Source organism: Nonomuraea sp. NPDC049504 (assembly GCF_040676845.1).
Classification (GTDB): Bacteria; Actinomycetota; Actinomycetes; order Streptosporangiales; family Streptosporangiaceae; genus Nonomuraea; species Nonomuraea salmonea.
Window position 1 is genome coordinate 110,964 of the sequence record NZ_JBFAPT010000004.1, and the last position, 113,466, is coordinate 224,429.

Here is a 113,466-nt window from a genome sequence, read left to right on the forward strand (position 1 = left end):
GCCGAGGAGCTGGACGTGGTGCTCGGCGGCATGCCGTACAACGTGACCACGGACATGGACCTCGCACTGTGGCGGGTCGCGGTCAACGCGCGCCGGCACCGCGAGCTGTTCCTCGGCACCGACCCCGCCGAGCTGGCGGCCCGCTACCGTGCGGGCGAGCTGCCGGACATCGGCCTGGACGGCTTCCTCGGCCGCTACGGCATGCGGGCGGCGGCGGAGATCGACGTCGGCATGCCGCGCTGGGCGGAGGACCCGGCGCCGCTGTTCGGCACCATCGCCAACTACCTGCGCGTGGAGGACCCCGAGCAGGCGCCCGACCGGCGCTTCGAGCTGGCCGCGGCACGGGCCGAGCGGATGATCCGCACGCTGGCGCCGCGCGCCCGCCTCGCCCGTCCGGTACGCGGCAGGCTCGCGGTGTTCCTCATGCGCCGCTCACGCAAGCTGACCGGGCTGCGGGAGATCGGCAAGTTCGCCTGGCTGCCGATGATGCAGGAGTCGCGCCGCCAGCTGCTGCTCATCGGCGCGGACCTGGCCGGGCGGGGCCTGCTGGAGGAGGCCGGCGACGTCATGTTCCTCGACCTCGCCGAGCTGGACCAGGCCGTGCGCCACGGCGAGGACCACCGGCCGCTGATCGCCCGCCGCCGCGCCGAGTACGCGCGGGAGCTGCGCCGCCCCACCGTGCCCGGCGCGCTGCTGTCGGACGGCACCGACCTGGAGGCGCTGGCCCCGCCGAGCGTCCCGGCCGAGGACGGCGTGCTGGTGGGCATGGCGGGCGCGGCGGGCCGGGCGACGGGCCGGGCCAGGGTGATCCGCGACCCGGCGGGCGCGCGCATCGAGCCGGGCGAGATCCTCGTCGCGCCCACCACCGACCCGGGCTGGACGCCGTTGTTCCTGACGACGGCGGGCCTGGTGACCGAGACCGGCTCCGCCATCGCCCACGGCCCCACCGTGGCCAGGGAGTACGGCATCCCGGCCGTCATCTGCGTCCGCGACGCCACCCGCGCGATCAGGACCGGCGACCTGATCACCATCGACGGGGGCGCCGGCACGGTCAAGGTGGAGCGCCACGGCTGAACCTGCGTGCGGCTCACAACGCGCCTCCCCGTACAGTGAGGAGTCCGCCACAACCCCCGTGAGCTTGGAGTACGTGTTGCACGAGAAGTTGTCGTCGATCTATGACAACGTCCTGCGCCGCAATCCCGGTGAGATCGAGTTCCACCAGGCCGTCCGGGAAGTCCTCGACAGCATCGGCCCCGTGCTCGGGAAGCACCCCGAGTACGCCGAATCGAAGATCATCGAACGCATCTGCGAGCCCGAGCGGCAGATCATCTTCCGCGTGCCGTGGATGGACGACCAGGGCCAGGTGCAGATCAACCGGGGCTTCCGGGTGGAGTTCAACAGCGCGCTCGGCCCCTACAAAGGCGGCCTGCGCTTCCACCCCTCCGTCTACCTGGGGATCGTCAAGTTCCTCGGGTTCGAGCAGATCTTCAAGAACAGCCTGACCGGCCTGCCCATCGGGGGCGGCAAAGGCGGCTCCGACTTCGACCCCAAGGGCCGCTCCGACCGCGAGGTGATGCGGTTCTGCCAGAGCTTCATGACGGAGCTCTACCGGCACATCGGCGAGTACACCGACGTGCCCGCCGGTGACACGGGCGTCGGCGGCCGGGAGATCGGCTACCTGTTCGGCCAGTACAAGCGCATCACCAACCGCTACGAGTCCGGCGTCATCACCGGCAAGGGCCTCGTCTACGGCGGCGCCCAGGTCCGCACCGAGGCCACCGGCTACGGCTGCGTCTTCTTCGTCGACGAGATGCTGAAGGCGCGCGGCACGTCGTTCGACGGCAAGCGGGTCGTGGTGTCCGGCTCGGGCAACGTCGCCGTCTACGCCATCGAGAAGGTCGAGCAGCTCGGCGGCCTCGTCGTCGCCTGCTCCGACTCCTCCGGCTACGTGCTGGACGAGAAGGGCATCGACCTGGAGCTGCTCAAGCAGATCAAGCAGGTGGAGCGGGGCAGGCTCGACACGTACGCGCAGCGCCGCGAGCACGCCACCTTCGTGCCCGGCCGCAGCGTCTGGGAGGTGCCGGGCGAGGTCGCGCTGCCGTCGGCCACCCAGAACGAGATCACCGGCGAAGCCGCCGCCGCCATGGTGGCGGGCGGCCTGGTCGCGGTCGGCGAGGGCGCCAACATGCCGACCACGCCCGAGGGCATCAAGGTGTTCCAGGAGGCGGGCATCGCGTACGGGCCCGGCAAGGCCGCCAACGCGGGCGGCGTCGCGACCAGCGCCCTGGAGATGCAGCAGAACGCCAGCCGCGACTCGTGGACGTTCGAGTTCTCCGAGCAGCGGCTGCAGGAGATCATGCGCGACATCCACGACCGCTGCCTCAGCACCGCCGACGAGTACGGCATGCCGGGCAACTACGTGGCCGGCGCGAACATCGACGGCTTCCGCCGCGTCGCGGACGCCATGCTGGCCCTCGGCCTGATCTGACCAGCCTGATCTGACCCAGCCTGATCTGACGCGGTCTGATCTGACGCGGCCTGATCTGACGCGGTCTGATCTGACGGCCTGGCCCGGCCAACGACGTCCGGGTCAACCAGCTTCCTCCTTGTACCGTCTTGTACCGTGACCCCCTACTCAAGCCGCCAGGCGGACGCCGTGCGGGCGACGTAGGCGGCGAAATCGATCGGGTCGCGGCCGAGCGCCCTCTTGACGCCATCGTGCGGCTCGGCGTACAGGCCCGCGCGCATGCCGGCGAACAGCGCGTTCAGCTCCGCCGCCGCCTCCTCCGGCGCGCCCTGGGCGAGCAGCTCGTCCCTGTACTGCTCGGGGGTCAGCTCCTCGTACCTGATGGGATGCCCCGCCGCCTCGGCGATGGCGGCCACGGCCGCGCGGAAGGTCAGCGCCCGGGGGCCGGACAGCGTGTAGACCTGCTCGTGATGGCCGTCCTCGGTGAGCGCCGCCGCGGCGACGTCGGCGATGTCCTGCGCGTCCACGAACGGCTCGGGCACGTCCCCGATCGGCAGGCCCAGCCGTCCTTCGCGGAGCGGGGCCCGCCAGATGGAGGGGTCGTCGAAGTTCTGGTTGAAGTTGTTCGGGCGGATGATCGTCCATTCGGCGCCCGACTCGCGTACGGCCTGGTCCAGCGCGGCCATGCCCCTGAAGTAGCCGGGGAACCGCTCGATGTCGCGGCCGGACAGCGCCACGAGCCTGCCCACGCCCGCCTCCGTCGCCTGTTTCACGAACGGCTCGGCGGCCTCAGGCTCCTGGGGCGCGATGAGGTAGAGCGCCGACGCACCTGCCACCGCGCCCGCCCACGTGCCGGGGTCGGACCAGTCGAACCGCGTCCCGCTCGACCGGGTCGCGACCCGCACGTCCGCACCGCGTCCTTGCAACGTCTTCACCAGGCGGCTGCCGGTCTTGCCCGTGCCGCCCAACACCACGATCGTCATGCCCCTCAGTGAATCGGCCGCGGACGGGGTGCGGCCATGGCTCAGGATCCAGAGCGCATGCGCAATCGTCCATAGCATGGGAGGCATGGATCCGTTCGATGATCTGCTGCGCGGTGTCCGGTCCGAGGACGCCGAGCTCGGCGTCGAGGAGCTGACGCCGGGGCGCCCCCTCACCGGCGGCGCGGCCCTGACCCTCCTGGCGCCCATCGAAGGCGTCGCCGAGCTGCCGCACGGCGTCGTGCGGGCCGGCGAGACGGCGGTGGTGCGCGGGCCGTTCACCGCCCGCGCGCCAGGGCGTGCCGTGCTCCTCGTCGGCACGTACGACGTGCGCGGCGCCGTCGGGCACCGCCTCCTCGACGTCCTGCCGCCTCTGCTGGTGCTGCCGGACGGCGACGACTGCGCCGCGACCAGGGACTTCCTCGTGTCGCAGGCCGCCTCGTGCGCGCCCGGCCGGCAGGTCGTGCTGGACCGGCTGCTGGAGTGGCTGCTGGTGTGCACGCTGCGGGCCTGGTTCGACCAGCAGGCCGTCGCGCCCGCCGGGTGGCACGACGAGACGCTCGGCCCGGCGCTGCGTGCGATGCACGCGGCGCCCGACCGGCCGTGGACGCTGGCCGCGCTGGCCGGTGAGGCGGGCGTGTCGCGGGCCACGCTCGCCGAGCGGTTCGTGCGGGTGGTGGGCAAGCCGCCGCTGACGTACCTGAAGGAGTGGCGGATGGCGCTGGCGGCCGACCTGCTGACCGAGCCGGCCTCGACCGTCGGCGCGGTGGCCCGCCGGGTCGGGTATGCCGACGCGTTCGGGTTCAGCACGGCCTTCAAGCGCTTCTACGGCGTCAGCCCCACCGAGTGCCGGGCGGGTTGCCGAACCTGAGCCGCCCGCTTTAGGGGACAATCGACCCTTGTGGAGGAGAGTGGGTCGCTGGCGGACCTCGCCCGCCGGCTGGAGGAGGTCGTGGGCGAGCTGCGCGGCATCCCCGTGGACGTCGAGCGGGTGGCCGACAACGCGCTCGTCCAGCCGCTCATCCTGGAGGCCGCCGGCACGGCCAAGGAGCTGCGGGCCATGCACCCGCTGGGCTCGACCGACCGGGGCCGCAGGGAGCAGCGCAGCCGGCGCGACGTGCTCGACGCGCTGCGCGGCGGCCTGAGCATGCGCACGATCGTGCACTCCGCCGTGCTGGACGACCCGGTCAAGGCGGCCCGCATCAGGGAGCTGCACGCGGCGGGCGACCTGCACCGGATCGTCGACGAGCCGATCCAGCAGCTGCTGGTCTTCGACCGGACGGTGGCGTTCCTGCGCACCACGCCCGTCGCCCACGCCCCCGGTGCCCTGGTCATCAGGCAGCAGAGCGTGATCGCGGCGCTGATCGACCTGTTCGAGCTGACGTGGGAGCGGGCCAGGGAGGTGACGGAGCCGGCGTACATGCTGTCGCCGCGCGAGCGCGAGGTGCTGGCGCTGATCGCCGAGGGCCGCTCGAACCGGGCCGTCGCCGACGCCCTGTCGATCAGCGAGGCGGCCGTGGGCAAGCACGTGACGAGCCTGTTCGCCAAGCTGGAGCTGCCCGCCACCGACGACGTCAACCGGCGGGTGCTGGCGGTGCTGGCCTATCTGCGCGGCACGGCCCGCTGAGGGTAGGGACAGAGCTACCCCGCCCTCGCCGTAGCCCCCGCGCGGGGGCGGCGCCGCGTCCGCTTCGATGGTCACATGCAACGAATGACGGGATTGCTGGTCGGTGCGGTGTTCGGGGCGGTCTTCGTGCTCGTCAACGCGGGCGGCCCGCTGGGCGGCGCGGTGGCGGGCGTGCTGCGGGTGGCCGCCTGCCTGGGAGCCGCCGGGGTGGTCGCCATGTGGTTCATGACCGTACGCGGGGAGCGCAGGTCGGGGCAGCCGCAGGGCCCCGGCATGTACGGGCGGGGTTACCTGCTCATCGTGCTGGCCGAGGTGGTGCTGCTCTTCGGCGGGCTGCGGGTGCTGGCCGCGCTCGGCGCCCCCGAGCAGGCCAACGTGGCCTGGGTGGCGTTCGTGGTGGGGGTGCACTTCGTCGCGCTCGCGCCGGTGTGGAAGGACTGGACGATCGCCGTGCCGGGCGCGCTGCTGGCTCTGCTCGGCGTGGCCGGGTTCGCGCTGGCCGGCACGTCCGCGCTGGCCTGGGTGCCGATCGTGAGCGGGGTGGCGTCGGGGGTGGTGCTGCTGGCGGCGTCGCTCACGACCGGCTGGCGCACGATGGCGGGGCTCAGCGCAGCCCGCGCTTGACGGCCGTGAGCCGGCGGGGGTGGTTGGTCATGATGCCGTCCACCCCGTACGACACCAGTTTGCGCAGCACGGCCGGCTTGTCGGCGGTCCAGGTGTAGACCCGCATGCCCCGGTCGTGCACCTTCTTGACGTAGCGGGCGGTGAGGCTCTTGTGGGCCAGCGTGAGCCCGTCGGCGTAGCGGGAGAGCTCGCTCAGCCGGGCCGCGTTCGGCTTGCCGAGCAGCGCGATCGGCAGTCCTGGCACCATGGCGTGCAGGAACCGCATCGACTGCCAGCCGAACGCCTGCACGGTGAGCAGCCCGTCGCCCCACAGCTCGCGCGACTCCTGCAGCTCGGCGGCCACCCTGCGGTCGATGTCGGGGCTGTCCGGCGGGTGCTTGATCTCCAGCAGCAGCCGGGTGCCGGTGTCGCGGACCGCGCGCAGGGCTTCGGCGAGGGTGGGCACGCCCTCGCCGCGGTAGCGGGCGGAGAACCAGGAGCCGGCGTCGAGCCGCTGGATCTCGTCGAGCGTGAAGTCCGAGACCCGCCACGGCGCCCGGCGGGGGAAGACCTTCTCGACGTTCGTGGTCCGCTCGAGTGTCTCGTCGTGCATGAGCACGAGCTTGTGGTCCTTGGTCTGCTGGACGTCGAACTCGCACACGTCCGCCCCTTGCGTCCGGGCCCGGGCACAGGCGGCGATGGTGTTCTCGGGAGCGTGCGCGGAGCCGCCCCGGTGGGCGATGGTGTCCACCCGGGGCGGCGCCGCGTGGGCCGTGGGGCCCGGCACCACGGCCAGGGCCGCGATGGCGAGGACGCCGAGAAAGCGGTACATGGTCCCTCCCTCCGTGTCGCGGCGCTGGCCGGCACACGTGCTGTTGTGCCAGAGAAGTGCCCGCTAATGATGGGGAATGACCGTTTTCTACGGGCGTGTCGCGGAGGTCCGTACGAACTTTTGACCGCAGAAGACGCGTCCCGGACCGGCCGCCGCCGGCCCGGGGCCCGTGCGGTCAGTACCGCAGCTTGCGGAGGTAGCGGTAGCCCACCTCCGCCGTCTGCCGCGGTGTCACGTCCGGGGTGTCGTTCTCCACGATGTACTCCTCCACCCGGTGCGCGCGGAACACCCGGCGGAAGTCGATCGTCCCCGTGCCCAGGTCGGCCATGTCGCCGTCGAGGTGCCGGTCCTTGACGTGGTACTGCAGCACGCGCTGCGGCGCCCGGCGGATCACGTCGATCGCGAACTTCACCGGGTCGCTCGCCCCGCGCCCCACGCCGCCGGTGACCGCCCAGTAGATGTCGATCTCCAGGTGCACCAGGCGGGGGTCCAGCTCGGAGGTGAGCACGTCCCACGGGGTGACCCCGCCCCCGAGGTCGGTGGTGAACTCGTGGGCGTGGTTGTGGTAGCCGTAGCGCAGGCCGGCCGAGCGGGCCGCGCGCGCCTCGACGTTCATCCGCTCGGCCCAGCCCTTCCACTCGTCCAGGCTGTCCGACGCGAGGTAGGGCACCACCATGTACTTCTGGCCGAGCGTCAGCGCGTTCTCGATCTTCGTGTTGAGCGCGGCGTCGTCGGCGCTGATGCCGTCGTGGCTGGACGTGGCCCGCACGCCCAGCCCGTCGAGAAAGCGCCGCAGCTGCCTGGCCGTGCGGCCGAAGTAGCCGAGCGCCAGCTCCACCTTCGGATACCCGGCCCGCGCCACGTACCTGAGGGTGTCGTCGTAGCTCTGGGCCAGGTCGTCGCGGAGCGTGTAGAGCTGGATGCTGATCTTGCCGGGCGGCACCTTCTCGCCGCGCGGGGGGTGCGGGTGGTGCGGATTCGTCACCGCCGCGGCGGCGGGCGAGCCGGCGGCGACCGCCGCCGCGCCGAGCCCGAGACCCGCGGCGAGCAGGGAGCGCCTGCTGGGGCCGTAGCCGTAACACATGGTGGTTCTCCTATCGCGTCGGCTGGAGCACGACCTGGGTGCTGCTGGTCAGCGGCGGCAGTCCGCCGGTTCCGGGGTCGGTGTAGGTGGCCACGAAGACGCCGGTGAGGTTGTCCGTCTCCGGGTCGTGCCCGCTCGGCTCGGTGGTCTGGATCGATCCCGTGCAGCCGCGGGCCGTGGTCTGCGGGTGTCCGTGGTCGTCGTGGCCGAGGATGTAGTCCACCGTGACGGCGGCGCAGTCCACCGGCTGGTCGTCGGTGACCCGCACCTCGAACTCGACGACGTCGCCGAAGCTGAACTGGTCGCCGCCCGCCGGCCTGACCAGCTCGACGACCGGCGCCGCGTTGCCCACCACGACCCGTACGGACGTCGCGGCCGACCGCCCGCGCGGGTCGGTGACCTTGAGCGTGGCGTTGTAGAGGCCGTTCTGCCGGTAGGTGTAGGAGCCCGACGGGCTGCGCGAGTCCACCCGGCCGTCCGCGTCGAAGTCCCAGGCGTAGCTGAGCCGGTCACCGTCGGGGTCGCTGGTCCCCGTGCTGCTGAAGGCGACCGTCAGCGGAGCCAGCCCGGCCGTCGCGGACGCCGTGGCGACCGGGATCGGCGAGTGGTTGCCGGTGCGGCCGATGTAGTCGATGCGGGCGAGCTGCGCGTCGGGGTTCTCGCTGAAGTAGCCGTCGCCGTACTCCAGCACGTACAGCGCCCCGTCGGGGCCGAACTCCATGTCCATCGGGTTGTCGAAGACGATCGACGGCAGCACGCTCTCGATGCGGCCGTCCCGGTGCATGGCCTTGACGTAGTCGCGGGTCCACTCGTAGAACAGCGGCACGCCGTCGTAGTAGCGCGGCCAGGCCACCGAGTCGCGACCGCGGGTGTCGGCCTTGCCGATGTCGTACGCCGGCCCGCCCATCGGCCCGATCCCGCCGGTGCCCAGCTCGGGGAACTCAGGCGAAGGCCCGTACGAGTACCAGACGTCGGGCTGGGTGACCGGCGGCAGCTCGCGCAGTCCGGTGTTGCGCGGCGACTCGTTGACCGGCGCCGCACAGTTGAACGTCGCTCCCGAGGCGCCGGTGGCGAAGTCGTAGTCCACGTACGGCAGCCGCGCCGTCGCGCAGTACGGCCAGCCGTAGTTGCCCGCCTTGCGGACGACCGTCCACTTGCCGGTGCCGGCCGGGCCCCTGCTCGGGTTGGCCTGCTGCTGGTCGGGCGAGTAGTCGCCGACGTACAGCTCCCCCGTCCTGCGGTTCAGCTCGATCCTGAACGGGTTGCGCAGCCCCATGGCGTAGATCTCCGGCCTGGTGTCCTTGGTGCCGGGCCGGAACAGGTTGCCCTTGGGGATGGAGTAGCCGCCGCCGCTGTCGCGTGGCTTGATGCGCAGGATCTTGCCGCGCAGGTCGTTGGTGTTGCCCGAGCTGCGCTGGGCGTCGAACGCGGGATTGCGGTCCGGCCGCTCGTCGATCGGGGTGAAGCCGTCGGAGGAGAACGGGTTGGTGTCGTCGCCGGTGGACAGGTAGAGGTTGCCCGCGGCGTCGAAGACGATGTCGCCGCCGACGTGGCAGCAGATGCCGCGGTCCACCGGCACGTCCATGATGCGCTGCTCGGTGCGCAGGTCGATGGTGGCGCCGGTGAAGCGGAAGCGCGACAGCCTGATCAGGCCCTTGAACGGGGCGAAGTCGGCGGGGGTGCCGGTGATCGGGGCGTCGCCCTCGTTGACGTCGGGGGTGGCCGGGTCGTCGACGGGGGTGTCGAGCGGGGGCGAGTAGTAGAGGTAGACCCAGTCGTCCTTCTTGGAACCCTTCCCGAAGCCCGGGCTGAGCGCGATGCTCTGCAGCCCTTCCTCGTCGTGCTGGTAGACGTCGAGCGTGGCGGCGAGCGTGTTGAGCCCGGTCTTCGGGTCGTGTAACCAGACCTCGCCGCGCCTCGTGGTGTGCAGGACTCGGTTGTCCGGTAGGACCGCCAGGTCTATGGGCTCACCCGGATGGTCGTTGAGCGTCACCTTCTGGAACTGGCTGTCGGGCGGCGCACTGGTCGTGGGGGCCGCCACGCCGGCGTGTGCGACGGCCTGCACGCAGGCCGGCATGATGATCGCCGCGGCGCTCATGGCCGCGATCATGGTTCTCGCTCTCACGCCTCTCTCCTTCGGTCTACTCGGGTGGGATAAGAGAGGGCAAATTAACGTGAATGTAACCCGAGTTACGCCGATCGAGGAGGGCCTAATTCACGCCCGCCCGCGTATCTCCCGCCCCCGATCGCACTAAGTGGAAAGGTGATCAACAAAAGATCGCCCCCTGCCGGAGCAGGAGGCGATCGGGATTCTCTATGACGTCAGTTCTTCTGTTCCTCCATGGTGACGGTCACCGTGGACTCCTCGCCACCGCGCTGATAGGTGATGGCCACCTGCTGGCCGACCTTGTAGCCGCGAACCTGGCCGACCACCGTGTCACCGCTCGCCACCTGGGTGCTGCCGATCTTGGTGATGAGGTCGCCCTCCTTGAGCCCCGCCTTCTCGGCCGGGCTGCCCTTCGTCACCTGCCTGATGAGCGCGCCAGGCACGTCGCCGGTGGCGTTGGTGACGCTCACGCCCAGGTAGACGTGCGTCACCTTGCCGTCCTTGATGAGCTGCTCCGAGACGTGCTTGGCGGTGTTCACCGGGATCGCGAAGCCCAGGTTGACGCCGTCGGAGGCCACCGCGCTGTTGATGCCGACCAGCTCACCGGCCGCGTTGACCAGCGCTCCGCCGGAGTTGCCGGGGTTGATGGCGGCGTCCGTCTGGATCATGCCGCCGAGCGTGGTGATGTCCTCGGGCTGCGACCGCCCGCCCCAGCCCGGCGGGAGCTGCTGGTCCTGCGGGCCGTTGCCGGCCGTCACCGTACGGTCGAGCGCGCTGACGATGCCGGAGGTCACCGTGCCGTCCAGGCCCAGCGGGCTGCCGATGGCCAGCACGTCGTCGCCCACCTTGAGCTGGTCGCTGTCGCCGAGCGTCACCGCGGCCAGCCCCGACACGTCCTGGGCCCTGATGACGGCGAGGTCGGTGGCCGGGTCGGTGCCGACGACGGTGGCCTTGGCCATCTTGCCGTCGTTGAACTTCACCGTCAGCCCGCTGTCCTGCCCAGACACCACGTGGTTGTTGGTGAGGATCAGCCCGTCCGCCGACAGCACCACGCCGGAGCCCTCCGACGTGCTGCCCTGGATCATCACCACGGACGGCTGCACCTTCTCCGCCACCTGCGCCACCGTGTACTGGTCGGCGGCGGTGCGGAAGACGGGGCTCGGCTGGCTCGGGGTGGCGGTCGCCACCGGCGTGCTGCCCCCCGCCAGGTACGCGCCCACGGCCCCGCCGCCCAGCGCGGCTGCTCCGAGCGCGGCGACGGCCGCCAGCGCCAGCCCCGCGACCGCCTTGCGGGTCAGCATGAACGCCTGCTTCGCGGCGGGCCGCGGGGGCGGCGGCATCGACGGGATCGGCCGGGTGAACCCTCCGGCGGACGGTGGTGTGGCACCGAACTGGCTCCAGCCACCGGTGCGAGGCTCCCTCGGCTCGTTCGCGCTCATGTCATCTCCTAGAGTCCCGATGACACAAGCGTGATCGAACGTGCGTAAACACCGGCTAAGCCGTACGCCGCCCGCGCCGGCACCCCCTGATGGCCGCCTTATCACCGCTGGCCGCGGCCTCGCCCGCCGCTGGAAATCAGCCGGAAATTCCCGGCGTGACGAGCCCCGCCTCGTAGGCGACGATCACCGCCTGCACCCGGTCGCGCAGCCCCAGTTTGGCCAGCACGTTGCTGACGTGCGTCTTGACCGTGTGCTCGCTGACCACCAGCTCCGCGGCGATCTCCGCGTTGGACAGCCCGCGCGCGATCAGCCGCAGCGTCTCCTGCTCGCGCGCGGTCAGCACCGACAGCCTGTCGGCCGGTGGCCGGGGCGCGGCCCGCGACGTGAACTCGGCGATCAGTTTCGTGGTGATCGACGGGGCCAGCAGCGACTCGCCGGCCGCGACCACGCGTACGGCGTGCACCAGGTCGTCGCGGCGCACGTCCTTGAGCAGGAAGCCGCTCGCCCCGGCGCGCAGCGCGTCGTAGACGTAGTCGTCGAGGTCGAACGTGGTCAGCATGAGCACCCGGCACGCTCCCTCCGCGCAGACCACGCGGGCCGCCTCGATGCCGTCCATGACGGGCATGCGGATGTCGAGCAGCAGCACGTCGGGGGCGTGCTCACGGACCGCGGCGATCGCCTGCTCCCCGTCGCCCGCCTCGGCCACCACCTCGATGTCCGGCTGGGCGTCGAGGATCATGCCGAACCCGGCGCGTACCAGCTCCTGGTCGTCCGCCACGACGACGCGGACGGTCACGACGCCGCCAGCGGCAGCCGGACCAGCACCTGGAAGCCGGGGCCTTCCTCGCGCGGGCCCGCCACGGCGCTGCCGCCGCACGCGGCGGCGCGCTCGCGGATGCCGATCAGGCCGTTGCCGCCCGAGGGCAGCGCGGGCTCCCTGCCGTGTCCGTCGTCGGTGATGTCGATCATGAGTGCGTCTTCCTGCCAGGTCAGCGCGAGGCCGGCGCTGGTGGCGCCGGCATGCTTGACGATGTTGGTGAGGGCTTCCTGAACGATCCGGTACGCGGCCACCTCCGTGTCCGGCGACAGCGGCCGCGGGTCACCCGTGTTGGAGCAGTCCACCCGCAGCCCGGCCGCCCTGAGCTGGTCGGCCAGGGCGGGCACCGCCGCGAGGGTGGGCTGGGGGCCGCGCGGGCCCTCCTCCTCCTTCAGCACGTTCAGCAGCCGGCGCAGCTGCTCCATCGCGTCCCGGCCCGCCGCGGCGATCGCGTCGAACGCGGCCACCGCCCTGGCCGGCTGCGTCGCGACCGCCACCGGCCCCGCCTCGGCCTGCACCACCATGACGCTGACCGCGTGGGCGAGGATGTCGTGCATGTCGCGGGCGATCCTGGCCCGCTCCCGCTCGGCGGCCCGCTCGGCCTCGGCCTCTCTTTCCCTGGCGAGCTGGGCGGCGCGCTCCTCCAGGGCGGCGGCGTGCGCGCGGGAGGAGGCGGCGGCCCGGCCGATCGCGTACGCGGCGACGAACAGCACGATGCCCCGCAACGCCGTCTCCGACGAGCCGACGACGAGCATCCCGCCTCCGAGCGCGGCGGCCAGCAGGACCCAGCGCACCCGGCGGGGGCAGATCACGGCGACGGTGTACAGGGTCACCAGGCCGCCGTACCAGATGGGCTGGTCGGCCACCTCGTCCACCAGGTCGTACAGGCTGCTCGGAATGAGCGAGCCCAGCAGGGCGAGGACCGGCGCGCGTCGCCGCCACACCAGCGGCACGGCGGAGGCGACCACGACCGTGTATCCCCACCAGTGCCAGGGCCCGCCCGCCGGGTTGTCCCGGGAGAGCAGCGGCCAGAGCTGCACCACCAGCACCAGCGCCGCGAGCCAGCCGTCCACCAGTGTGGGAGGCAGTGCCGCCGCGCGGCGCCGGAGAACGGTGAGGAGGTCCTGCATGTCACTCATCCTGCCTGCTGCTCCTCATACGGGCTCGTCATACGGCGGCGAGCGCCACGGCGGGCCGGCGGATGAGCGGGAGGAGCGCGACGAGCATGAAGAGCGCGGAGACCGGAATCAGGTCCTTCCAGACGATCGGCAGGGCGAGGTAGACCAGCACCGGCGCGAGCGTCCACACGGGAAGGACGCGCAGGACCGCGAGCCGGATCATCAGGACGAGTTGCGCCACGTAGAACAGGAACGGCAGGCCGTCATAGACCGTGAACGGCACGCCTGGCACGCTCTGGACCTGCTGGAACAGCAGGTTCATGCCGTCCCGGTCGGCGGCGGCGAACCCGACGGCGATGTCGATGCCGAACTGGACGAGCAGCGCCACCACGCCCACGAGCCCGGCCACCGCGCCGGCCGTGGCCAGGGCGTCCCGCCCGGCGAGCGTGCGGAACCACAGGAAGAGCCAGGCGAACAGGAGGAGCGCCGCCATGAAGGCCAGGTGCCCGGCGGTCCAGGCGAGGCCGGGGCCGTAACTGCCGTCGAGGCCGTCGAGGATGCGGATGGCGCCGTAGGCGAAGGCGAAGAGAGGCGCGGCGATCAGCGCCGAACGGGGAGTCATAAGGCGATGGTGCGGCCGGCGGGGCCCTGCCGGCATCGCCGGTGGGAGGGATTCCGCGACTCACTCCTGCGCATGAGACGCCGGCGCGGCCGGCTTCCACGTCGGGGAAAGGCGAGATGTGAGGGCCCGATACCCTCACATCTCCTGGCGGATCCGTGTTCAGCGGCGGCGACGCCGGCGCCGGCGGGCCCGCCCGTAGGTGTCGCCCCCACCGCCCGGAGTGGGCTCCGGTCCAGGAGCGGCGGGCAGGCGGAAGACTCTGAATCCGAGATATCGCTGTATGGCCATTGGTGTCCCCCTCGTAGAAGCCGTGGGGTTCGGCGCACCGGACGGCTGCGCGCCCGGCCGTGCCGGACTGCCACCCCCCATACCCGCGATGTCTCCTCAGAACCCTCCTGACCTGCGAAATCCGGCTACTTGGCGGACAGGATCCGGCGCTTGAACTTGGGATGCTCGGTCTCCCAGTAGCGCCAGCCCTCGACGCGGGCGGGCACGTTCGCCACGCCGGCGGCCACCTTGCGGCGGTCGCAGGTGCCGAGGACGGACCAGGCCGACCAGCCGATGCGGTAACCGAAAACGCGGTACCACATGTTGCCGTATTTGCCCGGCGTGACTTCCCTGGTGTATTCGTGCCCGGTGAAGACCATGTGCCGCTCTTCGAGGTGCGGCAGGCCGAGCCGGCGCAGGGCCTCCACCACCGACTTGGTGTCGGTGACGTCGTCCACCGTCCGCGCTCTGCTTTTCTCCAGCGACTTGGTCTTCTCGTTCTCGGCTTCGAGGAAGGCGAGCACCTCGTGCTCGCGCGTGACCGACACCGTCATCGAGCCGCCGGGGCCGTCGATGTAGCGGGTGCGGGGCAGGAAGAAGTTGCGCGGCGAGAGCTTGTGGATCCGCCAGAAAGTGCGCGGCCTGCAGTTACGCCCGCCGTCCTCGTCCCTCCTGCCGGTGTGGAAGCCCCTGTCGCTGTGGATGCCCTTGAACTTGCGCAGGTGTCGGTCGTCGCGGTCGTCCGCGCTCGCCGCCGGTGCCATGGTGACCGCCAGCGCCACCGTGAGCAGCCCGTGCACCGCCGGCCTCGCCATTTTTCTCATTGGGGTGAGCATTTACCGTTCCTTTCGGAATACGACCCATGGTCGCCAGACCGGTACGATGCTTACAGTTGCCGCGAGCCGAGTGACAACGCCACGCCGCAGGTCAATATCCCGCACCAGGGAAAGAATCCCTGAAAATGCGTTCGCCGCTCGTGGCTATTTCGTAAAGAAAAAGTAGTGTCCCCGCCTATAGGCGCCTCTATGCACCCTGCGTGACGTGTCGGATTCGTCGGGTGATGTCGCCATATCCATTTGGGCGTGCGTTGAGGAGAATCGAACGCACCCTACGTACCTCCCTACGGCAGTTACCGGGTTTCGGGAGGTACGTAATGCACCGCAGAGTCGCCCTGCTCCCCGCCGTCGCGCTCGCCCTCGCGGGCGCCCTGGCCCCCGTGGGCACCGCGAACGCCGGCACCGCCGGCGGGCCGGACTTCAGGCGGCCCGCCGGGTGGACGGCGACGGATTCCTGGCGCGAGCGCAGGACCGTCTCGCAGTACTGGAGCACCAACCGCATGCTCGCGGCCCAGCCGCTGAACGCCCCCGCCCCGCGGCGCAACCAGTGGCGCGGCCCGTCCCGGGGCAACCCCTGGTCCACCCAGGGCACCCGCGCCGCGGGCAGCCGAGGCTCGTCCTGGTACGAACGCGGCAACCAGGGCACCGGCAACCGGGGAACCGGCGGGCAGGGGACGGGCGGACAGGGCACGGGCGGACAGGGCACGGGCGGACAGGGCACGGGCGGACAGGGAACAGGTGGCCAGGGAACAGGTGGCCAGGGCAACGGCAACCAAGGGAACGGCAACGGCAACCAGCAGCGGACCGCCGTCAACAACAGCCCCGGCCTGCGCTGGACCGACGGCGGCGCGGTCGTCCGCACCACCGGCCGGGTCTTCTTCACCACCGCCGACGGCCGCAACTCCTCCTGCTCCGGCTCGGCCGTGACCAGCGCGAACGAGAGCGTCGTCATCACCGCGGGCCACTGCGTCAAGCTGAACGGCGCCGCGCACCGCAACTGGGTGTTCGTCCCCGCCTTCGACAACGGCCGACGGCCGTTCGGCACGTGGGTGGGCACCAGGATGTTCACCACCCCGCAGTGGAACGCCCGCGAGGACATCAACTTCGACGTGGCCGCCGTCGTGGTGGCGCCGCTCAACGGGCGCACGCTGACCGACGTCGTCGGCGGGCAGGGCGTGGCCTTCAACCAGGCCAGGCAGCAGCAGATGTTCTCCTTCGGATATCCGGCGGCCGAGCCGTTCGACGGGTCGCGGCTGATCTACTGCAGCGGGCGCGCGTTCAACGACACGGTGATGACGCAGGACCAGGGGCTGCGGTGCAACATGACCGGCGGCTCCAGCGGCGGTCCCTGGTTCCAGAGCTTCGACGCGGCCACCGGGCTCGGCTCGCTGAACTCGGTGAACAGCTTCACCTATAACTTCGCGCCCGGTTTCATGTTCGGCCCGTTCTTCGGCGACGAGGCGATGGCCGCCTACCGCGCCGCGCAGAACGCCGATGCGGTCTGACCTCCGACCGAAGCGACGGCGCGGTCCGAGCGCCGACCGGAGCGGCGGCGCGGTCCGAGCGCCGACCGGAGCGGCGGCGCGGTCCGAGCGCCGACCGGAGCGGCGGCGCGGTCCGAGCGCCGGTCGGCGGGCCGGGGTGATTCGCCCGCCGGTCGGCGGGCCGGGGTGATTCGCCCGCCGGTCGGCGGGCCGGGGTGATTCGCGCGGCGGGCGGCGGGCCGGGGTGGTGACGCGCGTGCTCGGGGCGGGCGTCGCCGGTGCGGCATGATGGCTCAGGGAGGGCCGCCATGCCGCACACCGCCGACCCGCTGGAGCTGCTCCAGGCACTCGTCGCCATCGACTCGGTCAACCCCGCCCTGTCCCCGGGCGGCGCGGGTGAGCAGGCCGCCGCCGACTTCTGCGGGCGGTGGCTGGGCGAGCGCGGGTTCGAGGTCCACCGGCTGGAGCGCCGGCCGGGCCGCCCGTCGGTGGTGGGCGTGCTCAAGGGCACCGGCGGTGGCCGGTCCATCATGCTGAACGGGCATCTCGACACGGTCGCCTACGGCACGTACGAGGGCGACCCGCTGAGCCCGCGCGTCGAGGACGGCCCTGTCCATGGCCCTGTCCATGGCCCTGTCCATGGCCGCGTCTATGGCCGCGTCTATGGCAGGGGCGCCTTCGACATGAAGAGCGGCGTCGCCGCCATGCTGGCCGCCGCCGCCCGCGCCACCGCGGCGGGGCGGCTGCGCGGCGACGTCATCGTGGCCTGCGTCGCCGACGAGGAGCACGCCAGCTCCGGCACCGAGGAGGTCCTTGAGCGGTTCACCGCCGACGGGGCCGTGGTGACGGAGCCGAGCATGCTGGAGGTGACGCTGGCGCACAAGGGCTTCGCCTGGTTCGAGGTCGACGTGCTGGGCCGCGCCGCCCACGGCTCGCGTCCCGATCTCGGGATCGACGCGATAGCCAAGGCCGGTCACTTCCTCGTCGCGCTGGAGGAGCTGGGCGCCCGGCTGGCGGCGGCGGGCAGGCATCCGCTCCTGGGCCCCGGCACCGTGCACGCGTCGATGATCGACGGCGGCGAAGGGCCGTCGACGTATCCTGCGCGGTGCCGGATTACGGTCGAGCGCCGCACGGTGCCGGGCGAGCCGGCCGCGGCCGTACGCGACGAGCTGGCCGCGATCCTCGACCGCCTGGCCGCCACCGTGCCCGGCTTCCGTTACGAGCTGCGCGCGGGCCTGCATCGCGAGCCCTTCGAGGCCGACCCGGGCGCGCCGATCACGCGGGTGCTGCTCGCCCAGGCGGAGCGGGTGCTCGGCCGCTCGCCGGTGATCAGGGCGGAGCCGTTCTGGACCGACTGCGCGCTGCTCGCCGCGGCCGGCATCCCGTGCCTGCTCTTCGGCGTCTCGGGCGGCGGCGCGCACGCCGACGAGGAGTGGGCCGACATCGCCGCGTTGCACCAGGTCACCGACGTCCTGACCGGCACCGTCACGGAGTTCTGCGCCGGCTGAGCGGCCTCGGAGCGACGGCTGGACGCGGCCGCGGCCCGCCCCCGCACCCGCCACTGGCCGGTCGCTCGTCACGCCCCCGCCGCCCCACAGGTCATGAAAAATCAGGGCATTGACGAAAATTCCTTACATGGTACTCATAGATCGAGTCGGAAACCTTCAACCCCTCGCAGAGACCGTCCACAAGCGCACCCAAGGAGGACGCGCATGGCGCGAAGCAAGGCCACCGACCCGCCCGCCGACTTACTCGGCCCCGTCCAAGGAGAGGTCTCCTGGTTCTGCTGCGGCACCGCATGGGGCCCGTGCAGCAGCACCGGCAAGGGAGCCTGCGGCACCTGCAACTCCGGCAGTCTCCAGCACGCCTGGCCCAACGCCTCCGACGCGTGCTGGTCCATCACCCGTCCCGACCGCTGCGGTGTCAGCCTGTCGCGCAGGACGTGCGGCTTCCGGCACCGCATCACCTCGTTGTGCGGCGGCGGCAGCGTCGTCACCGCGATCGCGGACTGCGGCCCGCAGACCGACCTGTTCTGCGGTGAGCGCAGCTGCTGCGGCGCGACCTGCGCCAACAACCGCCTGATCGACCTGACGCCCGCCGCCTACAGCCAGATCGCCAGCCTCTCTTCCGGCCTGCGGCCGGCCGAGATCTCGACGCCCTGAGGGACGGTGATCACAGTGCCAAGCAGACGAGACGTGCTGAGGTCGGCCGTGCTCGGCGGCGGCGCGAGCGTGGTCGCGGCGACCGCGATGGGCTCGCTCGGCCCCGAGGCGGCCTTCGCGACCGCCGCACCCGCCCAGAAGGTCGAGCCGGGAGCACCGGACCCGGACTTCGCCGAGGGCCGGATCCGCTCGATCAAGGACAACACCCTGCTCGTCCTGGGCTCCAACATGGTGCTCCACACGATCAGAGTGGTGGACGGCACCAGCCTGTGGAAGCTCGGCCCCGTCGGGTTCGACCAGGCCAAGCCGGGCGACGGCCTGTACGCCAGAGGCGTGCGGATGCCGGACGGCATGCTGGCCGCCGAGTCGGTGTGGCTGAACATCGTCAACATCAAGGGCCACATCACCAACATCAAGGGCCAGACCTTCCACCTCGACCACAACGGGCACGAAGTGCTGTGCCACGTGGTCGCCGGCACGACGGTCGCCATCCACTCCCAGTCGCCGCCGACCACGGACCTGTCGATGCTGAAGGTCAGCCAGCACGTGCAGGTCCTGGGCGCATGGCGGCCCGACACCAACGAAGTGGACATCGCCACGGTCTTCTCCCCGCACTAGGAGGCAGCTCGTGAACGGGATCGCCGCGTCGCAGCCGTACGTCATCGCCTCGTTCCTCGTCTGGGCAGGTCTGCTGAAGCTGTTCAGCCGGCGGATGCGGGCACAGGCCGGGCGCACCGCGCTGGCCAGGCTCACCGGTGCGGCGCGCGCGGTCCCCGCGCTGCGCCTGACCGGGCTGGCCGAGCTGGCGGTCGCGGCCGGGCTGCTGGTGCCGTCCGCGCACCCGTGGAACGCGGGGGCGGCGGTGCTGCTCACGGCCGGTTTCCTCGCCTATCTCCGGTACGCGCACGTCGCCGCGCCGGCCGCGTCCTGCGGCTGTCTCGGCACCCACTCCCAGCCGGTGGACGTGCGCTCGTTCGCCCGTGCCGGGCTGCTGCTGGCCGGCGCCCTGCTCGCGCTGGCCGCACCGTCCGGCACGGTCTCCGCTCCCGTCGTCGCCGTGGTGGTCGCCATGGAGGTGGCGGCGCTGCTGGCGCTCTCCTCGGAGCTCGACGGCCACTGGCTCACGCCGCTGCGCCGCCGCCTGGTACGCCCGGTCGCCGCGCCCCCGCAGGACGGGGTGCCGCTGGAGGCGTCCCTGCACCTGCTGCGCCGCAGCCCCGCGTACTGCTCGGCGTCCGCCCAGCTCACCTCGGACGTCCAGGAGACGTGGGACCAGGACGGCGTGCGCTTCGTCGTCTACGGCGCCCATGGCCGCACGGCCGTCTTCGCGGTCCCGCTGACCGGCGACGACCCTGGCCAGGTCAAGGTCGCGCTCGTGGACTGAGGGCGGCACGTACGCCGGACAGGCAGCGCTCGACGACGCGCAGATTCCGTTCGGCCCCGAGCTGGTCATGGTGGGGCCGAAGACCGGGGAGCGGGTGGTCGGCGAGGTGGGCACGCGGGCGGCCGAGGTGCTGCTCGACATCCTGGACGGCGGCGGCGAGCCGGCTCGCACGACGCACACGTTGCGCTCAAGGCTGATCAGGCGCTCGTCGGTGGCGCCGCCGCGCGTGCCCTGACATACTCGGCTTCCGAACGCCCGATCGAAAAAAGGGAGGACGGTCATGGCCGAGGTGCTGCTGTTCCATCATGCCTGCGGGCTGACCGCCGGTGTGCGCGAGTTCGCCGCGACGCTGGAGGCGGCGGGTCACACCGTGCACGCGCCCGACCTCTACGACGGGCACGTCTTCGACAACCTGCCGGACGGCGTGGCCTATGCGGAGAAGGCGGGCTTCGGCACGTTCGTCGAGGGGGGCAAAGCCGCTGCGCTCGACCTGCCCGCCGGGCTGGTCTATGTGGGGTTCTCGCTGGGCGTGCTGCCGGCCCAGAGCCTGGCGCAGACGCGCGAGGGGGCGAGGGGCGCCGTGCTGATCGACGCGTGCGCACCGGTCGCCGAGTTCGGCGAGGCGTGGCCGCAGGGGGTGCCGGTGCAGGTGCACGGGATGGAGGCCGACGAGATCTTCGCCGGTGAGGGCGACCTCGACGCGGCGCGGGCCCTTGTGGGGTCGGCCGCCGACGCGGAGCTGTTCCTCTATCCCGGTGACCGGCACAACTTCGCCGACCCGAGCCTGCCGTCCTACGATCGGGCCGCCGCCGGGCTGCTCACCGAGCGGGTGCTCGCGTTCCTCGATCGGCTCACGTAGCGCGGGCGGCCGCCCGGTTGCTGGCGATCAGCTCGTGATGCCTGACGACCTCGGCGATGATGAAGTTCAGGAAGCGCTCGGCGAAGACGGGGTCGAGCTTCGACTGCTCGGCCAGGGCGCGCAGGCGGCGGATCTGTGCGGCCTCCCGCTCGGGGTCCGCCGGGGGCAGCTCATACTCCGCCTTGAGACGGCCGACCTCCTGCGTGCACTTGAACCGCTCGGCCAGCAGGTGGACGAGCGCGGCGTCGAGGTTGTCGATGCTGTCGCGGAGCCGCTGCAGCTCCTTGCGGACGAACGCTTCCTGCTCAGGACGATCTTCCGAGGCTTTTTCCATAAATATCCCCTTTCATCCCTGGAAGGGGAAATCCTACCTGCCGCTTCACCGGCGGGTGCCCTGGACGGACGTCCGGTTCAGCGGCGGCGGGCGGTGTAGTGCTGGTGGATCAGGGCGGCGGCGCAGGCCAGGGTGAGCAGACCGAAGCCCATGCCGACCAGCACCGGTAGATCCGACACCGACGTCACCACGTTACAGACCGCGAAGACCGCGAGCAGCGCCCACAGCACCGGACGGCTGACGTGGTGGCGGGCCTGACGCATCTCGGAGGTGTGCTGGGTCATCGCGATCTCCTTGCCGTTCTGTGTTCCGCTTGCACCACGAAACGGTACGAACCTCCCGCCGGCCCGGCGATCCCACCAACGCGACAGCCGAGGTACAGCCTGCTGTACTCTTCCGCCGCCGCTCTGACGGCCGCGCCCGCCGGTGACCTAGGGTCGGTGGCGAAGGAGGTGCGGATGCCCGACCACGACTCGCCTGCCGAGCGGCGGCCCGCCCGTACGTGGGATCCGTCCGCCCGTGCCAGGGCGACGCTCGACGGGCTCGAACACCTCGTCGGCGGCATCGGCACCGGCGCCCTGGCGCTGCTCGTGCTGGTCGGGCTGGTCCTCGTGGGGCTGCTCTGCCTCGTGGGCGTGGGCCTGCCGCTGCTGCCCGGCGCGCTGCGCGCCCTGCGCGCGGTCGCCGACCGTGAGCGGGCCCGGCTGACCCGCTGGGGTCCCGGCGACCTCATCAGCCCCGATCCGGTGCCCGACGGCTGGCGGGCGGCCGTCAAGCGGCCCGCGAGCCGGCGGGAGCTGGTCTGGGTGCTGCCGCACGCGACGATCGGGCTGCTCATCGGCTTCGTCGGGCTGACGTTGCCGTTCAGCGCGGTCCGCGACCTGCTCTACCCGCTGTACTGGCAGGTCCTGCCGCCCGGCGAGACGGCAGGGGCCGGGCTCGGCATCTGGGACGCCGACACCTTCCCCAGCGCGCTCGCGGTCAGCCCGCTCAGCCTGTTCTGGCTGGCGCTCACGCTGGCGTTCGTGCCCGCCATGGCCAGGCTCCAGGCGTGGCCGGGGCGCCGCCTGCTGGCCGCCGACCCGGCGACCGACCTCGCGCTGCGGGTCGCCCAGCTCACCGCCACCCGCGCAGGGGCACTCGACGCGCACGCCGCCGAGCTGCGCAGGATCGAGCGCTCGCTGCACGACGGCACACAGAACCGCATCGTGGCGGTCACCATGCTGCTCGGTGCGGCCAGGCGGGCGCTGGCTCGCGACCCGGCCACCGCCGACGCCGTGCTCGAAAGCGCCCAGAACGCCGCCGAGACGGCGCTCGCCGAGCTGCGCGCGGTCGTCCGCAGCATCCTGCCGCCGGTGCTGGCCGACCGCAGCCTGCCCGACGCGCTGACCGGCCTGGCCGCGGCCAGCCCCGTGCCCTGCCGGATCGACGCCGAGGTGCCGGGACGGTGTCCCGCCTCCGTCGAGGCCACCGCCTACTTCGTGGTGGCCGAGGCACTGACCAACATCGCCAAGCACAGCCAGGCCACGCGGGCGCAGGTCACCGTGCGCCGTGACGACGCCTGGCTGCGCATCGAGATCACCGACGACGGGCGCGGCGGCGCGGCCGAGAGCGGCGGGTCCGGGCTGAGCGGCATCCGCCGCAGGACCGAGGCCCACGACGGCACGTTCGCGCTGACCAGCCCCGCCGGCGGACCCACCACCATGAATGTGAGCCTTCCATGCGGATTGTGATCGCCGAGGACGACCCGTTGCTGCGCGAGGGGCTCGCGCTGCTGTTGCGCGCCGAGGCGCTCGACGTGGTCGCCACCGCCGCCGACCCCGACGGCTTCCTGAAGGCGATCGACGAGTGCGAGCCCGACGTCGCCATCGTGGACGTGCGCATGCCGCCCACCCACACCGACGAGGGCATCGTGGCCGCCGTCGAGGCCAGGCGGCGGCTGCCCGGGCTCGCGGTGCTGGTGCTGTCGGCGTACGTCGAGCAGGCGTTCGCCACCGAGCTGCTCTCCCACGGCAGCGCCGGGCTCGGCTACCTGCTCAAGGAGCGGGTGGGCCGGGTGCAGGAGTTCCTCGCCGCGCTGCACCGGGTGGCCGAGGGCGGCACCGCGATCGACCCCGAGGTCGTCGCGCAGCTCCTCACCCGCTCCCGGCCCGACAACCGGCTCGACCGGCTCAGCCCGCGCGAGCGCGACGTGCTCGCGCTGATGGCCGAAGGGCTCGGCAACGCGGCCATCGCCGAGCGGCTGGTCGTCACCGACGGCGCGGTGCACAAGCACATCCGCAGCATCTTCGCCAAGCTCGACCTCGCCCCGACCGACAGGACCGACCGGCGGGTGGCCGCCGTCCTGCAATATCTGGAGAGCGGCCACCGGCGTTAGCGGCTCAGGCGCCCAGGTCGCGGACGACGTTGTCCAGGCGGTGGGCCAGGGCGTCGAGCACCTCGTCCGTGGGGGTGCCGCCGGGGATCTGGGCCATGACATCGTCTCGGCTGGCGATCACCAGGCCCTTGTGGGCGTCGTCCACCTCGCCGGCGGGCAGCACCTCGCAGCCGCCGCGGATGAAGACCAGCGTGGCGTCCGGGTGCCGGGAGTCCAGCAGCCGGCGTACGCACTCCCTGTCGATCAAAGACGTCGTGGACATCGCAACTCCTCCGGTCCGGCCCTCCCAGCAGGCCGCATACCCGGTGAGCAGCGCCGAAACCCGGCGGTCCGCCGCGCACGGCCCTGACGAGGGGTCAGCCGAAGGTCGGGGGGCCGCCGTCCTGGCGGGCACGGCGGATGCCGAACAGCACCAGGTAGAAGGCGGCGGCCAGAGCCACCAGCGCGGGCGGCACGGCCAGCGGCGGGTTGCCGGCGAGCACCGCGAGCACGGCCAGCACCACGCCGCCGAGCAGCAGCAGCGCGGCGGCCAGCAGGCGCAGGCTGACCGCGGTCGACGGCCCGGGCCGCCGCGCCCACTCCCCCTGCCCGGCCCCGTGCACGTGCGGCACGCCGGTGTCACTCGCGTCCTCGCCGGGCGGCGGCTCCTTCAGCACGGGAGCGAAGAACTCGTCGTCGTCGCGTCGTTCTGGCATCGTGCTCACCTCGCGCGGTAGGTCGTTCTCGAAGGGCTCGTCCGTCGAAGGAGTCGGTTGTCTCGAGGTGCTCGTCCGTCGAAGGAGTCGGTTGTCTCGAGGTGCTCGCCGGGCTGTTCCGCACCTCCTGCCCCGTCGCCGCCGGGTGTCACGTCATCAGGTCTGACCTGCGAAAACGCCACCACGTTCGGTACTCGGTCAATGACTGGCAGTGACCGTAAGGTGTGGTCAGTGGCCCCAGTTGGCCCTCAGCGAAAAGAGGATCGGACATGCCGCAGGAACCGCGAATAGACGTCGAGACCAGGGCCCACACCTTCGAGAGCAGCCTCAGCACCGACCAGGTCGAACGCATCGCCGCCGCGCTCGGGCAGCAGGGGGTCTGGTTCGCCGCCCCGCCGCGCCGCGACGGCGAGGCCCGCCGGCCCGAGCTCACCTGGGACCTGGTCGGCGACGAGCCGTACCAGGGCTACACCGCGACCGGCCGCGCCGCCGTGCATCTGGCCGACGGGCACGACGCACCGACCAGGCCGCTGATCCTGGCCGACGGCTTCAACTACGGGCCCAGCGACCTCGACGCGCTGTGGCGGCACTTCAACCAGCCCTACCAGAGGGGCGTGCCCGGCTTCCTCGACCAGCTGAGGTCCATGGGCATCGACGTCGTCCTGCTGGGCTTCGACCAGCGGCACGCCGCCGTCCAGGCCAACGCCGCCGTCGCGGTGAGCTGCGTGCGGCGCGTCATCGACGAGCGCCTGGGCGACGACCAGCTCGTGGTCGGCGGCGTCAGCATGGGGGGCATCGTCACCCGGTACGCGCTGGCCCGCATGGAGAGCGAGGGCGTCGACCACCAGACCGACAAGTACTTCTCCTACGACAGCCCGCACCTCGGCGCCTGGATCCCGCTGGTGCTGCAGCAGCTGGCGTACCTGCACGAGTCGCTGGCCCCGCGCTCCGACGGCCCGGGCCAGGCCGCGCTGATCCGCAGCCCGGCCGCGCAGCAGCTGCTGTGGGGCTGGGTGGACGACGCCGACTACTCGGGGTCGGTGACCAGCGCCAGCCCGCTGCGCCTGGAGTTCCTGGAGGATCTGCGCCGGGTGGGCTGGTTCCCGATGCGGCCGTACAAGCTGGGTCTGGCCAACGGCACCGGCGACGGCGTCGGTCCCGACCTCGCGCCCGGCACGCCGGTCTTCGACCTGCAGCACGAGACGCTGCAGCTGACCGCCCGCGTCCAGCCCGACATGGGCGAGCTGCAGAACATCGGCGTCGTGCGCTTCGGCGCGCCGGTGTGGACGAGCGCGACCTCGCACGTCGCCGCGTTCGACGGCGCGCCGGGCGGCACGCTCGACTCGTGGGGCCGGCTGGCCGACGCGACGGGCCTGCCGATCCAGGACCGGCTGCGGCGCAGCTGCTTCGTGCCCGCGGTCAGCGCGGTGGCGCTGGCCAGGGATCCGTTCCAGTGGCAGTCGGAGCTCTACCGCGACCTCGGCGACCTGCCGAAGGACGAGACGTTCCTCGACGCGTTCTGCTGCGACACGGCCAACACCGAGCACGGCGCGGTGTCGAGGCCGCTCATCGAGTGGTTCCTCGACCAGCTCGCCGGCTGGTAGGCGGCCATGAACGGGTGCCGGCTCGCGGTGCGGGCCGGCACCCGCGCGTGTGGGCTCAGCGGGCTCCCCGGTGCAGGACCAGGAGCTGGTCGCGGGTGGCGTTCCTGTCGCGGTAGGCCATGATGACCGGGCTCTCGACGCTGTGGTGGCCGGGCAGCCGCTCGTCGGAGCTCCACGCGGAGCCGTTGAAGCTGCTCCACCACAGGCTCTGGTCGGCGGTGCCGCGGTGCACGCAGTAGAGGCGGTCCTTGTAGACGGTCAGCGCGGGGCCCTCGCCGGCGTGGTGGCCGGGCAGCCGCTGGTCGGGGCTCCACGTCGAGCCGTCCCAGCGCGTCCACCACAGGGCGGTGTCGTCGCCCGCGCCCCTGTGTACGCAGTAGAGGTGACCGCGGTAGACGGCCAGCGCCGGGTTCGAGCGGCTGGAGTGGCCGGGCAGCCGCTGGTCCTGGCTCCAGCTCGACCCGTCCCAGCGCGTCCACCACAGAGCGTCGTCGCCCGCGCCCCGGTGCACGCAGTAGAGCTGCCCGTCGTACGCCGCCAGCGCCGGCGCGCTCTCGCTGAAATGCCGCGGCAGCCGCTCGTCCGGGCTCCAGCTCGACCCGTCGAAGCGGGTCCACCACAGGGCGGTGTCGTCGCCCGCGCCCCGGTGCACGCAGTAGAGCTGCCCGTCGTACGCCGCCAGCGCCGGCGCGGCCTGGCTGAGGTGCTGCGGGAAGCGCTGGTCCTCGCTCCAGCCCTCCTCGGCGTCGTAGACCGTCCACCACAGGCTCGCGTCGCCCGCGCCGCCCCGGTGGGCCAGGAACAGCCGGTCCTGGAACTCGCCCAGCGCCGGCCCCGTCACGCTGAAGTGGTCGACGAACCGCTGGTCCGCGCTCCAGCCCTGCTCCGGCTCGTGGACCGCCCAGTACAGGCCGTTCTCTCCGGCGGGCCTGCCGTCCTGGCGGGCGGGGACGAGCATGCCGGGCGCGGTCCACGGCGAGACCAGCTTGACCCCGTACGGGCGGGCGATGGAGGCGATCCAGGCGGCCTTGCCGCGTACGGCGCGCTCGATGACCGGGGTCAGCCAGCCGCCCACGATGGTCGCCGCGCTCTGTGCGATGAGCTGCGGGATCTCGGCGGCGAGCAGCGCGGCCGACTCGTTGAGGTGGATCTCGAAGCCCCACCACCGGGAGATCGGCCACACGTCGGCGCCCATCGTGCGCAGCTCGCGCTGGAGGTCGCGGAAGCGCTGCTGGTCCTGGGCGGTGAGGTCGGCGATCTGACGTTCGCTCTCGCGCCTGGCCTCGACCGCCTCGCGGGCCGGGGCGTCCTCCAGCAGCTCGGTCTCGACGGCCGCGTCCACGGCGGCGGAGGCCGCCGGGTCGTCCTGGGCATGCAGCAGGGCGGCCTCGCCGCCGAGCACGCCGTCTTCCTCGTCGATCGTCCTGCCGGCCCGGGTCTCGTCAGTCATATCCAGCCCCCTGGAGTGATAGGTGCGCGAACTTCGCCATCGTAACCAGGAGTAGTGTTTCGATTACTCTATGGCTGTCTTGATCCCGGTAAACTCGCCGCAACCCCGGCCCATGGGGACAACCGGCGACCGGCTACCTGAGGTGCCCCAAAGCCAGGCGGAGCGCGCCTTCGGGGTCGCCGCCGCGCCAGGCCACGTGCTGGTCGGGGCGCACCAGCGTCAGCGGCTCGCCGGGCAGGTCCATCTCCTCCAGCGGCACGCCCAGCTCGCGCGCCTGCGCCACCAGCGAGGCGGCCTGCGGCGAGCCGAGGTCGCCGACCAGGCTGAAGGCGCGGCCGAGGCGGTCGTACAGGGACTCGCCCGGCGCGAGCCAGCGGTGCGGCAGGCGCTCGCCCGTCCCGGACGCGACGATCGGCGAGCCGGTGTAGGTGTAGCCGAGCACCAGGTCGAGGCTGTGGAACTCGCTGTCCTTGGTCCGCCTGATCGCCTCCGCGACGGCCGGGCGCACCTTCGCGAACTCCTCGTCCGTGCCCATCAGCGCCGGGTCGGCCAGCTCGGGGGCGAGGGTGGCCATGTTCGCCGCGGCGGCCTCGATGGTGTCGGCCGCGATGGGGCGGCGCTCGCTCTCGTACGTGGCCAGCAGCGCCTCCGGCGCCCATCCGCGCAGCACCGCGGCGAGCTTCCAGCCGATGTTGACCGCGTCGCCGACGCCGGTGTTGAAGCCGTGACCGCCGTAGGGCGGGTTCTGGTGGGCGGCGTCGCCGGCCAGGAAGACGCGCCTGCTCGCGTACCGGTCGGCCAGCAGCATGCGTGCCGTCCACGGGTCGGTGGCCAGGATCTCCACGTCGATGTCGGCACCCGCGAGGTTGCGCACCAGCCGTACGGGGTCGGCGTCCTCGGCCCGCACCCCCTGGGCGATGCACCACCAGGTGTCCTTGAGGTCGAGCCGGCCGACGATGCCGGGCTGGGCCGGGTTGAGCACCCAGTAGTGCACGGCGGGCCCGTGCGGCACCCGGTCGGCGAGGTCGGGGGCGCGGAAGACGATGTTGAAGTTGGGCCTGGCGTCCTGGCGGCCCTCGTACCGGGAGCCGATGGCGTCCCTGGTGACGCTGCGCGAGCCGTCGCAGCCGACCACGTACTGGGCGCGGACCTCGCACTCGGCGCCGTCGGTGGCCGCGATACGCACGGTCACGCCGTCGGCGTCCTCCTCCAGGCCCGTCACCTGCCACCCGGTGAGCAGCGCGTCGCCGACGGCCTCCCGCAGCACCTCCTCGACCAGCGGCTGCGGCACCTGCTGGCCGGGCTCGGCGGCGAGGTCGGAGCCGACGAGGTCAAGGCCGAAGCAGCGGTCGATCCTGGTGATCTCCCTGCCGAGCAGGCTGGTGGCGAACACCGCCTCGTCCGACCAGGCCACCGCCAGCGGCGCCCGCGAGCGCAGCGTCTCCGCCAGGCCCCACCTGCGCAGGATCTCCATCGACCGGGCCGAGGTGGTCTTCGCCCGCGGCCGCAGCCAGGACACCGTCTCGCGCGGCTCCACCACTAAGCACTCGATGCCGTGATGCGCCAGCTCCACCGCGGTCGCCAGGCCGACTGGCCCGCCGCCGGCGACCAGCACGGGCACTTGCCTTCTCTCCATGGGCCGTCCTCTTCATCCTGATAAGTGGGGGTATGTTTCCGGCGTCGCCGAGCCCGCGTCAAGCCGCCCGACTGCGATGCGGCCATGGTTCAAGTACGACCCCGCAACGATTGATGATCGCTTCTAGTGAACCGATCACCGGGATCAGTACGGTGCTGTGCAAATAACGGAACCATCTCAGGGGATTGCATGAGCGAGACCTCGGCGATGCCGCTGCACATGCGGCGGGTGGCGTTCGATCCGGCACCGGAGCTGGCGGCGGTGCGGGATGAGGAAGGTATCAAGAAGATCACGACAGCGTTCGGGGCGGAGGCATGGCTCGTCACCCGCCACGCCGACGTCCGGGAGGTGCTGGGCGACGCGGAGACGTTCAAGGTGGCGCCGCAGACCATCGCCCGCCTGCCCGGAGCGCCGCCGATGACCGAGGAGCAGCTCGCCAAGGTACGCGCGGGCAACCTCCTCGGCGTCGACCCGCCCGAGCACACGCGGCTGCGCAGGATGCTGACGCCCGAGTTCACCATCCGCCGCATGCGCCGCCTGGAGCCCAGGATCCAGCGCATCGTGGACGAGCACCTCGACGCGCTCGAAGCCGCCGGCTCCCCGGCCGACCTGGTGCCGTCGTTCGCGTTACCGATCCCGTCGCTGGTGATCTGCGAGCTGCTCGGTGTCCCGTACGAGGACCGCGAGGGCTTCCAGCAGCGGACGAACCGGATGCTCGACATGACCGTGCCGGGCGAGGAGCGCATGATGCTCCAGTTCGAGCAGCGCGCCTACATGGAGACCCTGGTCGCGCGCATCCAGGCCGACCCGGGCGAGGAGCTGCTCGGCATGCTCGTCCGCGAGCACGGCGACGACCTGTCCACCGACGAGCTGATCGGGATCGGCGGCCTGCTGCTGTTCGCCGGCCACGAGACCACCTCCAACATGCTCTCGCTCGGCACGCTCGCCCTGCTGCGCCACCCGGAGCAGCTCGACCTGCTGCGCCGCGAGCCCGAGCGCATCGACGCGACGGTGGAGGAGCTGCTGCGCTACCTCAGCATCGTCAACTCCGGCACCACCAAGGTCGCCACGAAGGACGTCGAGGTGGGCGGACAGCAGATCGCGGAGGGCGACCTGGTGCTGTGCAGCCTGCCGGCCGCCAACAGGGACCCGTCGTTCCTGCCGGACGCGAACACCTTCGACCTCGGCCGCGGCGCCCCCGGTCACCTGGCGTTCGGCCACGGCGTCCACCACTGCCTGGGCGCCCCGCTGGCCCGCATGGAGCTGCGCATCGCCTTCCCCGCCTTGCTCCAGCGCTTCCCGAAGCTCCGCCTGACGGACAACCCGGCCCAGTTCCGCACCTCCAGCATCGTCTACGGCCTCGCCTCCCTGGAGGTCGCCTGGTAGTCGCCGACCTCGTTGACCAGCAGGTCGTCCTGCTCGGCCGCGGCGGTCACCGTCCAGACGATGAAGTTGCTCTCGCCCCGATGACAGGCGGCTTCGGGGCCGAGCGCAATTTCGGGCGGGCAATGGTGATCGGCTCGCTGGCGGTCTTGACGGCCGCCTACATTTATGCGTTCGTGAGCTGTCGGTGATGCACTGTCAGAGGCTCGATTTCAGTGATGTCGTCGTCGACGACCAGTTCGACGCGGAACCGTACCCCCATCGCAGCGCCGAGGCGCAGCAGGGTCGCTATATCTGGAATGCCGCCGCCACCCTCGATGCGAGACAAAGCAGGCTGGGACATCCCAGAGCGTTCCGCTACGGTCTTCTGGGACAAGCCTCGGCGCCTACGGATTTCACGCAGTTGGTCTCCGAGCTCCAGATCACGTCCCGCCTGCTCGTATTCGGGGTGGGGCTGTGCATCCGCTTCCATCTCGCGCAGACGCTTCGCCTTGTAGGTTTCCCAACGGCTGTGACCCATCATGCACTCCTCTCAAACACGTGCGTGGTGGTCAGGTCGTGCTCTGCCTCGCACCGCTTCTTGGCGGCGATCGCTCGGGCGATGTCTGGGGCCTGTGTCCCTTCCTGTGCCTTGCGGAAGGCTGTAAGGATCACAATCGCCTTGTCGGACGGCTTCCAGAAGGTCAAGCGCCAGGTCGTACGGTCAAGAGCAACACGCAACTCGTGAACGCCCTCGGCATCCTTCAGTTTCTTCACGTGATCCCCATCAGGGATGCCACCAATGACGAGGTAGTCGTCAACGTTGCGCATGACACGCTGGTAGAGCGGGAAAGAAAGTTCGTCCAGCCAAGACTCCACCTCCGGCTCTAGGGCGATCTCCCACTGTGACATACCATCAATAGTATATGCACTCGATGGTAACTCACGGCGACGCGGCGTTCTCGGCAGCGCGAGGGGTTCCGTGTCAACCAGCAGGTACGAGGCGGAGGTGTACAGCGGGTGAGAACGTTCCAGTCCGGTCACCGGCTCTCCGGGAGCAGCGCGGGCGGGGATACGCTGGGCGCATGCGCGTTGTGGTGATCGGCGGTAGTGGGCACATCGGGACGTATCTCATTCCGCGGCTGGTGGCGGCCGGGCATGACGTGGTCAACGTGAGCAGGGGCTCCCGCGAGCCCTACGCCCCGCACGGCGCCTGGGAGCGGGTGACCACGGTCACCGCCGACAGGAAGGTGGACGAGGCCGACGGCACGTTCGGGCGGCGCATCGCGAAGCTGGAGCCGGACGTCGTCATCGACCTGATCTGCTTCACCGAGAGCAGCGCGGCGCTGCTGGCCGACGCGCTGGCGGGCAAGGTGCGGCACTTCCTGCACTGCGGCACGATCTGGGTGCACGGGCCGAGCGCGCAGGTGCCGACGACGGAGGACGTCAAGCGGGCCCCCTTCGGCGACTACGGCGTGCGCAAGGCGGCCATCGAGGCGATGTTGCTGGAGCGGGCCCAGCGCGACGGGTTCCCGGCGACGATCATCCATCCCGGCCACATCACCGGGCCGGGATGGGTGCCGGTCAACCCGGCGGGCAACGTCAACCCGGCGGTGTTCCAGACCCTGGCGGAGGGGTCGGAGCTGGCGCTGCCCAACCTGGGGCTGGAGACCGTCCAGCACGTGCACGCCGACGACGTGGCCCGGCTGTTCATGGACGCCATCGCCAGCCGGTCGGCCGCGGTGGGCGAGAGCTTCCATTCGGTCGCCACCACCGCCCTGTCGCTGCGCGGCTACGCCGAGGCGGTGGCGGGCTGGTTCGGCAAGGAGGCGCGGCTGTCGTTCCTGCCGTGGGAGCAGTGGCGCAGGACGGTCTCCGAGGACGACGCGGCGCTGACGTACGACCACATCGCCCACAGCCCCCACTGCAGCATGGACAAGGCCGAGCGGCTGCTCGGCCACCGTCCCCGCTACACCTCGCTGGAGGCGACCGCCGAGGCGGTCGACTGGCTGGTGCGCGCGGGGACGATCAAGCCGTAGCGCTCGGGTCAGCCGGTCAGGGGGCCGAACTCGGCGCGGGTGTCGACCACCTCGCCGAACAGCTCCCACCGCTCGCCCTTGAACTCCATGAGCTGCATCGACTCGATGGGGAACCCGTCGTCGGCGGCGGTGTCGAGCGTGACGCCGGGCAACAGCATGTCGACCTTGACGCCCTTGAGGTTGCGCACGGAGTCGCGCAGCCCCTCGCGGGTCGGGCAAGGCGCGGCCTCCATCGCCTTGTGGAAGCTGCTCGCGACGGCCCAGCCGAAGGTGTGGTACGGCACGTTCACGTCGGCGCCCGGCGCGTACTGCTTCATCTTCTCCTTGTAGAGCACCATCTCGGGGTCGCTCTCCCACGTGGGGTCGTTCGGGTCCTTGTAGTAGGTGGAGGACACGACGCCCTGCACGTTCTCGAAGCCGACCGGCTTGAGCACGGTGATCGAGGCGGCCACGTTGTTGACGATGTGCAGCGGGTTCCACTTGGTGTTCTTGGCGTCGGCGGCCAGCGCCTGCGAGCCGAACTTGGGCGTGGTGACGTTGAGGAACACGTCGGCCTCCGACTCGGCGAGGTTCCGCATCTGCGGGTCCACGCTGGGGTCGGTCACCTCGTAGCTCTGCTCGGCGACGACCTGCACCTGCGTGCCCTCGATGGCCCGCTTGAACCCGCCGAGCAGGTCCTTGCCGAAGTCGTCGTTCTGGTAGAGGACGGCGACCTTGGCCTGCGGCTGCTCCTTCTTCAGGTACGCGGCGTAGACGCGGGCCTCGGAGATGTAGTTGGGCTGCCAGCCGATCGTCCACGGGTGGGCCGCGTCGGTGCCCCACTGGGAGGCGCCGGTGGCCACGAAGATCTGCGGGACCTTGCGCTGGTTGGTGTAGTCCCAGGTGGCCGCGGTCGAGGGGGTGCCGAGCGTCTGGAACAGGGCGAACACCTGCTCCTGCTCGACGAGCCTGCGGGCCTCCTCCACGGCCTTGGGCGGCTGGTAGCCGTCGTCGCGGACGACGAACTCGACCTTGCGCCCGCCGATGCCGTTCTTCTCGGCGTTGATGTAGTCGAAGTAGGCCTTGATGCCCTTGGGGATGTCCCCGTAGGCGGAGGCGGGGCCGGACAGCGGGTAGATGCCGCCCAGCTTGATGCTGGTGTCGGTGATGCCGGTGGTCTGCTGCCCCTGGCACTGGCCGGTGGCCGCCGTACCCGTGGTGCCGCCGCCGCTGTCCCGCCCCCCGCAGGCGGCGACGGCGAGCAGGAGCAGCGCCGCACCGCCGATCGCAGATACTCGTCGCATCCCTCTTACTCCTTCCGGGGAATCTTCTTGAGCAGGCGCCCGGCCAGACCGGTGAGCCCCGTCGGGGCCACGTACATGACCGCGATGATCAGCAGGCCGAAGATGACGCCGGGCGCGGCGTCGTTGACGTCCTGCGAGATGCTCGGCACGAACATCACGAACAGCCCGCCGAGCACGGGTCCCGACAGCGAGCCGAGCCCTCCGACGACCAGGCCGGCCAGCAGGGTGATCGACAGGTTCACGGTGAACGAGTCAGGCGAGACGAAGCCGATCACCCACGTGTAGACGCATCCGGCGGCGCCGGCGTACATGGCGCTCCAGGCGAACGCGAGCGTCTTGTACGACGACAGCCGCACGCCCATGACCTCGGCCGCCGTCTCGTTGTCGCGGACGGCGTGCAGCGCCCGCCCCACCCGCGACCGCAGCAGCCCCGCCGCCACCAGGAAGGCGACGACGGCGACGACGAGGGTGAGGAAGTACAGCCACTGGTCCTCGGCCAGGCCGCTCCACGCGGGCGGCGCCGGTTTGGTCAGCGTCAGCCCCATGGACCCGCCGGTCAGCTCCTCGAACCGCTTGAGCAGCGGCACCAGGAAGATCGCGATGGCGAGGGTGACGAGCGCGAGGTAGAGGCCGCGCAGCCGCATCGCCGGCACGCCGAGCGCGAGGCCGATCACGAACGCCACGGCCGCCGCGATGGGCAGGGTCAGCGGGTACGGCAGGTCGTACCGGTCGAGCATGATGGCGCCCGCGTACGCGCCGACGGCGAAGAACGCGCCGTGCCCGAGCGAGATCTGCCCGGCGTGCCCGACGAGCAGGTTGAGGCCGAGCAGCGCCACGCTGTAGATGAGCACCATCGTGAGCTGGAAGACGTGGAAGGGCGCGAGCTGGAAGGGCGCGTAGACGGCGGCGGCGAGCAGCAGCGCGAGCCCGGCCCACCGCCAGCGCGGGTCGGGGGCGCGCCGCGCCCGTACGGGCGCCCGGGGAGAGGCTTCCTTGATCTGGATCATGCGCGTTCCACCACCGCCCGGCCGAACAGCCCTTGGGGCCGCAGCAGCAGCACACCGAGGATGATCACCAGCGGCACCCCCACCTTGAGGTCGGACCCGATGACGCCGACGTACGCCCCGGCGAGGGTCTCGGCGACGCCCACGATCAGCCCGCCGACGACGGCGCCGACCGGGCTGTCGAAGCCGCCGAGCGTGGCCGCCGCGAACGCGTAGATGAGGACGCCGCCCATCATGTTGGGCTCAAGGAACAGCAGCGGCGCGACCAGCACCCCGGAGACCGCGCCGACGGTGGCGGCCAGCCCCCAGCCCAGCGCGAGCGTCCAGCCGACCCTGATGCCGACCAGCTTCGCCGAGGCGGGGTTGCTCGCCACCGCGCGCATGCCGAGCCCGATCTTGGTGTGCTGGAAGAGCAGGTACAGCAGCCCCATGGTGAGCGCCACCACGCCGAGCACGCCCAGCGTGGAGAAGTTGACGCTGACCCCGGCCGCCTCCAGCGCGCCGCCGGGGAACGGGTTGGGGAAGTCCTTGATGAGGAACGTCCAGATCCACCCGGCCGCCGCGTTGACGAAGATGAACAGCCCGACGGTGACGATGACGAGGGTCAGCTCGGGCGCGCCCTCGACGGGCCGGATGATCACCCGTTCGATGAGCATCCCGCCCGCGAACGACACCGCCAGCGTCAGCACCAGCGCCAGCCAGAACGGCAGCCCGGCCGCCACGCACTGCCAGGCGATGTACGTGGAGAACATGGCCAGCTCGCCCTGGGCGAAGTTCACGATCCCGGTGAACTGGTAGATCAGCACCAGGGCCAGCGCCAGGCTGGCGTAGATGGCGCCCGCGCCGAGCCCCTCGACGACCTGCTGCAGGAATCCGGCCATCGGCTACACCCGGTACCCGAGGTAGGACTGCGCGACCTGCTCGTCCGCCCTGATCTGCGCGGCCGTGCCGGACAGCACGATGCGCCCGGTCTCCAGGACGTGCGCCTGCTGGGCTATGCCGAGAGCGAGGTGGGCGTTCTGCTCGACGACGACCACGGTGGTCTGCTCCTCTGCGTTGATGGTCTGCACGATGCGGAACAGCTCCCGGGTGACCAGCGGGGCCAGGCCCAGCGACGGCTCGTCGAGCAGCAGCACCCTGGGGCGCAGCATGAGCGCCCTGCCGATGGCCAGCATCTGCTGCTCGCCGCCGCTCAGGCTGCCGGCGGCCTGCTTGAGGCGGGTCTTCAGCACCGGGAAGTAGGTGTAGATGCGGTCGAGGTCTTGGGCGACGGAGGCGCGGTCGCGGCGGACGAACGCGCCGAGCCGCAGGTTCTCCTCGACGGTGAGCGGCATGAACGTGCCGCGCCCCTCGGGCACGTGGGCCACGCCGAGCCTGGCCACCGCGTCGGGCGACCGCCCGGTCAGGTCGGCGTCGCCGAGCGTGATCTTCCCGCGCGCCTTGACCATCCCCGACAGGGCTCTGAGCAGGGTGGTCTTGCCGGCGCCGTTCGGGCCGAGAATCGCGCAGACCTCCCCCTGCCGTACGGTGAAGCGCACGCCGTGCAGCACCCGGGCGTCGCCGTAGCCGGCGACCAGGCCGTCCACCACGAGGTCGCTCACGTGCCCGCCTCCTCTCCCGAGGTCCCCAGGTACGCCTCGATGACGCCGGCATCGCGCTGGACCTCCTCGGGCGGCCCTTCGGCGATCTTGCGGCCGAAGTCGAGGCAGACGATGCGCTCGCAGGTGCCCATGACGAACCCCATGTGGTGCTCGACCACGATCACCGTCAGGTCGTACTCGCCGCGGATCGCCGCGAGCGTGCCGGCGAACTCCTCCACCTCGGCCGCGTTCAGCCCGTTGACCGGCTCGTCGAGCAGCAGCAGCCGGGGCTTGGAGACGAGCGCGCGGGCCAGCTCGACCCGTTTCAGCGTGCCGAACGGCAGCCCGGCCGCCGGATGCCCGGCCACCTCGGACAGGCTCAGCCGCTCCAGCACCGCGTCCGCGTCCTCCCGCAGCGCCCGCTCCTCGCGTCGCACGCCGGGCAGCCGGAGCCCGGCGGACAGGAAGCCGGCGCGGCCCCGGTGGTGCGCGCCGACCAGCACGTTGTCGCGCACCGACAGGCGCGGGAACAGGCCCAGGTTCTGGAACGTGCGCGCGATGCCGAGCCTGGCGATGGCGTGCGGGGCCAGCGCGGTCAGGTCGGCGCCCTCGTACGTGACGGTCCCTTCGTCCGGGTCGTACCGGCGGGTCAGGCAGTTGAACAGGGTGGTCTTGCCGGCGCCGTTCGGCCCGATGAGCCCCACCATCTCCCCGCCCGCGACCCCGAACCCCACGCCGTCCAGCGCGGTGATGCCGCCGAAGCGAACGGTAAGATCGTGTACCTCCAGCATCCGGCCTCCTGGAGAACAATGTTCTGAAGTTGGCCTCAGCGTAGGAGCCGCTCGTCAGGAGCCGCATTGGGCACGGTGACCCAAGATGTTTCCGGCGAGTTGTCTTCTGAGCACAGCGTGGGTCTCATCCCGGTTACGACCCGTTGACCGCCCGCCGCAGGCCATGGATCATCCCGGCATGTCCACTGGTTCGAGCACCGTGGAAGCCGCCGTACGCGCGGAACGCACACGCATACTCTCCGAGCTGCTCAGCGACCTGCCCGCGCTCGCCGACGTCGCCGTGGCGACGATGCGCGAGGAGATCCCCGCCTACGAGGCCCAGGGCCCGGCCTTCCACGCCGACGTTCGCGACCAGGTGGTCAAGCACTACCGCGCCAAGCTGGGCGTGCTGCTCGAGGACCGCACGGTCACGCTGGAGGACATCACCTTCACCCGGCGGGCCGCGATGCGCCGGGCCAGGGCGGGGGTGGCGCTGGCCGACTACATCAACGCGTTCAGGGTCGGGCAGCAGGTCTTCTGGGAGGCCGTGGTCGAGCGGGCCGGGCACGCGTACGCCGGGCGCGAGGCCGCCCTGACGCTGGCCGCCCCGCTGATGCGCTACTGCGACTTCGCCAGCACGCACGCGGCCAACGCGTACATGGAGTTCCAGCAGTACGCGGCGGCCGAGGCCGTGCGCGAGAGCCGCGACCTGCTGGAGACGCTGCTGGCCGGGGCCGTCCCGACGCGCGGCAGGGAACTGGCCGCCGCGCAGGCGCACGGCCTCGCCCCCGACGCGCGCACGCCGCTGCTCGTGGTGATCGCCGTGCTGGCCGGGCCGACCGCCCCCGTCGCGACGGGGCCCGACCAGGGCGCCGACGCCCGGCACGCGGCCTGCGCCGCCATCGCGCGGACCGGCGGGAACGGCACCCGTACGCTGTCGGTCGTCCGCCAGTCGGAGATCGTCGCCATCCCCGTGCTCGGTCCCGGCGTGGACGCGGAAGAGCTGTGCGACCGGTTCCAGGGCGTGCGCGAGAGCCTCGCCGCCGAGGGCGTCAGGCTGGCCATGGGCATCAGCACGGTCGCGGCGGGCACCGCGCAGATCCCGCAGGCGTACCAGGAGGCGCGGGCGGTGCTGGACTTCGTGCCCGAGGACGGCGGCGTGGCCGCGCTGCCCAGGATCACGCCGTTCCAGTATCTCGCGCTGAAGGCCGACGACACCGCCCGCCACCTCGTCGACCGCCGCATCACCGCGCTGCTGTCGGAGGACCGGGCACGCGGCGGCGTGCTCACCGCCACGATCAGGGCGTTCGCCGGAGCCGACCTCAACCTGCGGGCCGCCGCCGAGCGGCTGCAGATCCACCCCAACACCGCCCAATACCGGCTGCGCCGCATCCAGGAGCGCACCGGGCGGAGCCTGCGCTCGATCAACGATCTCCTGGAGCTGCTCGTCGCCATCGCGCTGCACGATGCGCTTCCCACCAATGCCGGGCGGGAAAGACTGGGTGCCGCGACCAATGAGGGGCGTGGGAGAGCCGACGTACGGTCTTTGCATGAACCTCGCTGACCGGCTCCACGCCGCCGCCCACCGGCTGGGCGGCCGGGCGGTTCTCACGCTGGACGAGGCGGAGCTGACGTACGGGGCGCTGGAGGAGCTGAGCGCCCGCCTGGCGGGCCTGCTGCGGTGCCGCGGCATCGGCCCTGGCGACCGGGTCGCCATCATGCTGCCGAATGTGCCGGAGTTCGGCGTCGTCTACTACGGGGTGCTGCGGACCGGGGCGGTCGTGGTGCCGCTCGACCCGCTGCTGAAGCGGCGGGAGATCGCCGCGTACCTGGGGAACTGCGGAGCCAGGCTGCTCATCGCCTGGCACGCCTTCGCCGAGACGGCCGAGGCGGGCTCCGCCGGCACCAAGGCCGACTGCTTCTTCGTGGTGCCGGGCGAGTTCCGCCGGCTGCTGCGCCGCGTCGCCGCCGAGCCCGCGATCGCCCCGGCCGCGCCCGACGACACCGCCGTCATCCACTACACCTCAGGCACGACAGGCCGGCCCAAGGGCATCGAGCTGACCCACGGCAACCTCGGCGGCAACGCCGCCACCGTGGCCCGCATGCACGCGCTCGGCGTGGACGACGTCGTGCTCGGCGCGCTGCCGCTCTACCACACCTTCGGCCAGACCTGCTCGCTCAACGCCACCGTGCACGCCGGGGCCCGCCTGACATTGCTCAACCGCTTCGACCCCGGCCGGGCCCTGGAGGTGATCAGGCGCGACGGGGTGACCGTCTTCCAGGGCGTGCCCACCATGTTCATCGCGCTGCTCGACCACCCGGGCGCCTCCGACATGTCGATGCTGCGGGTCTGCGCCTCCGGCGGGGCGGCGCTGCCGCTCGACGTGCTGCGCGCGTACGAGACCCGCTTCGGCTGCGAGATCATCGAGGGCTACGGCCTCAGCGAGACCTCCCCCGTCGCCGCCACCAACCGCGGCGGCCACCACCGCAGGCCCGGCTCGATCGGCTGGCCCATCAGGGACGTCGAGATGAAGATCGTGGACGAGGACGGCCGCGAGGTGCCGAGCGGCGAGATCGGCGAGATCGTGGTCCGCGGCCCCAACGTCATGAAGGGCTACTGGAACGACCCGGCCGCCACCGCCGAGGCCGTCCGCGACGGCTGGTTCCACACCGGCGACCTCGGCCGGGTGGACCCCGACGGCTACTTCTTCCTGGTGGACCGCCGCCGCGACGTCATCATCCGCGGCGGCTACACGGTCTATCCGCGCGAGATCGAGGAGGTCCTGTACGAACACCCGGCCGTCCGCCAGGCCGCCGTGGTGGGCGTGCCACACCCGGAACTGGGCGAGGAGATCGCCGCCGTGGTGGCTCTGCGCACCCCTGTGGACGGGGACGAACTGCGCGACTTCGTACGGGAGCGGGTGGCGGCGTACAAGTATCCCCGCCGCCTGACCTTCGTCGACGAACTCCCGATGAGCCCGACGGGCAAGATCCTCAAACGCGCCCTGACCCCCTGACGCTCTCGTTGACGCAGCGCAGCACCGGGTACGACGTCAAAGCCTCCGGGTCCACCTCCCCCTTGACGTGGAAGGTGACGGTCTCGCCCGGGAGCAGCGTGACGAGCTGGTCGTCCACCGTCGCCGCGGGGTCGAGGCGGTCGGGGAAGAGGGCCAGGTCGCGGAGGATCGTCCTCGCTGTGATGGTGACCGCGTGGCCGCCCTCCTCCGGGGCCACGGTCGCCGTGTAGTCGGCCGGGGGATAGTTCATGGCCGGGTCTTCGGCGGTCGTGAACAATGCCCGGTACGTTCCCAGTTCGACGGTCAGGAGAGCTGCGTCCCGGCCCCTCGGCTGGGCCACACGGACCGTGGCGCGGGCGGGGACCTCCACCTGGTCGGTCTGGGCGGCCAGGGCCCGGCCCGTCAGGTCGCGCAGGGCCAGGGTGAGGGTGCCGGACCACGCGTCGTCGGTGTCGTTGACCAGGACCACCTCGTCGCCGAGCCGGGTGATGAGGCGGTCGGCGTAGGAGCGGCGCAGCGCGTACCAGAGGGGCTTCCTGCGGCCCCCGCCGTCCACGGCGGCCCACGAGGTGACCGGCCAGCAGTCGTTGAGCTGCCAGACGATCGTGCCCATGCAGTACGGCATCAGCGCACGGAACCGCTCGACCCCGAACGTCATCGCGCGGGCCTGGTTGAGCTGCGTGTAGTAGTGCCAGTCGTCGAACGTCTCGGGGCGCGGCAGGTGCTCGCCCAGCCCGGCCAGCAGCTTGTCCTGCCCGCCTGGCGCCTTCTGGTGCGAGGAGCCGGGGGTCAGCGGCTCGTCGGAGGAGCCGGCCCGCAAGGTGGCGTACGTCGGCGGCCCCTGGTAGCCGAACTCGGCGACGAAGCGGGGCGTGTAGTCGGCGTAATGGACGTAGTCGAGCCCGCCGCCCCAGACCGTCCAGATGTGCACGGTGCCGGTCGAGGGGTCGCGGACGTCGCGGTCGGGGCTGCCCGAGTAAGGGCTGCCCGGCCAGTAGGGGCGGGTCGGGTCGAGCTCGGAGACCACCGAAGGCAGCAGGTCGTAGTAGAACGCGGCGCCCCAGCTCCTGCCGTCCAGCCGCTCGCGCCAGTCCCAGTGCTGGTGGCCCTCGATGTTCTCGTTGTTGCCGCACCACAGCACGAGGCTCGGATGGGCCGACAGCCTGGCCACGTTGTCGCGCGCCTCGGCCTCGACCTCGGAGCGGAACGGCTCCTCCTCGGGGTAGGCGGAGCAGGCGAACGGGAAGTCCTGCCACACCAGCAGGCCGAGGCGGTCGGCGAGGTCGTAGAAGGCGTCGGACTCGTAGAGGCCGCCGCCCCACACCCGCAGCGTGTTGGCGCCGGCGGCGACGGCCTGATCGACGCGTTCGGCCAGGCGGCCGAGGGTGACGCGGGCGGGGAAGCAGTCGTCGGGGATCCAGTTGAAGCCGCGCACGAACACCGGCCGCCCGTTGACGATCAGCCGGAACGCGTCGGTGTCCAGCTCGACCGTGCGGAAGCCGATCTCGCGCCGCCACTGGTCGGAGCCGGTCCGCACGGTCAGCGGGTAGAGCGGCTGCGCGCCGTGGCCGCGCGGCCACCACCGCTCGGCGTGCGGCACGTCGAGCCGCAGCACGGCCTCGCTCTCGCCCTGCTCCAGCTTGGCCTCCACGGTCACGCCGGCCACCTCGGCGGTGACGGTGACGGGCGCCTCGCCGGTACGTTCGACGCGCACGTGCACGTCGACCCCGTCGCCGCGTACCAGCGGCCGCACCTCGGCCAGGCGCGCGCCGGACCAGGAGTGCAGGCCGACGGGCCGCCAGATGCCGCTGGTCACCAGCGTGGGTCCCCAGTCCCAGCCGAAGTTGCAGGCCATCTTCCTGATGAACGCGTACGGCTCGTCGTAGGGGCCGGGCCGGTCGCCGTGCCTGGCCTGCTGCTCCTCGGCGTAGGCGTAGGGGGCGCGGAAGCGCACCTGGAGCGTGTTGCGGCCGTCGCGCAGCAGGTCGCGGACGGCGAAGCGGTAGGTGCGGTGCATGTTGGCGGTGCCGCCCAGCTCGTGGCCGTTGAGCAGCACGGTGGCGACCGTGTCGAGCCCTTCGCAGACGAGGTCGGCCCGCTCCTCCCCGTCGTCGTGCCAGTCGAAGGCGGTCTCGTAGATCCAGTCCGTACGCCCGATCCAGCCCAGCCGCCGCTCGTTGTCGTCGCGGTAGGGGTCGTCGATGAGCCCGGCGGCGAGGAGGTCCGTGTGCACGCTGCCCGGCACGGCCGCCGGGATGCCGGCGAGGTCACGGTCGCCGTCCGCGCGGAGGGTCCAGCCGTCGTGCAGCGCACGGAACACGTGTTTTCTCCCTACTAAACCGAATAAGCCCACGTGACTCTACGTGTGAGCCTCAGGGCCGTCAACGGGTGGGATAGTGAGATTAACCGGTTCCCTGGCGGCATCGCAGGCGAGGGGAGATCGCAAACGGGGTAAGTACTCAGGGACTTCAGTGCGCTCATCCTCCCGGGAGACCCAAATGACGAGGCCGGCGAAGAAGCAGCCGACGTTCGCGCTCGACCCCGTCCTGATCATCGGCACTGCACTGTCCGTGCTGCTCGGCGTGATCTTCTACGTCAAAGAGGACACCGCGCAGGGGCTGGGCATGGTGGCCGGGCTCATCGGCGGCGTGATCACGTTACAGGTGCAGACCCTGCTGCGGGAGAAGCGCAGGATCGACCACGAGACACGGGTGGGGCAGATGGTGGCGACCATCGAGAAGATCCCGTGGCTGCCCGACCTGATGCTGCCGATGCTGCGGGCGGCCAAGCACGTGGAGCGCGAGTACGCGGGCACCCCGGCGGCCGACGCCTGCCGGGTGGCGTTCGAGGACTGCCTGCGCACGCTGGCCGACCTCGAGCGCGGCCACTTCCGCACGCCGTACGGCGACAACGCGGTCTTCCAGCGGCTGATCGACCAGACCAAGGCCACCATGTGCGCCACCAGCGTGCCCTCGGTCGACCTCACCTGGTGGCGCGAGCCGGTCGGCCGCCAGTATTGGCAGGCCCAGCTCGACGCGCTGGCACGGGGCGTGACGATCCGCCGGGTCTTCATCTACCACGAGTGGAGCGAGGAGCTGGAGTCGCTGGCCCGCGAGCAGGCCGCCGCCGGCGTACGGGTGCGCAGGGTGCACGTGGACCGGCTCCCGCCGGCGATGCGGGTGATCAGCGGCGTGTGGGACGGCACCTGCGGCCACGAGCTGAGCTACACGGCGGCCGGTGAGGCGGTGCACGACACGTTCACGGTGTCTCCCCCTGATCTCGAACGGCTGATGACGCAGTTCGAGATGATCGAGCGGAGCGCGGTGGAGCTCGACGAGCCCCGGCGCCAGCCCGACTCCGTCGCCTGACGCCTTCGGCGGTCAGCATGGCGAGCGCGGCCCACAGCAGGGCGAACGCCGCCCACCTGACCGCCGGCATCACCTCACGGAACACCAGCACGCCGAGGAGGAACTGCACGATCGGCTCGATGAACTGCAGCATGCCGACCACGCTCAGCGGCACGCGCGTGGCCGCCGCGTTGAACAGCAGCATCGGCGCCATCATGACGAACCCCGAGCCGACGCCGAGCAGGGTGTTGCCGAGCGACACGTGGCCGAACGTGGCCTGCCCCGAGGTCTGCAGCACGATCGTGTAGACCGCGGCGAACGGGAACAGCACCGCGGTCTCCACCATCAGCCCCTCGACGGCGCCCACGTCGAGATGCTTCTTGATCAGCCCGTACAGGCCGAAGGTGGCGGCCAGGCCGAGCGCGATCCAGGGCAGGCCGCCGTACGCGGCGGTGAGCACGGCGACGGCGCCCGCGCCGAGCCCGATGGCGGCCCACTGGCCGGGCCGCAGCCGCTCGCGCAAGACGGCCACGCCGAGCGCGACGCTGACCAGCGGGGTGATGAAGTAGCCGAGCGAGGCGTCCACCACGTGGCCGTTGGTGCTGGCCCAGATGAACAGCGCCCAGTTGGCCGAGGTGAGCACCCCGGCGAGGGTGAGCAGGCCCAGCTCGCGGGGCTTGCGCAGGATCTCGGCCACCCTTCTCGCCCGGCCCATGGCGAGCAGCAGGAGGCCGACCGCGATGGGCGAGAAGAGCACGCGCAGGGCGAGGATCTCAATGGCGCCGGTGGGCTCGACCAGCGGCCAGTAGAGCACGGACAGGCCCCACAGCACGTACGCCGCCGCGCCGAGCAGGAGACCTTGACGAGCGACGGGCACCACCCAACCTTACGTCGTCCGATCAGAACGGCCGATCAGGCCGGTTGCTCCCCCGCGGTGCTCTCGCGGACGATCAGCCGGTGCGGCACCACGATCTCGGGCGGCGGGCCTGACGGCTCGGCCGCGGTGATCGTGTCCAGCAGCGCGTCCACGGCCCGCCTGGCCAGCTCGCCCTTGTCGGGGGCGATGGTGGTCAGGCTGGGCGTGCTGTACTGGCCCTCCTCGATGTCGTCGATGCCCACCACCGCGACGTCGTCGGGCACCCGCCACCCTGCCCTGGTCAGCGCCCTGATCGCGCCGAGGGCGAGCAGGTCGTTGTAGCAGAGGACCGCGTCGGGCGGCTCCGGCAGGGCGATGAGGCGCTGCACGGCCTCGGCGCCGAGCCGCCGGTGGAAGTGCGGCGTGGAGACGATCAGGGTCTCGTCCACCTCGATGCCGGCGCGGGCCAGCGCCTGCCGGTAGCCGGTGGTGCGGAGCTGGGCGGTCTCGCCGGTCGCGTACGGCTGGTCGCCGATGGCGGCCACCCGGCGCCGGCCGAGGTCGAGCAGGTGGGTGGTGGCCTCGCGGGCGGCGGCGACGTTGTCGATGGCGACGTGGGGCAGGCTGCCGTTGAAGATGTGCTCGCCGAGCAGCACGATCGGCACCTTGTTGGCCCGGCCGCGCAGCTCTTCCGCGGTGACGGAGATGGGGCTGATCAGCAGGCCGTCGAAGAGCGTGGCGCGCGAGTCGCGGCCGAGCAGCTCGCGCTCCCTGTCGCCGTCGCCGTCGGTCTGGTCGATCATGACGACGTAGCCGCGGGCGCGGGCGGCGGTGATGATCTCGCGGGCCAGCTCGGCGAAGTAGGGAACGTCGAGCTCGGGCACGACGAGCGCGATCATCCCGGTGCGGCCCTGCTTGAGGTTGCGGGCGATGAGGTTGGGACGGTAGCCGAGCTCGTCGAGCACGGTCTGCACCCGGGCGCGCAGCTCGTCGGAGACCGGCGCGTAACCGTTCACCACGTTGGACACCGTGCGGATCGACACGTTCGCCCGCTTGGCGACGTCACGCAAGGTTGGACCGGCCATGCGTCTCCTATACCTCCCGCGCTCTCAGTTGGGTAGATCCTAAACCCGCTCTTGCATCGTTGCAGACGAGTATGCATGATGTCTGCATCGTTGCAGAGCCCTCACACCGTCTCATCCCGTCCGGCTAGGAGTCGAAGATGCCCCCATCCCCCATTGGCCGCCGTGGTTTTCTCAAGGGAGCCCTGGGCATCGGGGCCCTCGCCGCCACCGGCTCGCTCGCCGCCGCCTGCGCCGCCCCCGGCGGGACCGGCGCCGAGCCCAGCAAGCTCACCAAGCCCACCGCCACCGCCTCGGCCGCCAAGGGCGAGATCACCATCTGGAACCGGTCCGGCGACCTGTTCAAGGTGTTCGACGCGGCGATCGGCGAGTTCCGCAAGGCGTACCCAAACGTCAAGGTCAACCACCAGGCCGTGGACATCGACGCCAAGCTCGCCAACACCCTCATCAGCGGCACCGACGTGCCCGACGGCAGCTTCTGGGACGACGCCAAGATCGGCGGGCAGGCCGAGCACCTCTTCGACCTGACGGACCTCATCGCGCCGTACAAGGACCAGACGTCGGCGTACAAGCTGTCGGTGAACACCGTGGACGGCAAGATCTACGGCGTCCCGTGGGACCTCGACCCCGGCCTTCTGTGGTACCGCGAGGACATCCTGGAGGACGCGGGCGTCGACCCGGCGGGGCTCGCGACGTACGACGACCTGCTCGCCGCGGCCAGGACGGTCAAGGAGAAGGACCCCAAGACCAAGCCCATCCACCTGGAGAAGACGCCGTTCCTCAGCCAGCTCTGGCTGGAGATGCTGGCCAACCAGCAGGGCACCAGCCTCACCGACGCGCAGGGCAAGCTGCGCCTCGACTCCGAGGAGTACCGGCGGATCTTCGGCTGGATCGACACGGCGGTCAAGGACGGCCTCGTCACCCACGCGCCCTACCTGGAGCCGGCCGACGTCAACACGCTCGACAACGGCCAGCAGGTGTTCGTGCCGTGGGCGATCTGGTGGTCGTTCGCGCCGCAGCAGCTGCTGAAGAACACCAAGGGCAAGTGGCGGGCCGCACCGCTGCCCGCCTGGACGCCGGGCGGCGCGCGCAGCGGCGCGATGGGCGGCAGCAGCTTCGTCATCCCCGCCAAGGCCAAGAACCCCGAGCTGGCCTGGCTGCTGTACGAGTTCCTGTGCTTCAAGGAGCCCGGCTACACCGCCGTGTACGGCCCCAACGACGTCTATCCCGGCGGCCTGTCCACCTCGATCCCGAGCTACCAGCCCGCGCTCGACCCGGCCAAGCCGCTGTTCCAGCCCATCGAGGCGCTCGGCGGCCAGGACCTGTGGAAGGTCGCCGTGGACGCCGCCGCCACCATCCCGGCCGCCGCGCCGATCCCGTGGTGGTGGGCGCAGTCGGTGGACTACCTGGGCAACAACATGCAGCGCCTGATCGACGGGCAGATGACGCCCGACCAGGTGATCTCCGACTCGGCGGAGAAGATCCAGCGCAACCTCATCGACCGCTCATGACGAGTCTCACCCGTGGTCTCCGGCGGCCCGCCAAGCTGTCGCCGTATCTGTTCATCGCCCCGTTCTTCGTGGTCTTCGCCGCGTTCGGGGTCTACCCGCTGATCTACGCGCTGCAGCTCAGCTTCATGCGCTGGCGGGGTGCGGGCGCGGCGCGCTGGGTCGGCCTGGACAACTACCTCTATCTGCTGACCAGCCCCGACTTCTGGGCCTCGCTCGGCAACAGCGCCGTCATGTGGCTGCTCATCGTGCCGATCCAGGTCGTGGCGGGGCTGGGCGGCGCGGTGCTGCTGGCCAACGCCAAGCTGCGGCTGCGCGGGTTCTTCCGGGTGGCGTTCATCGCGCCGTTCGTGACCCCGCTGGTGGCCATGGCGCAGGTCTGGATCGTGGTGTTCGACCAGGACTACGGCCTGGTCAACTACCTGCTCAACCTGGTCGGGCTGCCCGACGTCGGCTGGCTCACCTCCACCACGTGGTCGAAGCCGACGCTGGCGCTGCTGTTCCTGTGGAAGACGACCGGGTTCGCGATCATCATCCTGCTCGCGGGCCTCCAGGCCGTGCCGGGCGGCGTGTACGAGGCCGCCTCCCTCGACGGCGCGTCCCGCTGGCGGCAGTTCTGGTCGATCACGCTGCCGCTGGTGCGGCGGAGCATGGCGTTCCTCGTCGTGATCCAGACGCTGGCGGTCTTCCAGATGTTCTCGGAGCCGTACGTGGTGACCGAGGGCGGCCCGTACGGCTCCACCACGACCGCCGGGCTCTACCTCTACGACCACATCACGGCCTCCGACCTCGGCACCGGCGCGGCGAACTCGTTCCTGCTGGTCCTGCTGGTCTTCGGCCTGTCGCTGATCTCGGTCAGGCTGCTGCGCCCGAAAGACGAGGTGTCATGACGCAGAACAGGCCGGGCATCGTCCAGTACGCGGTGCTGACGCTGCTCGCGATCGCGTTCCTGTACCCCATCTGGTGGGCGGTCAGCTCCTCGCTGAAACCGGCGGCCGAGATCATCACGAGCCCGCTGTCGCTCGGCGAGCCGACCCTGGACAACTACCGGGCGATGTTCGCCGACGTGCCCATCGGCACCGGCTTCGCCAACACGGGGCTGGTGCTGGCGGTCAAGGGCGCGATGACGATGTTCTTCTGCCCGCTGGCCGGCTACGCCTTCGCCAAGTACGACTTCCCGTTCAAGAACCTGCTGTTCGGCGTGGTGCTGCTGACGCTGATGCTGCCGACGCTGGTGCTGATCATCCCGCTGCTGCTGGAGATGAGCGCGCTGGGCTGGGTGAACACGTACCAGGCGCTGATCCTGCCGGGCAGCGTGGACGCGTTCAGCATCTTCTGGATGCGGCAGACCATCGCCGCCATCCCGAACGAGCTGATCGACGCGGGGCGGGTGGACGGCGCCGGCGAGTTCGGCATCTTCTGGCGGGTCGTGCTGCCGGTCATCCGGCCGGGCCTGGCCGCGCTGGCGGTGCTGACCACCATGAACATCTACAACGACTTCGTCTGGCCGGTCGTCGCCGTCAACGACACCTCACACCAGACGTTGCAGGTGGTGCTGTCCACGCTGGCGCAGAACGTCACCGGCAACCGCATCGGCGCCGACTTCGCCACCGTCTGGGGCGAGCTGCTCGCCGCCGGCAGCATCGCGCTGCTGCCGCTGCTGGTGATCTTCGTCCTGCTGCAGCGCCACTTCATCAACGGCATCCTCGCGGGCAGCGTCAAGGGCTGACCCCACACATGAAACGGAGAACCATGACGCCGCGTGCGGAATATCCCCGCCCCCACTTCGACCGGTCGCACTCCTGGTCGAGCCTGAACGGCGAGTGGGAGTTCCGGGCCGACACCGAGCCGGACTGGACCGCCACGATCACCGTGCCCTTCGCCTGGGAGACGCCCGCGTCGGGGATCGAGGCGCACTGGCTGCCCCTCGCCTGGTACCGCCGCCGCTTCACCGTCCCGTCCGAGTGGTCGGGGCAGCGGGTGGTGCTGCACTTCGGCGCGGTGCAGCACGAGGCCACGGTCTGGGTGAACGGCACCGAGGTGGTCAGCCACCGGGGCGGTTACACGCCGTTCGAGGCCGACATCACCGGCGCTTTGAACAGTGACGGCGAGCAGGAGGTCGTGGTCCGGGTCTCCGCGCCGCTCGACAAGCGGGAGATCGCGCACGGCAAGCAGCGCAGCGTCCCGCGCGACGACTTCGACGGCGTCTGCTTCACCCCGTCGTCCGGCATCTGGCAGAGCGTGTGGCTGGAGGCGCGGCCCGCGACGTACCTGGCCGGGCTGCGGCTGCGGCCGACCGAGGGTCTCGACGGCATCGCGGTCGTCGCCACCGTGGGAGGGCCGGCGGAGGGGGCCCTGCTGCGGCTGACGCTGCGCGGCACGGACACGAGCGTCGAGGTGCCGGTCTCCGGCGGGCGGGCCGAGGCGGTGCTGCCCGTGGCCGAGCCGCGCCTGTGGTCCCCCGAGGACCCGCACCTCTACCACGTGGACGCCACCCTCACCGCCGGCGCCGACACCGGCACCGACACCGTCGCCGCCTACACCGGACTGCGGCGCATCGAGGTCATCGGCGAGGACCTCTATCTGAACGGCCGCCGCCTGTTCGTGCGCGGGGTGCTCGACCAGGGCTACTGGCCGCGTACGGGGATCACCCCGCCGGACGACGACGCCCTCCTCCGCGACCTCGAACTGGCCGCCGAGGCGGGCTACAACCTCGTGCGCAAGCACCTGAAGCTGGAGGACCCGCGCTTCGTCCACCACGCCGACCGGCTCGGCATCCTGGTGTGGGCGGAACCGGCCGCGACGGGGACGTTCACCGAGGCGTCCGTGGCGGCGTTCGAGGAGCAGATCGCGCCCATGGTCGAGCGCGACGGCAACTCGCCCGCGATCGTCATCTGGGGGCTCTACAACGAGGAGTGGGGTCTCGACTGGGACATCCCCGGCGACCCGGCCAAGCAGGAGGCGGTGGCGCGGGCGTACGACCTGATCAAGGCCCTCGACCCGAGCCGGCCCGCGGTGGACAACTCCGGCTGGACCCACGTCAAGACCGACCTGCTCGACTGGCACTACTACGACGAGTCCGCCGCCTCCTGGGGCAGGACCGTCGCCGCACTGCTGGACGGTGAGCAGGACGACTTCCCCGTCAAGCTCGGCCCCGACTACGTCGTGCGCAAGAAGCTGGCCGGCGTCCCGGACCAGCCGCTGCGCGGCCTGCCCAACCTCAACAGCGAGTACGGCACCGGCTTCACCTCCGTCGAGCGGGGCTGGCAGCTGCGCTGGCAGACCCAGGAGCTGCGCCGCCACGACCGGGTGGCCGGCTACGTCTACACCGAGCTGTACGACATCGAGCACGAGATGGCCGGCCTGCTCGACCACGAGCGCCGCGCCAAGGACCTCGGCGGGGTGCGGCCGTCCGACGTGAACGCCACGACCACGCTCGTCCTCGACGTCGTCCCCGTCGCGCCCGGCCGCGACCTGCTCAGCGAGTCGGGGCGGGTCAGCGTGCCCGTCCGCGTCTCGCACCACGGCGCCGAGCCGGTCAACGGCCACCTGCACACCGCCTGGACGCCCGTCCTCGGCGCGCCGCCCGCCGGTCCCGCCGCCTTCGGCGCCGAGGGGCCGTGGATCGAGGCCAAGCCGTTCCTGCTCAGCGGCCCCGCCGAGGTCACCGCCGAGCTGCCGGACGGCTGGACCAGCGGGCGGCTGCACCTGGCCCTGGTCAGCGACGGCGTCGTGGTGGCCCGCTCCGCCGTGGACGTCGACACCCACACAGCTCCCGTCATCGGAGACAACCGCCAGTCCTAGCCAAGGAGAGTAAGCACGTGCGGCTGACACCCCCCGCGCGGATCGTGACCGCGTTAGCCCTCATCGCCACCTGCCTCGGAGCACTGGCCGGCCCCGCCTCGGCGGCCCCGGCCGGCCAGATGCTCTACTCACCCGACCTGGCCACGTTCCCCCAGGGGGACGCGAGCTACCCGAGGGCGATCAGGCTCGACCACGACGGCTCGCCGAACGAGACCATGCTGGCCACGTTCGCGCGCCGCGGGCACAACGCGCCCGGCTCGTTCCCCATCCACCGCAGCACCGACGGCGGGCGCACCTGGTCCGCCAACCCCATCTCCACCATCACCTCCAACACGCCCGGCTGGGCGCTCGGCGCTCCCGTCCTGTACGAGGTGCCGCGCACGGCCAACGGCCTCAACCAGGGCGACCTGCTCGCCGCCGGAACCGCCTGGATCGAGGGCGACTACCGGGCGCAGAAGGTCGAGGTGTTCAAGAGCACCGACCACGGCGTCTCGTGGACGTACCTGTCGAACTGCACGCAGACCAGCGGCCTGCCGGACACCATCGGGCACGGCATCTGGGAGCCGTGGTTCCTGCTCGCCCCGAACAACACGCTGGCCTGCTTCATCTCCGACGAGCGGCCCGCGGGCACGCCCACGAACAACCAGGTCATCGGTCACTACACCTCGACCAACGGCGGCCAGACCTGGTCCTCCACGATGACCCAGGACGTCGCCTTCCCGAACGACGACCTGGCCAGGCCGGGCATGTCGATCGTGACGGAGCTGCCGAACGGGACGTACCTGATGGCGTACGAGATGTGCAGGGACGCCACGGACGCCGACCACGCGTGCGAGGTCTACATCAAGACCAGCTCCAACGGCCTCAGCTGGGGCTCCGGCGCCGGCACCCTCGTGCGCACGTCCGACCAGCGGGAGCTGCTGCACACCCCGTACGTCGCGTGGCTGCCCGGCGGCGGCCCCAACGGCACGCTGCTGATGTCCGGCCAGCGGGTCGTGGCCGGGCCGACCGGCAACAAGACCGTGCTCGGCGAGTCCGGGCAGGTCCTGTTCGCCAACACCGACCTGGGCGCCGGCGCGTGGACGGAGATCGAGGCGCCCGCGATCACCGCGCCCACCGGCGGCTACAACCCCGGCGAGCCGTCCTGCCCCGGCTACAGCTCCCCCATCGTGCCGTCCGCCAACGGCACCGGCTTCCTCTACCTGACCGCCGTCCACCTCACCGGCAACCAGTGCGCCGTCCGCTACGGCCTCGGCACCCTGCCCAGCCCGGCCCGGCAGATCACCGGGCCCGGCGGCAAGTGCCTGGACGTCGACACCAACACCAACGCCAACGGCAACAGCGCCCAGCTCTGGGACTGCGGTGTCGCCACCGGCCAGCGCTGGTCGCCGCACCCGGAGGGCAGCCTGCGGGCGTTCGGCAAGTGCCTGGACGTGGACGCGCAGGGCACCGCCAACCACACCAAGGTGCAGCTGTGGGAGTGCAACGGCAGCGGGGCGCAGAAGTGGGTGCACCGGGCCGACGGCTCCCTGTTCAACCCGCAGTCGGGCCGCTGCCTCGACGCCCCTGAGGGCGCCACGGCGAACGGCACGAAACTGCAGATCTACGACTGCAACGGCCTCTTCCCCCAGCAGTGGACCCTGTAGTCACGTGAACTCCGGCGCGCGGGTGCCCCTCAGGCGGCCCGCGCGCCGGGCTCCGGTCAGCTGAACGGACGGGCCATCTGGTCGAGGGTCTCGCGGATGACCTCACGCAACGTGCGGGCCTCACCCTCCTCGGTCCACACGTGGGACGCCAGCCGCAACGCCACCAGGAACGCCGCCGCCAGCACCCGCCCAGGCACGTCACCCGGCCGCCCCGCGACGGCCGCGGCGAGGTCGCTCTCCAGACCGGCGTGGTTGGCGAGCTGCCGGGCCATCAGGGACGGATGCCGCCGGGCGAGGCGGGTGCGCAGCGCCCATTCGCGCTCCGGCTCCCCCAGCTCCTCCTGCAGCTCCTCGATCGAGACCCGCAGCGCCTGCCAGGCGGGCATGCCGGGCGGCTGGGCGCGTACCCGCTCGACGAGGGCGCCCATGCGCTGCTCCTCGCCGTAGAGCAGTGCGTCCTCCTTGCCGGCGAAGTAGTTGGAGAACGTCCGGCGTGAGATGTTGGCCGCGTCGGCGATGGACTCGACCGTGACCGCGTCGAGGCCGTGCTCGACCACCAGCCGCAACGCCGCCTCGTGGACGGCCTGGCGGGTCTCGGCCTTCTTGCGTTCGCGCAGCCCGGGCGTGGGGTCCATGATGGGCTCAGCCTACCGGGGGGCGTGCGAGCCCCCGCTGCGGAGAGGGCTCGCACAAGATCATTCTGCCTCAAAAAGATCTTGACCCGCACACCGCCTCCCCTTTCCCGCGATGCGACCGGCGTTCGGCGCTTGGGGGACAATCGGCAGGGTGCAGTTCCGCGTACTGGGTCCCCTCGACGTACGGACCGCCGCCGGCGAGCCCGTCGCGGTCGGCGGCCCCCGCCCGCGCGCGCTGCTGGCCCTGCTGCTCCTCGACGCCGGCCACCTGGTCACCCTCGAACGCCTCATCGACGGCCAGTACGGCGACCGCCCTCCGTCGGGCGCGGCCAACGCCGTGCAGGCCCAGGTCTCCCGGCTGCGCCGCAACCTCCCAGGGGGCCTGATCGAGTCCCACGGCTCCGGCTACCGGCTCGCCGTCGACCGCGACGACGTGGACGTCCACCGCTTCGACCGCCTGGCCAGGGACGGCCGCGCCCTGCTCGCGGCCGGCCGGCACGCCGCCGCCGCGACCGTCCTCCGCGAGGCCCTGGACCTGTGGCGCGGCCCCGCCTTCGCCGACATCGCCGACGCCCCCTTCGCCGCGCCCCAAGCGCGGAGACTCGACGACCTGCGCCTGTCGGCGGCGGAAGACCTCCATGAGGCCGAACTCTCCCTCCCCGGCACCGCCCCGCCCGTGACGGGCCTGAGCGACCTGCTCTCCGCCGACCCCCTCCGGGAGCGAACCCGCGCCCTCCTCATGCGCGCACTCCACGCATCCGGCAGGCAGGCAGAGGCCCTGCAGGTCTTCGAAGAAGGCCGCCGCCGCCTGGCCGACGAGCTGGGCGCCGACCCCTCACCGGAGCTGGCGGCCCTCCACCTGGAAATCCTTCGCGGCCACCAGAACCCCACGTCCCTGATGCGCCCCCCGGCCCAACTGACCAGCTTCATCGGCCGCGACGCCGAGCTGGCCCACCTGGCGACCTTGAAGGCCCGCCTGATCACCATCGTCGGCCCCGGCGGCACCGGCAAGACCCGCCTGGCCATCGAACACACCCGCCGCGTCACCACCACCGCCTTCGCCGACCTCTCACTGGTGACCGTGGGCGGTGAGCCGGATCCGGGGTCGGCGGTGGCGCGGGTGGTGTGGCAGGCGCTCGGGCTGCGGGAGCCGGCGCTGCGGCCGGCCAACGCCGGCCCCGACCCCGTGCAGCGGCTCGTCGCCGCGCTCGCCGGGCAGGACCTGCTGCTCGTCCTGGACAACTGCGAGCACGTCATCGACGAGGCCGCCACGCTCGTACGCCGCCTGCTCACCGACTGCCCCGGCCTGCGCGTCCTCGCCACCAGCCGGGAACCCCTCGGCCTGACCGGCGAGCACCTCGTCCCGCTCACCCCGCTGCCCGTCCCGCCACCCGGTGCGGAGCAGGACCCGCTCGCGTACCCGGCGGTCCGGCTGTTCACCGAACGGGCGGCAGCGGTGCGCCCCGGCGCCCTGGACCCGCGGACGCTGGACGTGGTGGCGCGGATCTGCGCCGAGCTGGACGGGCTGCCGCTGGCGATCGAGCTGGCGGCGGCGCGGGTGCGGACGTTCGGGGTGGCGGAGATCGCCGAGCGGCTGGCCGAGCACGGCCGGTTCCGGCTGCTGTCGCGCGGCGACCGTACGGCGGCGGCCCGCCACCGTACGCTCCACGCGGTCGTCGAGTGGAGCTGGAGCCTGCTGGACGCCGACGAACAGGCCCTGGCCAGAAGGATGTCGGTGTTCAGCGGCGGCGCGACCCTGGAGGCCGTCGAACGGGTCTGCTTCCCCGACGGGGCGGACGTGCTGGCCGGGCTGGTGGACAAGTCGCTGGTCGAAACCGACGGCGAGCGCTACCAGATGCTCGACACCATCCGCCTGTTCTGCCTCGAACGCCTGGCGGCGGCCGGTGAGGAGGCGGCGGTACGGCGGGCGCACGCGGCCTGGTTCCTGGAGTTCGCCGGCCGCGCAGACGACCACCTCTACCGCGGCGAGCAGCTCGACTGGCTGGCCCGGCTGTCGGCCGACGACGCCAACCTGCGGGCGGCGCTGCGGTGGAGCGCCGAGCACGACCCGGCGACGGGGCTGCGGCTGATGGCGGCGCTGGCCATGTACTGGTGGCTGAGCGGGCGGCGGGGCCAGGCCGCCCCGCACGCCGTACGCCTGCTCGACCGGGTCGGCACGGAGCCGCCGGACGGGCTGGCGGAGGAGTACGTGATGACCGTGCTGCACGCCGTCCCCGACGCGGGGTCGCCGCACTGGCGGCGGGCCAGGGAGATCGTCGGCTCGCTGGGACGGCCGATGCGGCACCGGTTCGGCGTGGCCCTGTGGGGCATGATCGCCGGGCCGCCCGGCGCGGACGAGGAGGAACGCGGCCGCCGCGAGACCCTCAGCCACGACCCGTGGAGCCGGGCGCTCGGCGACCTCGGCACCGCCCTGATGAAGGTGCTCAACGGCGCGCCCGCCGAGGCCGAACCCGAGCTGGAGCAGGTGCTCGCCGCCTTCGGCCGGCTCGGCGAGCGGTGGGGCAAGGCGCAGGCGCTCGACTGGCTGGCGGTGATCGCGGGCTGGCGCGGCGACTGGGCGCGGGCCCGGCGCCTGTGGCGGGAGGCGATCGGGCTGCTGGAGGAGCTGGGCGGGCTGGACGAGCTGGCCGACATCCTGAACCGGCGGGCCGCCGCCCTGTGGCGGGCCGGTGACGTCGCCGCCGCCCGCGCCGACTACGCCCGCGCCGGCGAGCTGGAGCGGCGGCTCGGCCGCCCCGAGCTGACCGCCTGGGTGCAGCTCCAGCTCGGCGACATCGCCCGCCACGAGGGCGACCTGACCGAGGCGGAACGGCTCCTGTCGGCGGCGCTGGCCGGCTCCGAGAGCGGCGCCTTCACCTCGGCCGGCACCCGCTCCCACGTCCTCACCGCCCTGGCCCGCCTCGCCGAGGCCCACGGCGACGCCGAACGCGCCGCCACCCTCCACACGGAAGCTCTGGCCACCGCGCTCACCTCCCCCATGACCTCCGACTGGGCCGACGCCACCGAAGCCCTGGCGGGCGGTCTCGTGGGCGGTCTCGTGGGCGGTCTCGTGGGCGGTCTCGTGGGCGGTCTCGTAGGCGAGGAGGCAGCAGGGCGGGCGGCGTTGTTGCTGGGGGTCGCCGTGGCGTTGCGCGGCATGGCGGTGGCGGGCGACCGCGACGTGGCCCGTACCGCCGCGAACGCCGGCGCGATCCTCGGCGCTGAGGCGTTCGCCGCCGCCTACGCCGAAGGCGCCGCCATGACCAGAGCCGACGCCCTGGCCACGCTCAAGGCGACGGGTCGCTGACACCCCGGAGACGGGCTGTCAGCGAGTGATCGGCGGGTTGTCAGCGGGAATCGCGAACGTGGGGGCATGCGAAACACCAACGTCCTCATTTCGGGCGCCAGCATCGCCGGACCCGCACTGGCGCACTGGCTCATCCGCTACGGATTCGCCGTCACCGTCGTCGAGCGGGCGCCGTCGCTGCGGCTGGGCGGGCAGGCCGTCGACTTCAAGGGCGCGACCCACCGTACGGTGCTGAGCCGCATGGGCATCCTGGACGACGTGCGCCGGCTCCAGACCGGCGGCAGCGACCAGGAGATCGTGGACGCGGCCGGGCGGAGACTGACGGTCATCCCCGGCGAGTTCACCGGCGGCGACGTCGAGATCACCCGGGGCGACCTGTCGCGCCTGCTGTACGAGCGCACCGCCCCCGCCTGCGAGTACGTCTTCGGCGACTCCATCACCTCGCTCACCGAGACCAGGGACGGCGTGCACGTCACCTTCGAACGCGCGGCGCCGCGCACCTTCGACCTGGTGGTGGGCGCGGACGGGATCCATTCGAACGTGCGCAGGCTGGCGTTCGGGCCCGAAGAGGAGTTCGTGCGGTTCCTCGGCCATTACTACGCGCTGGTGGAGACCGGCCTGGACTTCGGGGAGCCGGCGAAGATGTACAACGAGCCCGGCCGGATGGTGGCGGTAGGCGGGACGAAGGCGCCGGCGTTCTTCGTGTTCGCCTCGGAGGCGCTGGAGTACGACCGCTACGACGCCGAACAGCAGAAGAAGCTGCTCGGCCGCGCCTACGCCGGCATGGGCTGGCGGGTCCCCGAGATCATGGACGCGGTTCGGGACGCGCGCGAGGTCTACTTCGACTCGCTCAGCCAGGTCAGGATTGACCGGTACAGCCAGGGCCGGTTGGTGTTGCTGGGCGACGCGGCGTACGGCAACACTCTGGGCGGTTTCGGCACCGGGCTGGCCGTGGTGGGCGCGTACGTGCTGGCGGGCGAGCTGGCGGCGGCGGGCGGCGACCACCGGGCGGCCTTCGCCGAGTACGAGCGCCAGTTCCGCCCCTACGCCAAGATCGCCAAGAACGGCAACGCGGGCCCGTTCCTCGCCCCGGGCAGCCCGGCCAAGATGCGCCTGCGCAACTGGACCTTCAAGTACGGCTTCCTGCTCGGCCTGATGCTGAAGGTGACGGACAAGTTCGCCACCGACATCAAGCTCAGGTCGTACGAGCAGGTCATGCGGTGAGGCGGCCGGCGGCGCCCTCGATGCGGAGCTTGGGCGGAGCGTCCAGCAGAGGGATCCGGCCGTCGTCGGGGCCGACATGCCAGTCCTGGACCGGCACGAGCCCCGGCCCGATCAGCTCGAACCCGTCGAACAGCGCCAGCACCTCGTCCCGCGTGCGGAACCTGGGCTGCGCGGGCGAACCGGCCGTCGCGGCCGCGAGCTGGGCGATGGCCTCGGGGTCGCTGTCGGCCATGGCGTGCGAGATCACCAGGTGGCTGCCCGGCGCCATGCGCTCCCTGAACGCGGCCACGATGCCGGCCGGGTCCTCCTCGTCCATGATGAAGTGCAGCACGCCGACCATCAGCACGCACACCGGCTCGGTGAAGTCGATCAGCTCGACGACGTCGGGGTGGCCCAGGATGTCGGCGGGCCTGCGCAGGTCGGCGTGCACGCCGGCGACGGTCGGCGAGTCGGTGAGCATCACCTGGGCGTGCATGTAGACGACGGGGTCGTTGTCGACGTAGATCGCCCGGACGTCCGGGCGCGCCTTGCGGGCGACCTCGTGGACGTTCGGATAGGTCGGGATGCCGGTGCCGAGGTCGATGTACTGGCGGATGCCCTGCTCGCTCAGCTGCCCGACCACCTCGACCTGGAACTGCCGGTTGGCGCGGGCGACCAGGCGGCTGTCGGGGGCGACGGCGAGGAGTCGTTCGGCCACCTCGCGGTCCACGCCCAGATTGTCCTTGCCGCCGAGCAGGTAGTCGTAGACCCGCGCTGAGCTGGGGACATAAGGGTCGATGCCGGGTGGTACCCGTTCGAGCTCGGACACAGGGCCGTCTCCTTCACCGGGGGCAGCTTGGCCGTCATATTACTCGCCGGTTGGCTTTCGCGCCCGGCATGTGCGGACTCCGGTGGTGAAGGTACTGTCCTCCGCGTACGTAATTACCGCCGCCTGACCGATGCGCTCGAGGCACAAGCCTGTGCATCCTGGTGGGGACGGGTCCGGCGCGAGGGCTCGTTCCGGACCCGAGAGGAGTCGCGAGGGCATGGACAACGCGGCAGGCCGCCCTACCGTGATCTTGGACAACGGTGTCGTCGGCAGGGTGGTGCTGGCTCATCCGTCCCAGCGCGACCTCGTGCTCGTGCTCGGCATGGACGGCACCCTGCTGAGCTGCCGGCTCGACGACATCGCCTGCGTGGTGGGCGGTGACCCGCTGTGCCGTGACGGCTGACCGGTCAGGTCAGAAAACGTTTGATGCCGGCGGCCAGCGAGGTCGCCATGCGCTCGCGGAAGGCGGGGTCGGTCATCTTGGCCGCGTCGCCCTTGTTGCGCATGTTGCCGCACTCGATGAACACCGCCGGCCGCTTCGACAGGTTGAGCCCGCCGAGGTCGGTGCGGGTCTGCAGGCCCCTGCGGGCGGTGTAGTTCGCGTACGGCATGCCGGTGCCCTCGCGGAAGGCGTCGCGCACGTCGATGCCGAGCCGGCGCGACGGTTTGACCACGGCGTCGTTGTGGCCCTTGAGCAGGCCCGGCATGATCACGTGGAAGCCGTGCCCGCTGGGCGCGGCGCCGTCGCCGTGGATGGACAGCACCGCGTCGGCCCTGGCCTCGTTGCCGATGGCGGCCCGCTCGGTCACGCACGGGCCGACGCCCTCGTCGTTGGGCCTGGTGAGCACGACCTTGGCGCCCATGCGCCGCAGGATCGGCCTGAGCCTGGTGGCGACGTCCCAGGTGAAGGCGTGTTCGGGGAAGCCGGAGGCGGTCTGGGTGCCGGTGGTGTTGCAGGGCTTGCGTCCGGTGATGACGTCGACCTGGCGGTTGATCTCCTTGGGGTGGGAGGCGTTGCCGCCGTTGTGCCCCGGGTCGATCACCACGATCTTGCCCGCCAGCGGTCCCGAGGCGGGCTCGGTGGGCTCAGCGGTGGGCTCAGCGGTGGGCGACGCGGCCGGCACGGCCTCGCGTACGGCGGGCGCCGCGCCTTGGGCACATCCGGCGGCCAGGCCGGGAAGCGTCATCAGCAGGGCCGCAGTGAGGTGGGCGCGCATGGCAACGACCGTACCCGGCGCTGCCGGAGAAACCCACGACCCGCCCTGACCTGGCCTTTCGTGTCGTGACGTGGCCGCGGAACGGTGGAAGACTGGCGAGATGATCAGGGGGTACGCGGAGCAGCCGAGCCCGTACGCGGGCGGCCACATGACGCTGCGGGTCTCGACGGACGCGCCCAGGTTCCGGGTGGAGTTCCACCGGTACGAGACCGGCATGACGCTGACCGACAAGACGCCGTGGCTGCCCGGCGAGCACGCGCCGCCGCACCTGCCCGCGCACGACTGGGGCCGGCCGGGCACGGGGCTGCGCGGCGAGCCGCTGCGGCCATGGTCGGGCTATCCGGTGCGGGCGCCGGCCGAGCCAGGCGTCTATGTGGCGGTGCTGGTGGAGGGCGACGAGAGCGGCTCCGACCGTACCGACCCTGACCGGACGACCCCCGACGGCCGGGAGGACAGGGCGTTGTTCGTGGTCAGGCCCCAACGCCCGGCGGCGCGGATCCTCTACAAGCTGCCGCTGTTCACCTACCACGCCTACAACCTCATCGACGGGCGGCCGTACGATCCTGAGCGGCTGATCGGCCACTGGTGCCTCTACACCATGCCCGACCAGGTCCCCGAGCCCGGAGTGTCACTGCACCGGCCGGGCGGCGGCACCGGGGGCACGCCGTGGGACGTCCACAACTTCGATCCTTACGACCCGACGCCGCGCCAGACGTTCGTGCACTGGGACGCCAGGTTCATCGCCTGGGCCGCCCGCCGGGGCTACGCGGTGGACTACTGCACCGATCTCGACCTGCATCGAGAGGGGGCGGCGCTGCTGGAGCCGTACCGGCTGATGGTGAGCGCGGGGCACGACGAGTACTGGAGCGACGCCATGCGCGCCGCCGTCGCCGAGCACGTCGCGGCCGGGCGGAACGCGGCCTTCTTCGGCGGCAACACCTGCTGGTGGCGGGTCGTCTTCCACGACCCCCTCACCTTCTCCCGCGTCGGCGTCTGGCACGAGGAGGGGCCGCCGGAGAACGAGCTGATCGGCGTCAGCTTCCGCAACGGCGGCGAGCGCGACCGCGACGATCATCCGGAGCCGGTCGGCTATCGGGTGCAGCACGCGGATCACTGGGTCTACGAAGGCACCGGGCTGCGCGACGGCGACGTGTTCGGGCTGGCCGAGAACCTCGTGGGCTACGAGTGTGACGGCGCCGACTTCGACCGGGCGGCGGCGCCGCCGTACGCGCCCACCGGCGCCGACGGCACGCCCGCCGGGTTCACCATCCTCGCGGTGGGCGACGCCAGGGCGAGCGGGTGGGGCTTCGGCAACGGCGCCGCCACGATGGGCCTCTACGAGGCCGCCGCACCGGCCACACGGCCCCAGGCGCCCGGCGCCCCGGCCACACGGCCCCACGCGCGCGGCGGCATCGTGTTCAACGCCGCCACCACCGACTGGCCGCGCGGCCTGGCCACCTGCGCGGCGGTCGAGCGCATCACGGCGAACGTGCTCGACCGCCTCTCCTAGGCGCCGGGCAGCCGCGGCTCCTCGTGCCTGCGGATGAGGTACGGCGGCAGCGCCAGGGCGTGCATGCCGGTCGTGCGCAGGGTCTCGATCGAGTGCTCCGGCGTCTCGGTCAGCGGCTCGCCCGGGCCGTTGAGCGAGGTGTTGATCAGCACAGGAACACCGGTGAGCGCGTGCCACCTGGTCAGCAGGGCGTGCAGGAAGGGCGTGGTGGCGCGTTCCACGGTCTGCAGGCGGGCGGTGCCGTCCACGTGGGTGATGCCGGGCAGCCTGTCGCGGTAGGCGGGGCGGACGGCGACGGCGTACTGCATGAACGGGGCGGGGCGGTCCACCTCGAAGACACGTCCTGCGTGCTCGGCGAGCACCAGCGGCGCCAGCGGGCGGAACCACTCGCGGCCCTTGACCTCGAAGTTGATGTAGTCCTGCAGGTCGGGGCTGCGCGGGTCGCCGAGGATGCTGCGGTTGCCGAGCGCCCTCGGGCCGGACTCGCCGCGGCCCTGGTGCAGGCCCACCACCCGGCCGCTCGCCAGCAGCCCGGCCAGCTCGCCGGCCAGGTCGTCGGGCCGCTCGGCGTACAGTCCCGCGGGCAGGCCGCGCACGGCCGCCTCGATCGCGCTCTCGTCCGGGTCGGGGCCGAGGAAGTCGTCCGTCCACCGCCACCGGCTCTCGACGCCCAGGCAGGCGATCAGCCCGTAGAGCGCGCAGCCGATCGCCGTGCCGCCGTCGTGCGGGCTGGGCGGGATGAACAGCTCGCGGAACGGCGACTCGCGGATGAGCCGGCCGTTGGCCGAGCAGTTGAGCGCGGTGCCGCCGGCGAAGGCCAGCGCGTCGAGGCCGGTCCTGTCGTGCAGCCAGGCGACGACCTGGGTCAGCGCCCGCTCGAAGGCGCGCTGGCCGGCGGCGGCCAGGTTCGCGGCGCGGCGGAACTCCTCGCCGCCCGGCTCGTAGAGGTAGGCGTCACGGTCGGCGAAGAGCTCCACCCAGGCGGGCGGGATGTGCACTTCGTGGCCGCGTACGTCGAGGTCGGGCAGGCCGAGCGCATCGGGGTCGCCGAACGGGGCCAGCCCCATGACCTTGCCCTCGTTGCCCTCGCCCTCGGGCCACAGCATCTTGGTCAGCAGCGCGTAGAAGCAGCCGAGTCCGGCCGGCCGCGTCCAGTCGCCGTCCCAGAGCTGCTTGGCCAGGCACTCGATGCGGCCACCACGTGAGCACCGGTAGAAGGAGGCGACCTCCAGCAGGTCGCCTCCTGCGTCCCGCGGCAGCTCGACCTGCTCGGTGAAATCCCTGACGTGGCTGCCCTGCGCGTCGATCACGAGCCCGGCCGCCTCGTCGAACGGCGAGGGGTAGAACGCGCTGTAGAGGTGGCTGAGGTGGTGGGAGACCAGGACGATCTGCGCGTTCTCCTTGAGCCCGAGCGTCTCGCGCACCTCCTCCTGGTACGCGCCGGAGTGCTCGATCTCGGTGTCCGACGAGTACCCCTCGACCACGAGGTCGATCGGCTCCTTGAGGAGCGGCATGGCGGGCAGGTAGCGGTCGGGCAGGTCGCCGAGGCGGCCCCAGTGGTGCTTTCTTCGGCTGATCCGCTCCTTCTGCAGGCTGTACATGCCCGACTCGCCCACGGCGACGGCAATGGAACCATCCTGGGTGCGATTTATACCGACAACAATGGGAAAGTCCGCCATGTTGCTGCCTCCTGATCGTGATCACGGGCACCGATACCCCAGGCCAGAACAAGTGGATCTCCCAACCGCGTAAGGGACACGTCAGCTCTTAGCGGCCGAGCACGTCACGTGCCGGTCGGCGGGGGTGTGAGCAGGCTTTCCTCTCCGATTTCGGAAGCACAGCGGGCGGCTGGGTGTTTACGCTCCCATAGGGATGGGCGCCTTCGGCGACCACCTCTCAGAGACCCTCCAGGCACCGCACCACTGACGAGAGGAGACCTGGAGCAATGAGAGAGACCATCGAGACCTGGCCGGTCAGCGACAGAGGCGCCGGGCAGGAGATGTCCTTCCGGCCCGGCATCCGCACCGCCACACCCGCCGACGCCGCGAGGGCGGCCGAGCTGATCGCCACCGCGTTCGCCGGGCTGCGGTCCGTCGCCTACCTGGTGCCCGAACGCAGGCGGCGGCACCGGGTGCTGGCCGACAGCTTCCTGATCGTCGTCGAGCACGCCATCGAGCACGGCGCGGTGCACCTCATCGACGACGAGGCGGCGGCCGTGTGGATCCCGTACACCGAGGGCACGTCCCAACCAGCCGACTACGACCGGCGGCTGGGCGAGGCCACCGGCGAGTTCGCCGACCGGTTCCGGCTGCGTGACGAGCTGTTCCGCCGGCACCACCCCACGGAGCCGCACCACTACCTGGCCTGTCTCGCCGTCCACCCCGACTGCCAGGACCAGGGGCTCGGCACGGCCCTGCTGCGCCACCAGCACGCGCGGCTCGGCGGGCTGCCCGTCTACCTGGAGGCCAGCGACCCGCGCAACCGCGACCTGTACGCCCGCCACGGTTACGAGGCCCGCGAGCCGTTCGCACTGCCCGACGGCGCGCTGTTCTGGCCGATGTGGCGCCCCGGCACGCCCTGATGGGACGGCCTCGGCAGGCCCTGACGTGACGGCCCGGGCACGCCCCGGCGTGACGGCCCCGGAACGGCGCTGACCCGCACCCGCTCTGAGCAGCGTTCGGCGGGCGCTGATTCATACCGCCTCAGCATCACTCCCTCCGCGCGGTTCACAGACCGGCGGACGTGGCTCATCGTGTGGGTGATCGCCCCACGTCCCCGGCCAGCACCCCCCGGCCGGTCGTGGCTGCCCGCACCCCGCACACCCTGCCGGAGGGAGTCCCCATGGTCCGACGGATGCTCGTCGTGCTCGCCGCGGCCTTACTCGTCCTGAGCCTCGCGCCGCCCGCGCAGGCCGCCCAGGGAGAGGTGTACGTCGCACTCGGCGACTCGGCCGCCTCAGGACCGCTCATCCCGAACCAGATCGGCCCCGACTACGGCTGCTGGCGCTCCGACCGCAACTACGCCCACCTGACCGCCCAGGCCATCGGCGCGAGCGTCCTGCGTGACCGAACCTGCTCAGGCGCCGAGACCGACGACCTCTACAACTCCCAGAGCACCGACCTCGGCGACGTGCCGCCCCAGCTCGACGCCGTCGGCCCCGACACGACCCTGGTCACCGTGCAGATCGGCGCCAACGACCTCGGCCTGACCGACTTCATCGAAGACTGCCTCAACCTGCTGCCCCCGCCCGTCGGCGACGCCTGCAACGACGACTACATGGTGGGCGGCCAGGACAAGTGGCGGGTCGGAACCGACGCGTTACGGCCCCGCCTGCTCACCCTGGTCTCCGACATCCGCGCCCGCGCTCCGCAGGCGCGGATCTTCATGGTGGGCTACGCCACGTACGCGCCGCCGAACGGCTGCTACCCGCGCGTCCCCATCATCCGCGCGGACGCCAACTACATCAGGGCCACGCTGATGTACTTCAACCAGATGCTCGCCGAGCAGGCCGCCGCGGCCGGGGTCGGCTTCATCGACCTGCAGACGCCGAGCGCCGACCACTCCCCGTGCGCCTCGTCCGGCCAGCGGTGGATCGAGCCGTACGTGCCCACGTCCCCCGCCGTGCCCTTCCATCCCAACGCGCGCGGCATGCGCGGCTTCGCCACCGCCGTCACCGCCGCCGTCACCTCCGTCCTGTGACCGCGGGCCGGCCCCGCCACCGTTCGCGGCGGGGCCGGTCAGCAGGTGAGTGCCCTAAGGCACAGGCTGGATGTAACGTTTTGCACAGTCCGGACGGCCTCGGCGTGCTTACCCTCCGCGGTATGAGGGAGTCGCTGTCCGTGCTGCTGCTCGGCTCGCCCCGGCTCGCCGCCGCGGGCGCTCCGCTGGGCGTGCGCTCCGCCAAGGCGCGGGCCCTGCTCTGCTACCTCGCCACCGCGCAGGCGCCCCGGCCGCGCGCCGAGCTGGCCACGCTGCTGTGGGGCGAACGGCCCGACGCCAACGCCCGCGGCAGCCTCCGCCTCGCCCTGTCCGAGCTGCGCAGAGAGGTGGGCGGCTGGCTGGACGTCACCCGCGAGCACGTCTGCCTCCCCGCCGCCGAGGGCTGCTTCGTCGACCGGCACCAGCTCGCCGGTGCTCCTCCGATCGCCGAGGTGCTGCGGTTGTGGCGAGGTGACTTCATGGACGGGGTGTCCTTCTGCGACGCCCCCGCCTTCGGTGACTGGCTGGCCGCCGAGCGTTCCCGGGTCCGGCTGCTGCTGCGCGAGGTGCTGCTGCGTTCGGCGGGCTCCTCGCCGTGCGCGCAGGTGGCGCGGCTGGCGTCCGTCGTGACGGGGCTGGATCCATACGACGAGGAGGCGTACCGGGTGCTCATGACCGCGCTCGCCCGCGCGGGCAACCGAGCCGCCGCCCTGGCCCGCTACGACGAGTTACGCCACCGCCTCACCGCCGACCTCGGCGTGGACCCCGCCCCGGAGACCCGGGCCCTCAGAAGAGAGCTGACCGGTCCCAGCCTCGTCCCGGAGCCCCGGCGGGCGCGCGGACTTCCGTCAGGAAAGCGCCGGCCGGGCACCTTACCCGTCCCCTCGACCGAACTGATCGGACGCGAGGCGGACGTCCGCCGATTATCCGCCCTGCTCGACCGCGAACGCCTGGTCGTCCTCCTGGGACCGGGCGGCATCGGCAAAACCCGCCTCGCCATCGCCGCCGCCGCCCAGTGTCGCGAGCCGGCGGAGGCAGCGCGGGGAGAGGCGGCGCGGGGAGAGGCGGGGCGGGCGGAGGCGGTGTTCGTGGGGTTCGCCGGGGTGCGGGGGGAGGCGGCGGTCACGACGTTGGCGCGGGGTCTCGGGGTGGATCTCTCGCCCTCCCGCCCGGCGCTCGATCTGCTGCTCGCCGCCCTGTCAGGACGGCAGCGGCCGCTCCTGCTGGTGCTCGACAACCTTGAGCAGCTGCCCGCCTTCGACGCGGTGATCGGCCGAATCCTGGAGGCCGCTCCGGCCGTGCGGGTCCTGGTCACCAGCAGGCGGCGGCCCGAGCTGCCGGGGCAGACGGCGATCACCGTACGGGAGCTGGCGGCGGACGCGGCGGAGGCGCTGTTCGCCGCCCGCGCGCGGGCCGCGCAGCCCGCGTTCGACCCGGAGCGGGAGGCGGCGCGGGTGGCCGCGATCTGCGCCGCCACCGGCGGTCTGCCGCTGGCCATCGAGCTGGCGGCCGGCCTGCTGCGGGCCGTGCCCTGCGCGGAGCTGGCCCGGCTGCTGGGCGCCGGCCTCGGCCTGCTCTCCGTGGCCGGCCCCGCCGCCCGTCCCCGGCACGCCTGCATGCGGACGGTGTTCGAGACGTCGTGGCGGCTGCTGGATCAGGAGGGGCAGGCGGCGCTCGCGGCGCTGTCGGTGTTCGGCGGCGGGTGCACGCTGGAAGCGGCCGTCGAGGTCGCCACGACCACCCCGGACGTCCTGGTACGCCTGGTCGACCACAGCATGCTCCGGCTCACCCCCTCGGGCAGGTACGCCGTCCACCCCCTGATCAGGCAGTACACCGCCGCCCACCTGACCCCCGCGGAACGCCGCGCCGCCCGCCGCCGCCACGCCGCGTACTTCGGCCGTCTCCTCGAAACCCACGCCACCGCCCTCCAGAACGCCGCCGACACCGAGGTCACCCGCCTGCTGGCCCCCGAACTCGACAACGTCAGAGCCGCCTGGGCCACGTCGGGCCGCCCCCGCTTCCTGGAGCTGTACTGGACGTTGTGCCTGCGCCTGCACCTGTACGAGGAGTCGGCGGCCGTCGTGCGCCGGCACCTGGCGCGTACCGACGAGGAGCCCAGGCTGCGGGCCAGGCACCTGTGGATGGCCGGCACCAGCGAACACCACCTGGCCCGCGAACGCGAGGCCACCTGCCTGGCGAGAACGGCCCTCGCCACGCTGGGCGAGCCCCTGCCCGAGTCCAGAGCGGGCCTCCTCATCGCGACCGCGACCGCCGCCCTGTCCACCGCCCTGTCCAAGGCCCCGTCCACCACCCTGTCCGCCGCCGCCCGCCGGCTCCTTCCCGAAGTGGGGCGCAGGTCGCACGGCGCGGAGGCGGCGCAGGCGCTGACGATGCTGGCCAGACTGGCCTACCACCAGCAGGACGTGCTCACCATGCTGGCCGCCTCCCTGCGCCAGCTCAAGGCCGCCGACCGGTCGGGCGACGCCGCGCTGCGGGCGGAGGCGTACGCGAACGCCGCCACCATCGCCCGCCTCGCCGGTCTCCGCCGCACGGCCGACCGCTACGGGACCATGGCCGATCACGCCCTGGCCGCCGTCACCCACCCCGCGGAGCCCGCCCACCGCACCCACCTGGCCCGCGGCATCGACCACCTGCACGCGGGCGCCTTCGAAGCGGCCATGCGCTCGTTCACGACGTGCCGGGCAGGGACCCTCGCGCCCCGCGTGGCAGAGAACTGCGCGGGCATGCTCGCGGAGACCGCCCTCTGGCAGGGCCGCTTCGAGGAGGCCGCGGACCTGTTCGCCGCCACGGCGGAACAGGCGGCCGGGCGGGTGGGCGACGACATCGGCCGCCACTGGTGCTTGGTGGGCCGGGCAGAGGCCCTGCTCAGGCTGGACGGCCTCACCGCAGCCGACATCGGCGACGTGCTGGCGGCGGCCCGCGCCTCCCACGACCGCCGCCGCACCCACGCCAAGGAGCTGGGCCTGCACGACGGCCCCACCATGACCACCATCCAGGAGATGCGCCTGCTGACCGCCACCGCCCGCCTCACCGGCGAGCCGGAGCGCCGGGTGGTGGGTGAGGCGCTGGAGATGGCGGAGCGGCTGCCCTCGGCGCAGCGGGGGATGCTGGAGTGCTGGGCAGGGCTGGCCGAGCTGCTGTGGGCGATGGATCCGTGGCCGGACCCGGCCGTCGCGCGGCGGCTGCACCGGCATCTCATCCGGTTCGTCCGCCGCAACCCGGGTGCGGCGGCCCGGGTGGGGTGGGCGCGGGCGCTCGTCCTGGCGGTCGCCGGGAGGCGGGGTGCGGCTCGGCGGGCGGCGGAGGAGGCCGTGCGGGTGGCGGCGCGGCTGGACGCCCCCTATGACCGCGTACGGGCGGAGGCCGTCGTGGCCTGCCTCGCCTACCCCGGCTCGATGAAAGTTTCATCACTTTGGCAGCGGTGATCGTGAGGTGCCGCCGCCGGACGAGGTCGGAGCAGGACGGGGACCGTTGACGGGGAGGCGGTGGGCAAGGAGGATCGGGGCGTTCTGTGGGAGCGCTCCCAAAACCTAAGGAACCTCCATGAAGAGATACCGGGCCGCCTTACTGGCCCTCATCACCACGCTCGCCTTATCCCCCGTCCCCGCCGCGGCGGCGGACGAAGGCCCCGAGCAGATCGTGAACGGTACCTTCGACACCGGCACCGCCCCCTGGTGGGGCACGGCGAACATCACGCTGGCGGTGGAAGACGGCCGTCTGTGCGCCGACATCCCCGGCGGCACCGCCAACCCCTGGGACGTCATCATCGGCCAGGACAACCTCCCCCTGGTGGCGGGCGAGACCTACGCCTACAGGTTCTACGCCTCAGGCACCCCGGCCAAGGTCGGCAAGGCGCTGATCCAGCTCCCGGTGGACCCCTGGACGCAGTACTTCGCCGCCAACCCCGAGCTGAGCGTCTCGGGCAACGACTACGCGTACACGTTCACCGCCCCCGTGTCGCTGACGAACGCGCAGGCCGTCTTCCAGCTGGGAGGCAGCGCCGAACCCTGGAGATTCTGCATGGACGACGTGTCGCTCAAGGGCGGGGCGGAGCCGGAGGTGTACGAGCCCGACACCGGCCCGCGGGTGCGCGTCAACATGGTCGGCTACCTCCCGGCGGGCCCGAAGAAGGCGACGCTGGTGACGTCCGAGACGAGCACCCTGGAGTGGGAGCTGAAGAACGCGGACGGCAAGACGGTGGCGCGCGGCAGCACCGTCCCCAGGGGTGTGGACGACAGCTCCGGCCAGAACGTGCACACGATCGACTTCGGCGCCCACCGCAAGCCGGGCACCGGCTACACGCTGACGGCGGACGGCGAGACGAGCCGCCCGTTCGACATCGAGGAAGACCTCTATGACGAGCTGCCGACGGACGCGCTGAAGTTCTACTACCCGCAGCGCAGCGGCATCGAGATCCTCGACAGCCTCAGGCCCGGCTACGGCCGCCCCGCCGGCCACGTTGGCGTCGCGCCGAACCAGGGTGACGTGGAGGTGCCCTGCCAGCCCGGCGTCTGCGACTACACGCTGAACGTCAAGGGCGGCTGGTACGACGCGGGCGACCACGGCAAGTACGTCGTCAACGGCGGCATCTCGGTCCACCAGCTGATGTCGACGTACGAGCGGGACAAGGCCGCCTTCCGCGACGGCCGGCTGAACATCCCGGAGAGCGGCAACGGCCGCCCCGACATCCTGGACGAGGCCCGCTGGGAGCAGGAGTTCCTGCTGAGCATGCAGGTGCCGGACGGTGAGCCGCTTGCGGGCATGGCGCACCACAAGATCCACGACCAGGCGTGGACGGGCCTGCCGCTGCTGCCGCACCTGGACCCGCAGCCGCGCGAGCTGCACCCGCCGTCCACCGCAGCCACGCTGAACCTGGCCGCGACCGCGGCGCAGGCGGCCCGGCTGTTCGCGCCGTACGACGCGGCGTTCGCGGCGAAGAACCTGGCGGCGGCGCGCAAGGCGTGGGCGGCGGCCAAGGCGAACCCGGAGAAGTACGCCGACCCGAACGACGGCGTCGGCGGCGGCGCGTACAGCGACGGCAATGTCAGCGACGAGTTCTACTGGGCGGCGGCCGAGCTGTTCATCACGACGGGCGAGAAGGAGTTCAAGGACTTCGTGCTCGCCTCGCCGCACCACACGGGCGACGTCTGGCGCGATCGCGGCTTCGACTGGGGCAACACCGCCCAGCTCGGCCGCCTGGAGCTGGCGACCGTGCCGAACGCGCTGCCGGACCGCGCCAGGGTGCGGCAGTCGGTGGTGCAGGGAGCCGAGAAGTATCTGGCGATCCAGCAGGCGCACCCGTACGGCATCCCGTACGACGTGCCCGACTACGACTGGGGCTCCAACAACCTGGTGCTCAACAACCTGGTCGTGCTGGCCACCGCGTACGACCTGACGGGCAAGGAGAAGTACCGGGCGGCGGTCAGGGAGGGCATGGACTACATCCTCGGCCGCAACGCGCTCAACCAGTCGTACGTGACCGGCTACGGCGAGGTCGCCTCGAAGAACCAGCACAGCCGCTGGTACGCCCGCCAGCTCAACCCCGAGCTGCCCAACCCGCCGCGCGGCACGCTGGCCGGCGGCCCGAACTCGGCCATCCAGGACCCGGTCGCGCAGCGCCTGCTGCAGGGCTGCAAGCCGCAGTTCTGCTACATCGACGACATCGAGTCGTGGGCGACGAACGAGCTGACCATCAACTGGAACTCGCCGCTGGCCTGGGTCTCGGCGTTCCTGGCCGATCGGGGCGAGCGCTCGGACTGCAAGGTGCGCTACTCGGCGCACGGCTCGTGGCCGGGCGGGTTCACCACGCAGGTCGTGATCGAGAACATCGGCAAGAAGGCGGTGGACGGCTGGCAGTTGCGCTGGTCGTTCCTGGCCGGTCAGCAGGTCGGGCACTCCTGGGGGGCCGAGGTCTCGCAGGACGGCTCGGTGGTGACGGCCAAGGGCACCGGCTGGAACGACCGGATCAAGCCGGGCGGGGCGGTGACGTTCGGCTTCAACGGCACCAACCCGTCGGGGCCGAACCCGGCGCCCGAGGTGTTCCACGTGAACGGGGCCCGCTGCGGGTGAACCTCCCCCAGTAGGTTCGCCCGGATTTAGGTAGTTACGTCCTCGGACGGCGCGAAGACCACTACGCTGCCGGACGGAGCCGGAACCGGTCGCCCCTCGCGACCGGACCGGCTTCGCGGGGACGGGCCCTGGCGGCGCCGTAGCGTCTCGGCCCCGGTCACCGGGCCGGGTGTACGCACCCGACCGGCATGTCTGGGGGCGGGCGCCGGCGCACGGCCATCGCCAGGGCCCTCATGTTCCGCGTGAGCCGATCCGGCCTCGCGTACGTGAGAAGGGGCATGAGGTTCTCCCGGATCGCGCTCGTTCCCCTGTTGCTCCTGCTGCCTGCCACGTCCGTGCCACCCGCCCACGCTCTCAGCAAGAAGGTGCTGGTGGAGCTGCGTAAGGAAGGCGGCTTCGCGGGGCTGCTCGACCGCGTGACCGTGTACGCCAACGGCTGCGCGCGCTTCGACCGGCGCGGGGGCCCGGCCGTCGACAAGTGCCTGACCGCCAAGGAGCGCCGCCGGTTGCGGACCCACCTCGGGAAGCTGCGGCTCGGCAGGTCGGAGGCCAGGCCGCAGGGCGCCGACTTCCTCAAGTACACACTGGTGTACGACCGGCACCGCGTCAGCCGCTACTCTTTGCCAGCGACCTGGAAGCCCGTGGTGGGCGACCTGGAGCGGGCGATGGAAAAGTACTGGGCGCCTGACTGAGCCGGTCGCGGGCAGGAGAACGGCGTGCTCAGCATCGGGGTCCCGCTCTCGCTGTCCGGCCGGTACGCCCGGTTCGGCGGCCTGGCCGCGCGCGGCCTCGACGCCTGGCGGTCGCTCACGGACGGCGTGGAGCTGGTGGTCGAGGACGACCAGAGCGACCCCGAGATGGTCGAGCGCGTGCTGCGCGACCTGGCGGGACGCTGCGACCTGCTGCTGGGGCCGTACTCCGCCGAGCTCGCCCGCCGGGCCGGCCGGGTCGCCGTGGAGCAGGGGCTCCTGCTGTGGAACCACGGAGGCTCCGGCGGCCCCGCCTTCCCCGGTCACATGGTCCCCGTCCTCACCCCGGCGAGCCGGTACGCCGAGCCGTTCGTCCGGCACCTCGTACGCGGCGGCGACTCGCGCCCGCTCTGGATCGTCCAGGGCACCGGCCGTTTCGCCCGCGAGGTCGCGCTGGGCGCGGAGCGGCGGGCGAGGATCGCGGGCCTGCCGGTGACCAGGCAGCGGCCGCGCGACCCGTCGTGGCACCTGTTCAGCGCGGGCTCGTTCGACGAGGACGTCACCACGGTGACGCACACGAAGGTGCCAGGCGCGGTGTGCGCGGTGGCGGCGGGCGTGCGCGCGTTCGGCGAGTCCGTACCCGATCCGCGCGGCGTCTACGGCGTCGGCCAGTGGTTCCCCGGCAGCGGCGCCGAGGCGGCGATCGGCTGCGCGGAGGCGGACTTCGTCGCCGCGTACGGCGGGCCGCCCGACTATCCCGCCGTCCAGGCCGCGGCGGCGGCGATCCTCGCCGTCCACTGCGCGGAGCTGGCAGGCGGCACCGCGCCCGATGACCTGTGGCGGGCCGCCGCGCAGCTGCGGACCACCACCCTGTACGGCGCCTTCGCCCTCGACCCCGGCACCGGCGTGCAGACCGGTCACCGGACGGTGCTCACCCGCTGGGAGCCCGGCGGCCCGGTCAGTTACGAGTAAAGCTCTCCATCAAGTGATTGACCAAGAGGCCGGACCAGAACTACCGTCGGCCTCATGACCCCTGGGGAGAGCACGCAGGCCGCCCTGATCCTCAAGGTCGCGACCCACCTGTTCGCGGCGCTCGGCTACGACGGCACGTCCACCCGCCAGATCGCCGAGGCCGCCGGGCTGAACATCGCCACCGTCAACTACCACGTGGGCGGCAAGCGGGAGCTCTATCTCGCCGTCATGGAGGCCGCGCACCAGGCGGAGAAGGCCGCGCTGGAACGCGCGCTCGAACGCCTGCCCGGTGACGACCCCGTGGCCGCCCTGCACCGGCTCACCGACGACTACCTCGACTTCTGCGTCGACCACCCCGAGGTGCCCGCCCTGTGGATGCACCGCTGGCTCTCCGACGCCGGCGACATCACCCAGCTCGAACGCCAATACGTCAAACCCCTGATGGAGACGGTGACCGCGGCCCTGCGGCCGGCCGTCGAGTCGGGGCTGATCTCCCCCGACGCCGACGTCGAGTACACCGTCTGGACCGTCATCTGGGCCGTGCACGGCTTCGCCAAGGGCGGCGTGCTCGACGCGGAGGGCCGCCGCAGGGCGGCCGGCGACCGTGCGGCGCTGCGCCGCTTCCGCGCCCACCTGCACCGCGTCGTGCACCGCACGCTCGGCCTGCCCGGCGACCCCCGGTGACCGCCCGCGGCGCCGCGCCGCCGGCCGGATACCTCGGGCGCGGCCGGCTGCTCGGCTACGGCGTCGGCTCCGTCGGCACCGGCGTGTTCTCCGCGGTCCCCGGGCTGCTGCTGCTCTACTACCTGACCGACATGCTCGGCGTGCCCGCCGCCGTGGCCGGCGTCGTGCTGGTCGCGCCCAAGATCTGGGACGTGCTGCTGAACCCCCTGGTCGGCGCCGCCAGCGACCGCGAGGCCGTCAGGACGGGCCGCAGGACGCGGCTGCTGATGACCGGGGCGCTGGCGCTGCCGGTGGCGTTCGCGCTGATGTTCGCGGTGCCGGGTGACGTGCCGGGCGCGGTGTGGGCGGGGGCGGCGTTCCTGCTCGCGGCCACCGCGTTCGCCTGCTTCCAGGTCCCGTACGTGGCCCTGCCCACCGAGATGTCCCCCGACCAGGGCGAGCGGACCCGCATCATGTCCTGGCGGGTGGTCTGCCTGACGGTCGGCATCCTGGTCGCGGGCGGCCTGGCCCCCGCCCTGGTCGAGCTGGCGGGCGGCGGCCGGGCCGGTTACGCCGTCATGGGAGTGACGATCGGCGCGATCATGGGCGCGGCGCTGGTCGCCGCGACGCTGGCCACCCGGTGGGTGCCGTCGCTGCCGGGGCCGCGCCAGCTCGGGCCGGTGGCGGCCTTCCGGCTGGCCCGGGGCAACCGGCCGTTCTTCGTGCTGCTGGCCGCGTTCGTGACACAGGCGCTGGCCGTGGCGGTGATGCTGGCGGGAGCGCCGTACGTCGCGGCGTACCGGCTCGGTGACGACGCCCTGACCTCGGTGATGTTCGTCTGCCTCGTCGGGCCCAGCATGCTCGCCGTGCCCGCCTGGGCCTGGCTGGCGCGCGTCCACGGGCCGGTGCGCTGCTACCTGGCCGCGTCCATCGGGTTCTGCGGGGTCGCCGTGGCGCTGGTCCCGGCCATCGCGGCGGGCGGGCTGGCCGCGACGCTGGCGCTGACCGCGCTGGCCGGCGTCTGCTACGCGGCGCTGCAGCTGCTGCCGCTGTCGCTGCTGCCCGACACCGTGCACGCCGACGCGGCGCGTACCGGGCAGGCGCAGGCCGGGGCGTTCACCGGGTTGTGGACGGCCGGCGAGACGGCGGGCCTCGCGCTCGGCCCCGGCCTGTACGCGCTGGTGCTCGCCCTGTCCGGGTTCGTCTCCGCGGCGGCCCCCGTCGCGCAGTCCCCTGGTGCGCTGACCGGGCTGCTGCTCGGCTTCACCGCGCTGCCCGCCCTGCTCATGCTCATCAGCCTGCCGTTCGTCCTCCGCTACGGCAGGCTCACCCTCACCGGAAAGGAGGCCGTGTGAACCTCCCCCCTGCCGGACGGCCCGCCGAGGACCTGCTGGCGGAGATCACCCGGCTCAAGGAGCACGACCTGCCCGTACGCGGCGGCCAGGTGACCGCCTACGTCTACGACACCGGCCGGGCCGCCGTGCACGACGCCGCGACCCGGGCGTACCTGGAGATGCTGGAGGTCAACTGCCTCGACCCGACCGCGTTCCCCAGTGTGGTCGAGATGGAGCGGCAGGTCGTCGGCGCGGTGTCCGACCTGCTCGGCGGCGGCCACGGGATCTTCACCAGCGGCGGCACCGAGTCGATCATGCTGGCCGTGAAGGCCGCCCGCGACCGCGCCGCCCGCGACCGGCCGAACCTGGTGCTGCCCGTCACCGCGCATCCCGCCTTCCACAAGGCCGCCCACTACCTGGGCGTCGAGGTCAAGGCCGTGCCGGTGGACCTGGAGACGTACAAGGTGCGGCCCGCCGACGTGGCCGCCGCGATGGACGAACGGACGGTGCTGGTCGTCGTGTCCGCGCCGTCGTACCCGCAGGGCGTGATCGACCCGATCGAGGAGGTCGCGGCGCTGGCCGAGGCCGCAGGGGTGCCGTGCCACGTGGACGCCTGCGTGGGCGGGTGGCTGCTGCCCTGGTTACGGGAGGCGGGCGCGGCGGTGCCGGCGTTCGACCTGTCGGTGCCCGGTGTCACGTCGCTCTCCTGCGACCTGCACAAGTTCGGCTACGCCCCCAAGGGGGCTTCTGTGCTGCTGTTCGCCGATCCCGCGATGCGGCGCAAGGCGTACTTCGCGTCGGCCGCCTGGCCGGGGTACACGATCATCAACGCGACCGTGCAGAGCTCGCGTTCGGCCGGGCCGCTCGGCGGCGCCTGGGCGACGCTGCAGGCGCTGGGCCGCGAGGGGTACGTGGAGCTCGGCCGGGCCACGCTGGAGGCGACCCGCCGGCTGCGCGACGGCCTCGCCGCCATCCCCGGGCTGCGGGTGCTCGGCGAGCCCGAGTCGTCCCTGGTGGCTTTCACGGGTGCCGACGTGGACGTGTTCGTGCTGGCCGACGAGGCGCGGGCGCGCGGCTGGTTCCTGCAGCCGCAGCTCTCGTACGCCGGGATCCCCGCGAACCTGCACATCACGGTCACCGGCGTCACGCTGTCCGGGGTTGAGGCCATGCTGAAGGTCATCGCCGAGTCGGCCGACGCCGCCCGCGAGCGCGGCCCCGCCGTACTGCCCGACGGTCTCGTGGAGCTGGTCGCGGGGATCGACCTGGACGCGATCGACGACGCCACGTTCGCCGAACTGAGCGCGTCGGTCGGCGTGGACCTGCGACCCGGCTCGGGACAGCCGGAGATGGCCGTGGTGAACGCCGTCCTGGACGCCCTGCCGCCCGCGTCCCGTGAGGCGGTGCTGGTGAGGTTCCTGTCGGTCATCTATGGCGGTTAAACCCAAAAGAGGCCCATGAGGTTTGATATATAGGGATTCGCCGAAGATACGGGGGAGCGTGATCAACAAGTGCCGGAGGCGGAGGGGGCGGAGAGCCTCGATCAGATGATCTCGCAGGCCCTGCGCACGCTGGCCGCCGTCCGCTCCTCTGGCGTGCCCGCCGAAGGACCTCCGCTCCAGGGGGAGGGACAGGCCGCCCACGGGCACGTGCGCGCCACGGTTGTGGCCGGCGGGCGGCTCGCGTCCCTGTCCGTCGATCCGCGGGTCATGCGCGGAGGCTCCGAGGCCATGTGCGCCGAGATCGTCACCGCGGTCAACGCCGCCGTGGACGACCTGCGCGCGCAGGCGGCGGAACGCGCCTCGGACGCCGCCGCGAGCAGCGAGGAGATCTCGGCCACCCTGCTGGGGCTGCAACAGGAGTCCGTACGCCAGATGGAGCGGTTCACCCAGTCGCTCAACGACGTGGTCGCGCGCTTCGAGAGACGGTCATGACGCTCGGCGACGGGTTGGAGCGCCACTCGCCGAGCCTGCAGTCGGCCGCGGGCCGGCTGCAGGAGGCGACCGAGCAGCTTGTGGAGCACTGGACGGCGCTGACGAAGGCGATCGACGGGCTCGGCCCGATGGTCGGCGAGGACGTCATCAGCCAGCTCATCGGTGGCTCGCTCCAAGGCATCAGGGAGGCCGCCCAGGAGACCATCCAGACGGTGCTCGACGGCTACGCCGGCCACGGGGCGGCCGCGCTGGAGATCGACGGCAATGTCGCCACCGTGGAGCAGGCGAGCGAGCAGCGCGCCGCCTCCATCGCCAAGCTGCTGTCATGAGCGTGGAACTGCCCGACTGGGCCGCCTCGCTCCTCGAGAACCTCGGCTACTGGTGGACCGAGGCGGACGAGGACCTGCTCTCCCAGGCCGGCGAGATCGTGGCCGCCGCGGAGCCGCTGCTCGACGCCGTACGCGAGCTGGCCGGCGAGAGCACCGCCCCGGTCTGGATGAACAACGCGGGCCAGGGCATCGACGCCTTCCGCGAGTCCTGGCAGCACGGCGACGGACCGCAGGCGGTGCTGTCGGACGCGACCAGCGGCATGCTCGCCGTCGGCGGCGGGCTGGTCGTCTCGGCCGCACTCGTGCTCTTCCTCAAGGTCAACGTGCTGATCCAGCTCGCGGCGCTGGCCACCGCCATCCTCCAGGCGGCGGCCACGGCCGGCGTGACCCTCGGGGCCTCGCTCCTCGAGATCCCGGTCTTCAAGGAGATCACCGCGCGGCTGATCGGCATGATCATCAATCTGGCGGTGAGCATCCTCCTTTGAGCAAGGCGAACGGCGGCGGGCTCTTCGCCAGGATGGCGCTGCACCTGTTCAGGAGGGCGGGAAGCCCGGGTCACACCTCCTTGGGGCTCGGCATGCGGCTGCACGGCCGTCCCGACCCGCTGCGCGCCGCGGCCGACAGGAACGTCGACGTGCGCTCGATCACCCCCTCCCCGGTGTGGCGTACGGACCGGCTCATCCTCCGGCGCGCCGACGACCGCCACCCCGACGAGATCTTCACCGACGGCTTCCACCCGCGCGACGTCACCAACACCGACCTGGAGTCGCACCTGCGCTTCGAGCCGTCCGCCTTCGTCAGCACGACGCGGCTCGACAACCCGATGGACATCTTCCCCACCCGCTACCTCTACGACGTGGACGCGCCCGGGGGCATCGACCTCGCCGAGACGATGGGCAGCGCCCTGCGCACGGGGCACCAGCGCGAGGTGGCCTTTCCCGGGGGCGTCGAGGCCCGGTTCATCAAGGGCGCCAAGCCGTACGACGCTGAGACCGGGGAGTTCGGCGACTACGTCGTCAACCCCGGCTACCGGCCCTGAGCGTCAGGTCGGGAACGTGGCCTCGATGCGGTGGCCGCCCTCCGGCAGGGGGGCGCACTCCAGCGTGCCGCCCGCCAGCTCCACCTGGCGGCGCAAATCGAGCAGGCCGATGCCGGAGGTGGCGGTGAAGTGGGGCACGACGGCGTCGGGGCGGCCGCCGGTGTGCCGCACGGTCACGCGTACCGCGCCCGGAAGCCACCGCACCAGCACGCGCGCGCCCGCCCCAGGCGCGTGCTTGCGGGCATGCACCAGCGCCGCCTCCACCACCACGTACGCCGTCCGCCCCACCAGCCCGGGCACCGGCACCGGCGTGCCGTCCACCGACAGCTCGACCGGCAGCCCCTCCCTGGCCGAATCGATCACCAGGGGCCGCAGGTCGGGCAGCGGCAGCCCGAGGTCGAAGCCCTCGCCGGTGCCGCGCCGTAACAGCGCGACCATGTGGCGCAGTTCGTCCAGCGCCTCCGACCCCGCCGCCCTGATCTCCTCGGCCGCCGCCCTGGCCCGCTCGTCGCCGGAGTTCATCGCCATGACCCCGGCCTGGAGCACCATGCGGCTGACGCGGTGGGTGACGACGTCGTGCAGCTCGCCTGCGAGGCGTTCGCGTTCGACGCGCTGGTCGCGCTCGGCCAGCTCGGCGCGCAGGCGGTCCCTGACGCGGACGTAGCGGCCGTACATGACGGACAGGGCGATGACGGCCTCGGTGCGTCCGGCCAGCGGGAGGCGGTCGGAGAGCGCGAGCACGCCGAGCGCCAGCACGATCACCGGCAGCCAGCGCGCCAGCGGCCGCTCGCCGGAGGCGAACGCCATCGCGGCGTACGCGGCGAACGGCCCGGCGGGCGGCCAGATCGGGGCGCCCGGGGCCGGCGGCGGCACCAGCGAGGGGAAGAGCACCGCGAGGACGGGCAGCGCGACCGCCGTGGCAGCGCCGACCCAGGCCACCGCGAGCGGAGCGCGGCGCAGCCACAACACCGGGACCGCCGCCGCCAGCAGGATCGCCAGGACCGCGCCCGTATGGCCGGTCGCGAGCGTCAAACCGGCCGCGACCAGGACCGCGATGGCGTCGATCGGTCGCGGGCGGGCACCGTCCACCGCCTCATCGTACGATCACCCGCCGTGCCTGCCCACCCCCGATCCGGTAGCCGCTCAGACCCGAGTGATGCGGACGGCGTCGGCGATGACGTACCCGGTGGTGGAGGTCCAGCGGCTCACCCCGACCACGTTGTACGTGCCCGCGTTGAGGGCGAAGGTGCCTATCGACCGCCAGGCTCCGCCGTTGCTCCGCTGGTCCACGGTGACGGTCCGGTTCCCGCCCGAGGCCGCCACCACGTACGGCGTCGCGCTGTTGTACCCCGCGTCGGCCGGATACCACACCTCGACCCGATAGCTGCCCGCGCTCGGAATCGCGGCGCGGAACCACGCGGGATCGCTGGCCGCGACAGGGTCGGCGAAGCGGTAGTCGCTGCCGTGCAGCTGCCCCGAGTACGTCGAGGTGCCCCACGCGGAACCGGCCGTGAAGGCGGCGTCGGCGTTGTCCACCACCACGCTGAACCCGCCGCCGCCACCGCCCGGCGCGCGGCCCTGGCTGGGCGCGCTCTCCTGGTGGGTGCGGTTGAGCGCGGTCACGTAGTAGGTGGGCGACGCGGTCGGCGCGGGGTCGGTGAACGTCTTCTGCCTGGTCGTCCCGATCAGGTTCTTCGCGTCGGCGAACGAGCACTCGCCGGCCGTCCCGTCCACCCGGTAGACCGCATACGCGGTGCCCGAGCCGGTCCAGGCGAGCTGCACGCTCCCGCCCGATCGGGTGGCCGACGTGATCGACGGCACGGCGGGCGCGGCGGCGGAACCGCGCGCGGGCACCAGCGCCGGCCTCGTGTAGTGGTCGCGGACGACCTTGGTGAACGCGCCGATCCTGTCGGCCTTGACGTCCTTCGCGCTGAAGAAGACGTCTCCGGTGATCTCGGGATGCCGGCGGTTGTCGAGGAGGTGGTCGCTCAGCTCGGCCGGGTCCTGCCAGGCGGCGTCCTGCCCCGACGCGCCCGCCCGGTAGGCGGCCTGGCCGACGACGAGCTGCACGCCGGTGCCCCTGGCCACGTCGGACCACCAGGCGGTGAGCACCTCGTACGCGGCCGTCGGGAAGCCGATGTGCCAGTAGATCTGCGGCGCCAGGTAGTCGACCCAGCCCTGCTTGACCCAGGTGCGCGTGTCGGCGTAGATCGCGTCGTACGACTGCAGGCCCGTCGTGCGCGAGCCGAGCGGGTCGGTGCCCGCGTTGCGCCAGATGCCGAACGGGCTGATGCCGAACGCCACGTGCGGCTTGGCCGCGTGGATGCGCTGGTCGAGCTCGCGTACGAGACGGTTGACGTTGTCGCGGCGCCAGTCGCCGACGTTGCCGAACGAGCCGCCGTAGCGGGCGTAGGCGTCGGCGTCGGGGATGTTCTGGCCGCTGACCGGATACGGGTAGAAGTAGTCGTCGAGGTGCACGCCGTCCACGTCGTACTTGCTGACGGCGTCCATGATCGCGTCCTCGATGAAGGCGCGGACCTCGGGGATGCCCGGGTTGTAGTAGAGCTTGCCGCCGTAGGCGAAGCGCCAGTCCGGGTGCTGCCGCGCGGGGTGCGTGGAGACCAGCCGGGAGGGGTCGTCATGGTTGGCGATCCGGTACGGGTTGAACCACGCGTGGAACTCCAGGTTCCTGGCGTGGGCCTCGGCGACCATGAAGGCCAGCGGGTCGTAGCCGGGGTCGCGACCCTGGGTACCGGTCAGCCACTGCGACCATGGCTCGTACGGCGACGGCCAGAACGCGTCGGCCGTCGGCCTGACCTGCACGATCACGGCGTTCATGCGCTTGGAGACGGCCAGGTCGAGCCAGGCGCGGTACTCGGCCTGCTGCGCGGAGACGCTGAGCCCGGTGCGGCTGGGCCAGTCGATGTTGGCGACCGAGGAGATCCACATGGCCCGGAGCTGGCGCTTCGGGGTGGCGGGGTCGGGGGTGCAGGCCGCGGCCGCGGCGGAGAGGGGGTTCACGAGGCTGAGGAGTGCGGCGGTGAGCGCCGCCAGGACGATACGCGGAAGCGCGGTCACGAAGGAAAGTTTCAGCGCAATCGACGGATTGCGCAATGGTCTTCAGAAACATCGGACGACCCAGGCGTCCGTTGAAGGGCGAGAAGTTTCACTTAACTCGGAAGTAATGTCAATTATCGACATTTGTCAGGAGATTGCCGTAGCGTGCTGCCGTCACGTCTGTGAACGAGGAGCCCCCATGACTCTCGCCCGCACGCGATTAGCAGCCCTCGCCACCGCGATCCTCACCCTCATCCTCATCGGCGCAGGCCAGCCCGCCTGGTCCCAGGCCGCCGAGCCTCCCCTGCCCGCCGCGTTCACCAAGGCGGCCGAGACGCACGACGTCCCGCGTGACCTGCTGGTCGCGCTCGCCTACGCCGAGACCCACCTCGACGGACACGGCGGCGAGCCCAGCGCCAGCAACGGCTACGGCGTCATGCACCTGGTCAGCAACCCGACCAACCACTCGCTCGAACAGGCCGCCAAGCTCACCGGCATCCCCGCCGGCCAGCTCAAGAAGGACGACGCGGCCAACATCCTCGGCGGCGCGGCCGTCCTGCGCGCCCACGCCGACGCGCTCGGCCTTGACGACAGCGCACGCAAGGACCCGGGCCGCTGGTACCCGGCCGTCGCCAAGTACGGCAACGCCTCCTCCCCTGAGCTGGCCCGCCTGTACGCCGACGCCGTCTACGAGCAGCTCGGACTCGGCATCGACACCAAGGGCGTCCGCGTCGCGCCCCAGGAGATCACCGCGGACCGCGGCGAGTACGCCAAGGCCCGCGACCTGAACGCGCGCGCCGGCGACAAGTCAGGCCAGGCGGCCGAGACCCCCGCCGCCATCGCCAGCGCCGACTACCCGCCGGCCGCCTGGGTCGCCGCCAGCTCCAGCAACTACCGCGTCTCCAGCCGCGAGACCAGCTACAACATCGACAAGGTCGTCATCCACGTCACCCAGGGCTCCTACGCCGGGACCATCTCCTGGTTCCAGAACCCGGCCGCGCAGGTCTCCGCCCACTACGTGGTCAAGTCCTCCAACGGCGCCATCACCCAGATGGTCCGCGACAAGGACGTCGCCTGGCACGCCGGCAACTCCAGCTACAACAACCGCTCGATCGGCATCGAGCACGAAGGCTTCGTCAACGACGCCTCGTGGTTCACCGACGCCATGTACCGGGCCTCGGCCGCGCTCACGCGCTACCTGTGCGACAAGTACAACATCCCGAAGAACCGGACCGGCATCATCGGCCACAACGAGGTGCCCGGCGCCACCCACACCGACCCCGGCTCCAACTGGAACTGGACCACGTACATGAACTACGTGACCGGTGACGGCGGCACCCCAAGCTGGACGACCACGGTCGACAACAGCACCTCCGGCCAGTTCACCGCCAGCGCGAACTGGGGCACCTCCAGCTACTCCAGCCAGCGCCACGGCGCCGACTACCGCTTCGCCGACCCGGTCGCCTCCAGCGACCCGGCCTGGTACTCGGCGACCATCCCCAGCGCCGGCACGTACCGGGTCGAGGTCTGGTACCCGGCCGACCCCGGCTACAACAGCTCGGCGCCGTACATCGTGGCAACATCCAGCGGCAACCAGACCGTGTACGTCGACCAACGCTCAGGCGGCGGAGCCTGGCGCTCCATCGGCACCTTCTCCCTGAACGCGGGCACGTACAACGTGGTCGGGGTGAGCCGCTGGACCTCAGGCACCGGCCTCGTCATAGCCGACGCCGTCCGCATCAGCCGCTGACCACATGAATAACCACGGCCCGCGCCCGCATACCTCCCGGGCGCGGGCCGTACCCCTTTCCGACCTCCACGACTCGCTCTCCAGGGGGCCCGCGCCGCGCGGGGACCTGTCCGACCTCGCACACGGCTTACGTCCGACGAACCGTGCGCTGCCAGTTCCGGGTGGCTGGACACCAGACCAGGCACCGTACGCCGCCCCTGCCGTACCAACCGGACGCTTGCGAGATTCCTGTGCCGCCGCACAGATGCACCCCTCACGATTGCCGCTGCTGCATGGCTGGCCACGTCCGTGATCTGGGGTGATCGGCGAGCCGCCCTCGTCGCAGCTGCAAGACGAAGTGGGGTGGAATATCTACCTCCCAAATCCAGGTATGGGCGATTTGACCTTCGCCGTAGGTCGCTCGCCGCTGAGCGAGACGGTGGGTGACCGGAGCGGGTGACACCCATAGCCCCTATCCGGCGCATACGAAAAACAGAGTGAGCCCCTGACTGCGAGCCTACGCAGGCTGCACGGCGGACATTGGACCCAGCACTCTAGACTGCGGACTACATGATCGGACGGTAGGGAGACGGAGATGCCCACGGATCTTTTCGATCTCCTGGGGGATAGAGAATCGGCAGTTTTGGAGTTCAAGGAGTCCCAAAGGGACAAGGACAAGATCGGCCAGGCCATCTGTGCCCTCGCCAACGACCTCTCCGGGCAGGGGGGCGGTGATCTGCTCATCGGAGTTAAGGACTCGGGTCTGCCCCTGGCAACTGTCGACGCAAGCGACAGAGCACTTCTCCAACTCAATGACCTACGCGACAGCGGCCTGATCCTGGACCGGCCGTCGATCAGCGTCGATCGGGCTAGTTTCAAGGGCCAGACTGTCATTCGGGTCCGGGTGCGAGCTTCGGCGACCCCGCCGGTACGGCATAAGGGCATCGTGTGGGTACGCCCTGGCCCTACGACGCGCCGAGCGACCAGGGAGGATGAGCGGGTCCTAGCAGAGCGCCGCCGGTCACTCGACGGGCCGTTCGACGGCCGGCCTGTGATCGGCACATGCTTGGACGACCTCGACCTTGTTGCCTTCCGCTCTACTTACCTTCCCTCGATGGTTGATTACGAAGTGATCGAGGAGAATGGCCGCCCCGAGTCTTTGCAGTTGGCCACACTGCGCATGACCGACCTCAACGAGTGCCCCACGGTACTTGGACATCTGGTGCTGGGATTCGACCCCAGTAAGTATATTCCTGGTGCCTACGTGCAGTTCATTCGCTACGACGGAGAGGATTTGGACGCGGCTATAGCCGACGACCAGGAGCTTCACAATAATGTGATCGATTTGGCCAGACAGCTCGAAGCGGTTCTTAAAGGGCATCTGCATACCAGGATCGTTGATGATGGAGGATTTACCGAGACTCTCCGTCCTGACTATCCACTTATGGCGTTGCGCGAGGCCTGCATGAACTCGGTCATGCACCGTAATTACGAGACCTCCAATGCGCCCACGCGCATCGCATGGTTCTCGAACCGTATAGAAATCACCAACCCGGGCGGACCATTCGGACAGGTTCGCGCTGATAACTTCGACAGAGTAAGCGACTTTCGAAACCCCTCGCTCGCGGCAGCCATGAAGTCGCTTGGCTACGTTAACCGCTTCGGCCGCGGCATCGGTAGAATCAGAAGGGCTCTCGAAGACAACGGTAATCCACCTCCCGAGTTCATTGTGGACAACGAATCCTGGTCAGTGACTATGTGGAGGAGCAGATGATCTCGATCGCCCTATTCAACAACAAAGGCGGCGTCGGAAAGACCACGCTGACGTATCACCTCGCCCATATGTTGCAGAGAATGGGACGCCGGCTGTTGGCAGTCGATTTGGACCCGCAATCCAACTTGACTTCGGCCTTCTTGGACGAGGATGACCTGGCCATCATATGGAAGGAGCCGGAAACTCCGGCATGGGGTGGGGCTCATCAGCTGTCCTTGGGAAGTCCCCGTGTCGACGGCCATATAGGAACTGTCGCCGCTTCCGTTCTACCCATCATGGAGGGGATCGGAGACGTCCAATTTTTTGACCCAGTCGAGATTGTCGACGGACTTTGGCTGATCCCCGGAGATCTGGAGCTCAGCGCATTCGAAGACCGGTTGTCAGCCGCCTGGCCACGCTGTTACACCGGAGAGGCGGCAGCGCTTCGCACAACGACGGCCTTCCACCGGATCATTGTGGATGCGGCCGCCAGGGTCGACGCCGACATCGTTCTCATCGACGTGGGCCCCAACCTTGGCGCGATCAATAGAGCAGCTCTCCTCGCCGCGGACAATGTTCTGATGCCACTGGCGGCCGACCTGTTCTCCCTGAGAGGCCTGCGGAATCTTGGGCCAACACTCCGAGAATGGCGTTCGGTATGGCGGGGGACGGTTCTGCCGCGAATCCCTCCCGGGATCGTTGCCCCAGAAGGCACTATGACGCCTCTTGGCTATGTCATCATGCAGCCCACCATGAGGCTAGACCGCCCGGTGAAGGCATACCGCCGATGGCTGGACCGCATTCCTTACGTTTTCCGCGATGCCGTACTCGGCGAGTCGGGCAGGGCGGCGGAAGACATTCGCAGATACGAGATCGCCACGCTGAGGAACTACCAAAGTCTCATGCCTCTGGCGCACGATGCGCGCAAACCGATGTTCGACCTGAAGGCGGCAGACGGAGCGCTGGGCAGCACGCAGTCTTATGTACAGAAATGTCGAGCTGAGTTTACGCAACTAGCTGAAAGCGTGCTTGAACGCCTCTCATCCGCGCAGCACGCACCGCATGGAACGGCGACGATCAACATCGGATGGCGGGTGGATACCGGCACCGAATTGAAACTCGACCTGAACACGCTCACCCGGCACACGGTAATCTTCGGTGGTTCCGGATCTGGCAAAACAATCTTCATGCGGCGGCTCATCGAAGAATGTGCACTGCAAGGAGTTTCGTCGATCGTTCTCGATCCCAACAACGATATGGCACGACTCGGCGATCCCTGGCCGGAGCCTCCTATCCGATGGGACAAGGGCGATGCCACCAGAGCCGCCCGCTACTTCGATGAGACAGAAGTAATCGTCTGGACGCCTGGCCTGAATCGTGGACGGCCACTGAGTTTCCGACCGCTGCCAGATCTCGTGGCTGTACTAGACGATCCGGACGAGCTGGCCTCTGCTCTCGACATGGCGGTTGCAGCGCTCGCGCCGCGAGCGAATCTCGGCGGTACCAGCAACAAAGCACAGCTTGGAAAGGCCGTACTTCGTCAAGCACTGGAATACTTCGCTCGACAGGGAGGGCGTGATCTCACTGATTTCATCTCACTTTTGTCCAACCTGCCGCCGAGCCTTGCCACATCAATCGGTGGGGCCGATGAGATTGCGGCTGAAACGGGGCAGTTGCTGGCCGCCGCTGCGATAAATGACCCTCTATTTGCAGCCGATAGTGAACCCCTGAACCCCGGACTGCTGCTAACGCCGTCCAACGGCAAGCGAGCGCGGGTATCGGTAATAAGCTTCATCGGGCTGTCCGAAGAGGCCCGCATCGGGTTTGTCAATAGCCTCCAGACCGCGCTGTTCTCGTGGATAGAACGCAATCCCGCGCACAACAAGTCGCCTCTCGGGCTATATTTCATGGATGAAGCGCAGATGTTCGCGCCGGCAAAACCCGGGACTGAAGCGCTAGCGAGTACCCTTACGCTTGCATCACAGGCTCGCAAATATGGTCTTGGGCTTGTCTTCGCGACCCAGGCGCCCAGAGGGTTGCATGATCATCTTATCGGCAATGCTACAACGCACTTCATCGGGCGCATCAACAGCCCTCTCCAGATCGAGGCTGTCCGCGCACTTGCACTTGCACGTGGCGGCAGCGCTGAGCGTGTAGGCAGGCTCAACACTGGGGAATTTTATGCTTCGAGTGTCGACCTGAGCGAGGTTCTTATTCGTACGCCTTTGTGTCTTAGCTACCACCCCTCGGCGCCACTTACTGAGGCGGAGATAATTCGTAGGGCCCGGAGATAACCAGAAGCGCATCAAGAATGCTGGCCCCGCAGGAAGGGGTGATCTCGTCAGCCCGGCAGGGCTGCACACATGGCGAGGTGACTTCAGCGATCTCCCGAACTTGCATGGTTGCACTCGCCTCTGTTGCTGAAGTTCTCCGATGCGTGCTTTCTGTGACAGGCGGTGGCATGCGAGAAGAAAACCTCACAGGGCATCTGCCAGCGGCCGATCGTTCGCTCGTCCTAGAAAACATCCCCACATGATCATACGGGGCAAGGCCGAACACGTTGGCCCTGTCTCCCTGAGCTTCGCGCCACCCACGAAAGCTCGGAAGGCACCATCCCGCAGAGCTATCGGCGGACCCGACCGCTCGAAATAGCGGATCGTGGACCGGCCGCCCCCTCAGCTCGGCGAGGTAGCGGCAGTCCCCGCTGTCCACACCGGAGAACGGCAACTTGCCCCGCTGAGCAGTCTCCCGCTCGGCGCGCAGCTCAACCGGTCTTCGTGCCGCCGCCTTGTGTATCAGGCGCCTGCTTACGTGGACCTGATGTTCTCATTCGCGAATCAGGGCATGTTCTCGGCTGATGCGAAGCACAATCTCCTGAGCAATCCTCGATGAGGTGTCCCGTCACCTGCCTCAGGAATGCGTCAGGCGGTGGCGCCGCCGTCTATGACGTGGTCGGTGCCCACCACGAAGCTTGACTCGTCCGACGACAGCCACAGTGCGGCGGCGGTGATTTCGTCCGGGGTTGCGACGCGGCCGATCGGGAGTGAGCTCTTCATGCGGGTGTCGCGGTCTTCGCGGGTTTCGCCGGGGCGCATCGACATGGGGGAGTCGATGGGGCCGGGGCTCAGGGCGTTGATGCGGATGCCGTCGGTGATGTGGTCGCGGGCGGCGGTTCTCGTCAGGTGGCTCACCGCGGCTTTTGAGGCGGCGTAGGCGCTGGCCCCTGCCAGGCGCCAGTGGGCTCCCAGGTTCGACGCGACGTTCACGATCGTGCCGCCGCCGTTGGCTCGCATGTGGGCGATCTCGTGCTTCATCGACAGGAACACGCCCTTGAGGTTGACGGCGACCACGTCGTCCCAGGTGTCCTCGTCGTAGTCGGCCAGCGGGGCCACGGTGCCGAAGATGCCGGCTGCGTTGAGGGCGATGTCGAGGCGGCCGTAGCGGCTTACGGCGGCGTCCACCATGGCGGCGACCGACGCCGAGCGCGTCACGTCCACCGCGTACGCGCTGGCGCGGCCTCCGCTCTCCTCGATCAGTTTCACCAGCTCCGCGAGCCGGGCCTCGTCGCGGCCCGCGACCAGGACGGCGGCGCCCTCCCGCGCGTACGCCAGCGCCGCCGCCCGTCCCACGACGCCGCTCGCGCCCGTGACGAGCGCCACCTTGCCTTCGAACCTTCGCCGCATGAATTCCATACCAATCGTTCTCATATTTGGATGGCCATCATGGCCTGGTCGACCGCGTCGCGCAGGCGGCGCGGGTCGGGGTCGGCGCGGGCGAGGACCTGGAGACCCTGCAGCAGGACGAGGAGGAACGCGGCCAGCGCCTGCGGGTCCTTGCCCGACGGGATCTCGCCCTGGGCGCGGGCCCGCACGAGCGCGCCGGTCAGCGCCGTCTCCAGCTCCGTCCAGCTCGCCGCCACCTTCGCCAGCACAGCCGGGTCGCGGGCAGCGAACTCGACGGCCGAGTTGACCACCATGCAGCCCCGCCGCAGCTCGTCGGCCAGGCAGGTGGCGACGTACGAGTCCAGGAGCGCCCGGATGGCGGGCACCGCGGGCCCCGGCTGGGAGAGCGGGCCGATCACGTCGCGCCCCCGCACGTAGCGGTCGAGCGCCTTGACGTACAGCTCACGCTTCCCGCCGAACGTCGCGTAGATGCTCGCCTTCGCGACCCCGAGCCGCTCCACGAGGTCGGCCATCGAGGTCGACTCGTAGCCGCGCTCCCAGAACAGCTCCAGCGCATGCTGCAGCGCCACGTCCGGGTCGAACTCCTTGGTTCTTGCCACGGGCGTGACGCTAGCAGTATCGAGACCGATCGGTCAAAAATCCCTCACACCGAGCTGCCCGTCACGATCGGCTGCCGGCCCTCAGCGCGGCGTGAGGACCGCCCTCCACGCGCCGTCCGCCTGGCTGTTGGAGTTGGCGGCGAGCTGGGTGACCCTGGAGCCGTCCACGCTGACGAGCACGAGCCCGTTCTTGAACTCGTTGCCGCACTTCCCCGCGCACCCGAGCGCGATGACCTCGTCGTCGCCGGCCCAGGCGTGCAGTTGCAGCACCCGCTGACGGCCGGCCACCTCGCCCGTGGCGATGTCGGTGATCTTCGTGGGCAGCCCATCTTCACCGAGCAGCAGCCGGCCGTCCGGCGAGAGCGCCGAGTGGCGCGAGTGGCCGACGTAATGCTGCCCGGCCGGCGCCTCGGCCTCCTCGCCGTCGATCGTGTACCAGACGCGATCGGGACGGTTGATCGTGGGGCTCCAGATCAGCGTGCCGTCGAGGCTCCAGCCAAGGTCCTGGCGCATGTTCCCTTCAAGCCGCCGCTCAGTGGTGCGCGGGAGGGCAAGGCTCGAGCCCATGGTGGGGAGTGGCGCCAGCTCGTGGTAGGCGGTGGTGCCCGCCGGCACGTCGATGACGTAGTAGCCGGTGCGCGGACTGGGGGCCATGCGTGGGCCGAACTCTTCGCCTTGGGATTCTTGGAGGTCAGGGTATTCGGAGTAGGCGGTGGCGAGGATCCTGGTGCCGTCCGGGGACCAGGCGACCGAGGCCACGTCGTGCTCCAGCTCGTACCAGGCGAGCATCTGCCGGGTGTTCATGTCGAGCACGCCCACCCGCTTGCCCATCACGTCACCCTCGACGACGGCCGCGACCTGAAGGCCGGGGGCGACGTCCACCCACGCGTACGGGGTCCGCTCGTAGCCGCCGGTGCGCGGGTCGTACAGGGACCAGGTGTACCGGATGCGCCGCAGGCCGTTCTCGATGGGCTCGGCGCTGTACTGGTAGTACGCCGAGACGGCCATGGTCCCCGCGGCGATCAGCTTGGCCGGCGGGACGTTCTCCGTGTCGGTGTGCACGTCCGTCGGCGCGGGCGACGGCCTGACGGGCAGCTGCACCCCGTCGGCGGGCACCACGACGGGGTCGGCGCGGCCTGTCACGAACACCGCGACGGCCGCGATCATGGCGCCCACCAGCAGCGCGGCCCCCAGCGGCACCCAGGGGGCGCGCCTGCGCAGCGCCCGGTCGGCGAGGTCGGCCGGCACCTCGGCCTCACCAGCCCATTCCTCGAACGTGTCACGCAGCAACCTGGTCATCTGGCCACCTCCTCCATTCCCTGTGCCAGCTCCGGGGCGATCTCGCGCAGCCGCGCCAGCGACCGGTGCGCGGTGCTGCGCACGGTGCCGACGGTGCAGCCCAGCATCTTCGCCACGTCCTGCTCAGGCAGGTCCTCGAAGTACCGCAGCACCAGCACCGCCCGCTGCCGGGCGGTCAGCCTGGACAGAGCCGAGCGCAGCACGAGGCGCAGCTCGCTCTGGTGGTGGGCGTCGCGCGCGGCACGTTCCGGCGGGCTCGCCTGCACCACCTCGGGCCGCCGTACGCTCGCCCGCCACCAGCTCACCTGCTGCCGGTACATGATCTGCCGGACGTACGCCTCCGGCGCCGCCACCCGCCGCCATCTGCCCGCCAGCTTCGCCAGCGCCGTCTGCACCAGGTCTTCGGCCGCGTGCTGGTCCCCGCCGGTCAGCAGGTACCCGAGCCGCATGAGGGCAGGCGATCGCGCGGCGACGAACTCGCGGAACAGGTGTTCGTCCGCGGCGTCCACGGTCACCTCCAAGGGGATCGACAATCACCCTTGCAGACGCCGTGGAGCCGCCCCGCTATGCGACCTATCGAAGGTCGTGGCGCTGCTGGGCGGCCTGCAGCGCCGGGGTGTGCTCGCTGAACCAGCTGAGCAGCGCGCACAGCTGCCGCGCCAGGCTCCGCCCGAGTGGCGTCAGGCGGTAGCTGACCTGCGGCGGGACGGTCGGCTCCACCAGGCGCTCGACCAGGCCGTAGCGCACCATCGACTTGAGGTGCTGCGACAGCATCTTCTGGCTGATGCCGCCGATGTGCCGGTGCAGGCCGGAGAAGCGCATCGGCCCGGGAACCAGTGCGGCGATGATCAACGCACCCCACCGGCCGGTCACCTCGGCCATGACCGGCCGGGTCGGACAGTCCTTGTAGAAGGAGTCCGCCGGAAGCTCGAACTGCTCACTCACCGCCATGCCACGAGCTTACAAAAAGGTACGTACTTACGAAAGGTGAGCCCCAGCCCTAGAGTCGACTCACCGGAAACCCGACGAACGGATTCAAAGTGGTAGCAAGCCATGTATCCCCTGCCTTCCTCGGCTGGGACCTCGGAGGCATCGTGGTGCGCCGAGTCGACGAGATCGACATGTCACCGGAGACCAGTCAATGGCTGCTGCCGGACGCCACCCCGGAGCACCTGCACCACCCCTTGCTCCACCCCGGCTTCACCGCCGTCGCGATGCACGTCCACCTCTTCGCCATCGAGGCGAACGGCAAGCGCATCCTGGTCGACACCGGCATCGGCAACGACAAGCCCCGGCAGATCCCCGACGCCGACAACCTGCGGACCCCGCTGCTGCACCGGCTGACCGCCGCGGGCTTCGCCCCGGACACCATAGATGTGGTGATCACCACGCACATGCACGTCGACCACGTCGGCTGGAACACCCACCTGGTGGACGGCCGCTGGACGCCGACCTTCCCGAACGCCCGCTACCTCACCGACCGCAGGGAATGGGACCACTGGACCGCCGTCGCGGAAACCGACGAGGACGTCGCCCAGGTGCACCGCGACTCCCTGCGGCCCGTCCGCGACCACGGCCTGTACGACCTGCTCGACGTCCCCGCCGCAGGTCTGGACGTGGCCGACGGCGTCCGCCTGGTGCCGACCCGCGGCCACACGCCAGGCCACCTGTCGGTGAAGCTGACCGGCGCCGGCCGCAACGCGCTGATCAGCGGCGACAGCCTGCATCATCCCGTGCAGCTGGCGTACCCCGACATGGGAAGCGTCGGCGACGTCGATCCCGCCGAGGCACGGACCACCCGCCGCCTCCTGCTGACCGAGCTGGCCGGCACCGGCGACCTGCTGCTGGGCACCCACTTCACGCACCCCACCGCCGGACGGGTCCGGCGGTGGGACGACGGGTTCCAGCTGCTGGACGCGTCCCCCGCCCTGCTCCCGCCCGCCTAGCGACCTTCGCCCTCGGGGCGGGTCGGCGTGGGATTGAGGTAGTCGAGCGACGCGTCATCCCCCGGCACCTCCAGCAGGCCGAGCGTGTCCTGCTCGCCCCTGCGGGTGATGACCGCGTTGATGGCCTCGGTCAGCTCCTGCCTGTCGTAGGCGCCCTCGGGCAGCTCGTTGAGGTGCCCGAGCAGGTCGGCGGGCAGGCTGACGTGCCGGGACGCCTGCGCGTACACGTCTCTCATCGCCACCCGCTCGCGCCCCTGGAACGCCTCGTCGATCGCCTGGCGCAGCTCGTCGAGCACCGCGTGTTCCGTCATCAGCTCTCCCCCGGAGTTCCGTGGAGCAGGTCGTCCGCCTGCTCCGCCACCATGTCCACCGTGACGTCGCGCACCCAGGACTCCACGTGCGGGCAGCGCTCGGCCGCCGGGTCCACGCCGTCCGCGCCGCAGGCCGGGCAGGCGGTGGTCCACGAGATCAGCGGCCGGTGCGCGGCCCGGCTGAGCGGGCCCGCGTTGATGAGGTTGCCGCACCAGTAGACGGCGACCGTGGGGGTGCCGACCGCCGCGGCCAGGTGGCGCGGGCCGGTGTCGTTCGCGATGAGCAGGTCGCAGCGTTCGTAGAGCGCGGCGAGGCCGCCCAGCCCGAGGGTGCCGACGACGGGGATCGCGGGCCGCCGCATGGCCGCGACGACGCCCGTGACCAGGTCCTCCTCCGCGCGGGTGCCGGTCACGACCACCGGTCTTCCGGTACGGTCGGCGGCCTCGGCGAAGCGCTCGACCGGCCAGCGCCTGCGCGGGTCTGTGGCGCCGGGATGCACGGCGACCAGCCCCTGCGGCGTCCTGCCGAGCACGCGGGCCAGCTCGTCCCGGTCGCCGCCGGTGACCTCGACGCGCGGCTCGAGTCCGCCGCTCACCCCGCTGCCCACCCCGCCGACCAGCGCCGCGACCTGGAGGAAGCGCAGGGTGTCGTGGTGGTAGTGGGTGTACGGCAGCCACCGGTCCAGGCTCTCCGCCCCCGGCGCGCGCAGCCCTGCGGTCACCCGGGCGCCCAGCCGGCGCACGAACGGGTTGGAGTAGCGCCCGCCGCCGTGGATCTGCACCGCCAGGTCGAAGCGCCGCTCCCGCAGCTCGTCGTAGAGCACGTCGGGGGCGCTGCGCCCGCTCTCGTACGTGGACACTCCCGTGATGGGCGGCAGCGCCACCACGTCGTCCACCGGCCCGGGACGCCCGGTGAGGAACGCGGCATGCCACGGCGTGGCGAGCAGGGTGAGCTGCGCCTCGGGATAGGCCCGCTTGAGCGCGTCGAGCGCCGGCACGGCCATGAGGTAGTCGCCGAGCGCGTTGGCCCGCAACACCGCGATCCGCCGCACATCCGCCACCAGCCCGCCGCCCGCCTCCGAGCCGGCCACGGTCCCCAGCCCGGCGCTCACCGCGGGTTCAAAGGCGATCATGACGGCTCCATCACGTAGTCGTAGCACTCGGCGGCGCGGTCCATGACGGTGGTCGGCAGCTCCAGGTGGTAGGCGCGGCTGGGCAGCAGCCCGGCGCCGCCGTGCCGTTCCATGACGCGGAGCTGCGCCACGACGTCCTCGCCGGCGTGCGCGACCGGCACCGACCGCCAGAACTCGAACCCGCCGCACCCCTCCAGCAGGGCCCGGTCGTAGAGCACGCACCCGCCGATCCAGGCCACCTTGTACGCCCGCCACGCCGCACTGATCCCCACCTTCTCGGCCAGGTGCAGCGGGTTGGCCGCGTTGTGCAGGGTGTGCCGCCGCCAGGCGGGGCTGTCCCTGCGCACCCGCTCGGGCCACACCTGCCGGGCCCACTCCTCGTACGGCGAAAGCTCGTGGGGCCGCCGGTCGTGCCGGTGGGACAGCCCGTGCAGCCCGTACCCGACGAACCCGCACCCCAGCTCCCCGAGAGCGGACACCAGCACGGAGACCGCACAAGGCTCAAGCCACACGTCGTCGTCCAGGTAGAGGCACCACCGCCGCTCCGCCTGCTCCAGCAGGAACTGCCGCTGCTCGGCGAGCCCCCGCGCGGGCACGTGGCGCAGCAGCGAGACGGGATGGCCGCGATGCTCAAGGATCCGTACGGCGCTCGCCACCAGCGGGTCCCCGGTCACCGGCACGGACGACTGGTCGGAGATCACGACCCGGAACCCGCGCGCGTCCTGCGCCGCGAGCCCGGCCAGCGTCACCGCCAGCGAAGCCGGGCGGTCCTTGGTCGGTACGAGCACATCGAGGTCTCCAGGGCCGTGCATAGCCGCCTGGCTACCCGCCCCCTATCGCGCCTAACTTCCGATATGCCGGGTTTGAGCAGGGCTTTTACTGGTACCTCCCCCTCATGGGCACAGACAAGATCCCCAGCGCCGTGGTCGTCGGCGACGTCATGCTCGACTCGTGGCTCCGTGGCTCTGCCAAGCGTCTCGCCCAGGAGGCGCCGGTGCCCGTGATGAGCCTGGAGGCCACCGAGGACGCTCCCGGCGGCGCCGCCAACACCGCCGCCAACCTGGTGGCGCTCGGCGCCCGCGTCCGGCTCGTCGGCGTGGTGGGCGACGACGAGTGCGGCGCGACGCTCGTCGAGTCGCTGCGCCTGCTCGGCGTCGGCGTCGACCTCGTGACCGTGCCCGGCCGGCGTACGGCGCACAAGCGGCGGCTGATCACCAGCGGCCAGCTCACCGCCCGCTACGACGAGGAGGACCACGGCGAACTCCCCGAGGACGCCGAGCGCGAGCTGCTCAGCCGGCTGACCGACGCCCTGGCCGGGGCCGACGTGGTCGTGGCCTGCGACTACGGGGGCGGGGTCTGCACGCCGGCGGTCCGCAAGGCCCTGGCGGGACTGCCGCTGCTGGTCGTGGACGCGCACGCGGTCGCCCCGTGGCGCGAGTGCGGCCCGTACGTGGTGCTGCCGAACTTCGCCGAGGTCGTCCGCCTGCTCGACGACGAGGACGAGACGGGCGACCGGCCCGCGTACCTGATGGCCAGGTCCGATCAGCTCCTGGAGCTGACCGGCGCGCGCATGGTCGTCACCACCCTCGACGGCGAGGGCACGCTGCTGCACCGCCTGGGGCAGCCGCCGTACCGGACCTACGCTCAGCCAGCGCCGCAGCACATGGCGACGGGCGCGGGCGACACGTACACCGCCGCGTTCGCGCTCTGGCTGGCCGGCGGCGCGGCCCCCGAGGAGGCGGCGCGGGCCGGGCAGGCGGCGGCCGGGGTGGTCGTCCGCCGCCAGGGCACCGCCGTCTGCACCCGGTACGAGCTCCAGCGCGCCCTGCGCCGCCAGGAGGGCCAGGAGGGCACCGTGCAGGCCGCCGAGCAGCTGGCCAGGCTCCTGGACGAGCACCGGCGCAGGGGCGAGCGGGTGGTGTTCACGAACGGCTGCTTCGACGTGCTGCACCGGGGGCACGTGACGTACCTGGAGCAGGCGAGCCGGCTCGGCGACGTGCTGGTGGTGGCGGTGAACGGCGACGCCGGCGTGGCCAGGCTCAAGGGCCCCGGCCGCCCGGTCAACCCGTGCGAGGACCGCATGTCGGTGCTGGCCGCGCTCACTTTCGTGGACTACGTGACCGAGTTCGACGAGGACACCCCTGAGCGGCTGCTGCGGATGATCCGCCCCGAGCTGTACGTGAAGGGCGGCGACTACACCGCCGAGATGCTGCCCGAGGCGCCGCTGGTGCGGGCGCTGGGCGGCGAGGTGCGGGTGCTCGACTACCTGCCCGACCGCTCCACCACGGCCATCATCGGCCGCCTGCGCCTGCTGCCCTGACTCACTACAGCGCCTTGGCCAGCCACGGGCGGAGGACCGGCAGCACGTTGACCGGCTGCATCGCGCTCATGTGATCGAGCCCGTCGAGCACCTCGACGTCCCAGCCCCGCTCCGCCAGCTCGGCGCGGTGCCGGACGAGCGGGCCGCGCAGGTCCACGGTCACGCCGCCCCACTTCTCCTCGTAGCGGATCTCGTCCTCCGAGCCCGCGAAGCACAGGCGCGGACAGGTGAGCCCGGCCTTCGTGTCGTCGAAGCCCTGCAGTCCCTCGTAGAGGGTGACGAACTGCCGGGCCTGCTCCTCGCTCGGCAGCCCGTCGGTCGACGACCAGGGGTCGTCGCTCTCCGAGGGCGCGGGCGGGTCGACGGCCATCTCGTACGTCGCCATCGTCACCTTGAGCATCTCCGCGTACGGCCCCGCGTACGGCGGGAACCCGCCCATGACCAGCGCGGAGAGGCGGTCGGTGCGGAGGGCGAGCTGGAGCCCGCTGAGCGCCAGCCACGAGTACCCGTAGTACGCGAACCGCTCGGCCCCCGCGGCGTCGGCCACGACCAGGAGGTCGCGGGCGACGTTGTCGGGGGTGAGGGTGCCGGGTTTGGGGTGGTTCATCACGTGCCCCTGGTAGTCGAAGACCACCACCTGGAAGGCGTCCGACAGCCCCTCGATGAAGGTGCGGCCGAGCGCGGGGTCCATGCCCCACTTGCGCATCTCCTCGGCCCGCTCGCCCTCCACAGGCTGTGGATCGACCGGCAGCAGCACGGTGGGACCCGACCCGTGCACCTCCACCTGGATCGTCTCGCCGTCGTGCGTCGTCGCCTCGGCCATGGCGCCCTCCCCTGATTCATTACGCCGTAAAGAGTTGATGGGGCGACAATAGCTTATGCCGTAAAGAGTCTCAACGGATTGGGGACGGGCACCCAGCGCATGGCCGCGCCGTCGGCGTCCAGCCAGCGCAGCAGCAGGTTGGCCTTGGCCGGCACGGACGCGGCGGCCAGCAGCTCACGCAGCTCACGCGGATCGCCGTACTCCTTGCCCGCCGCCGCGAAGACCGCCCTGGCCCGCGCCCACAGCTCCGCCCGCAGCCCCGGATGCCGCTCGGTCAGCGCGCCCGCGATCTCGCACAGGTTGTTGGTGACCAGGCAGTAGACCAGCCGCTCCCACGCCCGTACGGCGCCCAGCAGCGGCCCCGCCGCGTGCCGCTCGGCGACCAGCTTGACGCCCTCGTAGTCGCGGAACAGCGCCTGCGCGGGCAGCCCGGCCGCGTCCACCGCGACCAGCACGTTCTGCAGGTGGCATTCGAGCACCACCCCATGCCGCAGGTACGCGTGCAGCACCGGCGGCACCACGTACTCCAGGTAGCGCTGCCACCACACCAGGGCCGCGTCCTCGTCCAGGGCGTCCAGGGGGTTGCCGGGGAAGCCCTCCGCGATCCCGGCCGCCAGCAGCGGCGTCAGCCCTGGGCGTACGTGCTCGCCCAGCCCGTCCCTGACGATCACCGCCAGCGCCTCGCCGCCGTCGCCGTCCAGCTCGGCACTGCGGTAACCGCGGTCCCGGAGCAGCGACGGGCCCGGCAGGTCGTCGAAGACCGTCTCCAGCAGGGCCGCCACCACGGGGAGGTGGCGCAGGTCGTGCAGCCACAGGCGGCGTACGTCGTTGGTGATCCGCACGTCCAGGCTGAACTTGAGGAACAGGTCCGCGTCCGGCAGGTAGACGGTACGGATGGAGGCCGTCGCCACCGCCCGGCCCTGCGTGTGTCCCAGCCTCCGCAGGTCCGGCAGCCCGCCGAGCAGCTCCACCTGCCAGGGGTGAGCGGGCAGCGGCCCGCCGAGCGCGCTCACGTCCCCGCTTTCGATCAGCTCACCGTCCGGCACGTCCAGCAAGGTCAGCGGAAAGCTCGCCCGCACCTCCGGTGAGTACGGCAGCCACGCCTCCGGCCCCATCCCGCCCCTGGCCTTCGGGGCGGGATGGTAGGGGTGCCCCGCCATCAGCGCCTGCTCGGAGCGCAGGTAGAGGTCGGCGGGCAATGGCGCGTCCCGCCTGGCGGCGAGCAGGGCGGCGGCGACGTCGCGGCTGTGCAGGATCTCGGCCGGCACCACGTCGTTGCCCACCCCGGTGCCCGCCCGCAGCTCGGCGGCGGTCAGCTCGACCAGCTCGTCCAGGGTCAGGGGCCGCCACCCGCCGGCGACGCGCAACAGCGGCGCACCGGGCCGCCGACCACCCGCCACGCGCAACAGCAGTCCGGTGGCGGGCAACCGATGGACCCGCGCGGGCCGTGCGGGCTGGGCCACCTCTCTGATCAGGCAGTTGAGCAGGGCCGTCGTTGCGAGTGCGGCGGCTTCGTCGGCCGGGTCCGGTGGAGGGCCGGTGGGCGGGAGTACGTCGTCGGTGGCTGCCATGGCGACCGTACTCCTACCCTTTTGTCCCCATTGGTGCCCACAGGGTAGCCAGCGGGAATGAGGACGCGGAAGGTGGAGATCATGAGGGCGGTGGAGGCCGCGTTCGCCGGGGAGCTGGCCCGCGTACGGCCCGGGCTGTCCGGCCGCTACGCCGCCGAGCTGCCGGGCGCGCGGGCCGCCGTCATGGGGCGGCTGTGGCGGGGGCTGCTGTACGAGCCGCTGCCCGGCCTGAGAGCGGCCGGACCCGGGTGCGTGGTGCTCGCCGACGGACGCCGGCTCATAGGGCCGAAGCGGCGGCCGTACGACGTCCGGGACGAGCCCGAGCTGCTGCTGGACGGAAGGCCCTGCACCCACCCGGCCGCGCTGCTCGAAGCGCTCGCCCTGCCGGGCACCGCCGCCCTGGTCGAGGACCTGGACAACAGCGTCGCCTCCCTCGCGCTCTCCCGCGCCGGCGCGTCGAAGGAGGCCCCGAAGACGGCCGAGGAGCACGAGCAGAGCGTGATCGACGGGCATCCCTACCATCCGGGGTGCCGCAACAGGCCGGGGGTGTCGGTGGCCGAGCAGCTGGCGTACATGCCGGAGCACCGCCCCACCGTCCACCTCGACCTGCTCGCCCTGCCCGCCCGCGACTGCCTCGTCACCGGGCCATGGCCCTTCGTGGACGGCGACCGGCTGCTGCTGCCCGTGCATCCGTGGCAGACCCGCCATGTCCTCGCCGGGCTGGGGTTCCGTCCCCAGGCGACGGGAGCGCTGCCCGCGCGGCCTCTCATGTCCGTAAGGACGCTGGCCCCGCTCGACGGCGGCCCCCATCTCAAGACGGCCCTCACCACCCGCATGACCTCGGGGGTCAGGGACATCTCCCCCGGCTCCGTACGCGACTGCGTCCCCCTGTCCGCCCTGCTCACCACGGTGGCCGAGCAGGGCGGCGGGCCGCGCATCGCCCGCTACCTGGCCGGAGCCGCCGGATCGGTGGACGGGCGGCCCAGCGCGGACGTGTCGGTCATGCTCCGCGACCCCACCCCGGAACCGGGCCCTGTCCTGCCCCTCGCCGCCCTCCCCACCCGGGCGACGGCCACCTGGCTGGGGGCGCTCGCGCGGCTGCTCTGGGAGGGCGCGCTGGGGATGCTGGCCCACGGGATCGCGCTGGAGGCGCACGGCCAGAACCTGCTGGTGGTCCTGGACGGGGACGGGCGGCCGTACCGGCTGGTCTACCGCGACCTGGCCGACGTGCGGATCAGCCCGGAAAGGCTCGCCCGCCACGGCATCGAGACCCCGCCGGTCAGCGCACGGCTGCTCACCGACGACCCGGCCGTCCTGCACGCCAAGCTGCTCGGCTCGCTGGCCGCGACCACGTTCGGCAGCCTGATCTCCGCCGTCGGCCGGGGCGACAGGGCCGTGGAGGGCGAGCTGTGGCACGTCGTGGCCACCGCCGCCCGCGACGCCGCCGGCGTGCTGCCGGCCGCCGACCGGGCCGCCCTGTTCGCCGAGCGGCTCCCGGCCAAAGCTCACCTGCTCACGCGGGTGAGAGGCACCGGCGATCACTGGACGAGCCTGCCGAACCCCCTTCTGGACGTGCTTTGAGTCCGTAGGACCTATCCGATCGCGGGCGGCAGGAGGAGGATGGGGAGCGCTGACGCGCCCCGGACCTGAGAGAGGGCTCGCGATGACGCAGCTTTCCGTCCGGCTCGTCCCCGTGGACGGCCTTACTTTGGTGGTCGCCCTGACCGGCGAGCTCGACCACACGACCAGGCCCGTGCTGTCCTCGATCCTCGACCCCATCCCCCGATCACCGCTCATGCACGTCCTGGTCGCGGCGGCCGACCTGTGGTTCTGCGACCCCAACGGCCTCGAACGGCTCACGCTCACCCACCGCGCGCTGCGGGCCAAGGGCGGGCACCTGGCCGTCGCCGAGGCTCGCCCGCCGCTGCGCCGCCTCATCGCGCTGATGGGCGAGCAGGCCGCCATCCCGGTGCACGCCACGATGGCAGAGGCGCTGGCCGCCGCCCACGTGGACGCCTACCGCCTCCCCACGCCCGCCCGCCGCCACCTTCCCAGCCTCCGCGGCATCCAGCCCACCCCCCGCCACGCCCGCTGACGGCCGCGACATGAAAACATCTCCTCATAGGCCGAGCGAGTGCTTGGGGAGGCAGCGGTGGCTGACGAGTTCGATGTGATCGTGATCGGCGCTGGACCCGCCGGCGAGAACGCGGCGGACCGCGCGGTGCGCGGCGGGCTGACCGCCGCGATCGTCGAGGAACGGCTGGCCGGCGGCGAATGCTCCTATTGGGCGTGCGTCCCCAGCAAGGCCCTGCTCCGGCCGGTCGACCTGGCCGCCGAGGTCGCCAGGGTGCCGGGGCTCACGCTGGGCGAGATCGACGTCGCCAGGGTGCTGGCCAGGCGCGACGAGGCGGTCTCCGCCTACGACGACGGCGGGCAGGTGCGCTGGATCGAGAGCGTGCCGATCGAGTTCTTCCGCGGGCGCGGCCGGCTCGACGGCCCCAAGCGGGTGCGGGTCACCACCGAGGACGGCGACGAGCGCGTGCTGACCGCCCGCCAGGCCGTCGTGCTCGCCACCGGCAGCACCGCCGCCGTGCCGCCCGTGCCCGGCCTCGCCGAGGCGAACCCGTGGACGAGTCACGAGGTGACGGCGGCGTCCTCGGTCCCCGAGCGGCTGGTCGTGCTGGGCGGCGGCGTGGTCGCCTGCGAGATGGCGCAGGCCATGCATGGGCTGGGCGCCCGTCAGACGACCGTCGTGGTACGCGGGGGCCGCCTGCTCGGCCGCATGGAGCCGTTCGCCGGCGAGCTGGTCGCGGAGTCGTTCGCCGAGGCCGGCATCGACGTGCGCTTTCACACGCAGATGGAGCGGGTCGAGCGGCCCGAGCCGGGCGGCAAGGTCACCGTGCACCTCGGCGACGGCCCGCCGCTGGAGGCCGACGAGGTGCTGGTGGCCACCGGCCGCGACGTCGCCACCCGAGGGCTCGGGCTCGACACGATCGGCCTGCCCGACGACGCCCCCGTCGAGGTCGACGACAGCATGCGGGCCACCGGCGTGGCCGACGGCTGGCTCTACGCCGTGGGCGACGTCAACGGGCGGGCGCTGCTCACGCACATGGGCAAGTACCAGGCGCGGATCTGCGGTGACGTGATCGCCGCCAGGGCGCGCGGCGACGAGCTGCCCGCCATGCGCGACCTGGCCGACTCCTACGGCTCGCCCCAGGTCGTCTTCACCGACCCGCAGGTCTGCGCGGTCGGCCGCACGGAGGAGGAGGCCCGCAACGAGGGCTTCCGAGTGCGGGCGGTCGAGTACGACATGGGCGCCGTCACGGGGGCCTACCTGCTGGGCGACGGCTACCGCGGCAAGGCCAAGGCCGTCGTGGACGAGGACAGGAAGGTCCTGCTGGGCGTCACCTTCGCCGGGCCGGGCGCGGCGGAGCTGCTCCACGCGGCCACGATCGCGGTGACGGCCGAGGTGCCGCTCGACCGCCTCTGGCACGCGGTCCCGTCCTTCCCGACGGTGAGCGAGATCTGGCTGCGGCTGCTGGAGACGTACGGGCTCTGAGGCGGTCAGCCCGTGGCGCGGCGGGCGGCGCCGGGGTGTTGTTCCTCGGGCTCCGAGGGGTGCAGGGTCAGCTCGGTGACCGTCTCGGCGACGCTGTCGCGCAGCTCCACGTGTGACAGCAGGTCGGTCTGCCGCAGCACGGTCAGCAGGTGCGCCGACGGCCGGACGAGGATGATCCGGCCGCTGCCGCCCTCCTCCTCCATCCGCTGCAGCGCCATGCCGAGCACCCCGATGATCGAGGCGTCGTAGAAGTCCAGGTCGGCCAGGTCGAACACGAGGACGGGGCCGACCGACCAGTTCCAGACGAGGTCGATGCAGGAGCTGAAGCGCACGCGGCCGGCGTGGTCGAGCACTCCGTCGGCACGGACCACCGTGCAGTGCAGGTGTCGGGTCGTCTCGATCCGCAATCCGCTCGTTCCCACAGAGGAACACTGCCCGCTGAGCGGCATTTTCACAGGTGATCGCGATATAAGCCGCTAAAACTGGGCGGATCCGGCATGCGACCTGGGGCGGGTCAGACCGACTGCGTACCGGACTCCAGTGTCGGCACGCAGTCGGGGCACGGCCCCAGCATGACGAGCAGCGGCGCGGTGGACGGGCTCGGCACCACCAGCTCGGTCACGTTCCCCTGCACGCTCTGCGCGGGCTCGCCCAGGGAGCCGTCCCTGACGCTGAGCACCCGCTCGACCGGCGGCGCGGCCGACTGCAGCAGCTTCCTGGTGGCGTGGCGCAGCCAGCGCAGCTCGCTGTTGACCCGCTTCCACGTCGCGGGGATCATGCTCACGGCCTCGGCCCGCGTACCGAGCCGCAGCGTGATGTCCCCGCTGGAGCCGAACCGATCCTTGAGCACGGGATTGACCACGAACATGCCCGAGCGCAGCACCCGCGCGCCCTGCCGGTTGACGTTCGCCAGCCCGCCCGCGCTGATCAGCGAGTAGAGCTCGCAGCGCGACCCGTCGAGCGTGTCGGGGTCGAAGTCCACGGGCGGCGGCTCCTCGAAGACGACCTTGTCCAGCCGCACCCCGGCCACCCCGTCGGACGCGATCCGCCCGGAGACGGCCTCGCGGACCTCCTCGCTGATGCCGTCGCCCTCGGTGATGTCGAGGACCTCGACGCAGATGAGCCCGTCGTCGGGGATCTCCTCCGGCGTCAGGTCGAAGGCCACCCTGGCGTGCGCCCTGCGGCCGCGCAGCAGCACGCACTGCCGCAGCCGGCCCTGGGACCTGACCTGGAGGAAGCGCGGCACGGGGCCCAGCGGCTCGACCCGCCCCTCGTGCCAGCCGCTCACCGACCGCTCGTCGGCCGACAGCGACACCTGCACCCGCAGCGACCGCCCCTGCGCCGAGACCTTGAACCCGGCCAGCCCCGACGTCTCGAACCTGCCCACGATCTGGCTGCCCCTGCGCAGCCGGTCGGTGACCTGCAGCGGGGCCACCTTGCCGCTGCTCAGATGCACGGGCGGGATGGCGGGAAGGATCACCGGGTCCACGTCGGTGACTGATCCTGAGCTGCTCATCGGGTGTTCCTCCAGGGGGTGCACGTGATGTCCTGATCGTGGAAGTCGAAGCGGGTGAGCACGGGGTCGCGCCGCTCCCACAGCCGGGCGACGGCGCTGAACAGCGGGTCGCCGTCCGGCTCGACGTGCCGCAGGTTGACGGCGAGCACCCGCGCGTAGTCGTCGCCCTGCTCCCAATGGGGCAGGAGCTGGCTCGGCACGTCGGCGCCGCAGCGGCGCAGCCAGAGCCAGAGGCGGGCGCGCTCGCGCTGCTCCGGCCCGAGGATGCTCTCGCCCTTGGCGTGCCTGGCGATGGCCTCGCCCAGCAGCGCGCGCAGCTCCGACGGCGTGGCCGGAGCGTGCACGGCGCCGCACGCGCGGCCCGCCGACCAGCCGGCCTGGACGACGGGGATGCCGAACGCGGGCAGGTCGCTGTCGCCGAACGTGACGGCGGCGTCGGTCATGCTCCACAGCAGGTTCGCCGAGAGCTTGCCGTCCACCCGCCGGGTGCGGGCGTGCCAGGTGACGGGGTCGTGGAAGAGCCAGTTCGCGGACTCGTCGGAGGCGGCGTACTGGGTGATCGCGGCGAACATGCGGTCGTCGCGGCCGGGCGCGTGGGCGTGCACGGCGATCGTGGGGCGGTCGGGGTCGAGGCCGAGCCTGGCGCAGCCGTAGTGGCGGAGCTGGCGGCGCTCGGTCTCCGTACGGACCTGGTAGCCGCGCCGCGCCCGCCTGGTCACCCGCTCGGCGCCCGGCCTGATCGCCTCGCGGCGGGGCCAGACGTGCCGCTCGAAGAACGCGCCTACCCTGGCGGGCAGCTCCTCGTCGATCGAGCATGACCCCTGGTCGGGGAAGAGCGCGTACGCCTGGAGCGAGCCCGTGCCGTGCACGTGCAGGACGGGGATCTCCCTCGGCACCGACCGGTCGGCCACCGTGGTGACCACGGCCGCGGGCGGCTGGTCGGGCGGCGTGTCGGCGGCGCCGAAGGCCACCGCGAGCCGGGCCCACGACGGCCGGGTGCGCGCGACGAGCCGCGTCCCCAGCAGGCCGCAGAGCGCCCGTCCCACCAGCAGTGTCCTGGCCACGGCCCGCAGGTCCTCGTCGTACGCCTCCACGGCGACGTACCCGTCTCCGCCGGGGCGCTCCCCCCAGCAGGTCCTGGCGGCGGCGAGCAGCCGATCGACGTGCTCGCCTTCCCCGACGTGACGCATGAAGCCCCTCCACCAAAGGCGCGGGAAGAAATGGCCTGGTAGACGTTGCCAGATCGGCGTACGGGGACACGGCGGCCGACACGCTTCTTTGCCCGGGGCTGGACGGAATCACAGCCGCCACAGAAGATCACTGGAACCGCAGCGGCCTCAAGCTGGGCAAACGTCGGTTATACCCAGGATCCCGGCAAAAAACGCCGATGTGGATCAACTTTTCGGGGTCAAGGAACGTCCAAGGTTTTACGCGGAGCATGTCATGCCCGGGTTTAGGATGCACCCTATTGCCACGAGGGGGAGGGGATTACCACCATGGGTTCCCGTTTGTCGAGTGTCGCGCGCCTGACGGCGGCCGCTGCCGCGGCCGGCGTGCTGGCCGCCGCGGTCGCGTTGCCCGCGGTCGGCGGCACCGGAGCGATATTCGTCTCGGCATCGGAGGACCTCGGGATCAAACCCGAAGAGCTCAAAGAGCCCCCGCTCGCGGAGAAGACCACCGTCGTCGACGCCAAGGGCAACCCGATCGCGCAGTTCTACGAGCAGTACCGGGAGTCGGTCACGCTCGACCAGGTCGCGCCGATCATGAAGACGGCCATCATCTCCATCGAGGACTTCCGCTTCTACGAGCACGGCGCCATCGACATCGAGGGCACCATGCGCGCCCTGGCCAAGAACTTCGCCTCGGGCGGCATCGCGCAGGGCGGCTCCTCCATCACCCAGCAGTACGTCAAGCAGGTGCTGCTCAACTCGGCCACCACCGACAAGGAGCGCAACGCCGCCCTGGAGGCCAGCTACGCGCGCAAGCTCAAGGAGCTGCGCTACGCGATGGCGGTGGAGGAGAAGTACACCAAGGACGAGATCCTGGAGAAGTACCTCAACATCGCCTACTTCGGCGCCCACGCCAACGGCGTCGAGGCCGCCGCCAAGCGCTTCTTCGGCGTCAAGGCGTCCCAGCTCAACCTCGTGCAGGCGGCGACCCTGGCGGGCGCCGTGCAGGACCCCAACGCGACCGACCCCAACCTCGGCAAGGCCCAGCGCAAGCGGCTGCTCAACCGGCGCAACGTGGTGCTCGACCGGATGGCCGAGCTGAAGAAGATCACGCCCGAGGAGGCCGAGGAGGCCAAGTCCAAGCCGCTCGGCTACAAGGGCACCTCGCTGCCCGGCGGCTGCAGCGCGAGCCAGTACCCGTACTTCTGCATGTACGTGCGCAACGAGGTGCTGAGCAACAAGGCGTTCGGCAAGACGGCCAAGGCGCGCTCGCAGTTCCTCAACCGGGGCGGCCTGACCATCCAGACCACGCTCGACCCGAAGATGCAGCGGGCCGCCGAGCAGGCGATCAAGAAGTACGTCTACGCCAAGGACAACCCGGTCGCCGCCGAGGCCCTGGTGCAGCCGGGCACCGGCGAGATCAAGGCGATGGCCGCCAGCCGCAAGTACGGCAACAACAAGCGCAAGAAGGAGATGTCGTACAACGTCGTGGCCGACGCGAAGCACGGCGGCGGCACCGGCTTCCAGGCGGGCTCCACGTTCAAGACGTTCACGCTGGTCACGGCCCTGAAGAAGGGCTGGAAGATCAACGACGGGTTCACCGTGGGCAGCGGCTACACCGCGCCGTACTACTCCTCGTTCAAGAACTGCAAGGGCGAGAGCATCGGCGACCCCAGCCACACCGTCACCAACGACGAGGGCGGCGGCGGCTTCAAGACGCTGGCCACCGGTACGTGGCAGTCGGTCAACACCTTCTTCGTGATGCTGGAGCAGAAGGTCGGCCTGTGTGAGACGGTTCAGACCGCCAAGTCGCTCGGCATCCACCGCTCCGACGGGCTGGACCTGCTCGAGTTCGAGACGTTCACGCTGGGCACCAACGAGATGGACCCGGTGACGGTGGCCAACGCGTACGCCACGCTGGGCGCGCGCGGCAAGTTCTGCGAGCCGATGGCGATCACCAAGATCACCGACCGCAACGGCAAGGTCACCACCTACAAGCCGGACTGCAAGAAGGCGCTCGACCCCGAGGTCGCCGACGCGGCGGCGAACATCCTGTCGGGCGTCTTCACCAAGGGCACCATGCGCGGCGTGGGCGGCATCGGGCGGCCCGCCGCCGGCAAGACGGGCACCACGGACAACCAGGCCACCGCCTGGTTCGCCGGGTTCACCCCCGACCTCGCCGGCGCGGTCAGCATCGGCGACCCGCGCGGCGCGCAGGACCACAAGCTGAACGGCGTCACCATCGGCGGCAGGTACTACGGCAACGTCTTCGGCGCCACGATCCCCGGGCCGATCTGGAAGGACACCATGCTGGGCGCGCTCAAGGGCGTGCCGGCCACCGAGTTCCACCCGGTCAACACGGCCCGCTTCGGCGGCTGCGGCTCGGGCTGCGCACCGGTGCGTCAGACGCAGCCGGACGACGCGACGAACGACGTCGGCGACGGCCCCCTGGACGAGGCGGACATCGCGGACTTCGGGTGATCACAATGGCAGGGTTTCCTGATTGTCGGATACGACAAATCGGGCACGGAAATATCTCCGTGATCTCGTTCCTGCACAGAAACCTCTGACGGTTACCACCGCATCTAGCTGAGCAAATTCGGAGTGCGTCCGCACAGGCGGACGCACTCTCAGCAAAGGCCCTATTAACAGCGGCGAAACATTGGTAACGTGGGAGCGCTCCCAGGATCTTTCCGCGAGGTGCTCCATGACCGAGCAGCCCACACTGGCACAGGTGGCGGCCGCTGCAGGGGTTTCCCCCGCGACCGCATCAAGAGTCCTCACGGGCTCGGTGCGGGTCAGTACCTCGACCCGCCGCCAAGTCTACGACGCCGTGTCCCGAATGGGATACGTCCGACAACGCGCACCCCGGGGAACGGCCGCCAAGACCATGGCCGACGGAGTCACGGCGGTGATCTGTGACCACCTGCCCCGGCTGTTCTCCGAACCCTACTACGCCCGGCTCCTGTCCGCCGCAGGCGCGGTGATCAACGAGCACGGCACCCACCTCATGGTGACCACCGTCACCCCGACCTCGTCCACGCTGCCCGCGTTATCCGGCGCGGTGCTGATCATCGGCGCCAGAGAACGCCATCCCCTGGCGATCAAGTTATCCACCTCGGGCGTCCCGGTCCGCAACATCGGCCGCCCGCCCCACGACCTCAAACTCCCGTTCGCCGACGTCGACAACCTCGACGGAGGCCGCCAGGCGGCCGAGCACTTCCTCCTCTCCGGCCGCCGCAACGTCGCCGCCATCGGCGGACCGCCCTCCTTACCCGGCGCCCGCGACCGGCTGGAAGGTCTCGTCAGGACCCTCCAGGCGGCCGGGGCTCCCGACGTCCCCGTCGCGTACGGGGACTTCACCGCCGCCTCCGGCACCCACGCCATGCAATGGTTGTTACGCCACGCGCCCGGTCTCGACGCCGTGTTCGTGGCCAGCGACTTAATGGCGGCGGGCGCCATCCAGGCCCTGCGCAGAGCAGGGCGCAAGGTGCCCGCCGACGTCGCGGTGATCGGGTTCGACGACGCGCCGGTCGCCCGGCACACCGTCCCCGCCCTGACCACCATCCGCCAGCCCGTCGAGGAGCTCGCCACGGTCGCCACCCGGCTGCTCCTGACAGGGGCCTCGGGCGTCGACCCCGTACTCCCCACGGAACTGGTCGTCCGTGAGTCGGCTTAATCCAGGGGACGTCCTGGCCCGGCGGTACCTGTTGCTGGACCCGCTGGCCCGCGGGGGCATGTCGGTCATCTGGCGTGCCTTCGACCAGTCCCTGCACCGGATGATCGCGGTCAAGGTGCTCACGGCCTCGCTGCACACCGACCCGGGAGAGCGGGTCAGCGTACGCAGCGAGGCCAGGGCCGCCGCCCGCTTCATCCATCCCGACTCGATCGAGATCTACGACTACGGCGAGACCGTCACCACCAGCGGCGGCGTCGCCGCGTACGTGGTGATGCCGCTGCTCGACGGCACGCCGCTGGCCGAACGCATCGAGCAGGGCCCGCTGCCCTGGCAGGAGGCCGCCTCCATCGCGCTGCGGCTGGCGAGGGTGCTGATGGCCGGGCACGCCCGCGGCCTGGTGCACCGGGACGTCACCGCCGAGAACGTGCTGCTCACCACGAGCGGCCCCAAGCTGCTCGACTTCGGCATCGCGGCCTGGGCCGGCGATCCGGAGGACGACCGCGGCACCCCGCCCTACGTCGCCCCTGAGCGGCTGCTGGGCGCCCCCACCCATCCGGCGGTGGACGTCTACGCCTTCGGCGTGCTGCTGCACCTCATGCTGACCGGGCGGACGCCGTACCCGGAGACGACGTGGGAGGAGATCGAGGCGGCGCGCAGGACCGAGCCGCCGCCCCGCGTGCCCGGCGTGCCGAACGCCGTCGCCACGCTCTGTCAGCGCTGTCTGGCGCACCGGCCGGAGGACCGGCCGGCGGCGGCGGAGATCGTCTCCGCGCTGACCTCCGCCCTCGGCACCGCGACGCTGGGCCGTCACGTGCGGCGCGGGCTCACGGTGGCCGGGTCCGCGGTGCTCGCGCTGTCGGCGCTGCTGTGGTTCCAGCAGTCGGGGACGCCGCAGGAGACGATGCGCGACCCTGGGGTGGCGCCGGTGACGCCGGTGGTGCCGCCGTCGCCGCCGTCGCCGACCGCCCGGCTGGTCGAGCGCTCTCCGGCCTCCGCGCGCACAGTCGAGCAAGCCGCCGCCGAGTTCACCACCACGCTGGAGGCCAGGACGCCGTGCGGCGCGACGGACGACGACGTGGTGCTCGACCTCAAGCAGGTGCTCGCCGGCCTGGTGTCCACCGGCCAGGCGCAGGCGCACGGCCCGTCGGAGGAGGTCTCCAGGACGCGGGACCTGCGCCAGAAGCTCTCCGACCGGCTGCGCGAAGGCCGCCTGCGCCCGGCCTGCCTGAGCGAGCTGCAGGCCAGGCTGGACGACATCGAAGCCGCGATGCGGCGCGACTGACCGAGAGATCAGACAGAGATCAGACAGAGATCAGACAGAGATCAGACGCGGAAAGTTGATGAGGGGTACGGCAGCACCAGCCGTACCCCTCGTTCGCGCGGACTGGGCCCCTCGCAAAGCGTGCCCGCGCGAGCCTCTATGCGCAGGTGTATCCGCTGGGCACCTGCGTGTTCCCGTCGGGCCGCGACGCCTGGAAGCCGAAGGAGGTCGCGGCGCCCGGCGCGAGCCCGCCGTTGTGCGACAGGCTCCTGACGGTGACGGTGCCGCCGCTGACCGAGTAGTCGGCGTTCCACATGCCGGTGATCGTGTGGCCGGACGGCAGCGGGAAGGTGACCGTCCAGCCGTTCAGCGCCGAGGTGCCGCGGTTGGTCACGGTCACGGGCTGGACGACGTAGCCGTTGTTCCATGAGCCCTGGGTGGTGGCGGCGGCCGTGCAGCTGCCGTTGCCGCCCCCACCGCCGCCCCCTCCACCGCCGCCGCCGGTGTTGGTGAAGGAGAAGGAGTTGACGCTCAGCCCGGCGCCGCCGATCCAGGGCTCGAAGCCGGCCTGGACGCTGGTCAGGTACCACGACCGCTGGCCGTAGCCGCGGTTGACCACGTCGGAGAAGAAGGTGTCGATGGTGAAGTCGAGCGAGGTGGCGGGTGAGGTGCGCACGTACGAGATGACGTTCCAGCCGGTGTTGCCGAACCAGACCTCCCAGGTGGAGCCGGCCAGGTTGACGGTGCCGACCCGCGAGCCGATGGGCTGGATCGAGCCCTGCCGGTTGAGCCAGATCATCAGCTCGGCGCCGGTGTTCTGGCCGTCGGTACGCGGCGTGGGGTCGAACCACAGGTCGTAGGAGGCGTTGTAGGTGCCCGAGCCCGGGTACGACATGCTGACGCTGCTGCGCAGCGCGGCGAAGCCGGAGGAGTTCGCCCGCATGGGCAGGTTGCTGCCCGAGGTGCAGTTGCCGTAGTGGCAGCCGGCGTAGATGGCGGGGTAGCCGGCCGGTGCGCCGCTGGTGGAGTTGTTGTGCGCGGACTGGGTGACGGTGAAGCCGCCGTTCTGGTTGACGTCGATGCACTGGGCCGTGCTCGCGCCCCAGACGTTGTTCATGACGACGTAGCGGCCGTTCTGGATGCTCGTGGAGCCGTACTTCTCGCAGATCACCGGCGCGGCCTTCGCCGGTGAGGCGAACAGGCCGAGGCTGAGTAACGCCCCGATGATCAGGTAGATGTGCGCGTGCCTCATGGCGTGTAGCTCCCGCCTCTCTGACAGGGGAGTGTAGTGGGAGCGCTCCCACTACGTCAGCCTCCAGCCGCCACGAAACTCCGGCAAGCATTTCGTACGTGCTTCATGGCCCCCACGTACGACCACCAGCACAAACCATGACCAAGATCGGTTGAAAGTTTCACGGAAGATTGTCGAATCCCGAAAAAGCATGATTCAATGCGCAGGCCGGGCGGGCAGGTCGTGGGCAGGTTTCCTCTGTCGTCAGCGCAAGGGAATCTCCATGAAGTTGTTCAAGTCGGCGGCACTCACCGCCGTCCTCGTCCTCATCACCTCAGCGTTAATGGTGCCCACACAGGCACAGGCGCACGGCGTGTCGATGTTCCCCGGCAGCCGTACGTTCCTGTGCTGGCAGGACGCCCTGCGGGAGAACGGGCAGATCCAGCCTTACAACCCCGCGTGCGCCTCCGCCGTCAACCAGAGCGGCGCCACCCCCCTCTACAACTGGTTCGCGGTCCTGCGCTCCGACGGCGCCGGCCGGACCACCGGCTTCATCCCCGACGGCCAGATCTGCAGCGGCGGCACCGGCGGCCCCTACGACTTCTCGGCCTACAACGCGGCCCGCACCGACTGGCCCACCACCCACCTCACGTCGGGCGCCAACATCCAGATGCGGCACAGCAACTGGGCCGAGCACCCCGGCAAGTTCGACTACTACATCACCAGGGACGGCTGGAACCCCAGCTCGCCGCTGAAGTGGTCGGACCTGGAGCGCTTCGGCAGCGTCACCAACCCGCCCAAGTCCGGCGGAGCGGGCGGCCTCAACTACTACTACTGGAACGCCCAGCTCCCGTCCGGTAAGAGCGGCCGGCACATCATCTTCACCCACTGGATCCGTTCCGACAGCAACGAGAACTTCTACAGCTGCTCCGACGTCGTCTTCGACGGCGGCAACGGCGAAGTGACCGGCGTCGGCCCCGGCGGCAGCTCGCCCGGCCCCGACCCCGACCCCGACCCGACGGACCCGCCGCCCACCGGCGACTGCACCGCCACGTGGAAGGCCACCGACACCGGCTGGGCCGGCCACTTCCAGGGTGAGGTGACGGTCAAGAACAACGGCACCAGCGCCATCAACGGCTGGACCGTCAAGTGGACCTACACCGGCGGGCAGAACTTCGACGGCTCACCGTGGAACGGCGTGCTGTCCGGGCAAGCGCCCAACGTGGCGGTCAAGAACGCCACGTACAACGGGCAGCTCGCGCCCGGCGCGTCCGCCACGTTCGGGTTCAACGCCACCGGCTCGGTCCCGAACCCCGCACCGAGCCTGACCTGCACCAGCCCGTGATCAAAACGCGTCGCGGGCTCATCGCGGCGACCATCACCCTGGCCGGGGTCACCCTGGCCGGGGTGATGTTCTTCGCGGCCAGGCAGCCGTCCTCCACGCTGAACGACGAGCTCGCCGCGCAGGTGACCCTGATACTCGAGCAGGCCTCACCCGGCGAGCACCACGCCCACGGGCACAGCTTCGACTCCGGCGTCGTGTGCGCCGTGGAGCCCTTCGGCACCGAACCTCCGAACGCCACCTCCCTGGTCGAGGTGCGCTGGGTCTACGCCCGCCACATGTGCGCCATCACCGGGGAGAGCCCCGAGTGGGCGTCGTCCGTCCGGGCCTCGGGGCCGATCGCCGTGAAGATCAGCATCCCGCCGCAGGTGCGGGTGCCCGAGCCGGGCGCCGGCTACCCCGACAGGGTCAAGCGGCTCATCCCCGAGCGCTACCACCAGGAGGCGTTCGAGGACTTCTCCGACGACGCCGCCATCGAGGCGGCCCGCGAACGCTTCACCCTGGCCACTTCGGCGGCCGGGAAACCCTAGAGACCGAACGGCCGGGGCGGAAGCCCCGGCCGCGCCCTTCAACAAGGCCGTCCGGACGAAGGCCGTCCACATGGACAAGGGCCGTGTGAGGGTCCGGACGCGAAAAAAACGGACGCGGCCGAGTGGAGGTTCGGCCGCGTCCGTCCCATCCGGGCGGGGATGGTCTTCGGGCAGGGACTGAAGGTTCGCCTCACCTCCTCATACGCACGTGCGGGCCGACGGGTTCAGTGGAACCGCCCCCGCCGCTCCTGCGGCGGGGGCGGGGTCTTTCATGCGGGCGTGCAGGTGAGCTCCGGCGTCGTGGACGTCCCGTTGGCGATGAAGCCGAACGTCGCCGACGCGCCGGGCGCGAGCGAGCCGTTCCACGACTCGTTGCGCACCGTCACCGTGCCGCCTGACACGGTGTGCCGGCCACCCCAGAGCTGCGTGATCGTGTTCTGTGAGCTCCAGGTGACCGTCCAGCCGGTGATAGCGGACGTGCCGGCGTTGGTGACCGTCACCTCCGCCTGGAAGGCGCCGCCCCACGAGCCGATCACCTTGTACGCCGCCGCGCACCCGCCCGACGACCCGCCGGACGTGGTGAACGAGGTGGCCTCGGAGGCCGTCGAGCTGTTGCCCGCCGCGTCCCGCGCCACCACGGTCACCGTGTACGCGGTGCTCGCGGTCAGCCCGGTGAGGTCGAACGACGTGGACGTGGCCGTGCCTGCCTTGGTGGACCCCAGGTAGACGTCATATCCGGCCACGCCCACGTCGTCCGTGGACGCCGTCCAGCTCACCCGGGCGCCGGTCGCGGTGATCCCGGACACCGCCGGCTTCCCCGGCCTGCTGGGCGGCGTCCCGTCGGTGGACTCCGTGGTGGTGAAGGCGGTCGCGTCGGACTCCGCCGAGGTGTTGCCCGCCGCGTCCCTGGCCACCACGTGGGCGGTGTAGTCCGTGGCGGGGGTGAGCCCGGTCAGGTCGAAGGACGTGGTGGTGGCCGTGCCTGCCTTGGTGGACCCCAGGTAGACGTCGTACCCGGCCACGCCCACGTCGTCGGTCGAGGCCGTCCAGGTCAGCCGGGCCGACGAGCCCGTGATCGCGGAGACCGCGGGCTTGCCCGGCTTGCTGGGCGGTGTCGTGTCCTCTTCCTCCTGACCCGGGGGCTCACCCCAGATCTTGGTGGCGCCGCTGTAGAGGGTGATGCGGTCCGTCCGCACCGGCGTGGTGCCCGGCGTGGTCGGGATGTTCTGGTACGACCAGTCGTTGGCCGGGTCCCACGTCCCCGAGCTGGCGATCCTGAACTGCACCTCCCTGCGGTGCTGCGACTGCCCGGCGGGCGCGATGGCCTGCCCGGAGCAGTCGATCTCCGCGTAGTACGTACGGCCGCTCGCCTGCCGCAGCACCGGAGCCGTGCACTGCGTGTAGGCGGACGAGACGGTGATCTGCG

101 protein-coding genes (2 of these 101 running past the window's edge) are annotated in these 113,466 nt (G+C 71.4%); 55 read left to right on the forward strand and 46 right to left on the reverse strand.

The window, feature by feature from the left end; translation table 11 throughout:
• Positions 1–1,074: the final stretch of a PEP/pyruvate-binding domain-containing protein gene (locus tag AB0K28_RS09580; protein ID WP_364367255.1), read on the forward strand. It extends 1,362 nt beyond the left edge of the window; only the last 1,074 of its 2,436 coding nucleotides appear in the window; its start codon lies off the left edge, out of view; it ends in the stop codon at positions 1,072–1,074.
• Between the two features lie 73 nt (positions 1,075–1,147).
• Complete coding sequence (gene gdhA, locus AB0K28_RS09585) at positions 1,148–2,488, forward strand: NADP-specific glutamate dehydrogenase (protein ID WP_345409435.1); 1,341 nt, start codon at positions 1,148–1,150, stop codon at positions 2,486–2,488.
• Positions 2,489–2,631: 143 nt separating this feature from the next.
• Here gdhA and AB0K28_RS09590 read toward each other — a convergent pair whose 3' ends face one another.
• The gene (locus tag AB0K28_RS09590) at positions 2,632–3,450 is read right to left on the reverse strand and encodes an NAD(P)H-binding protein (protein ID WP_364367259.1); all 819 of its coding nucleotides are present in this window, start codon (positions 3,448–3,450) and stop codon (positions 2,632–2,634) included.
• 85 nt (positions 3,451–3,535) lie between these two features.
• Between AB0K28_RS09590 and AB0K28_RS09595 the strand changes: the two genes are divergently transcribed.
• The 3 genes from AB0K28_RS09595 to AB0K28_RS09605 all read left to right on the forward strand — a co-directional run bounded on the left by AB0K28_RS09595 (position 3,536) and on the right by AB0K28_RS09605 (position 5,698).
• Complete coding sequence (locus AB0K28_RS09595) at positions 3,536–4,318, forward strand: AraC family transcriptional regulator (protein ID WP_364367262.1); 783 nt, start codon at positions 3,536–3,538, stop codon at positions 4,316–4,318.
• Positions 4,319–4,348: 30 nt separating this feature from the next.
• A complete protein-coding gene (locus AB0K28_RS09600; RefSeq protein WP_345391903.1) occupies positions 4,349–5,074 on the forward strand; it encodes a helix-turn-helix transcriptional regulator in 726 nt (241 codons plus the stop codon).
• 84 nt (positions 5,075–5,158) lie between these two features.
• Positions 5,159–5,698: a hypothetical protein gene (locus AB0K28_RS09605; protein ID WP_364367265.1), complete on the forward strand. Its 540-nt coding sequence runs from the start codon at positions 5,159–5,161 to the stop codon at positions 5,696–5,698.
• Here AB0K28_RS09605 and AB0K28_RS09610 read toward each other — a convergent pair.
• From AB0K28_RS09610 to AB0K28_RS09645, 8 genes are all read right to left on the reverse strand, one after another.
• Positions 5,679–6,509, reverse strand: coding sequence for a glycerophosphodiester phosphodiesterase family protein (locus AB0K28_RS09610; protein WP_345391909.1), 831 nt, complete (start codon positions 6,507–6,509; stop codon positions 5,679–5,681). The two genes, AB0K28_RS09605 and AB0K28_RS09610, sit on opposite strands and share 20 nt — an antisense overlap.
• 175 nt (positions 6,510–6,684) lie before the next feature.
• The gene (locus tag AB0K28_RS09615; RefSeq protein WP_364367268.1) at positions 6,685–7,593 is read right to left on the reverse strand and encodes a sugar phosphate isomerase/epimerase; all 909 of its coding nucleotides are present in this window, start codon (positions 7,591–7,593) and stop codon (positions 6,685–6,687) included.
• Between the two features lie 10 nt (positions 7,594–7,603).
• A complete protein-coding gene (locus AB0K28_RS09620) occupies positions 7,604–9,718 on the reverse strand; it encodes a PQQ-dependent sugar dehydrogenase (protein WP_364367271.1) in 2,115 nt (704 codons plus the stop codon).
• A 197-nt stretch (positions 9,719–9,915) separates the two neighbouring features.
• Entirely contained in the window at positions 9,916–11,139 is a 1,224-nt protein-coding gene (locus AB0K28_RS09625; RefSeq protein WP_364367274.1) for a trypsin-like peptidase domain-containing protein, read from the reverse strand.
• Between the two features lie 136 nt (positions 11,140–11,275).
• Positions 11,276–11,935 (reverse strand): response regulator transcription factor, encoded by a 660-nt coding sequence (locus AB0K28_RS09630; protein ID WP_364367277.1) that lies wholly within the window; start codon positions 11,933–11,935, stop codon positions 11,276–11,278.
• Positions 11,932–13,095 (reverse strand): histidine kinase, encoded by a 1,164-nt coding sequence (locus AB0K28_RS09635; RefSeq protein ID WP_345391924.1) that lies wholly within the window; start codon positions 13,093–13,095, stop codon positions 11,932–11,934. The genes AB0K28_RS09630 and AB0K28_RS09635 overlap by 4 nt, the downstream gene beginning before the upstream one ends.
• Before the next feature lie 28 nt (positions 13,096–13,123).
• Entirely contained in the window at positions 13,124–13,696 is a 573-nt protein-coding gene (locus tag AB0K28_RS09640; protein WP_345391927.1) for a hypothetical protein, read from the reverse strand.
• A gap of 413 nt (positions 13,697–14,109) precedes the next feature.
• A complete protein-coding gene (locus tag AB0K28_RS09645; protein ID WP_364367281.1) occupies positions 14,110–14,778 on the reverse strand; it encodes a hypothetical protein in 669 nt (222 codons plus the stop codon).
• 338 nt (positions 14,779–15,116) lie between these two features.
• On the opposite strand from AB0K28_RS09645, the gene AB0K28_RS09650 reads away from it, so the two are divergent.
• From AB0K28_RS09650 to AB0K28_RS09680, 7 genes are all read left to right on the forward strand, one after another.
• Positions 15,117–16,304: a peptidase gene (locus tag AB0K28_RS09650; protein WP_345391933.1), complete on the forward strand. Its 1,188-nt coding sequence runs from the start codon at positions 15,117–15,119 to the stop codon at positions 16,302–16,304.
• Positions 16,305–16,591: 287 nt separating this feature from the next.
• On the forward strand, positions 16,592–17,791 hold the full coding sequence (locus tag AB0K28_RS09655) for a M20/M25/M40 family metallo-hydrolase (RefSeq protein ID WP_364367284.1): 1,200 nt from the start codon (positions 16,592–16,594) through the stop codon (positions 17,789–17,791).
• A gap of 204 nt (positions 17,792–17,995) precedes the next feature.
• Complete coding sequence (locus AB0K28_RS09660) at positions 17,996–18,445, forward strand: hypothetical protein (RefSeq protein ID WP_345391939.1); 450 nt, start codon at positions 17,996–17,998, stop codon at positions 18,443–18,445.
• A 33-nt stretch (positions 18,446–18,478) separates the two neighbouring features.
• Positions 18,479–19,063 (forward strand): cell wall protein, encoded by a 585-nt coding sequence (locus AB0K28_RS09665; protein WP_345391942.1) that lies wholly within the window; start codon positions 18,479–18,481, stop codon positions 19,061–19,063.
• A gap of 10 nt (positions 19,064–19,073) precedes the next feature.
• Complete coding sequence (locus AB0K28_RS09670) at positions 19,074–19,829, forward strand: MauE/DoxX family redox-associated membrane protein (protein WP_364367288.1); 756 nt, start codon at positions 19,074–19,076, stop codon at positions 19,827–19,829.
• A gap of 67 nt (positions 19,830–19,896) precedes the next feature.
• Positions 19,897–20,064: a hypothetical protein gene (locus AB0K28_RS09675; RefSeq protein WP_345391945.1), complete on the forward strand. Its 168-nt coding sequence runs from the start codon at positions 19,897–19,899 to the stop codon at positions 20,062–20,064.
• A gap of 45 nt (positions 20,065–20,109) precedes the next feature.
• Positions 20,110–20,688 carry a dienelactone hydrolase family protein gene (locus AB0K28_RS09680; protein ID WP_364367291.1) on the forward strand — a complete coding sequence of 193 codons (579 nt, stop codon included), beginning with the start codon at positions 20,110–20,112 and terminating at the stop codon, positions 20,686–20,688.
• Here AB0K28_RS09680 and AB0K28_RS09685 read toward each other — a convergent pair.
• Both AB0K28_RS09685 and AB0K28_RS09690 read right to left on the reverse strand, forming a co-directional pair.
• On the reverse strand, positions 20,681–21,022 hold the full coding sequence (locus tag AB0K28_RS09685) for a chorismate mutase (protein ID WP_355412342.1): 342 nt from the start codon (positions 21,020–21,022) through the stop codon (positions 20,681–20,683). The genes AB0K28_RS09680 and AB0K28_RS09685 overlap by 8 nt on opposite strands.
• Positions 21,023–21,099: 77 nt before the next feature.
• Positions 21,100–21,306, reverse strand: coding sequence for a hypothetical protein (locus tag AB0K28_RS09690; protein ID WP_345391958.1), 207 nt, complete (start codon positions 21,304–21,306; stop codon positions 21,100–21,102).
• A 174-nt stretch (positions 21,307–21,480) separates the two neighbouring features.
• Between AB0K28_RS09690 and AB0K28_RS09695 the strand changes: the two genes are divergently transcribed.
• Positions 21,481–22,755, forward strand: coding sequence for a sensor domain-containing protein (locus AB0K28_RS09695; protein WP_364367295.1), 1,275 nt, complete (start codon positions 21,481–21,483; stop codon positions 22,753–22,755).
• Positions 22,743–23,399: a response regulator transcription factor gene (locus AB0K28_RS09700; protein ID WP_364367298.1), complete on the forward strand. Its 657-nt coding sequence runs from the start codon at positions 22,743–22,745 to the stop codon at positions 23,397–23,399. The genes AB0K28_RS09695 and AB0K28_RS09700 overlap by 13 nt, the downstream gene beginning before the upstream one ends.
• Positions 23,400–23,403: 4 nt before the next feature.
• On the opposite strand, the gene AB0K28_RS09705 is transcribed toward AB0K28_RS09700, so the two are convergent.
• The gene (locus AB0K28_RS09705; RefSeq protein WP_364367301.1) at positions 23,404–23,661 is read right to left on the reverse strand and encodes a hypothetical protein; all 258 of its coding nucleotides are present in this window, start codon (positions 23,659–23,661) and stop codon (positions 23,404–23,406) included.
• Positions 23,662–23,755: 94 nt separating this feature from the next.
• Complete coding sequence (locus AB0K28_RS09710; protein WP_345391968.1) at positions 23,756–24,094, reverse strand: hypothetical protein; 339 nt, start codon at positions 24,092–24,094, stop codon at positions 23,756–23,758.
• A 269-nt stretch (positions 24,095–24,363) separates the two neighbouring features.
• Here AB0K28_RS09710 and AB0K28_RS09715 point away from each other — a divergent pair, with 269 nt between their 5' ends.
• The gene (locus tag AB0K28_RS09715) at positions 24,364–25,698 is read left to right on the forward strand and encodes a hypothetical protein (protein WP_364367305.1); all 1,335 of its coding nucleotides are present in this window, start codon (positions 24,364–24,366) and stop codon (positions 25,696–25,698) included.
• A gap of 55 nt (positions 25,699–25,753) precedes the next feature.
• Here the strand turns inward: AB0K28_RS09715 and AB0K28_RS09720 are convergent, their stop codons facing one another.
• Together AB0K28_RS09720 and AB0K28_RS09725 are read right to left on the reverse strand one after the other, a co-directional pair.
• Entirely contained in the window at positions 25,754–27,148 is a 1,395-nt protein-coding gene (locus AB0K28_RS09720) for a hypothetical protein (protein ID WP_364367308.1), read from the reverse strand.
• Positions 27,149–27,281: 133 nt separating this feature from the next.
• On the reverse strand, positions 27,282–28,784 hold the full coding sequence (locus tag AB0K28_RS09725) for an FAD-dependent monooxygenase (protein ID WP_364367311.1): 1,503 nt from the start codon (positions 28,782–28,784) through the stop codon (positions 27,282–27,284).
• Positions 28,785–28,973: 189 nt separating this feature from the next.
• Between AB0K28_RS09725 and AB0K28_RS09730 the strand changes: the two genes are divergently transcribed.
• Positions 28,974–30,170 (forward strand): cytochrome P450, encoded by a 1,197-nt coding sequence (locus tag AB0K28_RS09730; RefSeq protein ID WP_345391980.1) that lies wholly within the window; start codon positions 28,974–28,976, stop codon positions 30,168–30,170.
• A gap of 163 nt (positions 30,171–30,333) precedes the next feature.
• On the opposite strand, the gene AB0K28_RS09735 is transcribed toward AB0K28_RS09730, so the two are convergent.
• Positions 30,334–30,690, reverse strand: a complete 357-nt coding sequence (locus tag AB0K28_RS09735) for a helix-turn-helix transcriptional regulator (protein ID WP_345391983.1) — start codon at positions 30,688–30,690, stop codon at positions 30,334–30,336.
• Positions 30,687–31,058, reverse strand: a complete 372-nt coding sequence (locus AB0K28_RS09740; protein ID WP_364367316.1) for a type II toxin-antitoxin system RelE/ParE family toxin — start codon at positions 31,056–31,058, stop codon at positions 30,687–30,689. The genes AB0K28_RS09735 and AB0K28_RS09740 overlap by 4 nt, the downstream gene beginning before the upstream one ends.
• Before the next feature lie 173 nt (positions 31,059–31,231).
• Here AB0K28_RS09740 and AB0K28_RS09745 point away from each other — a divergent pair, with 173 nt between their 5' ends.
• The gene (locus AB0K28_RS09745; protein ID WP_364367319.1) at positions 31,232–32,185 is read left to right on the forward strand and encodes an NAD(P)-dependent oxidoreductase; all 954 of its coding nucleotides are present in this window, start codon (positions 31,232–31,234) and stop codon (positions 32,183–32,185) included.
• Between the two features lie 8 nt (positions 32,186–32,193).
• Here AB0K28_RS09745 and AB0K28_RS09750 read toward each other — a convergent pair whose 3' ends face one another.
• The 5 genes from AB0K28_RS09750 to AB0K28_RS09770 are packed head-to-tail and all read right to left on the reverse strand — an operon-like array spanning position 32,194 to position 36,843.
• Complete coding sequence (locus AB0K28_RS09750; protein WP_364367322.1) at positions 32,194–33,468, reverse strand: ABC transporter substrate-binding protein; 1,275 nt, start codon at positions 33,466–33,468, stop codon at positions 32,194–32,196.
• A 5-nt stretch (positions 33,469–33,473) separates the two neighbouring features.
• Positions 33,474–34,475 carry a branched-chain amino acid ABC transporter permease gene (locus AB0K28_RS09755; RefSeq protein ID WP_364367325.1) on the reverse strand — a complete coding sequence of 334 codons (1,002 nt, stop codon included), beginning with the start codon at positions 34,473–34,475 and terminating at the stop codon, positions 33,474–33,476.
• Positions 34,472–35,353: a branched-chain amino acid ABC transporter permease gene (locus AB0K28_RS09760; RefSeq protein ID WP_364367328.1), complete on the reverse strand. Its 882-nt coding sequence runs from the start codon at positions 35,351–35,353 to the stop codon at positions 34,472–34,474. The genes AB0K28_RS09755 and AB0K28_RS09760 overlap by 4 nt, the downstream gene beginning before the upstream one ends.
• A 3-nt stretch (positions 35,354–35,356) precedes the next feature.
• Entirely contained in the window at positions 35,357–36,073 is a 717-nt protein-coding gene (locus AB0K28_RS09765) for an ABC transporter ATP-binding protein (protein ID WP_345392007.1), read from the reverse strand.
• Positions 36,070–36,843: an ABC transporter ATP-binding protein gene (locus AB0K28_RS09770; RefSeq protein WP_345392010.1), complete on the reverse strand. Its 774-nt coding sequence runs from the start codon at positions 36,841–36,843 to the stop codon at positions 36,070–36,072. Before AB0K28_RS09770 ends, AB0K28_RS09765 begins: the two co-directional genes overlap by 4 nt.
• A gap of 178 nt (positions 36,844–37,021) precedes the next feature.
• Between AB0K28_RS09770 and AB0K28_RS09775 the strand changes: the two genes are divergently transcribed.
• Positions 37,022–38,386: a helix-turn-helix domain-containing protein gene (locus AB0K28_RS09775; RefSeq protein WP_345392013.1), complete on the forward strand. Its 1,365-nt coding sequence runs from the start codon at positions 37,022–37,024 to the stop codon at positions 38,384–38,386.
• On the forward strand, positions 38,373–39,839 hold the full coding sequence (locus AB0K28_RS09780; RefSeq protein WP_364367333.1) for a long-chain fatty acid--CoA ligase: 1,467 nt from the start codon (positions 38,373–38,375) through the stop codon (positions 39,837–39,839). Before AB0K28_RS09775 ends, AB0K28_RS09780 begins: the two co-directional genes overlap by 14 nt.
• Here AB0K28_RS09780 and AB0K28_RS09785 read toward each other — a convergent pair.
• The gene (locus AB0K28_RS09785) at positions 39,817–42,159 is read right to left on the reverse strand and encodes a glycoside hydrolase family 2 protein (RefSeq protein ID WP_364367336.1); all 2,343 of its coding nucleotides are present in this window, start codon (positions 42,157–42,159) and stop codon (positions 39,817–39,819) included. The genes AB0K28_RS09780 and AB0K28_RS09785 overlap by 23 nt on opposite strands.
• A gap of 178 nt (positions 42,160–42,337) precedes the next feature.
• On the opposite strand from AB0K28_RS09785, the gene AB0K28_RS09790 reads away from it, so the two are divergent.
• Entirely contained in the window at positions 42,338–43,207 is an 870-nt protein-coding gene (locus tag AB0K28_RS09790; protein ID WP_364367339.1) for a hypothetical protein, read from the forward strand.
• Here AB0K28_RS09790 and rarD read toward each other — a convergent pair.
• Positions 43,098–44,063: an EamA family transporter RarD gene (gene rarD / locus AB0K28_RS09795; protein ID WP_345392025.1), complete on the reverse strand. Its 966-nt coding sequence runs from the start codon at positions 44,061–44,063 to the stop codon at positions 43,098–43,100. The two genes, AB0K28_RS09790 and rarD, sit on opposite strands and share 110 nt — an antisense overlap.
• Before the next feature lie 35 nt (positions 44,064–44,098).
• Positions 44,099–45,127, reverse strand: a complete 1,029-nt coding sequence (locus AB0K28_RS09800; protein WP_364367342.1) for a LacI family DNA-binding transcriptional regulator — start codon at positions 45,125–45,127, stop codon at positions 44,099–44,101.
• 137 nt (positions 45,128–45,264) lie between these two features.
• Between AB0K28_RS09800 and AB0K28_RS09805 the strand changes: the two genes are divergently transcribed.
• From AB0K28_RS09805 to AB0K28_RS09825, 5 genes are read left to right on the forward strand one after another with little or no spacing between them, the layout of a single operon-like run.
• A complete protein-coding gene (locus tag AB0K28_RS09805) occupies positions 45,265–46,635 on the forward strand; it encodes a substrate-binding domain-containing protein (protein ID WP_364367345.1) in 1,371 nt (456 codons plus the stop codon).
• On the forward strand, positions 46,632–47,522 hold the full coding sequence (locus AB0K28_RS09810) for a sugar ABC transporter permease (RefSeq protein ID WP_364367348.1): 891 nt from the start codon (positions 46,632–46,634) through the stop codon (positions 47,520–47,522). Before AB0K28_RS09805 ends, AB0K28_RS09810 begins: the two co-directional genes overlap by 4 nt.
• Entirely contained in the window at positions 47,519–48,361 is an 843-nt protein-coding gene (locus tag AB0K28_RS09815) for a carbohydrate ABC transporter permease (protein ID WP_345392037.1), read from the forward strand. The genes AB0K28_RS09810 and AB0K28_RS09815 overlap by 4 nt, the downstream gene beginning before the upstream one ends.
• Positions 48,362–48,384: 23 nt before the next feature.
• Positions 48,385–50,436, forward strand: a complete 2,052-nt coding sequence (locus AB0K28_RS09820) for a sugar-binding domain-containing protein (protein WP_364367351.1) — start codon at positions 48,385–48,387, stop codon at positions 50,434–50,436.
• 17 nt (positions 50,437–50,453) lie between these two features.
• Complete coding sequence (locus AB0K28_RS09825; protein ID WP_364367354.1) at positions 50,454–52,082, forward strand: ricin-type beta-trefoil lectin domain protein; 1,629 nt, start codon at positions 50,454–50,456, stop codon at positions 52,080–52,082.
• A gap of 56 nt (positions 52,083–52,138) precedes the next feature.
• On the opposite strand, the gene AB0K28_RS09830 is transcribed toward AB0K28_RS09825, so the two are convergent.
• Positions 52,139–52,717, reverse strand: a complete 579-nt coding sequence (locus AB0K28_RS09830; RefSeq protein ID WP_345392046.1) for a TetR/AcrR family transcriptional regulator — start codon at positions 52,715–52,717, stop codon at positions 52,139–52,141.
• A 151-nt stretch (positions 52,718–52,868) separates the two neighbouring features.
• Here AB0K28_RS09830 and AB0K28_RS09835 point away from each other — a divergent pair, with 151 nt between their 5' ends.
• Together AB0K28_RS09835 and AB0K28_RS09840 are read left to right on the forward strand one after the other, a co-directional pair.
• Positions 52,869–56,024 (forward strand): BTAD domain-containing putative transcriptional regulator, encoded by a 3,156-nt coding sequence (locus AB0K28_RS09835; protein ID WP_364367358.1) that lies wholly within the window; start codon positions 52,869–52,871, stop codon positions 56,022–56,024.
• Positions 56,025–56,090: 66 nt separating this feature from the next.
• Positions 56,091–57,248, forward strand: coding sequence for an FAD-dependent monooxygenase (locus tag AB0K28_RS09840; RefSeq protein WP_364367361.1), 1,158 nt, complete (start codon positions 56,091–56,093; stop codon positions 57,246–57,248).
• Here the strand turns inward: AB0K28_RS09840 and AB0K28_RS09845 are convergent.
• A complete protein-coding gene (locus AB0K28_RS09845) occupies positions 57,238–58,056 on the reverse strand; it encodes an SAM-dependent methyltransferase (RefSeq protein ID WP_364367364.1) in 819 nt (272 codons plus the stop codon). The two genes, AB0K28_RS09840 and AB0K28_RS09845, sit on opposite strands and share 11 nt — an antisense overlap.
• Positions 58,057–58,273: 217 nt before the next feature.
• Here AB0K28_RS09845 and AB0K28_RS09850 point away from each other — a divergent pair, with 217 nt between their 5' ends.
• A complete protein-coding gene (locus AB0K28_RS09850; RefSeq protein ID WP_345392058.1) occupies positions 58,274–58,459 on the forward strand; it encodes a hypothetical protein in 186 nt (61 codons plus the stop codon).
• Between the two features lie 4 nt (positions 58,460–58,463).
• Here AB0K28_RS09850 and AB0K28_RS09855 read toward each other — a convergent pair whose 3' ends face one another.
• Positions 58,464–59,273, reverse strand: coding sequence for an N-acetylmuramoyl-L-alanine amidase (locus AB0K28_RS09855; protein WP_364367368.1), 810 nt, complete (start codon positions 59,271–59,273; stop codon positions 58,464–58,466).
• Positions 59,274–59,373: 100 nt separating this feature from the next.
• On the opposite strand from AB0K28_RS09855, the gene AB0K28_RS09860 reads away from it, so the two are divergent.
• Positions 59,374–60,783, forward strand: coding sequence for a N,N-dimethylformamidase beta subunit family domain-containing protein (locus tag AB0K28_RS09860; RefSeq protein ID WP_345392064.1), 1,410 nt, complete (start codon positions 59,374–59,376; stop codon positions 60,781–60,783).
• Here AB0K28_RS09860 and AB0K28_RS09865 read toward each other — a convergent pair.
• Positions 60,780–62,462, reverse strand: coding sequence for a carbamoyltransferase C-terminal domain-containing protein (locus AB0K28_RS09865; protein WP_364367372.1), 1,683 nt, complete (start codon positions 62,460–62,462; stop codon positions 60,780–60,782). The two genes, AB0K28_RS09860 and AB0K28_RS09865, sit on opposite strands and share 4 nt — an antisense overlap.
• A 266-nt stretch (positions 62,463–62,728) precedes the next feature.
• On the opposite strand from AB0K28_RS09865, the gene AB0K28_RS09870 reads away from it, so the two are divergent.
• From AB0K28_RS09870 to AB0K28_RS09930, 13 genes are all read left to right on the forward strand, one after another.
• Positions 62,729–63,364: a GNAT family N-acetyltransferase gene (locus AB0K28_RS09870; RefSeq protein ID WP_364367375.1), complete on the forward strand. Its 636-nt coding sequence runs from the start codon at positions 62,729–62,731 to the stop codon at positions 63,362–63,364.
• 260 nt (positions 63,365–63,624) lie between these two features.
• The gene (locus AB0K28_RS09875) at positions 63,625–64,482 is read left to right on the forward strand and encodes an SGNH/GDSL hydrolase family protein (protein ID WP_364367378.1); all 858 of its coding nucleotides are present in this window, start codon (positions 63,625–63,627) and stop codon (positions 64,480–64,482) included.
• 122 nt (positions 64,483–64,604) lie between these two features.
• On the forward strand, positions 64,605–67,928 hold the full coding sequence (locus AB0K28_RS09880; protein ID WP_364367381.1) for a BTAD domain-containing putative transcriptional regulator: 3,324 nt from the start codon (positions 64,605–64,607) through the stop codon (positions 67,926–67,928).
• Between the two features lie 118 nt (positions 67,929–68,046).
• Positions 68,047–70,572, forward strand: coding sequence for a glycoside hydrolase family 9 protein (locus tag AB0K28_RS09885; RefSeq protein WP_364367384.1), 2,526 nt, complete (start codon positions 68,047–68,049; stop codon positions 70,570–70,572).
• A 278-nt stretch (positions 70,573–70,850) separates the two neighbouring features.
• Entirely contained in the window at positions 70,851–71,264 is a 414-nt protein-coding gene (locus AB0K28_RS09890; RefSeq protein WP_364367387.1) for a hypothetical protein, read from the forward strand.
• A gap of 24 nt (positions 71,265–71,288) precedes the next feature.
• Positions 71,289–72,233 (forward strand): ABC transporter substrate-binding protein, encoded by a 945-nt coding sequence (locus AB0K28_RS09895; RefSeq protein WP_364367390.1) that lies wholly within the window; start codon positions 71,289–71,291, stop codon positions 72,231–72,233.
• Positions 72,234–72,287: 54 nt separating this feature from the next.
• Positions 72,288–72,917 (forward strand): TetR/AcrR family transcriptional regulator, encoded by a 630-nt coding sequence (locus AB0K28_RS09900; RefSeq protein ID WP_364367393.1) that lies wholly within the window; start codon positions 72,288–72,290, stop codon positions 72,915–72,917.
• Positions 72,914–74,251, forward strand: a complete 1,338-nt coding sequence (locus AB0K28_RS09905; protein WP_364367396.1) for an MFS transporter — start codon at positions 72,914–72,916, stop codon at positions 74,249–74,251. Before AB0K28_RS09900 ends, AB0K28_RS09905 begins: the two co-directional genes overlap by 4 nt.
• Positions 74,248–75,669, forward strand: a complete 1,422-nt coding sequence (locus AB0K28_RS09910; RefSeq protein WP_364367399.1) for an aspartate aminotransferase family protein — start codon at positions 74,248–74,250, stop codon at positions 75,667–75,669. Before AB0K28_RS09905 ends, AB0K28_RS09910 begins: the two co-directional genes overlap by 4 nt.
• Before the next feature lie 105 nt (positions 75,670–75,774).
• Positions 75,775–76,161 carry a YbaB/EbfC family nucleoid-associated protein gene (locus tag AB0K28_RS09915; protein WP_364367402.1) on the forward strand — a complete coding sequence of 129 codons (387 nt, stop codon included), beginning with the start codon at positions 75,775–75,777 and terminating at the stop codon, positions 76,159–76,161.
• Positions 76,158–76,490 carry a hypothetical protein gene (locus AB0K28_RS09920; RefSeq protein ID WP_364367405.1) on the forward strand — a complete coding sequence of 111 codons (333 nt, stop codon included), beginning with the start codon at positions 76,158–76,160 and terminating at the stop codon, positions 76,488–76,490. The genes AB0K28_RS09915 and AB0K28_RS09920 overlap by 4 nt, the downstream gene beginning before the upstream one ends.
• Positions 76,487–76,975, forward strand: a complete 489-nt coding sequence (locus AB0K28_RS09925) for a hypothetical protein (RefSeq protein ID WP_364367408.1) — start codon at positions 76,487–76,489, stop codon at positions 76,973–76,975. The genes AB0K28_RS09920 and AB0K28_RS09925 overlap by 4 nt, the downstream gene beginning before the upstream one ends.
• Positions 76,972–77,529, forward strand: coding sequence for a hypothetical protein (locus AB0K28_RS09930; RefSeq protein ID WP_364367411.1), 558 nt, complete (start codon positions 76,972–76,974; stop codon positions 77,527–77,529). The genes AB0K28_RS09925 and AB0K28_RS09930 overlap by 4 nt, the downstream gene beginning before the upstream one ends.
• 3 nt (positions 77,530–77,532) lie before the next feature.
• Here AB0K28_RS09930 and AB0K28_RS09935 read toward each other — a convergent pair whose 3' ends face one another.
• Both AB0K28_RS09935 and AB0K28_RS09940 read right to left on the reverse strand, forming a co-directional pair.
• The gene (locus AB0K28_RS09935; RefSeq protein WP_364367414.1) at positions 77,533–78,618 is read right to left on the reverse strand and encodes a histidine kinase; all 1,086 of its coding nucleotides are present in this window, start codon (positions 78,616–78,618) and stop codon (positions 77,533–77,535) included.
• A 54-nt stretch (positions 78,619–78,672) separates the two neighbouring features.
• The gene (locus AB0K28_RS09940) at positions 78,673–80,607 is read right to left on the reverse strand and encodes a family 10 glycosylhydrolase (protein ID WP_364367417.1); all 1,935 of its coding nucleotides are present in this window, start codon (positions 80,605–80,607) and stop codon (positions 78,673–78,675) included.
• Positions 80,608–80,785: 178 nt separating this feature from the next.
• Here AB0K28_RS09940 and AB0K28_RS09945 point away from each other — a divergent pair, with 178 nt between their 5' ends.
• The 3 genes from AB0K28_RS09945 (at position 80,786) to AB0K28_RS09955 (ending at position 86,362) form a co-directional block, all read left to right on the forward strand.
• Positions 80,786–82,336, forward strand: a complete 1,551-nt coding sequence (locus tag AB0K28_RS09945) for an N-acetylmuramoyl-L-alanine amidase (protein WP_364367420.1) — start codon at positions 80,786–80,788, stop codon at positions 82,334–82,336.
• 574 nt (positions 82,337–82,910) lie between these two features.
• Positions 82,911–84,089 carry an ATP-binding protein gene (locus AB0K28_RS09950; RefSeq protein WP_364367423.1) on the forward strand — a complete coding sequence of 393 codons (1,179 nt, stop codon included), beginning with the start codon at positions 82,911–82,913 and terminating at the stop codon, positions 84,087–84,089.
• Entirely contained in the window at positions 84,086–86,362 is a 2,277-nt protein-coding gene (locus tag AB0K28_RS09955) for an AAA family ATPase (RefSeq protein WP_364367426.1), read from the forward strand. The genes AB0K28_RS09950 and AB0K28_RS09955 overlap by 4 nt, the downstream gene beginning before the upstream one ends.
• Positions 86,363–86,989: 627 nt before the next feature.
• Here AB0K28_RS09955 and AB0K28_RS09960 read toward each other — a convergent pair.
• From AB0K28_RS09960 to AB0K28_RS09980, 5 genes are all read right to left on the reverse strand, one after another.
• A complete protein-coding gene (locus AB0K28_RS09960; protein ID WP_364367429.1) occupies positions 86,990–87,751 on the reverse strand; it encodes an SDR family oxidoreductase in 762 nt (253 codons plus the stop codon).
• Between the two features lie 20 nt (positions 87,752–87,771).
• Positions 87,772–88,350 carry a helix-turn-helix domain-containing protein gene (locus tag AB0K28_RS09965; RefSeq protein WP_364367432.1) on the reverse strand — a complete coding sequence of 193 codons (579 nt, stop codon included), beginning with the start codon at positions 88,348–88,350 and terminating at the stop codon, positions 87,772–87,774.
• Between the two features lie 81 nt (positions 88,351–88,431).
• Positions 88,432–89,649, reverse strand: a complete 1,218-nt coding sequence (locus AB0K28_RS09970) for a hypothetical protein (protein WP_364367435.1) — start codon at positions 89,647–89,649, stop codon at positions 88,432–88,434.
• Positions 89,646–90,158 carry a SigE family RNA polymerase sigma factor gene (locus AB0K28_RS09975; RefSeq protein ID WP_364367438.1) on the reverse strand — a complete coding sequence of 171 codons (513 nt, stop codon included), beginning with the start codon at positions 90,156–90,158 and terminating at the stop codon, positions 89,646–89,648. Before AB0K28_RS09975 ends, AB0K28_RS09970 begins: the two co-directional genes overlap by 4 nt.
• Positions 90,159–90,222: 64 nt before the next feature.
• Entirely contained in the window at positions 90,223–90,600 is a 378-nt protein-coding gene (locus AB0K28_RS09980) for a helix-turn-helix domain-containing protein (RefSeq protein WP_364367441.1), read from the reverse strand.
• A 143-nt stretch (positions 90,601–90,743) separates the two neighbouring features.
• On the opposite strand from AB0K28_RS09980, the gene AB0K28_RS09985 reads away from it, so the two are divergent.
• On the forward strand, positions 90,744–91,595 hold the full coding sequence (locus tag AB0K28_RS09985) for an MBL fold metallo-hydrolase (protein WP_364367444.1): 852 nt from the start codon (positions 90,744–90,746) through the stop codon (positions 91,593–91,595).
• On the opposite strand, the gene AB0K28_RS09990 is transcribed toward AB0K28_RS09985, so the two are convergent.
• From AB0K28_RS09990 to AB0K28_RS10000, 3 genes are read right to left on the reverse strand one after another with little or no spacing between them, the layout of a single operon-like run.
• Complete coding sequence (locus AB0K28_RS09990; protein WP_364367447.1) at positions 91,592–91,906, reverse strand: hypothetical protein; 315 nt, start codon at positions 91,904–91,906, stop codon at positions 91,592–91,594. The two genes, AB0K28_RS09985 and AB0K28_RS09990, sit on opposite strands and share 4 nt — an antisense overlap.
• Positions 91,906–93,039 carry a glycosyltransferase family 9 protein gene (locus tag AB0K28_RS09995; RefSeq protein ID WP_364367449.1) on the reverse strand — a complete coding sequence of 378 codons (1,134 nt, stop codon included), beginning with the start codon at positions 93,037–93,039 and terminating at the stop codon, positions 91,906–91,908. The genes AB0K28_RS09990 and AB0K28_RS09995 overlap by 1 nt, the downstream gene beginning before the upstream one ends.
• Complete coding sequence (locus AB0K28_RS10000) at positions 93,036–93,851, reverse strand: glycosyltransferase (RefSeq protein ID WP_364367452.1); 816 nt, start codon at positions 93,849–93,851, stop codon at positions 93,036–93,038. Before AB0K28_RS10000 ends, AB0K28_RS09995 begins: the two co-directional genes overlap by 4 nt.
• Before the next feature lie 83 nt (positions 93,852–93,934).
• On the opposite strand from AB0K28_RS10000, the gene rfaE2 reads away from it, so the two are divergent.
• Positions 93,935–95,359 carry a D-glycero-beta-D-manno-heptose 1-phosphate adenylyltransferase gene (rfaE2, locus tag AB0K28_RS10005; protein ID WP_364367454.1) on the forward strand — a complete coding sequence of 475 codons (1,425 nt, stop codon included), beginning with the start codon at positions 93,935–93,937 and terminating at the stop codon, positions 95,357–95,359.
• A gap of 4 nt (positions 95,360–95,363) precedes the next feature.
• Here rfaE2 and AB0K28_RS10010 read toward each other — a convergent pair whose 3' ends face one another.
• Complete coding sequence (locus AB0K28_RS10010; protein WP_364367457.1) at positions 95,364–96,182, reverse strand: alpha/beta hydrolase; 819 nt, start codon at positions 96,180–96,182, stop codon at positions 95,364–95,366.
• 53 nt (positions 96,183–96,235) lie between these two features.
• Positions 96,236–97,753, reverse strand: coding sequence for an IucA/IucC family C-terminal-domain containing protein (locus AB0K28_RS10015; protein ID WP_364367460.1), 1,518 nt, complete (start codon positions 97,751–97,753; stop codon positions 96,236–96,238).
• A gap of 81 nt (positions 97,754–97,834) precedes the next feature.
• Between AB0K28_RS10015 and AB0K28_RS10020 the strand changes: the two genes are divergently transcribed.
• The 3 genes from AB0K28_RS10020 (at position 97,835) to AB0K28_RS10030 (ending at position 101,312) form a co-directional block, all read left to right on the forward strand.
• On the forward strand, positions 97,835–99,334 hold the full coding sequence (locus AB0K28_RS10020; protein WP_364367463.1) for an IucA/IucC family protein: 1,500 nt from the start codon (positions 97,835–97,837) through the stop codon (positions 99,332–99,334).
• An 82-nt stretch (positions 99,335–99,416) separates the two neighbouring features.
• Positions 99,417–99,848 carry an STAS domain-containing protein gene (locus AB0K28_RS10025; protein ID WP_364367466.1) on the forward strand — a complete coding sequence of 144 codons (432 nt, stop codon included), beginning with the start codon at positions 99,417–99,419 and terminating at the stop codon, positions 99,846–99,848.
• A gap of 57 nt (positions 99,849–99,905) precedes the next feature.
• Positions 99,906–101,312, forward strand: a complete 1,407-nt coding sequence (locus AB0K28_RS10030) for an NAD(P)/FAD-dependent oxidoreductase (protein WP_364367469.1) — start codon at positions 99,906–99,908, stop codon at positions 101,310–101,312.
• A gap of 5 nt (positions 101,313–101,317) precedes the next feature.
• Here AB0K28_RS10030 and AB0K28_RS10035 read toward each other — a convergent pair whose 3' ends face one another.
• The 3 genes from AB0K28_RS10035 to AB0K28_RS10045 form a co-directional block, all read right to left on the reverse strand.
• Positions 101,318–101,734, reverse strand: coding sequence for an STAS domain-containing protein (locus AB0K28_RS10035; RefSeq protein ID WP_364367472.1), 417 nt, complete (start codon positions 101,732–101,734; stop codon positions 101,318–101,320).
• Between the two features lie 92 nt (positions 101,735–101,826).
• Positions 101,827–102,828: a hypothetical protein gene (locus AB0K28_RS10040; protein ID WP_345392175.1), complete on the reverse strand. Its 1,002-nt coding sequence runs from the start codon at positions 102,826–102,828 to the stop codon at positions 101,827–101,829.
• Entirely contained in the window at positions 102,825–104,018 is a 1,194-nt protein-coding gene (locus AB0K28_RS10045) for a hypothetical protein (protein WP_364367476.1), read from the reverse strand. The genes AB0K28_RS10040 and AB0K28_RS10045 overlap by 4 nt, the downstream gene beginning before the upstream one ends.
• Positions 104,019–104,336: 318 nt before the next feature.
• On the opposite strand from AB0K28_RS10045, the gene AB0K28_RS10050 reads away from it, so the two are divergent.
• The 3 genes from AB0K28_RS10050 (at position 104,337) to AB0K28_RS10060 (ending at position 108,958) form a co-directional block, all read left to right on the forward strand.
• Positions 104,337–106,478: a transglycosylase domain-containing protein gene (locus tag AB0K28_RS10050; RefSeq protein WP_345392181.1), complete on the forward strand. Its 2,142-nt coding sequence runs from the start codon at positions 104,337–104,339 to the stop codon at positions 106,476–106,478.
• A gap of 226 nt (positions 106,479–106,704) precedes the next feature.
• Positions 106,705–107,676 (forward strand): LacI family DNA-binding transcriptional regulator, encoded by a 972-nt coding sequence (locus AB0K28_RS10055; RefSeq protein ID WP_364367479.1) that lies wholly within the window; start codon positions 106,705–106,707, stop codon positions 107,674–107,676.
• Entirely contained in the window at positions 107,663–108,958 is a 1,296-nt protein-coding gene (locus tag AB0K28_RS10060; RefSeq protein ID WP_364367482.1) for a serine/threonine-protein kinase, read from the forward strand. Before AB0K28_RS10055 ends, AB0K28_RS10060 begins: the two co-directional genes overlap by 14 nt.
• A gap of 136 nt (positions 108,959–109,094) precedes the next feature.
• On the opposite strand, the gene AB0K28_RS10065 is transcribed toward AB0K28_RS10060, so the two are convergent.
• Positions 109,095–110,189 (reverse strand): cellulose binding domain-containing protein, encoded by a 1,095-nt coding sequence (locus tag AB0K28_RS10065; RefSeq protein WP_345392187.1) that lies wholly within the window; start codon positions 110,187–110,189, stop codon positions 109,095–109,097.
• A 262-nt stretch (positions 110,190–110,451) separates the two neighbouring features.
• Here AB0K28_RS10065 and AB0K28_RS10070 point away from each other — a divergent pair, with 262 nt between their 5' ends.
• Both AB0K28_RS10070 and AB0K28_RS10075 read left to right on the forward strand, forming a co-directional pair.
• Entirely contained in the window at positions 110,452–111,513 is a 1,062-nt protein-coding gene (locus tag AB0K28_RS10070; RefSeq protein ID WP_364367486.1) for a lytic polysaccharide monooxygenase, read from the forward strand.
• Complete coding sequence (locus AB0K28_RS10075) at positions 111,510–112,040, forward strand: hypothetical protein (RefSeq protein ID WP_345392193.1); 531 nt, start codon at positions 111,510–111,512, stop codon at positions 112,038–112,040. The genes AB0K28_RS10070 and AB0K28_RS10075 overlap by 4 nt, the downstream gene beginning before the upstream one ends.
• Before the next feature lie 269 nt (positions 112,041–112,309).
• Here AB0K28_RS10075 and AB0K28_RS10080 read toward each other — a convergent pair whose 3' ends face one another.
• Positions 112,310–113,466, reverse strand: partial view of a glycoside hydrolase family 9 protein gene (locus AB0K28_RS10080; RefSeq protein WP_364368020.1) — the 3' portion only. It continues 1,597 nt past the right edge of the window; 1,157 of the gene's 2,754 nt are visible here — the last part of the coding sequence; its start codon lies beyond the right edge, outside the window; the stop codon is at positions 112,310–112,312.

Excerpts from the sequence above, each read along its gene's own strand:
- AB0K28_RS09590 (WP_364367259.1), bottom strand. The coding sequence starts at position 3,450 with ATGACGATCGTGGTGTTGGGCGGCACGGGCAAGACCGGCAGCCGCCTG.
- AB0K28_RS09595 (WP_364367262.1), top strand. The coding sequence starts at position 3,536 with ATGGATCCGTTCGATGATCTGCTGCGCGGTGTCCGGTCCGAGGACGCC.
- AB0K28_RS09605 (WP_364367265.1), top strand. The coding sequence starts at position 5,159 with ATGACGGGATTGCTGGTCGGTGCGGTGTTCGGGGCGGTCTTCGTGCTC.
- AB0K28_RS09610 (WP_345391909.1), bottom strand. The coding sequence starts at position 6,509 with ATGTACCGCTTTCTCGGCGTCCTCGCCATCGCGGCCCTGGCCGTGGTG.
- AB0K28_RS09615 (WP_364367268.1), bottom strand. The coding sequence starts at position 7,593 with ATGTGTTACGGCTACGGCCCCAGCAGGCGCTCCCTGCTCGCCGCGGGT.
- AB0K28_RS09625 (WP_364367274.1), bottom strand. The coding sequence starts at position 11,139 with ATGAGCGCGAACGAGCCGAGGGAGCCTCGCACCGGTGGCTGGAGCCAG.
- AB0K28_RS09635 (WP_345391924.1), bottom strand. The coding sequence starts at position 13,095 with ATGAGTGACATGCAGGACCTCCTCACCGTTCTCCGGCGCCGCGCGGCG.
- AB0K28_RS09640 (WP_345391927.1), bottom strand. The coding sequence starts at position 13,696 with ATGACTCCCCGTTCGGCGCTGATCGCCGCGCCTCTCTTCGCCTTCGCC.
- AB0K28_RS09645 (WP_364367281.1), bottom strand. The coding sequence starts at position 14,778 with ATGGCGAGGCCGGCGGTGCACGGGCTGCTCACGGTGGCGCTGGCGGTC.
- AB0K28_RS09650 (WP_345391933.1), top strand. The coding sequence starts at position 15,117 with ATGCACCGCAGAGTCGCCCTGCTCCCCGCCGTCGCGCTCGCCCTCGCG.
- AB0K28_RS09655 (WP_364367284.1), top strand. The coding sequence starts at position 16,592 with ATGCCGCACACCGCCGACCCGCTGGAGCTGCTCCAGGCACTCGTCGCC.
- AB0K28_RS09660 (WP_345391939.1), top strand. The coding sequence starts at position 17,996 with ATGGCGCGAAGCAAGGCCACCGACCCGCCCGCCGACTTACTCGGCCCC.
- AB0K28_RS09675 (WP_345391945.1), top strand. The coding sequence starts at position 19,897 with ATGGTGGGGCCGAAGACCGGGGAGCGGGTGGTCGGCGAGGTGGGCACG.
- AB0K28_RS09680 (WP_364367291.1), top strand. The coding sequence starts at position 20,110 with ATGGCCGAGGTGCTGCTGTTCCATCATGCCTGCGGGCTGACCGCCGGT.
- AB0K28_RS09685 (WP_355412342.1), bottom strand. The coding sequence starts at position 21,022 with ATGGAAAAAGCCTCGGAAGATCGTCCTGAGCAGGAAGCGTTCGTCCGC.
- AB0K28_RS09690 (WP_345391958.1), bottom strand. The coding sequence starts at position 21,306 with ATGACCCAGCACACCTCCGAGATGCGTCAGGCCCGCCACCACGTCAGC.
- AB0K28_RS09695 (WP_364367295.1), top strand. The coding sequence starts at position 21,481 with ATGCCCGACCACGACTCGCCTGCCGAGCGGCGGCCCGCCCGTACGTGG.
- AB0K28_RS09700 (WP_364367298.1), top strand. The coding sequence starts at position 22,743 with ATGCGGATTGTGATCGCCGAGGACGACCCGTTGCTGCGCGAGGGGCTC.
- AB0K28_RS09705 (WP_364367301.1), bottom strand. The coding sequence starts at position 23,661 with ATGTCCACGACGTCTTTGATCGACAGGGAGTGCGTACGCCGGCTGCTG.
- AB0K28_RS09710 (WP_345391968.1), bottom strand. The coding sequence starts at position 24,094 with ATGCCAGAACGACGCGACGACGACGAGTTCTTCGCTCCCGTGCTGAAG.
- AB0K28_RS09715 (WP_364367305.1), top strand. The coding sequence starts at position 24,364 with ATGCCGCAGGAACCGCGAATAGACGTCGAGACCAGGGCCCACACCTTC.
- AB0K28_RS09720 (WP_364367308.1), bottom strand. The coding sequence starts at position 27,148 with ATGACTGACGAGACCCGGGCCGGCAGGACGATCGACGAGGAAGACGGC.
- AB0K28_RS09725 (WP_364367311.1), bottom strand. The coding sequence starts at position 28,784 with ATGGAGAGAAGGCAAGTGCCCGTGCTGGTCGCCGGCGGCGGGCCAGTC.
- AB0K28_RS09730 (WP_345391980.1), top strand. The coding sequence starts at position 28,974 with ATGAGCGAGACCTCGGCGATGCCGCTGCACATGCGGCGGGTGGCGTTC.
- AB0K28_RS09735 (WP_345391983.1), bottom strand. The coding sequence starts at position 30,690 with ATGATGGGTCACAGCCGTTGGGAAACCTACAAGGCGAAGCGTCTGCGC.
- AB0K28_RS09740 (WP_364367316.1), bottom strand. The coding sequence starts at position 31,058 with ATGTCACAGTGGGAGATCGCCCTAGAGCCGGAGGTGGAGTCTTGGCTG.
- AB0K28_RS09745 (WP_364367319.1), top strand. The coding sequence starts at position 31,232 with ATGCGCGTTGTGGTGATCGGCGGTAGTGGGCACATCGGGACGTATCTC.
- AB0K28_RS09750 (WP_364367322.1), bottom strand. The coding sequence starts at position 33,468 with ATGCGACGAGTATCTGCGATCGGCGGTGCGGCGCTGCTCCTGCTCGCC.
- AB0K28_RS09755 (WP_364367325.1), bottom strand. The coding sequence starts at position 34,475 with ATGATCCAGATCAAGGAAGCCTCTCCCCGGGCGCCCGTACGGGCGCGG.
- AB0K28_RS09760 (WP_364367328.1), bottom strand. The coding sequence starts at position 35,353 with ATGGCCGGATTCCTGCAGCAGGTCGTCGAGGGGCTCGGCGCGGGCGCC.
- AB0K28_RS09770 (WP_345392010.1), bottom strand. The coding sequence starts at position 36,843 with ATGCTGGAGGTACACGATCTTACCGTTCGCTTCGGCGGCATCACCGCG.
- AB0K28_RS09775 (WP_345392013.1), top strand. The coding sequence starts at position 37,022 with ATGTCCACTGGTTCGAGCACCGTGGAAGCCGCCGTACGCGCGGAACGC.
- AB0K28_RS09780 (WP_364367333.1), top strand. The coding sequence starts at position 38,373 with ATGAACCTCGCTGACCGGCTCCACGCCGCCGCCCACCGGCTGGGCGGC.
- AB0K28_RS09790 (WP_364367339.1), top strand. The coding sequence starts at position 42,338 with ATGACGAGGCCGGCGAAGAAGCAGCCGACGTTCGCGCTCGACCCCGTC.
- AB0K28_RS09800 (WP_364367342.1), bottom strand. The coding sequence starts at position 45,127 with ATGGCCGGTCCAACCTTGCGTGACGTCGCCAAGCGGGCGAACGTGTCG.
- AB0K28_RS09805 (WP_364367345.1), top strand. The coding sequence starts at position 45,265 with ATGCCCCCATCCCCCATTGGCCGCCGTGGTTTTCTCAAGGGAGCCCTG.
- AB0K28_RS09810 (WP_364367348.1), top strand. The coding sequence starts at position 46,632 with ATGACGAGTCTCACCCGTGGTCTCCGGCGGCCCGCCAAGCTGTCGCCG.
- AB0K28_RS09815 (WP_345392037.1), top strand. The coding sequence starts at position 47,519 with ATGACGCAGAACAGGCCGGGCATCGTCCAGTACGCGGTGCTGACGCTG.
- AB0K28_RS09820 (WP_364367351.1), top strand. The coding sequence starts at position 48,385 with ATGACGCCGCGTGCGGAATATCCCCGCCCCCACTTCGACCGGTCGCAC.
- AB0K28_RS09830 (WP_345392046.1), bottom strand. The coding sequence starts at position 52,717 with ATGGACCCCACGCCCGGGCTGCGCGAACGCAAGAAGGCCGAGACCCGC.
- AB0K28_RS09840 (WP_364367361.1), top strand. The coding sequence starts at position 56,091 with ATGCGAAACACCAACGTCCTCATTTCGGGCGCCAGCATCGCCGGACCC.
- AB0K28_RS09850 (WP_345392058.1), top strand. The coding sequence starts at position 58,274 with ATGGACAACGCGGCAGGCCGCCCTACCGTGATCTTGGACAACGGTGTC.
- AB0K28_RS09855 (WP_364367368.1), bottom strand. The coding sequence starts at position 59,273 with ATGCGCGCCCACCTCACTGCGGCCCTGCTGATGACGCTTCCCGGCCTG.
- AB0K28_RS09860 (WP_345392064.1), top strand. The coding sequence starts at position 59,374 with ATGATCAGGGGGTACGCGGAGCAGCCGAGCCCGTACGCGGGCGGCCAC.
- AB0K28_RS09865 (WP_364367372.1), bottom strand. The coding sequence starts at position 62,462 with ATGGCGGACTTTCCCATTGTTGTCGGTATAAATCGCACCCAGGATGGT.
- AB0K28_RS09870 (WP_364367375.1), top strand. The coding sequence starts at position 62,729 with ATGAGAGAGACCATCGAGACCTGGCCGGTCAGCGACAGAGGCGCCGGG.
- AB0K28_RS09875 (WP_364367378.1), top strand. The coding sequence starts at position 63,625 with ATGGTCCGACGGATGCTCGTCGTGCTCGCCGCGGCCTTACTCGTCCTG.
- AB0K28_RS09880 (WP_364367381.1), top strand. The coding sequence starts at position 64,605 with ATGAGGGAGTCGCTGTCCGTGCTGCTGCTCGGCTCGCCCCGGCTCGCC.
- AB0K28_RS09885 (WP_364367384.1), top strand. The coding sequence starts at position 68,047 with ATGAAGAGATACCGGGCCGCCTTACTGGCCCTCATCACCACGCTCGCC.
- AB0K28_RS09890 (WP_364367387.1), top strand. The coding sequence starts at position 70,851 with ATGAGGTTCTCCCGGATCGCGCTCGTTCCCCTGTTGCTCCTGCTGCCT.
- AB0K28_RS09900 (WP_364367393.1), top strand. The coding sequence starts at position 72,288 with ATGACCCCTGGGGAGAGCACGCAGGCCGCCCTGATCCTCAAGGTCGCG.
- AB0K28_RS09915 (WP_364367402.1), top strand. The coding sequence starts at position 75,775 with ATGATCTCGCAGGCCCTGCGCACGCTGGCCGCCGTCCGCTCCTCTGGC.
- AB0K28_RS09920 (WP_364367405.1), top strand. The coding sequence starts at position 76,158 with ATGACGCTCGGCGACGGGTTGGAGCGCCACTCGCCGAGCCTGCAGTCG.
- AB0K28_RS09925 (WP_364367408.1), top strand. The coding sequence starts at position 76,487 with ATGAGCGTGGAACTGCCCGACTGGGCCGCCTCGCTCCTCGAGAACCTC.
- AB0K28_RS09945 (WP_364367420.1), top strand. The coding sequence starts at position 80,786 with ATGACTCTCGCCCGCACGCGATTAGCAGCCCTCGCCACCGCGATCCTC.
- AB0K28_RS09950 (WP_364367423.1), top strand. The coding sequence starts at position 82,911 with ATGCCCACGGATCTTTTCGATCTCCTGGGGGATAGAGAATCGGCAGTT.
- AB0K28_RS09955 (WP_364367426.1), top strand. The coding sequence starts at position 84,086 with ATGATCTCGATCGCCCTATTCAACAACAAAGGCGGCGTCGGAAAGACC.
- AB0K28_RS09960 (WP_364367429.1), bottom strand. The coding sequence starts at position 87,751 with ATGCGGCGAAGGTTCGAAGGCAAGGTGGCGCTCGTCACGGGCGCGAGC.
- AB0K28_RS09970 (WP_364367435.1), bottom strand. The coding sequence starts at position 89,649 with ATGACCAGGTTGCTGCGTGACACGTTCGAGGAATGGGCTGGTGAGGCC.
- AB0K28_RS09980 (WP_364367441.1), bottom strand. The coding sequence starts at position 90,600 with ATGGCGGTGAGTGAGCAGTTCGAGCTTCCGGCGGACTCCTTCTACAAG.
- AB0K28_RS09990 (WP_364367447.1), bottom strand. The coding sequence starts at position 91,906 with ATGACGGAACACGCGGTGCTCGACGAGCTGCGCCAGGCGATCGACGAG.
- AB0K28_RS09995 (WP_364367449.1), bottom strand. The coding sequence starts at position 93,039 with ATGATCGCCTTTGAACCCGCGGTGAGCGCCGGGCTGGGGACCGTGGCC.
- AB0K28_RS10000 (WP_364367452.1), bottom strand. The coding sequence starts at position 93,851 with ATGCACGGCCCTGGAGACCTCGATGTGCTCGTACCGACCAAGGACCGC.
- rfaE2 (WP_364367454.1), top strand. The coding sequence starts at position 93,935 with ATGGGCACAGACAAGATCCCCAGCGCCGTGGTCGTCGGCGACGTCATG.
- AB0K28_RS10010 (WP_364367457.1), bottom strand. The coding sequence starts at position 96,182 with ATGGCCGAGGCGACGACGCACGACGGCGAGACGATCCAGGTGGAGGTG.
- AB0K28_RS10015 (WP_364367460.1), bottom strand. The coding sequence starts at position 97,753 with ATGGCAGCCACCGACGACGTACTCCCGCCCACCGGCCCTCCACCGGAC.
- AB0K28_RS10020 (WP_364367463.1), top strand. The coding sequence starts at position 97,835 with ATGAGGGCGGTGGAGGCCGCGTTCGCCGGGGAGCTGGCCCGCGTACGG.
- AB0K28_RS10025 (WP_364367466.1), top strand. The coding sequence starts at position 99,417 with ATGACGCAGCTTTCCGTCCGGCTCGTCCCCGTGGACGGCCTTACTTTG.
- AB0K28_RS10040 (WP_345392175.1), bottom strand. The coding sequence starts at position 102,828 with ATGAGCAGCTCAGGATCAGTCACCGACGTGGACCCGGTGATCCTTCCC.
- AB0K28_RS10045 (WP_364367476.1), bottom strand. The coding sequence starts at position 104,018 with ATGCGTCACGTCGGGGAAGGCGAGCACGTCGATCGGCTGCTCGCCGCC.
- AB0K28_RS10055 (WP_364367479.1), top strand. The coding sequence starts at position 106,705 with ATGACCGAGCAGCCCACACTGGCACAGGTGGCGGCCGCTGCAGGGGTT.
- AB0K28_RS10065 (WP_345392187.1), bottom strand. The coding sequence starts at position 110,189 with ATGAGGCACGCGCACATCTACCTGATCATCGGGGCGTTACTCAGCCTC.
- AB0K28_RS10070 (WP_364367486.1), top strand. The coding sequence starts at position 110,452 with ATGAAGTTGTTCAAGTCGGCGGCACTCACCGCCGTCCTCGTCCTCATC.